The 115,343-nt window shown below is 52.6% G+C and carries 97 protein-coding genes, 3 tRNA genes and 2 riboswitches; of the genes, 34 read left to right on the forward strand and 66 right to left on the reverse strand.

What is annotated here, in order from left to right; all coding sequences use genetic code 11:
* Positions 1-120: 120 nt before the first annotated feature.
* The 11 genes from ACO0K9_RS20830 to rpsF form a co-directional block, all read right to left on the reverse strand.
* Positions 121-408, reverse strand: a complete 288-nt coding sequence (locus ACO0K9_RS20830; protein ID WP_422988009.1) for a hypothetical protein — start codon at positions 406-408, stop codon at positions 121-123.
* Entirely contained in the window at positions 389-994 is a 606-nt protein-coding gene (locus tag ACO0K9_RS20835; RefSeq protein ID WP_422988010.1) for a hypothetical protein, read from the reverse strand. Before ACO0K9_RS20835 ends, ACO0K9_RS20830 begins: the two co-directional genes overlap by 20 nt.
* Positions 995-1,037: 43 nt before the next feature.
* The gene (locus ACO0K9_RS20840; RefSeq protein ID WP_422988011.1) at positions 1,038-1,511 is read right to left on the reverse strand and encodes a hypothetical protein; all 474 of its coding nucleotides are present in this window, start codon (positions 1,509-1,511) and stop codon (positions 1,038-1,040) included.
* Positions 1,483-1,860, reverse strand: coding sequence for a hypothetical protein (locus ACO0K9_RS20845; protein ID WP_422988012.1), 378 nt, complete (start codon positions 1,858-1,860; stop codon positions 1,483-1,485). Before ACO0K9_RS20845 ends, ACO0K9_RS20840 begins: the two co-directional genes overlap by 29 nt.
* A gap of 13 nt (positions 1,861-1,873) precedes the next feature.
* The gene (locus tag ACO0K9_RS20850) at positions 1,874-2,884 is read right to left on the reverse strand and encodes an inorganic phosphate transporter (protein WP_422988013.1); all 1,011 of its coding nucleotides are present in this window, start codon (positions 2,882-2,884) and stop codon (positions 1,874-1,876) included.
* Between the two features lie 73 nt (positions 2,885-2,957).
* Positions 2,958-3,584 (reverse strand): DUF47 domain-containing protein, encoded by a 627-nt coding sequence (locus tag ACO0K9_RS20855; protein ID WP_422988014.1) that lies wholly within the window; start codon positions 3,582-3,584, stop codon positions 2,958-2,960.
* 206 nt (positions 3,585-3,790) lie between these two features.
* Complete coding sequence (locus ACO0K9_RS20860; protein ID WP_422988015.1) at positions 3,791-5,179, reverse strand: replicative DNA helicase; 1,389 nt, start codon at positions 5,177-5,179, stop codon at positions 3,791-3,793.
* Between the two features lie 201 nt (positions 5,180-5,380).
* Positions 5,381-5,833, reverse strand: a complete 453-nt coding sequence (rplI, locus tag ACO0K9_RS20865) for a 50S ribosomal protein L9 (RefSeq protein ID WP_422988016.1) — start codon at positions 5,831-5,833, stop codon at positions 5,381-5,383.
* Positions 5,834-5,859: 26 nt separating this feature from the next.
* The gene (gene rpsR / locus ACO0K9_RS20870) at positions 5,860-6,144 is read right to left on the reverse strand and encodes a 30S ribosomal protein S18 (RefSeq protein WP_110252960.1); all 285 of its coding nucleotides are present in this window, start codon (positions 6,142-6,144) and stop codon (positions 5,860-5,862) included.
* 9 nt (positions 6,145-6,153) lie between these two features.
* Entirely contained in the window at positions 6,154-6,453 is a 300-nt protein-coding gene (gene priB / locus ACO0K9_RS20875) for a primosomal replication protein N (protein ID WP_422988017.1), read from the reverse strand.
* 31 nt (positions 6,454-6,484) lie between these two features.
* Entirely contained in the window at positions 6,485-6,853 is a 369-nt protein-coding gene (gene rpsF / locus ACO0K9_RS20880; RefSeq protein ID WP_422988018.1) for a 30S ribosomal protein S6, read from the reverse strand.
* A 265-nt stretch (positions 6,854-7,118) separates the two neighbouring features.
* On the opposite strand from rpsF, the gene lexA reads away from it, so the two are divergent.
* Complete coding sequence (gene lexA, locus ACO0K9_RS20885) at positions 7,119-7,775, forward strand: transcriptional repressor LexA (RefSeq protein ID WP_422988019.1); 657 nt, start codon at positions 7,119-7,121, stop codon at positions 7,773-7,775.
* A gap of 304 nt (positions 7,776-8,079) precedes the next feature.
* Here lexA and lon read toward each other — a convergent pair whose 3' ends face one another.
* The 7 genes from lon to ACO0K9_RS20920 all read right to left on the reverse strand — a co-directional run bounded on the left by lon (position 8,080) and on the right by ACO0K9_RS20920 (position 18,999).
* Complete coding sequence (gene lon / locus ACO0K9_RS20890; protein ID WP_422988020.1) at positions 8,080-10,497, reverse strand: endopeptidase La; 2,418 nt, start codon at positions 10,495-10,497, stop codon at positions 8,080-8,082.
* Between the two features lie 253 nt (positions 10,498-10,750).
* Positions 10,751-12,016, reverse strand: a complete 1,266-nt coding sequence (clpX, locus tag ACO0K9_RS20895) for an ATP-dependent Clp protease ATP-binding subunit ClpX (RefSeq protein ID WP_422988021.1) — start codon at positions 12,014-12,016, stop codon at positions 10,751-10,753.
* A 246-nt stretch (positions 12,017-12,262) separates the two neighbouring features.
* On the reverse strand, positions 12,263-12,889 hold the full coding sequence (gene clpP / locus ACO0K9_RS20900; protein ID WP_422988022.1) for an ATP-dependent Clp endopeptidase proteolytic subunit ClpP: 627 nt from the start codon (positions 12,887-12,889) through the stop codon (positions 12,263-12,265).
* Between the two features lie 15 nt (positions 12,890-12,904).
* Complete coding sequence (tig, locus tag ACO0K9_RS20905; RefSeq protein ID WP_422988023.1) at positions 12,905-14,254, reverse strand: trigger factor; 1,350 nt, start codon at positions 14,252-14,254, stop codon at positions 12,905-12,907.
* 28 nt (positions 14,255-14,282) lie between these two features.
* Positions 14,283-14,369 (reverse strand) — tRNA-Leu (locus ACO0K9_RS20910).
* Between the two features lie 302 nt (positions 14,370-14,671).
* The gene (locus ACO0K9_RS20915; RefSeq protein WP_422988024.1) at positions 14,672-17,767 is read right to left on the reverse strand and encodes an efflux RND transporter permease subunit; all 3,096 of its coding nucleotides are present in this window, start codon (positions 17,765-17,767) and stop codon (positions 14,672-14,674) included.
* Positions 17,764-18,999 (reverse strand): efflux RND transporter periplasmic adaptor subunit, encoded by a 1,236-nt coding sequence (locus ACO0K9_RS20920; RefSeq protein ID WP_422988025.1) that lies wholly within the window; start codon positions 18,997-18,999, stop codon positions 17,764-17,766. Before ACO0K9_RS20920 ends, ACO0K9_RS20915 begins: the two co-directional genes overlap by 4 nt.
* Positions 19,000-19,402: 403 nt before the next feature.
* On the opposite strand from ACO0K9_RS20920, the gene hpnC reads away from it, so the two are divergent.
* From hpnC to ACO0K9_RS20935, 3 genes are all read left to right on the forward strand, one after another.
* The gene (gene hpnC / locus ACO0K9_RS20925) at positions 19,403-20,230 is read left to right on the forward strand and encodes a squalene synthase HpnC (protein ID WP_422988026.1); all 828 of its coding nucleotides are present in this window, start codon (positions 19,403-19,405) and stop codon (positions 20,228-20,230) included.
* Positions 20,231-20,487: 257 nt separating this feature from the next.
* Entirely contained in the window at positions 20,488-20,769 is a 282-nt protein-coding gene (locus ACO0K9_RS20930; protein WP_422988027.1) for a hypothetical protein, read from the forward strand.
* Positions 20,770-20,793: 24 nt separating this feature from the next.
* Positions 20,794-21,519 (forward strand): M24 family metallopeptidase, encoded by a 726-nt coding sequence (locus ACO0K9_RS20935; protein ID WP_422988028.1) that lies wholly within the window; start codon positions 20,794-20,796, stop codon positions 21,517-21,519.
* Between the two features lie 176 nt (positions 21,520-21,695).
* Here the strand turns inward: ACO0K9_RS20935 and ACO0K9_RS20940 are convergent, their stop codons facing one another.
* Positions 21,696-22,547 (reverse strand): hypothetical protein, encoded by an 852-nt coding sequence (locus ACO0K9_RS20940; protein WP_422988030.1) that lies wholly within the window; start codon positions 22,545-22,547, stop codon positions 21,696-21,698.
* A 356-nt stretch (positions 22,548-22,903) separates the two neighbouring features.
* On the opposite strand from ACO0K9_RS20940, the gene hpnD reads away from it, so the two are divergent.
* Positions 22,904-23,737, forward strand: coding sequence for a presqualene diphosphate synthase HpnD (gene hpnD / locus ACO0K9_RS20945; RefSeq protein WP_422988032.1), 834 nt, complete (start codon positions 22,904-22,906; stop codon positions 23,735-23,737).
* Complete coding sequence (hpnE, locus tag ACO0K9_RS20950) at positions 23,730-25,097, forward strand: hydroxysqualene dehydroxylase HpnE (RefSeq protein WP_422988034.1); 1,368 nt, start codon at positions 23,730-23,732, stop codon at positions 25,095-25,097. The genes hpnD and hpnE overlap by 8 nt, the downstream gene beginning before the upstream one ends.
* A gap of 36 nt (positions 25,098-25,133) precedes the next feature.
* On the opposite strand, the gene radA is transcribed toward hpnE, so the two are convergent.
* Positions 25,134-26,513: a DNA repair protein RadA gene (radA, locus tag ACO0K9_RS20955; protein WP_422988036.1), complete on the reverse strand. Its 1,380-nt coding sequence runs from the start codon at positions 26,511-26,513 to the stop codon at positions 25,134-25,136.
* A 217-nt stretch (positions 26,514-26,730) separates the two neighbouring features.
* Here radA and lplT point away from each other — a divergent pair, with 217 nt between their 5' ends.
* Positions 26,731-27,993, forward strand: coding sequence for a lysophospholipid transporter LplT (gene lplT / locus ACO0K9_RS20960; protein ID WP_422988038.1), 1,263 nt, complete (start codon positions 26,731-26,733; stop codon positions 27,991-27,993).
* A gap of 54 nt (positions 27,994-28,047) precedes the next feature.
* On the opposite strand, the gene ACO0K9_RS20965 is transcribed toward lplT, so the two are convergent.
* Genes ACO0K9_RS20965 through tsaB form a run of 4 tightly spaced genes read right to left on the reverse strand, consistent with a single transcriptional unit; the run spans position 28,048 to position 31,143 of the window.
* Positions 28,048-29,022 carry a DUF1853 family protein gene (locus ACO0K9_RS20965; protein ID WP_422988040.1) on the reverse strand — a complete coding sequence of 325 codons (975 nt, stop codon included), beginning with the start codon at positions 29,020-29,022 and terminating at the stop codon, positions 28,048-28,050.
* 15 nt (positions 29,023-29,037) lie between these two features.
* The gene (locus tag ACO0K9_RS20970; protein ID WP_422988042.1) at positions 29,038-29,943 is read right to left on the reverse strand and encodes a uracil-DNA glycosylase; all 906 of its coding nucleotides are present in this window, start codon (positions 29,941-29,943) and stop codon (positions 29,038-29,040) included.
* Positions 29,943-30,434 carry a ribosomal protein S18-alanine N-acetyltransferase gene (gene rimI / locus ACO0K9_RS20975; RefSeq protein WP_422988044.1) on the reverse strand — a complete coding sequence of 164 codons (492 nt, stop codon included), beginning with the start codon at positions 30,432-30,434 and terminating at the stop codon, positions 29,943-29,945. Before rimI ends, ACO0K9_RS20970 begins: the two co-directional genes overlap by 1 nt.
* Positions 30,435-30,450: 16 nt before the next feature.
* Positions 30,451-31,143, reverse strand: a complete 693-nt coding sequence (tsaB, locus tag ACO0K9_RS20980; protein ID WP_422988046.1) for a tRNA (adenosine(37)-N6)-threonylcarbamoyltransferase complex dimerization subunit type 1 TsaB — start codon at positions 31,141-31,143, stop codon at positions 30,451-30,453.
* Positions 31,144-31,227: 84 nt separating this feature from the next.
* Between tsaB and ACO0K9_RS20985 the strand changes: the two genes are divergently transcribed.
* On the forward strand, positions 31,228-31,638 hold the full coding sequence (locus ACO0K9_RS20985; RefSeq protein ID WP_422988048.1) for a thioredoxin family protein: 411 nt from the start codon (positions 31,228-31,230) through the stop codon (positions 31,636-31,638).
* A gap of 128 nt (positions 31,639-31,766) precedes the next feature.
* Here ACO0K9_RS20985 and ACO0K9_RS20990 read toward each other — a convergent pair.
* The 14 genes from ACO0K9_RS20990 to paaA all read right to left on the reverse strand — a co-directional run bounded on the left by ACO0K9_RS20990 (position 31,767) and on the right by paaA (position 46,619).
* A tRNA-Arg gene (locus ACO0K9_RS20990) sits at positions 31,767-31,843 on the reverse strand.
* Positions 31,844-31,987: 144 nt separating this feature from the next.
* Positions 31,988-32,064 (reverse strand) — tRNA-Arg (locus tag ACO0K9_RS20995).
* 57 nt (positions 32,065-32,121) lie between these two features.
* A complete protein-coding gene (locus tag ACO0K9_RS21000; RefSeq protein WP_422988050.1) occupies positions 32,122-33,999 on the reverse strand; it encodes a potassium transporter Kup in 1,878 nt (625 codons plus the stop codon).
* A gap of 189 nt (positions 34,000-34,188) precedes the next feature.
* On the reverse strand, positions 34,189-37,017 hold the full coding sequence (locus ACO0K9_RS21005) for an ATP-binding protein (RefSeq protein ID WP_422988052.1): 2,829 nt from the start codon (positions 37,015-37,017) through the stop codon (positions 34,189-34,191).
* A 352-nt stretch (positions 37,018-37,369) separates the two neighbouring features.
* Positions 37,370-39,442: a phenylacetic acid degradation bifunctional protein PaaZ gene (gene paaZ / locus ACO0K9_RS21010; RefSeq protein WP_422988054.1), complete on the reverse strand. Its 2,073-nt coding sequence runs from the start codon at positions 39,440-39,442 to the stop codon at positions 37,370-37,372.
* A 26-nt stretch (positions 39,443-39,468) separates the two neighbouring features.
* Positions 39,469-40,068, reverse strand: a complete 600-nt coding sequence (locus ACO0K9_RS21015; protein ID WP_422988056.1) for a phenylacetic acid degradation protein PaaY — start codon at positions 40,066-40,068, stop codon at positions 39,469-39,471.
* Between the two features lie 65 nt (positions 40,069-40,133).
* The gene (gene paaK, locus ACO0K9_RS21020) at positions 40,134-41,474 is read right to left on the reverse strand and encodes a phenylacetate--CoA ligase PaaK (protein ID WP_422988058.1); all 1,341 of its coding nucleotides are present in this window, start codon (positions 41,472-41,474) and stop codon (positions 40,134-40,136) included.
* 59 nt (positions 41,475-41,533) lie between these two features.
* On the reverse strand, positions 41,534-42,028 hold the full coding sequence (paaI, locus tag ACO0K9_RS21025) for a hydroxyphenylacetyl-CoA thioesterase PaaI (protein WP_422988060.1): 495 nt from the start codon (positions 42,026-42,028) through the stop codon (positions 41,534-41,536).
* A 38-nt stretch (positions 42,029-42,066) separates the two neighbouring features.
* Positions 42,067-42,858: a 2-(1,2-epoxy-1,2-dihydrophenyl)acetyl-CoA isomerase PaaG gene (gene paaG, locus ACO0K9_RS21030; RefSeq protein ID WP_422988062.1), complete on the reverse strand. Its 792-nt coding sequence runs from the start codon at positions 42,856-42,858 to the stop codon at positions 42,067-42,069.
* Entirely contained in the window at positions 42,859-43,935 is a 1,077-nt protein-coding gene (gene paaE, locus ACO0K9_RS21035; RefSeq protein WP_422988064.1) for a 1,2-phenylacetyl-CoA epoxidase subunit PaaE, read from the reverse strand.
* Positions 43,936-43,990: 55 nt separating this feature from the next.
* On the reverse strand, positions 43,991-44,521 hold the full coding sequence (gene paaD / locus ACO0K9_RS21040) for a 1,2-phenylacetyl-CoA epoxidase subunit PaaD (protein ID WP_422988066.1): 531 nt from the start codon (positions 44,519-44,521) through the stop codon (positions 43,991-43,993).
* Entirely contained in the window at positions 44,515-45,282 is a 768-nt protein-coding gene (gene paaC, locus ACO0K9_RS21045) for a 1,2-phenylacetyl-CoA epoxidase subunit PaaC (protein ID WP_422988068.1), read from the reverse strand. The genes paaD and paaC overlap by 7 nt, the downstream gene beginning before the upstream one ends.
* A gap of 46 nt (positions 45,283-45,328) precedes the next feature.
* A complete protein-coding gene (gene paaB, locus ACO0K9_RS21050; RefSeq protein WP_422988070.1) occupies positions 45,329-45,613 on the reverse strand; it encodes a 1,2-phenylacetyl-CoA epoxidase subunit PaaB in 285 nt (94 codons plus the stop codon).
* A gap of 16 nt (positions 45,614-45,629) precedes the next feature.
* A complete protein-coding gene (gene paaA / locus ACO0K9_RS21055) occupies positions 45,630-46,619 on the reverse strand; it encodes a 1,2-phenylacetyl-CoA epoxidase subunit PaaA (RefSeq protein WP_422988072.1) in 990 nt (329 codons plus the stop codon).
* A gap of 220 nt (positions 46,620-46,839) precedes the next feature.
* Here paaA and paaX point away from each other — a divergent pair, with 220 nt between their 5' ends.
* Complete coding sequence (gene paaX, locus ACO0K9_RS21060) at positions 46,840-47,760, forward strand: phenylacetic acid degradation operon negative regulatory protein PaaX (protein WP_422988074.1); 921 nt, start codon at positions 46,840-46,842, stop codon at positions 47,758-47,760.
* 108 nt (positions 47,761-47,868) lie between these two features.
* Here paaX and aceB read toward each other — a convergent pair whose 3' ends face one another.
* Positions 47,869-49,455: a malate synthase A gene (gene aceB / locus ACO0K9_RS21065; protein ID WP_422988075.1), complete on the reverse strand. Its 1,587-nt coding sequence runs from the start codon at positions 49,453-49,455 to the stop codon at positions 47,869-47,871.
* Between the two features lie 32 nt (positions 49,456-49,487).
* The gene (locus ACO0K9_RS21070) at positions 49,488-50,171 is read right to left on the reverse strand and encodes a haloacid dehalogenase type II (RefSeq protein WP_422988180.1); all 684 of its coding nucleotides are present in this window, start codon (positions 50,169-50,171) and stop codon (positions 49,488-49,490) included.
* Between the two features lie 173 nt (positions 50,172-50,344).
* Here ACO0K9_RS21070 and ACO0K9_RS21075 point away from each other — a divergent pair, with 173 nt between their 5' ends.
* Positions 50,345-51,250: a LysR family transcriptional regulator gene (locus ACO0K9_RS21075; RefSeq protein WP_422988077.1), complete on the forward strand. Its 906-nt coding sequence runs from the start codon at positions 50,345-50,347 to the stop codon at positions 51,248-51,250.
* A 94-nt stretch (positions 51,251-51,344) separates the two neighbouring features.
* Here ACO0K9_RS21075 and ACO0K9_RS21080 read toward each other — a convergent pair whose 3' ends face one another.
* The 5 genes from ACO0K9_RS21080 to ACO0K9_RS21100 all read right to left on the reverse strand — a co-directional run bounded on the left by ACO0K9_RS21080 (position 51,345) and on the right by ACO0K9_RS21100 (position 56,364).
* Complete coding sequence (locus tag ACO0K9_RS21080; protein WP_422988079.1) at positions 51,345-52,652, reverse strand: DEAD/DEAH box helicase; 1,308 nt, start codon at positions 52,650-52,652, stop codon at positions 51,345-51,347.
* Positions 52,653-52,918: 266 nt separating this feature from the next.
* Positions 52,919-54,628: a methyl-accepting chemotaxis protein gene (locus tag ACO0K9_RS21085; protein WP_422988081.1), complete on the reverse strand. Its 1,710-nt coding sequence runs from the start codon at positions 54,626-54,628 to the stop codon at positions 52,919-52,921.
* A 237-nt stretch (positions 54,629-54,865) separates the two neighbouring features.
* On the reverse strand, positions 54,866-55,069 hold the full coding sequence (locus tag ACO0K9_RS21090) for a cold-shock protein (RefSeq protein WP_422988083.1): 204 nt from the start codon (positions 55,067-55,069) through the stop codon (positions 54,866-54,868).
* 263 nt (positions 55,070-55,332) lie between these two features.
* Positions 55,333-56,118: an enoyl-CoA hydratase/isomerase family protein gene (locus tag ACO0K9_RS21095; RefSeq protein WP_422988085.1), complete on the reverse strand. Its 786-nt coding sequence runs from the start codon at positions 56,116-56,118 to the stop codon at positions 55,333-55,335.
* Positions 56,119-56,148: 30 nt separating this feature from the next.
* The gene (locus ACO0K9_RS21100; protein WP_422988087.1) at positions 56,149-56,364 is read right to left on the reverse strand and encodes a hypothetical protein; all 216 of its coding nucleotides are present in this window, start codon (positions 56,362-56,364) and stop codon (positions 56,149-56,151) included.
* A 235-nt stretch (positions 56,365-56,599) separates the two neighbouring features.
* On the opposite strand from ACO0K9_RS21100, the gene ACO0K9_RS21105 reads away from it, so the two are divergent.
* Together ACO0K9_RS21105 and ACO0K9_RS21110 are read left to right on the forward strand one after the other, a co-directional pair.
* Positions 56,600-57,802 (forward strand): acetyl-CoA C-acetyltransferase, encoded by a 1,203-nt coding sequence (locus ACO0K9_RS21105; protein WP_422988089.1) that lies wholly within the window; start codon positions 56,600-56,602, stop codon positions 57,800-57,802.
* A gap of 22 nt (positions 57,803-57,824) precedes the next feature.
* Positions 57,825-59,957 (forward strand): 3-hydroxyacyl-CoA dehydrogenase NAD-binding domain-containing protein, encoded by a 2,133-nt coding sequence (locus ACO0K9_RS21110; protein ID WP_422988091.1) that lies wholly within the window; start codon positions 57,825-57,827, stop codon positions 59,955-59,957.
* Between the two features lie 74 nt (positions 59,958-60,031).
* Here ACO0K9_RS21110 and ACO0K9_RS21115 read toward each other — a convergent pair whose 3' ends face one another.
* Positions 60,032-60,337, reverse strand: coding sequence for a 2Fe-2S iron-sulfur cluster-binding protein (locus ACO0K9_RS21115; protein WP_422988093.1), 306 nt, complete (start codon positions 60,335-60,337; stop codon positions 60,032-60,034).
* A 122-nt stretch (positions 60,338-60,459) separates the two neighbouring features.
* Here ACO0K9_RS21115 and ACO0K9_RS21120 point away from each other — a divergent pair, with 122 nt between their 5' ends.
* A complete protein-coding gene (locus ACO0K9_RS21120; RefSeq protein ID WP_422988095.1) occupies positions 60,460-60,798 on the forward strand; it encodes a hypothetical protein in 339 nt (112 codons plus the stop codon).
* A gap of 138 nt (positions 60,799-60,936) precedes the next feature.
* Here ACO0K9_RS21120 and ACO0K9_RS21125 read toward each other — a convergent pair whose 3' ends face one another.
* From ACO0K9_RS21125 to ACO0K9_RS21140, 4 genes are all read right to left on the reverse strand, one after another.
* Positions 60,937-61,233, reverse strand: coding sequence for an SCP2 sterol-binding domain-containing protein (locus ACO0K9_RS21125; protein ID WP_422988097.1), 297 nt, complete (start codon positions 61,231-61,233; stop codon positions 60,937-60,939).
* Between the two features lie 274 nt (positions 61,234-61,507).
* On the reverse strand, positions 61,508-62,161 hold the full coding sequence (locus ACO0K9_RS21130) for a class I SAM-dependent methyltransferase (protein ID WP_422988099.1): 654 nt from the start codon (positions 62,159-62,161) through the stop codon (positions 61,508-61,510).
* Positions 62,154-62,957, reverse strand: coding sequence for an HAD family hydrolase (locus ACO0K9_RS21135; protein WP_422988101.1), 804 nt, complete (start codon positions 62,955-62,957; stop codon positions 62,154-62,156). Before ACO0K9_RS21135 ends, ACO0K9_RS21130 begins: the two co-directional genes overlap by 8 nt.
* On the reverse strand, positions 62,954-63,895 hold the full coding sequence (locus tag ACO0K9_RS21140) for a CysB family HTH-type transcriptional regulator (RefSeq protein ID WP_422988103.1): 942 nt from the start codon (positions 63,893-63,895) through the stop codon (positions 62,954-62,956). The genes ACO0K9_RS21135 and ACO0K9_RS21140 overlap by 4 nt, the downstream gene beginning before the upstream one ends.
* 171 nt (positions 63,896-64,066) lie before the next feature.
* Here ACO0K9_RS21140 and ACO0K9_RS21145 point away from each other — a divergent pair, with 171 nt between their 5' ends.
* Complete coding sequence (locus ACO0K9_RS21145; RefSeq protein WP_422988105.1) at positions 64,067-66,280, forward strand: patatin-like phospholipase family protein; 2,214 nt, start codon at positions 64,067-64,069, stop codon at positions 66,278-66,280.
* Between the two features lie 44 nt (positions 66,281-66,324).
* On the opposite strand, the gene ACO0K9_RS21150 is transcribed toward ACO0K9_RS21145, so the two are convergent.
* Together ACO0K9_RS21150 and ACO0K9_RS21155 are read right to left on the reverse strand one after the other, a co-directional pair.
* Complete coding sequence (locus ACO0K9_RS21150) at positions 66,325-67,491, reverse strand: ABC transporter substrate-binding protein (RefSeq protein ID WP_422988107.1); 1,167 nt, start codon at positions 67,489-67,491, stop codon at positions 66,325-66,327.
* Between the two features lie 83 nt (positions 67,492-67,574).
* Positions 67,575-68,561, reverse strand: a complete 987-nt coding sequence (locus ACO0K9_RS21155; protein ID WP_422988109.1) for a fumarylacetoacetate hydrolase family protein — start codon at positions 68,559-68,561, stop codon at positions 67,575-67,577.
* Between the two features lie 402 nt (positions 68,562-68,963).
* On the opposite strand from ACO0K9_RS21155, the gene ACO0K9_RS21160 reads away from it, so the two are divergent.
* Positions 68,964-70,691: a methyl-accepting chemotaxis protein gene (locus ACO0K9_RS21160; RefSeq protein WP_422988111.1), complete on the forward strand. Its 1,728-nt coding sequence runs from the start codon at positions 68,964-68,966 to the stop codon at positions 70,689-70,691.
* Positions 70,692-70,787: 96 nt separating this feature from the next.
* Here the strand turns inward: ACO0K9_RS21160 and ACO0K9_RS21165 are convergent, their stop codons facing one another.
* A complete protein-coding gene (locus ACO0K9_RS21165; RefSeq protein ID WP_422988113.1) occupies positions 70,788-71,873 on the reverse strand; it encodes a hypothetical protein in 1,086 nt (361 codons plus the stop codon).
* Positions 71,874-72,347: 474 nt separating this feature from the next.
* Between ACO0K9_RS21165 and ACO0K9_RS21170 the strand changes: the two genes are divergently transcribed.
* On the forward strand, positions 72,348-74,234 hold the full coding sequence (locus ACO0K9_RS21170; protein WP_422988114.1) for a DUF885 domain-containing protein: 1,887 nt from the start codon (positions 72,348-72,350) through the stop codon (positions 74,232-74,234).
* Between the two features lie 304 nt (positions 74,235-74,538).
* Positions 74,539-75,423 (forward strand): HDOD domain-containing protein, encoded by an 885-nt coding sequence (locus ACO0K9_RS21175; protein WP_422988116.1) that lies wholly within the window; start codon positions 74,539-74,541, stop codon positions 75,421-75,423.
* Between the two features lie 85 nt (positions 75,424-75,508).
* Here the strand turns inward: ACO0K9_RS21175 and ACO0K9_RS21180 are convergent, their stop codons facing one another.
* The 6 genes from ACO0K9_RS21180 to prpB form a co-directional block, all read right to left on the reverse strand.
* Positions 75,509-77,398, reverse strand: a complete 1,890-nt coding sequence (locus tag ACO0K9_RS21180) for a propionate--CoA ligase (RefSeq protein WP_422988118.1) — start codon at positions 77,396-77,398, stop codon at positions 75,509-75,511.
* A 145-nt stretch (positions 77,399-77,543) separates the two neighbouring features.
* Positions 77,544-78,737 carry a 2-methylaconitate cis-trans isomerase PrpF gene (prpF, locus tag ACO0K9_RS21185; protein ID WP_422988120.1) on the reverse strand — a complete coding sequence of 398 codons (1,194 nt, stop codon included), beginning with the start codon at positions 78,735-78,737 and terminating at the stop codon, positions 77,544-77,546.
* Positions 78,738-78,818: 81 nt separating this feature from the next.
* The gene (gene acnD, locus ACO0K9_RS21190) at positions 78,819-81,413 is read right to left on the reverse strand and encodes a Fe/S-dependent 2-methylisocitrate dehydratase AcnD (RefSeq protein ID WP_422988122.1); all 2,595 of its coding nucleotides are present in this window, start codon (positions 81,411-81,413) and stop codon (positions 78,819-78,821) included.
* A 65-nt stretch (positions 81,414-81,478) separates the two neighbouring features.
* Positions 81,479-81,964: a GNAT family N-acetyltransferase gene (locus ACO0K9_RS21195; RefSeq protein WP_422988124.1), complete on the reverse strand. Its 486-nt coding sequence runs from the start codon at positions 81,962-81,964 to the stop codon at positions 81,479-81,481.
* 39 nt (positions 81,965-82,003) lie between these two features.
* A complete protein-coding gene (prpC, locus tag ACO0K9_RS21200; RefSeq protein WP_422988126.1) occupies positions 82,004-83,152 on the reverse strand; it encodes a bifunctional 2-methylcitrate synthase/citrate synthase in 1,149 nt (382 codons plus the stop codon).
* An 84-nt stretch (positions 83,153-83,236) separates the two neighbouring features.
* Positions 83,237-84,127, reverse strand: coding sequence for a methylisocitrate lyase (gene prpB, locus ACO0K9_RS21205; protein ID WP_422988128.1), 891 nt, complete (start codon positions 84,125-84,127; stop codon positions 83,237-83,239).
* A gap of 318 nt (positions 84,128-84,445) precedes the next feature.
* Here prpB and prpR point away from each other — a divergent pair, with 318 nt between their 5' ends.
* From prpR to ACO0K9_RS21260, 11 genes are all read left to right on the forward strand, one after another.
* On the forward strand, positions 84,446-86,035 hold the full coding sequence (gene prpR / locus ACO0K9_RS21210) for a propionate catabolism operon regulatory protein PrpR (protein ID WP_422988130.1): 1,590 nt from the start codon (positions 84,446-84,448) through the stop codon (positions 86,033-86,035).
* 155 nt (positions 86,036-86,190) lie between these two features.
* Positions 86,191-86,556, forward strand: coding sequence for a response regulator transcription factor (locus ACO0K9_RS21215; RefSeq protein ID WP_422988132.1), 366 nt, complete (start codon positions 86,191-86,193; stop codon positions 86,554-86,556).
* Positions 86,553-87,164 (forward strand): chemotaxis protein CheC, encoded by a 612-nt coding sequence (locus ACO0K9_RS21220; protein ID WP_422988134.1) that lies wholly within the window; start codon positions 86,553-86,555, stop codon positions 87,162-87,164. The genes ACO0K9_RS21215 and ACO0K9_RS21220 overlap by 4 nt, the downstream gene beginning before the upstream one ends.
* Positions 87,164-88,195 (forward strand): diguanylate cyclase, encoded by a 1,032-nt coding sequence (locus ACO0K9_RS21225; protein WP_422988136.1) that lies wholly within the window; start codon positions 87,164-87,166, stop codon positions 88,193-88,195. The genes ACO0K9_RS21220 and ACO0K9_RS21225 overlap by 1 nt, the downstream gene beginning before the upstream one ends.
* A gap of 97 nt (positions 88,196-88,292) precedes the next feature.
* Positions 88,293-89,174, forward strand: coding sequence for a putative selenate ABC transporter substrate-binding protein (locus tag ACO0K9_RS21230; protein WP_422988138.1), 882 nt, complete (start codon positions 88,293-88,295; stop codon positions 89,172-89,174).
* Entirely contained in the window at positions 89,174-90,058 is an 885-nt protein-coding gene (locus ACO0K9_RS21235) for a phosphonate ABC transporter ATP-binding protein (protein WP_422988140.1), read from the forward strand. Before ACO0K9_RS21230 ends, ACO0K9_RS21235 begins: the two co-directional genes overlap by 1 nt.
* Before the next feature lie 5 nt (positions 90,059-90,063).
* Positions 90,064-90,903, forward strand: a complete 840-nt coding sequence (locus ACO0K9_RS21240) for a PhnE/PtxC family ABC transporter permease (protein ID WP_422988142.1) — start codon at positions 90,064-90,066, stop codon at positions 90,901-90,903.
* Positions 90,900-91,706: a phosphonate ABC transporter, permease protein PhnE gene (gene phnE, locus ACO0K9_RS21245; RefSeq protein ID WP_422988144.1), complete on the forward strand. Its 807-nt coding sequence runs from the start codon at positions 90,900-90,902 to the stop codon at positions 91,704-91,706. The genes ACO0K9_RS21240 and phnE overlap by 4 nt, the downstream gene beginning before the upstream one ends.
* A gap of 32 nt (positions 91,707-91,738) precedes the next feature.
* Positions 91,739-92,476 (forward strand): AAA family ATPase, encoded by a 738-nt coding sequence (locus ACO0K9_RS21250; protein WP_422988146.1) that lies wholly within the window; start codon positions 91,739-91,741, stop codon positions 92,474-92,476.
* Positions 92,477-92,624: 148 nt separating this feature from the next.
* Positions 92,625-93,788, forward strand: a complete 1,164-nt coding sequence (locus tag ACO0K9_RS21255) for a cyanophycinase (protein ID WP_422988148.1) — start codon at positions 92,625-92,627, stop codon at positions 93,786-93,788.
* Positions 93,789-94,156: 368 nt separating this feature from the next.
* Complete coding sequence (locus ACO0K9_RS21260; protein ID WP_422988150.1) at positions 94,157-95,764, forward strand: methyl-accepting chemotaxis protein; 1,608 nt, start codon at positions 94,157-94,159, stop codon at positions 95,762-95,764.
* A gap of 105 nt (positions 95,765-95,869) precedes the next feature.
* On the opposite strand, the gene ACO0K9_RS21265 is transcribed toward ACO0K9_RS21260, so the two are convergent.
* Positions 95,870-96,355, reverse strand: a complete 486-nt coding sequence (locus ACO0K9_RS21265) for an energy transducer TonB (RefSeq protein ID WP_422988152.1) — start codon at positions 96,353-96,355, stop codon at positions 95,870-95,872.
* 247 nt (positions 96,356-96,602) lie between these two features.
* Between ACO0K9_RS21265 and ACO0K9_RS21270 the strand changes: the two genes are divergently transcribed.
* The gene (locus ACO0K9_RS21270; RefSeq protein ID WP_422988154.1) at positions 96,603-97,064 is read left to right on the forward strand and encodes a cache domain-containing protein; all 462 of its coding nucleotides are present in this window, start codon (positions 96,603-96,605) and stop codon (positions 97,062-97,064) included.
* 271 nt (positions 97,065-97,335) lie between these two features.
* Positions 97,336-99,441: a GGDEF/EAL domain-containing response regulator gene (locus ACO0K9_RS21275; protein ID WP_422988156.1), complete on the forward strand. Its 2,106-nt coding sequence runs from the start codon at positions 97,336-97,338 to the stop codon at positions 99,439-99,441.
* Between the two features lie 108 nt (positions 99,442-99,549).
* Here the strand turns inward: ACO0K9_RS21275 and gcvP are convergent, their stop codons facing one another.
* The 3 genes from gcvP to gcvT all read right to left on the reverse strand — a co-directional run bounded on the left by gcvP (position 99,550) and on the right by gcvT (position 104,134).
* Positions 99,550-102,438, reverse strand: a complete 2,889-nt coding sequence (gcvP, locus tag ACO0K9_RS21280; protein WP_422988158.1) for an aminomethyl-transferring glycine dehydrogenase — start codon at positions 102,436-102,438, stop codon at positions 99,550-99,552.
* Positions 102,439-102,565: 127 nt separating this feature from the next.
* Positions 102,566-102,943 (reverse strand): glycine cleavage system protein GcvH, encoded by a 378-nt coding sequence (gcvH, locus tag ACO0K9_RS21285; RefSeq protein WP_422988160.1) that lies wholly within the window; start codon positions 102,941-102,943, stop codon positions 102,566-102,568.
* 54 nt (positions 102,944-102,997) lie between these two features.
* Positions 102,998-104,134 carry a glycine cleavage system aminomethyltransferase GcvT gene (gene gcvT, locus ACO0K9_RS21290; RefSeq protein ID WP_422988162.1) on the reverse strand — a complete coding sequence of 379 codons (1,137 nt, stop codon included), beginning with the start codon at positions 104,132-104,134 and terminating at the stop codon, positions 102,998-103,000.
* 72 nt (positions 104,135-104,206) lie between these two features.
* Positions 104,207-104,330, reverse strand: a riboswitch (glycine riboswitch).
* Positions 104,331-104,341: 11 nt separating this feature from the next.
* A riboswitch (glycine riboswitch) is annotated at positions 104,342-104,429 on the reverse strand.
* Between the two features lie 515 nt (positions 104,430-104,944).
* Between gcvT and ACO0K9_RS21295 the strand changes: the two genes are divergently transcribed.
* Positions 104,945-106,339, forward strand: coding sequence for a pectate lyase family protein (locus ACO0K9_RS21295; RefSeq protein ID WP_422988164.1), 1,395 nt, complete (start codon positions 104,945-104,947; stop codon positions 106,337-106,339).
* 252 nt (positions 106,340-106,591) lie between these two features.
* Here ACO0K9_RS21295 and ACO0K9_RS21300 read toward each other — a convergent pair whose 3' ends face one another.
* Positions 106,592-107,992: a DUF2799 domain-containing protein gene (locus ACO0K9_RS21300; RefSeq protein ID WP_422988166.1), complete on the reverse strand. Its 1,401-nt coding sequence runs from the start codon at positions 107,990-107,992 to the stop codon at positions 106,592-106,594.
* 234 nt (positions 107,993-108,226) lie between these two features.
* Here ACO0K9_RS21300 and ACO0K9_RS21305 point away from each other — a divergent pair, with 234 nt between their 5' ends.
* Positions 108,227-110,044 carry an ABC transporter transmembrane domain-containing protein gene (locus ACO0K9_RS21305; protein ID WP_422988168.1) on the forward strand — a complete coding sequence of 606 codons (1,818 nt, stop codon included), beginning with the start codon at positions 108,227-108,229 and terminating at the stop codon, positions 110,042-110,044.
* A 26-nt stretch (positions 110,045-110,070) separates the two neighbouring features.
* Here the strand turns inward: ACO0K9_RS21305 and ACO0K9_RS21310 are convergent, their stop codons facing one another.
* Complete coding sequence (locus ACO0K9_RS21310) at positions 110,071-110,688, reverse strand: TetR/AcrR family transcriptional regulator (protein ID WP_422988170.1); 618 nt, start codon at positions 110,686-110,688, stop codon at positions 110,071-110,073.
* A 119-nt stretch (positions 110,689-110,807) separates the two neighbouring features.
* Here ACO0K9_RS21310 and ACO0K9_RS21315 point away from each other — a divergent pair, with 119 nt between their 5' ends.
* Both ACO0K9_RS21315 and ACO0K9_RS21320 read left to right on the forward strand, forming a co-directional pair.
* Positions 110,808-112,028, forward strand: coding sequence for an MFS transporter (locus ACO0K9_RS21315; protein ID WP_422988172.1), 1,221 nt, complete (start codon positions 110,808-110,810; stop codon positions 112,026-112,028).
* 346 nt (positions 112,029-112,374) lie between these two features.
* On the forward strand, positions 112,375-113,949 hold the full coding sequence (locus ACO0K9_RS21320; protein ID WP_422988174.1) for a transglycosylase SLT domain-containing protein: 1,575 nt from the start codon (positions 112,375-112,377) through the stop codon (positions 113,947-113,949).
* Between the two features lie 130 nt (positions 113,950-114,079).
* Here the strand turns inward: ACO0K9_RS21320 and ACO0K9_RS21325 are convergent, their stop codons facing one another.
* Positions 114,080-115,333 carry a tetratricopeptide repeat protein gene (locus ACO0K9_RS21325; protein WP_422988176.1) on the reverse strand — a complete coding sequence of 418 codons (1,254 nt, stop codon included), beginning with the start codon at positions 115,331-115,333 and terminating at the stop codon, positions 114,080-114,082.
* Between the last annotated feature and the right edge of the window lie 10 nt (positions 115,334-115,343).

Raw genomic sequence — 115,343 nt, forward strand, 5'->3', positions numbered from 1 at the left:
TCTTATCGGTCTCTGTTTTTGAGAAAACTGAGATTTCATGCGCCTTTCAGACCGATGACTACATTTCTGAAACAGCACCCAACGCTAACCAATTGAATTTATTCGACTTTTAACCGGACGCTAGTGATTTGAAGTAGCTATGGATTTCATTCGATAATCCAACCCAATCATATTTCCATTATTCGATTTAGCAATTTCAGAAAGCACTCGCGTGACCATAGGTTCTGTTCCGCGAGAATTCAAATAAATCGCTTTTACAATCTCCAATGGTGCCCCATTTACTGTGCCGCCTGGCTTTATGGGCATAGCTCCAAAATCAATTTTCATTAACGCTGCCATACCTTTTTCGGCAACATTTGCCGAGAGGCGCCCAGCCATTAAACTCAATTTACCTAAGGTCTTTACCACACCTATCCCACAAATTGAGGCTCGCTGCCAATCCCATAGTTGCGTGTCCGACCGCAGCACCATACAAGAAATAGTCACCAAAATCCCCGCTTGTTCCTGCGGCATTGAGTTTCGTATTAATTTCGTCAAAAGTCTTTGACACTTCATTGCTAATAAAATCAATCGGGTGTTGTGCAATCAACGTCATGGCTTTCCCGATGCCAACGACATTTTGGAACATACCCGCGATAACGCCACCACCAACTGATGTCCATTTTCCTGCTTGGAACAACAGCCCTGGTGAATCCGTAATAGTTACTGTTGAATAAGTTGAGTCTTTCTCTGTCTGACTGGCCACAGCGGCAGCAGTATCCATAGACGCAACGCTACTCCCAAATCCAGAGGCTTCGCCAGGTGAAGTATTAAATCTCCGAACCATTCCACCGATCAAGCTACTATTAATGCGTCCTTGGGCAATATAGTCTTGCAATTGATCCGTTGGAATGGAATCAATGCCCCCATTTTGCTCGGCAAGAAGATTGATTTCATTAAGCGCCTTTCTCGTTGACGCCATTTGCTCAGCAATTTTCTCCTTACTTACAGTCACACTCTCTGCCGCAAGGCTACTACCGGGAGCATTGCCAAATTCATTATTTTATATTCTTACGTAAATATTGATGAAAGAAGTAACATGATTTTTCTGAGGCTGGCGCAGTAACAAACGATTCCTCCAAATGTGGTGGCTTATATTTAAGCTCTTTGTAATAGTACTCATTAACTTGCTTTTCTGAAAAATCCGGACCGGAATCTTTACATCCATCCTCTTGGTTCGAGGAACGCAAACCCAATATTATTCTTTGAATGGTGCAACCTTTTGTGGCCGGTGAAACTGAATCAACAAAAATTGTGTGCTCAATTTCACGCGAAATATATGTGATTGTGTAGTACCCAAGTTTTTCATCGAAAATTTCACCCAAAATCGTTCGTATTGGCTGCAAATTTTTGGTTTCTGAACGCACTGCCTCAATCTGAGAGTTACAGGGTGGTTCCTCAGCCATAGTTACTCCAGCAACAAGAAGCAAAATTCCCAAAGCGCTACTTTTTAACAAAACTCCAATTCCCATGTGTATCCCTCTTAGCGATCAATGTAACATCTTCAATTTTCACGGAAAAATAGCTTTCCTTTGATCCGGTTCCAACTTTGAACGTAGTGTCACCGACTTCATATGACCCCTCTGCCTTGACCTCCCTCAAATTGAGCGAGGCAGTTCTCAGATTATCACTAATAGTAAGTTTCTCATCCTTTACAGCGATTAAACTAATAAATGCTAGCGGATTGATCTTCTCGCCCATTAAGAATGTCTCTGGGAATTCCTTGTTAAGCACTGAATCTAAACCTTGCGCCATAAGACAATTAAACATGCAATAAAAAAAACGCCCGAACAAAAAATCGGGCGCTTTTTTCATATCCATAATCACACTGCAATTACAGGATTTGTATGCCTATCCACCATGCTATCGCTGCCACAAAAGCAGAAGCTGGTATAGTCAGAATCCAGGCCCAGACAATATTGCCCGCCACACCCCAACGCACAGCAGACATTTTTTGCGCCGAGCCGACACCGACAATCGCGCCAGTAATGGTATGCGTTGTCGACACAGGCACGCCCAATACCGTTGCCATGATCAGGGTGATAGCACCACCAGTTTCAGCACAAAAACCACCGACAGGTTTGAGTTTGGTGATTTTTTGGCCCATGGTTTTTACAATACGCCAGCCGCCAAACAAGGTACCCAGACCGATCGCTGCGTAGCAGGAATACACGACCCATCCTGGTGGACCTTTATCGGCCTCGGTTGAATATCCGGCAGCGATCAACAGCATCCAGATAATACCCATGGTTTTTTGCGCATCATTACCACCGTGACCAAGACTGAAAACAGAAGCTGATACCAACTGCAGGCGACGGAACCATTTGTCCACTTTCCTTGGCGTCGACTTAACGAACAACCAGGATACGATCAGCATCATCAAAGAACCGAGGAAAAACCCCAGCAGCGGCGACAAAACGATAAACAAAATAATCTTGTAGAGACCAGCCGCAATCAAGGCACTGGTACCTTTTTTCGCTACTGCGGCACCGATCAAACCACCGATCAGGGCATGGGAGGAGGAAGAAGGAATACCAAAATACCAGGTGACCAGGTTCCAGAATATCGCCCCGACCAGCGCCCCAAAGATGACATAGTGGTCAACAATCTGAGGATCGATGGTACCTTTACCTATGGTTTTGGCAACCGACAGATTAAAAACAAAAAAAGCAAATACGTTGAATATGGCAGCCATGGCCACTGCCTGGCTGGGCTTCAATACCCCCGTCGACACAACGGTGGCAATCGCATTGGCGGCATCATGGAAGCCGTTCATGAAATCGAATAACAACGCCAACATCACCAATAAGATGATGACGTGCGTGCTCATATGGAAGGATTGCATAAAAGTGAATTCCCTTGTTCGCTCTCTGCATTGACAGAGAACTGTTAGGCGTCAAAATAAAAGAGTCAGACGCTTAAGCGTTCTCAACAATAATGCCTTCAATGATATTGGCGACATCTTCGCAACGGTCCGTCACTGTTTCCAGTATCTCGTAGATGGCTTTCAATTTAATCAGGTTGCGGACATCTGGTTCGTCGCGGAACAGTTTGGACATGGCGGCACGCATGACATGATCAGCATCCGATTCCAGGCGATCAATTTCTTCACACAGCGCCAGAATTTCGCGGGAATTATCCATGTTATGCAACAAGGCCACCGCAGCTCTTACTTTTTCAGCACAGCCCAGACAGAGTTCTGCCAGGCGTTTTGCTTCTGGTGTGATTTCGCGGATATCGTACAGAGAGATAGTCTGCCCTGCATCTTCCAGCAAATCCAGAATGTCATCCATGCGGGTGATTAATTTATGGATGTCATCACGGTCAAGTGGTGTGATGAAAGTCTTGTGCAACAACTCTATCGTATTGTAGGTAACCTTATCTGCCTGTTTTTCTATGGTTTCTATCGCGTGCACGCGATTTTCCAGGTCATCAAAATTCGTCATCAGCGCAACCATCTCTTTCGAGCCTTTGACACATAACTCGGCGTGCTGGTTGAAGAGTTCAAAAAATTTGCCCTCGGTGGGCATCAAGCGTCCAAACATTTTATTCTCACTGAAAATAGAAGATTTCTAGAATTGCTCAGGCAAATGCAATCAAATACAAACAAATAAAAACAGCACCCGAAACCGCACAACAAGCAGGTACTGGTGGTACTGCTTATGCTGCTCTTACTGTTTAAGGCTTTGCTGCATTTGCCGCTAACTACTAAAACAAAAATTCCGGGTGTCCGTAAACACGTTCTTACAACTTATTCGTTATCGCCGTAAATCGACAGGCTACCCACATAGTTATCAAACTTGGTGTACTCACCCAGGAAGGTCAGGCGCACACTGCCAATCGGGCCATTACGCTGCTTACCGATAATAATTTCTGCCGTACCCTTGTCCGGTGAATCGGGGTTATAAACCTGATCGCGATAAATAAACATGATGACGTCGGCATCTTGCTCAATCGCGCCTGATTCGCGCAGATCAGACATGACGGGACGTTTGTTCGGGCGCTGCTCCAGCGAGCGATTCAACTGTGACAGGGCAATCACCGGGCAATGCAATTCTTTCGCCAGACCCTTCAGGTTTCGGGAAATCTCAGAAATCTCGGTCGCACGATTTTCACCGGCAGAGTTGGCGGACATCAGTTGCAGGTAATCGACAATCACCAGACCCAGCTTGCCGCATTGCCTGGCCAGACGACGCGAACGAGCGCGTAATTCTATCGAGCTCAGTGCCGGGGTTTCATCGATGTACAACTGTGCATCATTCATTTTCTGGATGGCATGCGTCAGGCGTGGCCAGTCTTCATCGGTCAGCTTGCCGACACGCAGGCGACTTTGATCCAGACGCCCCACCGAACCCAGCATACGCATGGCCAACTGGGCACCGCCCATCTCCATGGAAAACACGGCAACTGGCAAACCACTCTCGATCGCCACGTTTTCACCAATATTCAACGAAAACGCAGTCTTGCCCATGGAGGGACGACCGGCAACAATGATCAAGTCCCCAGGCTGCAGACCGGAAGTCATCTTGTCCAGATCGGCAAAACCGGTAGGTACACCGGTAATATCGTTTTGATTGTCGCGGTTATACAGTTCATCAATACGTTCGACCACTTGGGTCAGCAAGGGCTGGATGGCCTGGAAACCCTGGGCACCACGGGCACCTTCTTCGGCGATGGCAAAAATCTTGGATTCGGCCTCGTCCAGCATTTGCTTGACTTCCTTACCCTGCGGATTAAAGGCATTGCCAGCGATTTCATCGGAAACCGTGATCAGCTTGCGCAACACGCCACGGTCACGCACGATTTCGGCATAGCGCCGTATATTCGCGGCCGAGGGGGTGTTCTGCGCTAGGGCATTCAGGTAGCTCAGGCCACCGGCATCTTCGGCCTTGTTCATACCACTCAGGGCTTCGAACACGGTAATCACGTCGGCAGGACGGGACGCATTGATGAGCTTGACCATGCATTGAAAAATGATGCGATGGTCATAGCGATAAAAATCTTCTTCGCTGATAAAGTCGGCGATACGATCCCAGGCGGCATTGTCAAGCAACAAGCCGCCAAGGACAGATTGCTCTGCTTCTATGGAATGGGGGGGAACGCGTATCGCGTCAACTTGAGGATCAGAACCAGCTTTCATGGCGCGCATTATAACCGTTAATTCAAATTGCCAGACAATACAACGTGAGGGAAACAAGCTTGTTTGTGACAAGATTGTGACAAGCGTCTAATCACGCTGCAACAAATATCCCGTAAGCAACAAAACCAGGAAAAACATCCCGCACACAACAAAAAAGCCGGGAGTTCCCGGCTTTTTCTTCAGCAATTTGCAAGCAGCAAATTAAGCGTGTTCGCCCAGTACAGCAACGATCACGTCAACCACTACGTCCGTATGCAATGCAACGGAAACGCTGTGATCGCCAGCGATCTTCAATGGACCTTGTGGCAGACGCACTTGTGCTTTTTCAACCGCGAAACCTTGTTTTGTCAGGGCGTCAGCGATATCGAAGTTAGTAACGGAACCGAACAAACGGCCATCAACACCAGATTTCTGGGTGATTTGCACTGTCAAACCGGACAGTTTTTCACCTTGAGCCTGTGCTGCTGCCAATTTGGCGGCTGCTACTTTTTCCAGTTCAGCGCGTTTTGCTTCGAATTCAGCAACGGCAACTGTCGTTGCACGACGAGCCATACGTTGAGGAATCAAAAAGTTACGGGCATAGCCGTCTTTTACACGAACTACATCACCCAGATTGCCGAGATTAACGACTTTATCCAACAGAATAACTTGCATATTTTTCTCCTTTACCTTGTCGTCAATTACGCTGTGTGCAAATCAGTGTATGGCAGCAACGCGAGGTAACGTGCACGTTTGATTGCTGTATCAACTTGACGCTGGTACAACGCTTTAGTACCTGTCAGACGTGCAGGCATGATTTTGCCGTTTTCTTGCACGAAGTCTTTCAGTGTGTCGATGTCTTTGTAGTCAACTTTTTCTACATGTGCCGCTGTGAAACGGCAGAATTTTTTGCGCTTGAACAAAGGATTTTGTTGCTGACGCTTTTGCTTCAATTTGCTTTTGTCGAATTTTTTACCGAATGCCATTTTTGGCTCCTAATCTAGTAAAGGTGTCCCGAATTCAGTGACATGAAAAACGAGACTTTTGCTATTGCGATTTTTGCGTGCTAAAAAACCAGTAAATTCCACCGGCACATCCAGTGCAATTTCATTGAATTGGCGGGAAATCTCCCCTGCCGCAACTGCTGAAATTTCAAACTCGACCTGTCGAACTGCGTTCGCCTCACGAGTTTCCGAACTGTGCATCAATGTCGCAGAAGCTATCGGTATACCGGCCGGTGTGTACCGCAATGCGGTTTTTTCTACGATCCGGGCTACAAGCTTCAGCTGATTCACTATTTTTTACACGACCTCTGTCAATGAATAATTAAGCAGCAGGCGCTTCAACACGTTGCGCTTTTGCAGCATCTTCCTTCTGAACAGCTTTCATCATTGGAGAAGGTGTTGCTTCTGCTTTTTTCAGTTTGACTGTCAGGTGACGCAAGACAGCATCATTGAATTTAAATGCTGTTTCCAACTCGAGCAGAGTTTCAGCATCGCATTCAATGTTCAAGCAAACATAGTGCGCTTTCGCCAGTTTTTGAATCATGTAAGCCAGTTGACGACGGCCCCAGTCTTCAACGCGATGGATTTGACCACCACGCGCTACAACACTTGCCTTGTAGCGTTCGATCATTGCAGGAACTTGCTCGCTCTGATCGGGATGTACGATAAATACGATTTCATAATGACGCATATATTCTCCTTGTGGACAATAAAAATAGCCCGCCTCGGCGTCAAGACGAGTGCGGGAAGAGGAAAGCCGACAATAATAACCCAGTTTTTCATTTTGATCAATTAGATCAGTGACTTAGCCAGGCAAACACCTCATTCACCTGTTTGAATGAGGATATTTTTCACATTTTTGCTACTCTTTTCGGATTTTGACTTGCATATTCAGCTTTACTGTATAAAAATACAGACTGCTTGCATATACAGCACATTCACCATTAGAAAACGCCATGCTAAAACTGACTGCCCGCCAGGAACAAATACTTAACCTGATCAAGGATGCCATCCAAAATACCGGATTTCCGCCTACCCGCGCAGAAATTGCCGCTGAACTGGGATTCCGCTCCACCAATGCGGCCGAAGAGCATTTGCAGGCACTGGCACGCAAGGGTGTGATCGAGATTGCCGCTGGCACCTCGCGCGGCATACGCCTGCTGGAATCCGCACTGTCCAGCCACATCCCCGGCATACAGATGGCGCTACCGCATCCGGCACTGATGCAACTGAGCCTGCCGCTGGTTGGCCGCGTCGCTGCCGGTTCGCCGATACTGGCTAGCGAACATATCGAATCCACCTACCATGTGGACCCCGCCCTGTTCTCTGCCAAGCCTGACTTTTTGCTGAAGGTACGCGGCATGTCCATGCGCGATGCCGGCATACTCGATGGTGATTTGCTGGCCGTCAAAAAAACTGACAGCGCCCGCAATGGCCAGATCGTCGTCGCCCGCCTGGGTGATGATGTCACCGTCAAACGCTACAAGAAAACCGGTGACCTGATCGAACTGATGCCAGAAAACCCGGATTATCCCATCATCAGGGTCGGCGATACCGAAGAAGATTTTGCTCTGGAAGGCCTGGCAGTCGGCCTGATGAGAAACTGGGTTTGAGGACAGCCTGGGCGTGATCCTCCCCTCTCATCCGGATCACGCCTGGCTCGTCCTCAAACTTTTATGCCAGCATCAATAAAAAAGCGCCCGATTAAAAATCGGGCGCTTTTCTTTATTGGCTAGCAGAGCGTGCCGGCATACGCCGACACCCCCTAAGAACCTGTTTACGATCTTACTGCGCGAGCGTGATCGGGGCTCATGCGCTGCTCAAAATGCTCATGTACTTAAGTACATTCCGCTTTTTGCGCTGCTCTTCACCCCGCTGACGCTCGCTCGCTACAGATCGTAACAAGTTCTAAGCAACCTAGTGTTTCACCACTGTCGTATCCGCCGGTGTTTCTGGCGTTGCCGGTGTTGCGGCGGCAGCTACGGGGACTGGCTCGTCGACCAGAGGAACAGGCTGGGTTTCCAGTGCGATTTCCAGGACTTTGTCTATCCAGCGAACCGGGATGATTTCCAGTTTGTTTTTGACATTGTCCGGGATCTCGGTCAGATCCTTGGCATTTTCTTCTGGTATCAACACGGTTTTGATACCACCGCGATGTGCAGCCAGCAATTTTTCTTTCAAGCCACCGATAGGCAATACTTCGCCACGCAGTGTGATCTCGCCTGTCATGGCGACATCAGCACGAACCGGGATACCGGTGAACACAGACACCAGCGCCGTGGTCATGGCAATACCGGCAGACGGACCGTCTTTCGGTGTTGCACCTTCGGGTACGTGGATATGGATGTCACTCTTCTCGAACACATCAGCCTTGATACCCAGACGCTTGGCGCGACTGCGTACCACGGTACGGGCTGCTTCGATCGATTCTTTCATGACATCACCCAGGGTACCTGTACGAATGACCCCGCCTTTGCCCGGCATGGCTACGGCTTCGATGGTCAGCAAATCGCCGCCCACTTCGGTCCAGGCCAAACCGACTACCTGGCCAATCTGGTTATCCTTGACAGCGACGCCAAAGTCATAGCGACGCACACCCAGGTATTTATCCAGATTCTTGGAATTGACCGTGGCTTTTTTCTCGGTCTTTTTCAGCAAGAGCATTTTCACGACCTTGCGGCAAATCTTGGAGATTTCCCTTTCCAGCGAACGCACACCGGCTTCACGGGTGTAATAACGGATGATGTCACGCAAAGCACTTTCTGCCACGGTGATTTCGCCTTCTTTCAAACCATTGTTCTTGATTTGTTTAGGCAGCAAATAGCGTTGGGCAATGCTGGTTTTTTCATCTTCGGTATAACCCGACAGGCGTATCACTTCCATCCGGTCCAGCAAAGCTGGCGGGATATTGTAGGAATTGGAGGTCGCCACAAACATCACGTCAGACAGATCGAAATCGACTTCGATGTAATGATCCGAGAAAGTATGATTTTGTTCAGGGTCCAATACCTCCAGCAAGGCAGATGATGGATCGCCACGGAAATCAGCGCCCATCTTGTCCACTTCATCCAGCAGGAACAGCGGATTACGCACACCAACCTTGGACAGGCTTTGCAAAATCTTGCCTGGCATGGAGCCGATGTAGGTACGACGGTGACCGCGAATTTCAGCCTCGTCACGCACGCCACCCAGGGCCATACGCACGAACTTGCGGTTCGTGGCACGGGCGATGGATTGCCCCAGCGAGGTCTTACCCACACCCGGAGGACCAACCAGGCACAGGATAGGTGCTTTCAACTTGTCAACGCGCTGTTGTACTGCAAGATATTCCAGGATGCGTTCCTTGACCTTATCCAGGCCAAAGTGTTCGTCTTCCAGTACTTTTTCAGCATTCGTCAAATCATTATTGACCTTGGATTTTTTCTTCCATGGCAGATTGACGATGGTGTCGATGTAATTACGCACGACAGTGGCTTCAGCCGACATCGGTGACATCATTTTGAGTTTTTTCAACTCATTCTGTGCCTTGTCGCGGGCTTCTTTAGGCATCTTGGCGGCCAGGATTTTTTTCTCCAGCTCGTCAATATCAGCACCCTCTTCACCTTCACCCAATTCTTTCTGGATGGCCTTGACCTGTTCGTTCAGGTAGTACTCGCGCTGGGATTTCTCCATCTGGCGCTTGACGCGACCACGGATACGCTTTTCAACCTGCAGGATGTCAAGTTCGCCTTCCAGTTGTCCCAGCAAATGCTCAAGACGTTTGGAGACGCTGAAAATTTCGAGGATGACCTGCTTCTGTTCCAGCTTCAATGGAAGATGGGCAGCGATGGTATCTGCCAGGCGACCAGCATCATCGATACCGGACAGGGATGCCAGGATTTCTGGTGGGATTTTTTTGTTCAGTTTGACGTATTGATCAAATTGCTGAACGATGGCGCGGCGCATCGCTTCCACTTCGGATTCATCACCTTCATCCAGAGCGACGGGTGTCAGGTCTGCGAAAAAGTGGGATTCGGAATCATGGATCTTGTGTATGCGCGCACGTTGAGCGCCTTCGACCAGCACCTTGACGGTACCGTCTGGCAACTTCAGCATTTGCAGGATATTGGCAATACAGCCAATTTCATAAATATCATCTGCCGAAGGTTCATCCTTGGCAGCGGCTTTCTGAGCGGCAAGCATAATGCTCTTGCCCTGATCCATGGCAGCTTCCAAAGCCTTGATGGATTTTGGACGCCCCACAAACAGAGGAATCACCATGTGCGGGAATACAACAACATCACGCAGTGGCAACAACGGCAGTTGGGTTTGTTCGGTTATCAGAGTAGTCGTCATGGCGCACCTTTCATAAATACTGGTTAACAATGTTGGCGCACTGGGCGGAAACACAAGCCCATTCCGGGAAAAAACAATAAAAAAAGCCACACAGAGAGCTTCCCCGGGTAGCTTTACGATTGAAGCTGTAATTATTTTGTTAAATCATTGTACTTCGAATCAAATTAAAACGAAGAAATAAAGCGAGGGAAACCAATAAAAAATGGGGAGTTGCCTCCCCATCATGTTTTTGCTACCACATCAAGCAGGTGACTCAGGCACCGGCGACCTTGGGTTGTTCGTGGTAAATCAGCAAGGGTTTCGCGCCATTGGTGATGGTATTTTCATCAATGACCACCTTCTCTACATTCTGATGGCTAGGCAAGTCATACATCACGTCCAGCAAGGCGTGTTCCAGTATGGAACGCAAGCCACGCGCGCCGGTCTTGCGGGCAATCGCTTTTTTGGCAATCGCCTGCAGGGCAGCAGGACGGATTTCCAGTTCGGTGCCTTCCATCTCCAGCAATTTTGCATATTGCTTGATCAGGGCGTTTTTAGGCTCAACCAGAATTTGTATCAGTGCCGCTTCATCCAGTTCATTCAGCGTAGCAATCACAGGCAGGCGACCGACCAGTTCAGGGATCAGACCAAACTTGATCAGATCCTGTGGTTCAGCGTCCTGCATAACGTCACTGGCGCTCTTTTCTGCCTGGCTCTTGACGCTGGCAGAGAAACCTATGCCACTGCGCTCAGAACGGTCAGAAATGATCTTGGCCAGGCCGTCAAACGCACCACCACAGATAAACATGATGTTGGTGGTATCGATCTGGATGAAATCCTGGTTAGGATGCTTGCGACCACCCTGTGGCGGCACCGATGCCATGGTGCCTTCCACCAGCTTCAGCAAGGCTTGCTGCACGCCTTCCCCGGATACGTCGCGAGTGATCGACGGGTTGTCGGATTTACGCGATATCTTGTCAATCTCATCGATATAAACGATACCCTTTTGCGCGCGTTCGACTTCATAGTTGCAATTCTGCAGCAACTTTTGAATGATGTTTTCAACGTCTTCACCGACATAGCCAGCTTCAGTCAGCGTGGTTGCATCGGCGATCACGAAAGGCACATTCAGCATGCGTGCCAGCGTTTGTGCCAGCAGGGTCTTGCCGGAACCAGTCGGGCCCACCAGCAAAATATTACTCTTGGCCAGTTCAACATCATCTTTCTTGCCGAGGTGCTTCAGACGCTTGTAATGGTTGTACACCGCCACTGCCAGAATGCGCTTGGCGTTGAGCTGACCAATGACGTACTGGTCCAGCAGATCGGTGATTTCCTGCGGTGTCGGCAGCTCGGTTTTTGCACTGGCAATATTATCAATTTCGGACACTTCGTCACGAATGATGTCATTGCACAAATCGATACACTCATCGCAAATAAATACGGATGGCCCTGCTATCAGTTTCTTAACCTCATGCTGACTCTTGCCGCAAAACGAGCAATAGAGCAACTTTTCTCCGCTGGAGGATTTTTTATCGGGCATGATACGTATATAAAATAAACAAAATTAATCTATGAAACCGGGGTCAACAGCACAGCCAGGATGACAAAACATCCATGCGACCTGCCCCAAGCTTCTTCCGTACGCATATTACCTGCAAAAATGGCTTTCGTCATGGCAACCACCTATTGCAGTCAAATTACAGTTAAGCCCACGTCGACATTATAGAGCAGAATAAAAAAACGCCCGAACCATAGCGGAGCGGGCGTTTTATTTATTCTATGCTGCTTACGCGCGATGGGTCAAAACTTTATCGATCAGACCGTATTCCGCTGCTGCATCGGCAGACATGAAATTGTCACGATCGGTATCTTTGGCGATCTGCTCCAGGCTGCGGCCTGTGTTTTCAGCCAGGATACCGTTCAGACGTTCACGCAGATACAAGATCTCGCGCGCCTGGATTTCAATATCAGAAGCCTGACCCTGCGCGCCGCCCAGAGGTTGGTGAATCATGATACGGGAATTTGGCAGGGAGAAACGTTTGCCCTTGGCACCAGCTGACAGCAGGAAGGCACCCATGGATGCCGCCAGGCCCGTACACAGCGTCGATACATCGGGCTTGATGAACTGCATGGTGTCATAAATCGCCATACCGGCCGATACCGAACCACCGGGAGAGTTGATGTAAAGGGAAATATCCTTGTCTGGATTTTCACTTTCCAAAAACAGCAATTGTGCAACGATGAGATTGGCAGCCTGGTCATTGACCGGGCCAACCAGAAAAATCACACGTTCCTTGAGCAGGCGGGAATAGATGTCGTAAGCACGCTCACCTCTGCCACTCTGCTCAATCACCATAGGCACCATGCCCAGCATATTTGTGTCCAGTGCCGAATTACGGATGATGCCTGTCATGTGATTTCCTTTTTGTTACGCTTGTGCGTTGTTACCCATCAATTCGTCGAAAGGCAGAACCTTGTCTGTGACTTTCGCTTTACCCAACACATAGTTAACGACGTTTTCTTCTAATACAAGGGCTTCGACTTCAGCCAGACGGTTGCGGTCGCTAAAATAATACTTAACGACTTGCTGCGGGTCTTCGTAGCTTTGGGCGAAATCTTCAACTTGCGCCTTGATTTGTTCGGTTGTTGCCTGCAGGTTGTTGACCCTGACCAGTTCAGCCAGGATCAAGCCCAGACGTACGCGACGTTCTGCCTGAGCAGCAAACAATTCTGCCGGGAATGGTACATCTTTAACGTTCATGCCGCGTTGCGCCATGTCCTGACGTGTCATTTCTGCCAAACGTTCGCCATCCTGGGCAACCAGGCTCTTGGGCACGTCAAATTCAACCGCTTTGACCAGCGCGTCCATGACGCTTTCTTTGGTCTTGGATTTGACACGACCACGCACTTCGCGTTCCAGGTTGTCTTTGATGTCGGTACGCATTTTGGTCAGGTCGCCATCTTCTACACCCAGCATTTTTGCGAACTCGGAATCTACTTCAGGCATGTGCGCCCATTCCAGTTTCTTCAGCGTAATGGTGAATTCTGCTGTTTTACCGGCAACATCCTTGCCATGGTAATCTTCAGGGAAAGCCAATGGGAAAGTCTTGGATTCGCCCACTTTCAAACCGATGGTTGCTGTTTCAAACTCAGGCAACATGCGGCCTTCGCCCAGAACGAAAGTGAAGTCATCGGCCTTGCCACCAGCAAATTCGACGCCGTCGATCTTGCCAACGAAATCGACTGTAGCGCGGTCACCGCTTTGTGCGGACTGGTCTGCACCGCCGTCGCCATGCGCGCCCTGCTCGCCTTTAACGTGGAAATGCACACGTTGTTTGCGCAGGATGTCGATAGTCTTGTTGATTTCAACATCAGTCACTTCAGACTTGACTTGTTCCACTTCAGCAACAGACAGATCGCCTACGCTGATTTCTGGATAAATTTCAAATGTTGCATCAAATGCCAGGCTGCCTTCGGCAACATCAGCACCGGATTTTGGTTCTATGCTTGGGTAGCCGGCAACGCGCAATTTGTTTTCATTGGCGGCGACTGAGAAAGCCTGACCGACCTTGTCGTTCAGCACTTCTGTTTCGACTTGATAGCCATACTGGGCAGCCACCATTTTCATCGGCACTTTACCAGGACGGAAACCAGGCGCTTTTGCTGTACGTGCACGCACTTTCAAACGCTTTTCAACTTCCGATTGCACGTCAGCGATCGGGAAAGAAATCGTTAAGCGGCGTTCCAATTTATCTAAAGTTTCGACTGCAGTTGCCATGAAAATCGTCCAAATAGTAAAAATTCTGTGGTGCGAGGAGGGGGACTCGAACCCCCACACCATTGCTGGCGTCAGGACCTAAACCTGGTGCGTCTACCAATTTCGCCATCCTCGCGGGATGTTTATGTTGCATACCGACATCGTGTCAGACCATGTTCCGCACGGCCGGTACAAAAGCAAAGGGCGACCCGAAATTCAAGCGTCGCCCAAAACTGATGTATGTGGCATTACAACTCCAGCCCGATATTCTACTGGATTTTATTCGCATGTGCCGTATTTTTTTACAGACACCGAAAAACCCGTACTAGCCCTTACTTACCATTACCCGCCCTGCCCGGTCACCTACAAACCAAAAAAGCCCTTGCCTGTATACAACACAGGCAAGGGCTTTTTTTGATCAGACTACATCCACAGGGATCAGGCTGGTTTCTTGACGCGGAACCAGGCCGCATACAATGCCGGCAAGAACAGCAGGGTCAGCGCTGTCGCGATGATCAAGCCACCCATGATGGCTACCGCCATCGGCCCCCAGAATACGGAACGCGACAAAGGTATCATCGCCAGCACTGCAGCGGCAGCCGTCAGGATGATGGGGCGGAAACGGCGTACCGCCGACTCCACGATGGCATCCCACGGCGCAGCCCCCTCACGGATATCATGCTCGATCTGGTCGATCAGAATCACCGAGTTACGGATGATCATGCCGAACAAGGCGATCACACCCAACTGGGCGACAAAACCGAATGGGCGTTGCAATATCAGCAAGGCCATGGCCGCACCGGCCACACCCAAAGGCCCGGTCAGGAACACCAACAAGGAACGCGAGAAGCTATGCAGTTGCAACATCAGCAATGTAAAGATAATAAACACCACTAATGGCACATTGGCTGCAATCGATTCCTGTGCCTTACCACTATCGGCGGCGGCACCAGCCAGCTCTATCTTGTAACCAGGCAAGAGGCTGGCGCGGATTTCATCCAGCTTCGGTGAAATCTGGCTGGATACAGTTGGCCCCTGTATACCATCCACCACGTCAGACTGGACGGTGACGGCCCATTCGCGCCCTTCACGCCAGACCACGCCAGGCTCCCATACCAGGGAAATGCGGGCGACTTGTGATAAAGGCACGTATTTGCCACTGCCAGTTGGAATATTGGCATTACCCAGCGCTTCCACGGTCGAACGCTCATCCACTGGCTGACGTACCGCGATGTCGATCAACTTGTTGCCATCACGGAACTGGCCAACGGTAGTGCCGGTCAAGATGGTATTGGCAGCACGCATCACCGTTTGCGAGGTAATGTTCAGCATGCGCAACTTGTCCTGATCAAGGTCTATCCTGATCACCTTCACGGATTCATTCCAGTTGTCATTCACACCAACGGTATTGGCATTGGCACGCATAATCGCTTTCACGCGATCAGCAATTTCCCTGACTTTAGTCACTTCCAGGCCAGAAACGCGGAATTGCACAGGATACGGAACGGGTGGTCCATTCGGCAACAGCTTGACGCGACCGCGCACCTCAGGGAAATCCTTTTTAAAGGCATCGATGATTTTCAGGCGCAACGCCGAGCGCGCCTTCAAATCCTTGGGCAAGACCACGATCTGCGACACGTTGGTCTGCGGGAAAATCTGATCCAGTGGCAAATAGAAGCGCGGGCTACCAGTACCGACGTAACTGGTGACGCTGTCCACACCTTCTTGCTTCTGGACGAAGGCTTCAAATTTCTTGGCTTGCGCTTCCGTCGAGGCAAAAGATGAGCCTTCAGGCAACCACAGTTCAACCATCAATTCCAGGCGACTGGAATCAGGGAAGAATTGCTGCTCAATAAACTTGAACCCGAATACACCCAGACCAAACACACCCAGCGTAATGATGATGGTGGTTTTGCGCCACTCCACACACCAGTTCACCAGGGCACGGAAACGGCTGTAAAACGGTGAATCGAATATCTCGTGCTCGCTACCACCAGAACCACCGTGCGGCTTCACCTTCAACAACAGGTAACCAAGATAAGGCGTAAAGATAACCGCTGCCAGCCAGGAAATAATCAGGGCCAGCGCATTCACGGAAAACATGGAGAAGGTATATTCACCCGCTGCAGACTTGGCCAGACCAATCGGCAGGAAGCCCGCCGCCGTGATCAGGGTACCGGTCAGCATCGGCATCGCGGTGGAGGTATAGGCAAAGGTCGCGGCGTCAAAGCGCGAGAAGCCCTCTTCCATTTTCCTGACCATCATCTCGACCGCAATAATGGCATCGTCCACCAGCAAGCCCAGCGCAATGATTAGCGCCCCCAGCGATATCTTGTGCAGATCGATATCCAAAATACGCATGAACAGGAAGGTGATCGCCAATACCAATGGTATCGTCAGCCCCACCACCAGACCCGGCCAGATATCCAGACGGAATGGTTTGGTGTGCAAGCCCAGCGCCAGGAAACTGACCGCCAGCACGATCACCACCGCCTCAATCAGGGTATGAATAAATTCACCAACCGATGACTTGACCGCATCTGGCTGGTTGGACACTTGTTCCAGCGTGATACCGACTGGCAATTTGGCTTTGATAATGGCGACATCATGCTGGAGATTCTTACCCAGCTCGATGATGTTGCCACCTTTTTCCATGGAGATACCGAGGCCCACCACTTCCTTGCCGTTAAAGCGCATCTTGTCTTGTGGCGGGTTTTTGTATTCACGCTTGACGGTAGCAAAATCGCCAAGGCGGAAGGTGGTTCCGTTAGCGCGCAATTGCAGGCTTTCCAGGTCCTTCACCGTCATCAGTGCACCAGTTACACGCACTTGCAGATTATCGCTGGACGTGGTCAGCACGCCGGTACCTTCGATACCGTTCTGTGAGCTGATTTGCCCGACTACCGCATCAAAGGGAATACCCAGTTGCGAGAATTTTTTCTGGGAAAATTCAATATTGATTTTTTCATCCTGCACCCCAAACAATTCAACCTTGGAGACGGAAGGAATGCGCAAGAATTGCTGACGCACATAGTCGGCATATTCTTTCACTTCTTCATACTTGAAGCCATCACCAGACAGGGCAAAGATCGAGCCATAGGTATCGCCGAATTCATCATTGAAGAATGGCCCCTGCACGCCTGGCGGCAGGGTCGCCTTGATATCGCCTATCTTCTTGCGCACCTGATACCAGGATTGCGCGGTTTCCTTGGGCGGTGTCGATTCACGCAATTGCAGAATGATCAGGGTTTCGCCCGGCTTGGAATAGCTGCGTATCTTGTCGATGTACGGCGTTTCCTGGAGTTTTTTCTCCAGCTTGTCGGTCACCTGATCAGCCATCTGCAAGGCAGTGGCACCTGGCCAGATGGCTCTGACCACCATGGCACGGAAAGTAAACGGCGGATCTTCATCCTGCCCCAGCTTGCTGTAGCTGAGTATACCACCCAGCAGCAGCACGACTATCAGGTAACGCGTCAGCGGTATATGCTCAAGCGCCCACCTGGATAAATTGAATCCACGGGAAGAATCGCTCATTTGGCGACTCCTGAAGCGGCATCAGCCACTTTGGCTGGCGCAGCAGCAGCAGCAGCAGCAGCAGGAGTGGCAGGAGTAGCAGAAGCGGCCGCAGGAGCAGCCGCATTGGCAGGTACCTCAACACCAAGGATAGTCACTTTCTGACCATTTTTCAGTTGATTGACACCAGCAGTCACCACTACCTGGCCCGGCTTGACACCACCAGCCAGCAATACTTCTTCGCCCGATGAACCGGCGACCTGCACCGGCACCAGCCTGACCACACCAGCTTCAACCACCCATACCGAGGAGGCATTCTTTTCCTGGAACATCGCTGTCAACGGCACCTTGATCGCGGCATTTGGATTTTTGGCATTGAAGCTGACAAAGGCCGTCATGCCCAGTTGCACATTCTTGACATCGCCACCCAGACTGACCTTGGCAGTAAAGGTGCGGGTAACCGGATCGGCAATCGGTGACAATTCGCGCAGTTTGGCAGGAATAGTCTGACCAGGGCTGGCCCACAGGCGCACATTGACATCAGTCATCTGACGGATGGAGTTGATCTTGTCTTCGGGAATGCCGACCACGACATCCAGATCACCCGTTTGCGCTACCCGGACTACCGGCGTGCCGGCAGTCACCACCTGCCCCACTTCAGCATCCAAACCAGTGACCACACCATCCACGTCTGCCACCAGGCTGGTATAGCCAGACTGGTTGGCCTGGTTTTTATAGGCAGCCTGGGCTTGTTCATAAGTGGACTGGGCAGACTTGGCTGCTACTTCTTTGCCATCCAGAACGGAAGCAGCAACAAAATTCTTGGCGCGCAGGTCCTGATAACGCTTCAGTTCAGCCACTGCCAGGTCACGGTTGCTTTCTGCCGCTGCCAATCCGGCTCTGGCCTGCATCTGGGCCAAAGCCAGGTCTTGCGGATCAAGCTGCATCAGCAACTGGCCACGTTTGACCACGGCACCCACATCGACCTTGCGGGCGACGATTTTGCCGGCAACCCGAAAGCCCAGGCGGGATTCGATACGCGGCCTGACTTCGCCCGGCAATTCGGAATTGATATCGACATTACTGGATGCCAGGGTAATCGTCCTTACCGGACGAATGTCTTCGGTTTTTTCAGCAGGTTTGGAACAAGCCAGCAACAGGCTCGCAGCAGCAAGAGCAAAGGCGTAAGTGGCTACGCGCCTGCCAGCCAGTTGCCGTGCCTGAGGATGATTGGTAGTTTCTGGTGTTAACACAGGAGTTTTCCTTTACTATGCAGGCTTTCCAAGCCGGGATGAAACGAGTAAAAAACCTAAACAGGATTTGCACAAAACTGCCCCATTACGCTACAGCGGCTACATCGGCTACAGCACCTGGCCGCAGCTTTTGGGACAATTTTGCGTAAACCCTGTTAAAGAGATGAATCTTGCCGGACTTCAGACATGACCAGATTTCTTGATCTTTTAGAATATTTTTCTGCTACCATCAAATAACTGACTTTGCGGTTAGTAATTATAGTTAAGCATCTTGTTTTTGCCAATGACTTTTCAGTCATTAAGCTTTTTATTGAATTTTTGCTTATATTTATTGAACTTTTGCCTATATATCGTCCTGAATTACGGCGTATCCGGTACACCATCTGAACAACCATCACTCAATATGCCTGTTGCACCTACCCAGCCCTCCAAGCATTACGAAAACTTTCCGGTCGCCTCGTTACTGATGCCGGCCAGGCTGCGGCCTGCGGTGAATGTCATCTATGCCTTTGCCCGCAGCGCCGACGATATCGCCGATGAAGGCGATGCCAGCCCTGAAGAAAGACTGCGCCAGTTGGCCGTCTATGAAGCCGAACTTGATTGCATAGAGAAAAATAGTAGCAGCGAATCGCAACTATTCAAGGCGCTGGCCGGGGTGATACACAAATATGACCTGCCCCTGCAATGTTTTCGTGACTTGCTGTCCGCCTTTAAACAGGATGTGGTCACGACCCGGTATGCCGATTTTCCCAGCCTGCTGGATTATTGTGCACGCTCGGCCAACCCGGTGGGCACACTGATGCTGCATCTGTATGGCGAAGCCAGTGCAGACAATTTGCGTGATTCGGATGCCATTTGCAGCGCCCTGCAAATTATCAATTTTTGGCAAGATGTAGCCGTGGACTGGCAAAAACAGCGCATCTACCTGCCGCAGGATGACCTCAGCCGCTTTGGCATTACCGAGCAACAGATTGCCAACGGCGTGCTGAATGAAGACTGGCGCAATCTCATGCGCTTCCAGATTGCCCGCGCAAGTAACATGATACTGTCCGGCAGCGGCCTGGCGCAACGATTACCAGGCAGGCTGGGCTGGGAATTGCGACTGGTGGTACAGGGCGGTTTGCGCATACTGGAAAAAATCGAGCAAGTACAAGCCGATGTATTTTATCAGCGCCCCAAACTGGGCAAAACAGACTGGATAAGACTGGTATGGCGCGCCTGCCACATGTAGGACGTCAGTTGACTTGCGCCTGCATCCGGACAGTTTTTTCTTGCCGATGTAAACAAACGCAACGATTGGTAACAAATCAATCCGAATTTATACGGATAGACATAGTAGTTATTACAGAATGAACTTAAAATAATCTGCATGTACTAAGCTTGATATGAAATGACAGGGAATTGTTTGTCACGATCATTTTCATGCATGCATTGCCGCCCTGGGCGCTGAATCATCCTCTTCCCTCCTACCAAAAACCGGAGCCAGTTTTGCTAACTTATATAACCCGCAGTGTGCTACTGCTTTGCCTGCTTTCCTTGAACGGCTGCACTGTCCTTGCGATTGCCGATGCGGCAGTATCAACCACGGTCAAAGTTGGCAGCGCAGTAGTGGGCACAGCAGTGGATGTGACACGCGCCGGTGTCAGGGCAATTACCCCAGGCACCAGCAAGGCGGATGACGATGGTAGCAATACCGATACAGACAGCAATATAGATAGTAATGAGCGTAGCGATAAAGATGATGCCGGCAGCCGCCATCGCAACCCCTAGCCATAAGTTCACCGAGTAAACATATTGTTCACCACCAAAGCCATCATGCCGACAGAGACACAAATTGAGCAACACCGTGTAGTCCAGGCTGCCGCCAAGGCGGTACTGGAACGTCTGGCTGGCATCATTACCGCCAAAGATACCGAACAAAGCATTGCCGACAAGGCCTATGCCATGCTGTGTGAATCCGGCTATGCCGACACCTGGTACCACCAGTGCCCTGCCCTGGTTTTACTGGGATCACGCAGTTGTGTCTCGATTTCTGGCCGCGATTATCAACCTGGCACCGAGCAGGTAGGCAGCGCCAACCTGATCACGGTTGATCTTAGCCCGACCAATGAACAATACTGGGGCGATTGTGCGCGCTCTTTTCCGGTGGAAAACGGCATGGTCACCCATGCGCCGCAAATGCTGGAATTTCGCAACGGCCTCAGCTTCCTGAAGCACCTGCATGCGCAAATGCCGGAAATGGTGACCCCGAAAACCACCTTCGGTCAGTTATTCGACTGGGCCAACCTGCGCATACGCCAAAATGGTTTTGTGAATCTGGATTATCGCAATAATGTCGGTCACAGCATCGTCACCAACAAGGACGACCGTGAATTCATACATTCAGACAACAAGATAGAACTGGGTGAAGTCCCATTTTTCAGCTTTGAACCCTTCATACGCCTGAAAGGTGGCAAATGGGGCTTTAAGCATGAAGGCATTTTTTATTTCAACGCCCAGGGTCGCCTGGAAGAACTTTAAGCGCGCCCATCTTTTACCGCAGCTTCGTGTTGACACCGCACTCAGGCGTACTCCGCAGGCGCACTCACCTTACAGCTTTTGAATACACCATAAAAAATACAGCCATGCATACGCATGGCTGTATTTCGTTTACTTCTACACTTCATTTGCCTGCACAGGTGCAGGCAAATGCAGCATCAGCTCTTGGCGCAAGTCACCGTGATGTTAGCGGCAGCGGTAGGATTATTGAAATCAATGACACCCGTGCCATTGGCTACCTTACAGGTCTGGCCGCTAGGCTGGGTATCCACTGCTGTGACATAAGACACGCCATTGAGCAGACTCCAGTTGAAGCCATAGGTACCATCCAGTGTTACCGAGAACTTGTCGGCGTAGGCATTGGCAGTATTGACCATGGTCAATATGGTGCCGGCCGTCATGCCTGTCACCGTGAACTTGACTGGCACTGCAGGCACACAGGTCACAACAGATGTCAGTGCCGCTGCCGTATTCAGAATGTTGGCCGTGCCGGTGCCATTGACAACGGTACAGTATTGCGCCGCTGGGGGAATACCCACGGCAATCGCATATGCATCACCGTTGACCACATAATTACCGAACAGGAATGTACCATTTGCCGACACGGTGGTCGTCAAGCCGGAATTATTATTCACCAGTACCAGCGAGGTGCTGTCTGCCAGGCCGGCCAGGGTACCGCCGATAGGCACATTCGGGACACAAGTAACAATAATATTCTTGACCGCAGCTTCACCGGTCATTTTACCTGTGCCGTTTACCACGGTACAGTTGACTGTATTTGGTTGTGACAGGATAGTGATCACATAGCTGCCATTACTGGCAACGTTGAATGAGAAGCTACCATCTGCTGTCAGGGTCTGGGTGTAGCCAGCTTCGTTTCGCAACTTAAGAGTATCACCCGAGTTGAGTCCCGTTACCGTACCACCCACCGTGGTGTAGACAAAGCCACCGCAACCAGCGAGGACAAATGCCAGGCAAGCTATAATTCCTAAAAGTTTCGATTTATTCAAGATATTCGTCCGGATTGATAGAATTTTTCCAAAAGCAGCGCCCCTGTATTACGGAGCGCACTATAATGCGCCCACTATTATACGAGCTAGCGTTGCCAAAGGAGACAATTCTTCATTGTGATTACATTCTGTTACGGCGCATAGTACCATTAAACCAATGTTTCTCTCTGTCAGGCACAGGTAAATTGGAGTAAATTCGCATCACAATAGATAAAGACTTTTGCCAGGCATCCGTATTTGTGCGCTTTGCCGCAGTTTGTTAGCATTACCTCTTTTTGGCCATATTTTTTAACTTTAGCGGCCTCCCTTTAACCAGATTTGCCCTGAACAATTCAGACTATCCCAGACTATCCAGCATGTCTCCTGACGAATATTGCCAGCAAAAAGCTGCACAAAGTGGCTCCAGCTTTTATTACAGTTTCCTGTTTTTGCCAGTTGCAAGGCGCCGTGCCATTACTGCGCTGTACGCCTTTTGTCGCGAGGTCGATGATGTGGTCGACGAAAGCACGGATGACATGGTGGCACGCAGCAAGCTGGGCTGGTGGCGCAAAGAAATCCAGGCCATGCTGGCGCAACAACCCACCCATCCGGTCACCAAGGCATTGTTGCCACATATGGCAATCTACCAGCTGGATGGCACGCATCTGCAAGCCATCATCGATGGCATGGAAATGGATTTGAACCAGACCCGCTATCTGGATTTTGCCGCCTTGCAAAAATACTGCTGGCATGTCGCCGGCGTGGTCGGCATCTTATCCGCCAGTATTTTTGGCATTCAAAATCCTCAAACGCGGGAATTTGCTGAAAAACTGGGCCTGGCTTTCCAGATGACAAATATCATCCGTGATGTGGGCGAAGATGCACGCAAAGGCAGGATCTATCTGCCAGTGAATGAATTGCAGCAGTTCTCTGTCACGGCTGCGGATATCCTGAACGCACGCCATAGCACCCAGTTTGAAAGCCTGATGCAATTCCAGTACGAACGCGCACAACGCCTGTATGACGAAGCCTTTGCCCTGCTGCCGCCAGAAGACCGCAAGGCGCAAAGAACCGGCCTGATCATGGCAGCCATTTATCGTGCCCTGCTGGTCGAGATACAGCGCGACGGCTTCCATGTACTGAGCCAGCGCATCTCCCTGACACCCATACGCAAGCTGTGGCTGGCCTGGAAGACCTACATCCGTGGCTAAGCTGAGCAGGACGCCGGCCCCATCAGTCGCCATCGTCGGTGCTGGCTGGGCCGGTTGCGCCGCGGCGCTTGAACTGGCACAAGCGGGCATGCAGGTCACCCTGATCGACAGTGGCCGCCATCCCGGTGGCCGTGCGCGTGGTGTGAACCTGCATGGTCATCAGCTCGACAATGGCCAGCATATCTTGCTGGGTGCCTATAGTGAAAGTCTGCGCCTGATGCGCAAGGCTGGCGTGGACCTGGGTCAGGCGCTGCTGAAATTGCCGCTGCAAATGGTCTACCCGCAGCTTGAAGACGGCATGTGTTTCATTGCCCCCAGGCTGCCAGCGCCCTTGCATATGCTGGTGGCACTATGGAAAACCACTGGCCTGAGTTTTGCCGACAAACAGGCACTGGCCCGTTTTTCCACGACAGCGCGCTGGATGAACTGGCGCTTGCATGAAGATTGCAGTGTCAGTGAATTGCTGCAACGTTTTGACCAGACTGAGCGTCTGTGCCGCCTGATGTGGAACCCACTCTGCATCGCTGCCCTGAACACCCCGCCAGAACGCGCCTCGGCCCAGGTATTTTTGAATGTGCTGCGCGACAGTCTGGGTGCCAGCCGCGCCGCATCTGACATGCTGTTGCCACGTGTGGACCTGTCTGCATTATTCCCCGAAAAAGCAGCTGCACTGGTGACTAAACATGGCGGCCAGGTGATCATGGGACACGCTGTCCAGGCCCTGCACCAGAATGCAGAAAGTAAATGGCAACTGGATATCAAACACAGTGAAACCACTGCTGCCGATCTGCCGGTATTCGACACCGTCATCCTGGCCAGCGATTTCGCCAATGCCGAACGGCTGATGCAGACCTTGCCCGGCCACGCCAACACCATACCGACCTTCAGCTACGAAGCCATCACCACCTGTTATCTGCAATATGAACAGGCCCTGCGTTTACCACGCCCCATGCTGGCTCTGCTGGATGACCCGGCACAAAGTAAATGGGGGCAATATGTATTTGACCGCGGCCAACTGCACGACGCTCAGGCAGGTTTACTGGCCGTGGTGGTGAGCGCATCTGAACAGGCATGTGCCCTGGATCAACAGCAACTGGCGCAAGACATCGCAGCACAACTGGCCACTAGCCTGGGCATGCCCACCTTGCTGCAACCGCTATGGCATAAATGTATTTCAGAAAAACGTGCGACTTTCAGTTGCACACCCGGGCTGACAAGGCCAGACAACCAGACATCCAGCCCCGGCCTGTTTCTGGCTGGTGATTACACCAAGGGTGATTATCCGTCGACGCTGGAAGGTGCCGTGCGCAGCGGTGTTGCAGCCAGCAAGGCGGTGCTGGCATTTATAAAATCCAAATAGCGCAACCTGGGTCAACCTGGCTAAACTCAGGTCAACTCAGCTCGCATCATCAACCTCGCGTATCTTGGTCAAAGCTTCTTCGATACGGTCCACACCAATAATGGTCAAACCCTCGATCTTCTGTTTGGGCGCATTGGACTTGGGTATCATGGCGATAGAAAACCCCAGTTTGGCCGCTTCACGCAAACGCTCCTGCCCGCGTGGTGCTGGCCGTATCTCGCCTGCCAGGCCGACCTCACCAAACACCACCAGCCCACGCGGCAAGGGTTTGTTGCGCATGGATGAATTAATTGCCAGCAGCACTGCCAGGTCGGCAGCAGGCTCGGCAATCTTGACACCGCCCACGGCATTGATGAAGACATCCTGATCAAACGCCGCCACACCCGCATGCCGGTGCAACACCGCCAGCAACATGGCCAGACGGTTTTGCTCCAGCCCGACAGACAGGCGACGTGCATTCGGTGCGTGCGAACTGTCAACCAGGGCCTGTATCTCAACCAGCAAAGGCCGCGTGCCTTCCTGCGTGACCATGACGCAAGACCCGGCGACCTTGGTATCATGCTGCGATAAAAACAGGGCAGAAGGATTGGATACGCCCTTCAGGCCTTTTTCTGTCATGGCAAACACGCCCAGCTCATTGACAGCGCCAAAACGATTCTTGATGGCCCGCACCAGGCGGAAGCTGGAATGGGTATCCCCTTCAAAATACAAGACCGTATCCACAATATGCTCCAGCACCCTTGGCCCCGCCAGCGCACCTTCTTTGGTGACATGGCCGACCAGTATCATGGTGATGTCCATGGTCTTGGCAACCCGGGTCAATTGTGCTGCACATTCGCGTACCTGGGCGACCGAGCCGGGTGCCGAACTCAGCGCATCTGAATACATGGTTTGTATGGAATCAATCACCACCACCTGTGGCTTGTGTTCTGCCAGGGTATTCAGGATTTTTTCCAGTTGTATCTCGGCCTGCAATTGCAGATCCTTGGCATCCAGCACCAGACGTTTGGCGCGCAGCGCAATTTGTGCACCGGATTCTTCGCCGCTGACATACAGCACTTTTTTTATGCGCGCCATATTTGCCAGTGCCTGCAACAACAGCGTTGATTTACCGATGCCGGGGTCGCCACCTATCAACACCACGCCGCCCGGCACCAGACCGCCACCCAGCACGCGGTCAAATTCATCAATGCCAGTGCCAAAACGTGGCACATCGATGGCTTCAATTTCAGCCAGGTTCAATACCGGTGCCGATTGTGCCAGCCCCTGCGGTTTGACAGAAAAGCGATTGCCGACAGACTCTACGATGGTTTCGACCAGGGTATTCCACTGCCCGCAGGCCGGACACTGGCCAGCCCATTTATTGACGACGCCACCGCACTCGGTGCAGGTGTAATTGGTTTTTGCTTTTGCCATTTTGAGCGCTATAAAGTTGTTGGAATGCCATACCAGCATGACCGGTGAAACCTGCTGTTGACTTTTGATGCCTATCAAACATGTCAACGCAAACACTGATATTTTAACCAGTATTCGTGATTTAGCTTGCCCTATTTCACAAATTCGCCGCAATTTTCATGGTATAAAGCATGCCAGTGACATTTTGTAGCAGGTAAATATCAAGCATGAATAAAGCATGAAAAGCGGTTTTTACACCATCATGGCGGCGCAGTTTTTTTCATCACTGGCCGACAATGCCTTACTGATAGCCGCAATGGCACTGCTGGCGTCCATGCACTCTCCGAGTTGGATGCCACCGCTGTTGAAGTTATTCTTTGTCCTGTCTTACGTTTTGCTGGCCGCTTTCGTTGGTGCCTTTGCAGATTCCCTGCCCAAGGGCAAGGTCATGCTGATGACCAATATGATCAAGGTCGGTGGCTGTGCATTGATGTTCTTCAACGTCCATCCCTTATTCGCCTATGCGGTTGTGGGCTTTGGTGCTGCTGCCTATTCGCCCGCCAAATACGGCATCCTGACAGAATTGTTGCCGCCAGAAAAACTGGTCGCTGCGAATGGCTGGATCGAGGGCCTGACGGTATCATCCATCATCCTTGGTACGGTATTGGGTGGCGCGCTGGTCAACCCGCAGGTATCTTCCGCCTTGCTGAATTTTGATTTCCCGGTGCTCGATTTCAATATCACGACGCCGTCTGAAGCTGCCTTGTGCGTCATCACCGCCTGCTACGGATTGGCGGCCCTGTTCAATATGCGCATCCCGGACACTGGTGCACGTTACGAACACCAGCAACGCAACCCCATCAAGCTGATTGTCGATTTTGCTGGCTGCTTTACGACCTTGTGGAAAGACAAGCTGGGTCAGATTTCACTGGCAGTGACCACCCTGTTCTGGGGTGCCGGCGCAACGCTGCAATTCATCGTTTTGAAATGGGCAGAAAGATCCCTGAACATGCAACTCGACAGGGCAGCCATCCTGCAAGGTGTGGTGGCGGTCGGTATCGCCCTCGGTGCCGTGGCAGCAGCGCGTTTTGTGCCATTGAAAAAATCATTGAGCGTCATGCCGCTGGGCATCGCCATGGGCCTGGTCGTGACCACCATGGTGTTCGTGCATGAGGTCTGGATTGCCTACCCCCTGCTGATACTGGTAGGCGCGCTGGCGGGTTATTTTGTAGTCCCCATGAATGCGCTGCTGCAACATCGCGGCCACGTGCTGATGAGCGCCGGACATTCCATCGCCGTGCAAAACTTCAATGAAAACCTGTCGGTGCTGACCATGCTGGCGCTGTATGCGCTGATGGTATCGCTGAACCTGGATATTCTGGTAGTGATCGTGCTGTTTGGCATGTTCGTTGCCAGCACCATGTATCTGGTGATGCGCAAGCATGCCGCCAATCAGCGCGAATTTGATTCGCTGGCACTGATAGGTGAGCATAAACACTGAACACCAGCACTCGCAAATACCGCATACAGACGCGCCCAGCGTGGCGCGTCATCCTCAAGGTCGTTTGACCTCTGCAGCACGCATAAACCAGTTGGCGGGCACCACCATGCCGCGCCGGTATTCCTGCATCTGCCCTTCATTTTCCTGCATCAGTGTCAGCATGACCGGGGTTTCAGTCACACCAAAACTGGCTTCGATAGCGGCCAATACCTGCCCCTTACCCTGCGTCGCACCTGGCAACACTTGCGCCGGTGCCAGCCAATCCAGCCTGTCGAGTAGCAACGCCTGATCAAAGTCCAGCGACAGCAATTCTTCCTGCGTCCAGATCAAGCCACGGCAATGGTGGGCGTTCAGCCCTGGCAAACCAGCTTGTTGATGTGGCAAATCCTGCTCACGATAAAACAGCCAACCCAGCACCAACGCCCGTGCAGCACTTACCGCCTGCGGCAACAAAGGCTGCGCCAGGGGATGGCGCGACAATTGCAATTGCTGGTCAATAATCTTGTGGATTTTTGCGCCCAGGCTATCCGCCAGATTCGGCCCCAGAAAATCATGCAGGACAGCCGGCTTGCCCGCTGCCACGGCAGCGTCAGCCCTGTGAAACAGGTAAAACTTGGTCGCCAGTTCCAGATGCAGCAAGCTGCCATCCATCTGTAGCAAGAAATCAAACTCACCTATGGTATTGCTACCCTTGTTATGCACCTGCACGCCATGCGCATGCAGCAAACCGTGCGCTTGCAGATAAAATTCGAACAGGGCTTCGGCATACAGGCCCAGGCGGCGATGTGAATGCCGACCCAGCAATGTCAGCAAGGCGGCCGGATCATGATCCAGTGCTTGCAGCCATTGCCGGCATTGCTGGGCCGCCGCATCGCTCACTGGGGGCTGGGCGATAGCCGCATGCCATAAGGGTGATAGCGCATCCAGCAAGCCCGGCGCAGTCAGCATCCAGGCCAGCGCACGCACATGGGGGTTGTGCAGATGTTGCCATTGTTGATGGAAACCAGTCTGGTAGCTATCCATGCGCATCAGGTAATCAGCGAATCAGTTGGCAGGCATGGCTTGCATGGCCATGCACAAATCCACCCATGCCTTGCTCTTATCTGCCGGCTTGCGCAGCAGATAAGCCGGGTGGTAGGTCACCACCAGCGGGATATCATTGAAGTGATGCAGCTTGCCTCTGAGTTGCCCCACTGGCGTTTCCAGATTCATGCCCAGCAGTGATACCGCCGCAGTCTTACCCAGAGCGACAATCACTTGCGGCTGTATCAGCGCAATCTGTCTGTGTAGATATGGCAGGCAAGCGGCTATCTCATCGGCGGTAGGCGGCCTGTCCTTGCCGTTTTCATCGGTAGGACGGCATTTGACGATATTCGCAATATACGTCTGGTCACCACGCGCCAGCCCCAGGGCTTTCAGCATATTGTCGAGCAACTGCCCGGCAGCCCCAACAAAAGGCAGGCCTTGCAGGTTTTCATTATAGCCAGGGCCTTCGCCCACAAACAGCCACGTGGCACGCCGGTCACCAGTACCAAACACCGATTTCGACCTGCCCTTGCACAAACCACAAGCGCGGCAGCTTTCAACCACGGGCTGCAATACTTCCCAGGACATGGCGGATACCAACGATGTGTCTGTATCAGTATCAGCTTCCGCTACTGTTTCTGCTTCTGTTACAGGTTTTGGTTTTGCTTCTGCCTGCGCTGCGCGCTGCTGCGGCATTGCTTCTTCTTGCGGCATTACCTGTGGGCGTGATGATTGCGCCGCGAGTTCTGGTGTAAGGCTTGGCGGTGATTTAAGCTCGCCTGCCTCAACCGACATGCGCGCCACAACCGGGTCTGGTGCTTCTGCTGGTGTGCTGCCATGGTGTCGCAACTGCCAAACGGGGCCTATTCCCAGTTCCTGCAACAGGTTATTACGATGTTGATCATGTTGATCAAATGCAGACATCAGCAAGCCCTCCGCATGACGATGGCATCTTCGCGTTGTTCATCATGCGCAGGGTAATAGCCCTTGCGCACACCAATGGCAGCAAAGCCCGCGCTTTCATACACGGAGATAGCACGCGCATTGCTGCGCCGGACTTCCAGCAAGATGGATACATAGTGGCGTTCATTCGCATAATCGAACAATTTATCGAGTAATAACCTACCCTTGCCCTGCCCCTGATGCGGCAAGTCCACAGCAAAATTCAAGAGATGCAATTCATCCAGAATCGGCATCACCACAAAATAGGCAAACAATTCCTGCTCTGCATCGCGCAAGCCATAAGCCTCATAGCCACTCAATAGCGAATCGGTAAAATTACCCCGCGTCCACGGATGGGTGTACACCTGTTCTTCTATCGTCAGTATTCTGTCTATGTCGGCATAGCCGAGTTTGCACAAAGCTGGCAATGCGGCCAGGGCAGGTAAGCTGGATAAGGTGGGCGTTAAATTCATCACTCTTAACAATCTTTCAAACCAGTGCTTTGGCCTGCTCCCGCTCGGCCGTGGTCAGTGCAATCTTGTTTCGCAAATACAGGGGTTGTGCCTGCTCTGGTGGCAATTGCAAGCCTGCCTGCAGCGCGATATGGCCCAGCGTTGCCACTTGCGCCGCATGTGGCATGCACAACTGGCTTTCTGCAGCAGCCGCAATCGCTTCCGGCAAAACAATGCCGTGGCCCAGCACATACGTGGGTGCGGCAAAACTGACCAGGGGAAAAACCTCGTCAAGACGCGCCAGCGCTGGTGCCGACACCACTTCCCAGGCATTGTCGATATAGCGATACTGCGCCCAATAGACTTCATTCATGCGCGCATCCAGTATGCAGACTAATTCAGCCAGGGGTTTTTCACCCCTGGCTGCCTCTGCCATCGCCTGCAGGCTCACCACCGGCAACACCGGCAGACCGGCACCATACGCCAGGCCCTGCACAATGCCACATGCCGTGCGAATGCCGGTGAACGCGCCCGGCCCGCAACCAAAGGCAATGGCAGCACAATCCTGCAAGGCAACGCCCGCTTCTTTCAACAGTGCCTGGATGGCCGGCAAAATACCCTGTGAATGCGTCTGCACACCAGAAAGCTCACGCTGATACAAGCGCCCGTCAACCAGCACGGCTGCCGTCGCCAGTTCAGTAGAAGTTTCAATTGCTAATAAAATAGTCATGTCCGTATTTTACCGTGTTCCACTCAATTCAAGGCTGGCTTTTGCCAGTCGCACCCGGTCGCCCAGTTCGGTTAAAATTGTCATATGAACGCAATCACGAATACCGAACACATCCCTTCCATCAAGGCTGAACTGGCCAACAAGGACTGGCTCGTAGCCTGCCTGTGCGCTGCCTGGTGTGACACCTGCAATACCTATCGCACGGCGTTCGACAGTCTGGCGCAACAGCATGCCGACAAATGCTTCGCCTGGATAGACATCGAAGACCAGGCCCATCTGGTGGATGAAGTGGATATTCAGGACTTTCCCACCATTCTGATTCAATACCGCGACCAGGTCATCTTCCTGGGCACCGTACTGCCAGATCAGATGCAATTGCAAAGATTAATTGCATCCATGACAGAACACACGCCAGGTACCGACATCAAACGCAGCACCCTGAACCAGGACGCCCCGGAAGGCTGGAATATACGGCAACTGATCCTGGCCACCTGACAAAGCAGCAGCCGTCGCAACATACACGTCAGCAACACCACAGATACCAGCCCAGAATTTACATCCAGAACAGATTCCAACGCCCCAAAGACAAAAGGGACTAGATTTTCATCTAGTCCCTTTAAATCTGGTGCGGCTGGCAGGAATCGAACCCACGACCCCTTGGTTCGTAGCCAAGTACTCTATCCAGCTGAGCTACAGCCGCGAAAAACGAGAGTATAGCACGGGTAATCTGGAAATAAAAAGCCCTTTGGGGGAAATATTTTGGGGTTTTATGGTGTTGATGAGCAAAAAACCAGGTCCGCCCAAAGACAAAAGGGACTAGATTTTCATCTAGTCCCTTTAAATCTGGTGCGGCTGGCAGGAATCGAACCCACGACCCCTTGGTTCGTAGCCAAGTACTCTATCCAGCTGAGCTACAGCCGCGAAAGACCAAGATTATAGCATAGGCATTTTCAATTGATAAGCCCCTGCTGCCATTTTTTAGATTTCCACCTGTGAACCTACCTCAATGACGCGGTTGCTGGGGATCTGGTAATAGTCGGCAGCATCGCGGGCGATGCGGGACATGGCGACGAAAACGCTTTCGCGCCACATGGCCATGCCGCTGCCAGGGCTGGAAATAATAGTCTGGCGCGAAATGAAATACGATGTTTCCAAGGATTCAAATGTCAGGCCATATTGCTCGCACAGCGCAAGCGCCGCTGGGATATCGGGTTCATTCTTGAAGCCATAGAACACATCGATCTGGAAGCAGGCATTGCCAAGATCGGTCACCTTGACGCGTTCAGCATCCTGCACCCTGGGGATTTCCTTGTTGTGCAAAGTCAGGAAGATAACGCGCTCATGCAAGATCTTGTTGTGCGACAGGTTATGCAACAGGGCATGCGGCACGCCGTCTGCTTCACCGCGCAGGAATACGGCAGTGCCAGCAACCCGCACTGGTGGCGAGACGAACAGGGATTCCAGGAAATCTTCCAGCGGAATGGCGTGTTTCTTAAGGTTGTCAAACACCAGTTCACGCCCCCGTTTCCAGGTCATCATCAGGGTAAACATGACGATACCGAGCACGACCGGGAACCAGCCGCCATGGAAGAACTTCAGCGCATTGGCAGAGAACAGCGAAACGTCAATAAACAGGAAGAAACCGGTCGCTGCAAAACACAGGAAGGGGTTGTATTTCCAGCCATAGCGAATCACAAAGAAGGTCAGCAAGGATGTCACCAGCATCGTGCCCGTCACTGCAATACCGTAGGCAGAAGCCAGGCTGGACGAAGAGCCAAAACCAACTACTGCGGCAACCACCACGACCAATTGCAGCCAGTTCACTGCAGGGATATAAATCTGCCCGATTTCATTGGAGGAGGTATGCACGATTTCCATCCTTGGCATGATGCCCAGGGAAATCGCTTGTTTGGTCATGGAGAAGGTGCCGGAGATGGTCGCCTGCGATGCAATGACAGTTGCCACCGTAGACAAAATCACCAGCGGATAAACACTCCACGCACCCAATTGCTGATAGAAAGGATTACCCACGGCGGCCGGATTATCCAGCAACAGGGCGCCCTGTCCCAGATAATTCAGGGCCAGCGAAGGAAAAACGATCATGAACCAGGCTGAACGGATAGGCTTGCTGCCAAAGTGACCCATGTCTGCATACAAGGCTTCGGCACCAGTAAATGCCAGTACCACGGCACCCAGGGCCAGGAAAGCCAGCATTTTATGTTCCGTCAAAAAAGCGAACGCATGCCCAGGATTCAGCGCCCATAAAATGCCTGGCATTTTAAGGATGTTATAAGCACCCATGGCTGCCAGTACCAAAAACCAGATGACCATGATGGGACCGAACCATTTACCGATGCCGGCCGTACCTTTGTATTGCACTGAATACAAAAACAACAGCACCACCAGGGTAATCGGCACCACGTAGGGCGTAAACGCAGGCGTGGCCACTTCCAGCCCTTCAATCGCAGACAACACTGAAATGGCTGGAGTAATGACGCCGTCACCATAAAACAACGCGGCCCCGAACAAACCCAGGACCAGTAATGTGAAATGCCATTTGGAAGATTTGCCGACCGATTCCAGCGCCAGCGCAGTCAGGGCCATGATACCGCCCTCACCCCGGTTATCTGCGCGCAAGATCAGGGTGACGTACTTGATGGCGACGATAATCAGTAGCCCCCACAATATCAGCGAAACAACGCCGAAAATATTCGCTTCATTGAGTGGCAGGCCATGTTCTTTTGAAAACACCTCTTTCATCGTGTAAAGAGGACTTGTTCCTATATCGCCATATACGATGCCGACAGCAGCCAGGGTTAAGCCTGCGATGCTGCTTTTTGTGTGTTGATTAGCCAATTGTGTACCTTGTTATTATTGGTGCATTGCACAATAGGTGATTCTGTAACTATTTTCAAGTGAGTGCAGCAAAAAAACGGTGCTTGACAAGTATCAAATTCGGGAGTTCTTTTTACAAAAAATTTACACAGATTGATATTTATTTAACACTATTTCTCTACCAGTTGAGCAGCCACGCCCTACCGCCGATCAAACTGTCAGCGGCAAATCCAGGAAGAAACTGGTACCTGCGCCCATGCTGCTTTTAACGCTTAATTGGCCGTGCAATATCGAAGTCGCAATGTTATAGCAAATATTCAAGCCCAGGCCACTGCCTCCCTGTCCCAGTTTAGTGGTAAAAAAGGGATCAAAAATACGTTTTTGATTTTCTTCGGGTATGCCTGCGCCATCGTCCGAAAAGCCGATCAAAACACGCTGGTCATCTATCAGCGATACATCAATGCGCATGTGGCCAGATTCGACTTGATCAAAAGCATGCAGGATGGAGTTTTCTACCAGGTTGCTGATCACCTGCCCCAGCGATCCTGGGTAGCTGTCCATGTGGATGTTATAGGGGACGTTCAGTTCTATCGTATGGCCAGTCTGGGTAATGCGGATGTTCAGAGTGGCGATAATGTCGTGCAGGACCTGGCGCAAATCAAAGCTGCGCCTTTGCTCTGAAGTACGGTCCACTGCCACCTGTTTGAAGCTGCTGACCAGGGTGGCGGCGCTGCTTAGGCCGCGCATCAATATCTCGGATGAAGTTTTGACTTCTTCGCAAAAATTATTCAGGTCAGAACGGCGCAGGGTCTGACCTTGCAGTTTGCTGTGCAAGACTTTGCTGCCATCCTGCAGGGTGCTGGCGACCAGCAGGCAATTGCCTATCGGCGTATTCAGTTCATGCGCAACACCGGCCACCAGTGAGCCCAGTGCGGCCAGTTTTTCCTGTGCCAGCAAATGTTCCTGGGTTTGTTTCAGGCGCAGATAGGCATCGGCATTACCGAGGGCGATCGCACCATAGGCACACAAGGAACGGAAAATCATTTTCTCGCGCGCGCCATACACAAACTGCCGGGAAGATTGTATGGTCATGGCACCCAGCACCCGTTCGCCGATAATCAGTGGCGCAAACAGCATGCTGTGTACTTTTTCTGTACCGGGTATCAGGCCCGGCAAATCGTCTTCGCCAGCCAGGTCTATGGAAATCTCGCTTCTTTCTCTCACGCAGCGCACCGAATTGGAGACCATGCTGTGCATGTACACGGTATCCGGCTCTATCGGCTCGCCGTTTTCCACACCAAAGGCGGACGTCATGCTTTGCTGGTCATCGTTCATGAGATAGATGACAAAGGCGGTGACGTGCAGCAAATCGTGGACGTGACGGTTGAGTGCATCGAAGACAGCGGCAGCGTCCAGGCTGCCAGTAATCTCCTGCCCTATCGCACCCAGTTTTTCCAGCACTGCACTGGTCTGTTGCAAGACTTCGGCACGCTCTGCTTCGGCTGCAGCCAATTGGCGCAGGTGTTCGCTTTCTGCCTTCATCAGTTCAGTCTGCTGATTCAGCTGCATGGCATTGACGCGATTCGCTGCTTCCTGCTTATGGATTTTTTCACGCGCAGCAATTGCTTCGCGGCTGTATTCATAGGCTTCTTTAAAACTGCCGACAGCAGCGTAGGCATTTGCCAGTTCCTGATACAGTTCGCCCGGCACGGCAAAGCCGCCAATATGGCTGGCAATATCCATGGCCATGCCAAGATAATACAGCGGTGCGCTGGCCGCCTGCATGTCGGCCGGGGGTGGCAAGAAATGCCGTGCGTGCAAGGCCGCCAGCACCCGCAAGACTTCAACATGGCGATAGCTGTCCCTGCTGTGGCGCACCAGTTCCAGCGCATCCAGCGCTACCAGTTGCGCCTCTTGTGCCTGCCCAAGTTGCGACAGGGCAGCGGCATAGCCACGGCGTGAACCTATACGAAAATCCAGGTGGTCTTTATTGTCAGCCCAAAATATCAGTTCAGAAAAACTCTTCAGCGCGACATCGAAATCACCACGGTCCAGCGACAAATCACCCAGGTAACGCAGGGCCAGTAAATGTGAACGTGAACCGACGACGTTGTTCAGGATGGGAAAGGCGCTTTCCAGCATTTCCTTGGCACTATCCAGTCGCCCCAGACGGCGCAGAGTTTCCGACATCTGCAGCAGACAACTGGCGATACTGTTGGGCCAGCCGGTTTCGCGGGCGAGATTCAGGCCCTCCTGTATCCAGCGCAAGGCGGCCTGATGGTCACGCATGATGTTGAATGCATCCCCCACATTGCTGGCGATGCTGATCATGCGTCTTTTTTGCCCGTATTGCCGGGCAAATTCAAATACCTGTATGCCCCGTGCAGCCGATTGTGCGAAATCACTGCTCACGGAAGAGGTGTAAATCAGGAATTCGTTGATGTAACTGTTGATGAACGGGTCGTCAACCGCCGTTTCGGGATTATGGTTTGCATTCCAGCGCTCGATAGCGCGTGGCAGGTTGCGTAACACCATCTGGTTCGCCAGCAACGATTCCGCCACCAGCTCACGCATGCTGTCCTGGGCTTGACGGGCAAACAGGATGGCCCGTTCAACCTCGACTTCCATCACCTGCATGTCACCTTTCAGCAAACCGATACAGGCCAGCAGATAATGGGCATCTGCTGCCAGCATGCCAGTGCTGCGCGTTCTGTCATGCTCAGACAGTTGCAGGCTGGCCTCTGTCATTTGCTGCGCATTATCAAACTCACCAAACAACCAGGCGACCTCGGCCCTGACCAGCATCAGCCTGGCATGAATCAGGTCGGATTGAGGATCTTTTTTTGTTGCGGTAGCAAGCGACGACAACTCATGCTGCAACTGCTCTGCAGCATCCGCCAGCTTTAGCGCCCTGGCGGTATCGCGCTGACGAAAATGCCAGGCCAACCTGACCATCATTCGCAATAATTCTTGTCCCTGCAAACACGGCAACTCACATTCCCATTGTTTTACTTCGTCATCAGTAACGAACATGTCCATGGGATAAACGCTGGTATCAAAAGGCTAAGGTGGTTGAAATAAGTCCTATTCCAGAAATAGTATCAGATCAATGGGGAAAAGTTCACTTTATCCCATACCAGTTCAACATCATTTAAATAATGTTACCAAAAAGCTGCTAGTCATCAGCATGACAAGCTTGTTGTAAGCAAGCCATGTTAATGTTGAGGCAAAAATCTAAGTACCTGTTTACGATCTTACTGCGCGAGCGTGATCGGGGCTCATGCGCTGCTCAAAATGCTCATGTACTACAAGTACATTCCGCTTTTTGTGCTGCTCTTCACCCCGCTGACGCTCGCTCGCTACAGATCGTAAACAGGTTCTGAACGCGGGCTTATGCAATCGCACCCGCTTTTTTGGCTACCAATGTCAAAATATCATACGCTGCGACCAGTTCATTGTCCTGATTTGTCACTTCCACATCCCAGGCTACCACACCCTGCCCCACACCTTTGGCATCTTTCTTTTGCCTGTCTGTCTTGCGCTTGCAAGTCAGGCGCGCGCGTATGGTGTCGCCTATACCTACCGGCTTGATGAAGCGCAGGGTATCCAATCCATAGTTGGCCAATACCGGTCCCGGCGCGGGCGACACAAATAAACCGGCAGCAGCCGACAACACAAAATAACCATGTGCAATGCGCTTGCCGAAAGGGCTTTCTTTGGCAGCGATCTCATCAAAATGCATGTAGAAATAATCGCCGGACAAACCACCAAAGGCGACGATGTCGGCTTCAGCAACGGTGCGTCTGTGGGTCAGCAAGGACATACCGATCTGCAAATCTTCAAAATAGCGGCGGAAAGGATGGATGTCCGATTCCAGTACGGCAGCACCACGTACATGCTCTGCCGTCACCGCAGCCAGCATGGTAGGTGAACCCTGTACGGCGGCTCTTTGCAAATAATGCTTGACTGCCCGACCACCACCCAGTTCTTCACCACCACCGGCGCGGCCCGGGCCACCATGCTTCAATTGCGGCAAGGGGGAACCATGGCCGGTTGATTCTGGCGCTGACTCGGCATTCAATATCATCAGCCGACCATGTCTTGCCGCCATATGCGGTATCGCCATGGCAGCGACGTGCGGGTCTTTGGTGACCAGGGTGGCCACCAGGCTGCCATTGCCCTTTGCAGCCAGCATCAAGGCTTCCTGCATGTCCTGGTAAGGCATCAGGGTCGCCACCGGGCCAAAGGCTTCAATCTCGTGTACTGCCGAATTTTCCATTGGCTGACGACAGATGATCAGGGTCGGCGAAACGAAAGCCCCCTGTTCCAGCCCTTCACCCTGCAACTGCGCTGGCACTGTACCGCCGCAGATGATTTGATTGCCTGCTGCCAGTTGTTGAATGCTGGCGAGTACGTCGTGCTGCTGCGCGCGGCTTGCCAGTGGCCCCATCAGTACACCTCGCACACCTAGCACACCTTCAAGACGTGGGTCACCAACGACAGTTTTATCGAGCCTGGTGCGGATTTTTTCTGCCACAGCATCCAGTTGTGCTGCGGGCACCATGGCCCTGCGTATGGCCGTGCATTTTTGCCCGGCCTTGGCGGTCATTTCACGCACGACTTCCTTGACGTACAAATCGACTTCTTCATCACCGTCCACAATATCCGGCCCGAGTATCGCGCAATTCAGTGAATCGGCTTCGGCATTGAAGGGGATAGAACGGCGCACGATATTCGGGTGTACCTTCAATTGCGCCGCCGTGGCAGCAGAACCAGTGAAGGTGACGACATCGGTTTCTTCCAGCAAATCAAGCAAGTTACCGGTGGCACCAATGATCAGTTGCAGGCTGCCTTCGGGTAGCAAACCACTGACATGAATTTGCCTGACCAGGGCCTCGGTCAAATACGATGTCGCTGTTGCCGGTTTAACGATGCAAGGCATACCCGCCAAAAAGCTGGGGGCAAATTTTTCCAGCAAACCCCAGACCGGAAAATTGAAGGCGTTGATATGCACAGCCACACCCTGACGCGGCACCAGGATATGCGTGCCGGAAAAATGTCCCTGCTTACCCAGTTGCATGGCCGGGCCTTCGTGCACCACGTTCCCGGATGGGAATTCATTCGTGCCTATGCTGGCATAGGCAAATACGGTTCCAGCGCCACCTTCTATATCTATCCAGCTATCGCCGCGCGTCGCACCAGTATGCGATGAAATTGCGTACAGCGCTTCTTTATGTTCGGTCAGGTATTTGGCCAGGGCGCGCAAAATGGCAGCGCGCTGCTGAAAATCCAGCGCCAGCAGATTCTTCAGACCGATCTGTCTTGCATACGTCAGCGCTGCCTGAAAATCCAAAATTTCGACATGACTGGCGTAGATGGCACTGCCATCAATGGCACTATGCAAGACTTGCCGAGGCTCTGCACCTGTCCACACACCGGCTGTCCAGCTTTGCAAAATTTTCATGGGCTACTCTTTAATAATGAAATGAATCAGGACTTGATGCCATAAGCTGGCAAACCTGCTACCAGTGCAATGCGCGGGCGATTTTCTTCAACGGCAGTCAGGGCTTCCACCTCCTGCATGCTGGCGAGTGAACGCCGCGTCAGGGCATGGTATTGCGCCGTACCTTCAGTCTTCCAGGCGATCTCTTCTTCACGCAAAGCACGTGCAATGCGCGCCGGTGCCCCCATGACCAGGCTGCGCGCTGGCACATCCATACCGGCCTTGACAAAGGACATGGCCGCGACGATGGATGATTCGCCGATGACAGCCAGGTCCATGACCACGGCATTCATGCCCACCATGACGTTCCTGCCTATGCGGCAGCCATGCAATACTGCGCCATGGCCGATATGCCCATCCAGCTCCACCACCGTATCACTGTGCGGGAAACCATGGATAACGCAGGTGTCCTGCACATTCCCCCCTTCTTCCAGGACGATGCGGCCAAAGTCGCCGCGCAGACTGGCAGACGGGCCGATATAACAGCCTGGCCCGACAATCACATCGCCAATCAGCGTAGCGCTGGGGTGCACATAGGCAGTGGGATGCACCACCGGTATCAGGCCATCGATTGCATATACTTTCATACCATATACCTCTGCTTGCATTTTTTGCGTATTTTTTCTTTAATTGCTAGTAATGTAGTGCTGCACTAGGCCCCGGGCCGCTTGTCTACGACCCGCCTGGCCTTGCCTACCAAGGTGCGTTCTATGCTGTTGGCGGGCAGTATGCTGACATGGCAACTGACGCCGATAAAGGTTTTGATATGGTGTTCAAGCTGCTGGCGCAATTGCTTCACATCCTGCTCTGACAGCGTACCCGATACGTCGGGGCGGAGTTCGGCGACGATGTCGAGTTTATCCATATGCCCTTCACGCGTCACCACCAGTTGATATTGCGGTGCCAGTTGCGGATGTTTGAGTATCAGTTCTTCTACCTGGGTCGGAAATAAATTCACACCACGGATAATGAGCATGTCGTCAGAACGTCCGGTGATTTTACCCATGCGACGCATGGCGCGTGAAGTGGGCGGCAGCAAACGCGTCAGGTCGCGGGTGCGATAGCGTATGACGGGGAAAGCTTCCTTGCTCAGTGAAGTAAATACCAGTTCACCTTCTTCACCATCGGGCACAACTTCACCAGTATCCGGGTTGATGATCTCGGGGTAAAAATGGTCTTCCCAGATCACCGGCCCGTCTTTGCTTTCTATGCATTCGCTGGCAACACCGGGGCCCATGACTTCAGACAAGCCATAAATATCAACGGCATCAATACCGGCGCGCATTTCGATTTCACTGCGCATGGCATCAGTCCAGGGTTCGGCACCGAAGATGCCTATACGCAGCGAGGTGTTGGCGGCATCCATGCCCTGGCGCGTCATTTCTTCTATGATGTTGAGCATATAAGAAGGTGTGACCATGATGATGGATGGCTGGAAATCCTGTATCAGTTGTACCTGCTTTTCTGTCTGCCCGCCTGACATGGGGATCACCGTACAGCCCAGACGTTCTGCCCCGTAATGCGCACCCAGGCCACCGGTAAACAGGCCATAGCCATACGAAACTTGCACAATGTCCCCAGCCCGACCACCGGCAGCACGTATCGAGCGCGCCACCAGGTCTGCCCAGGTATCAATATCTTTTTGCGTGTAACCCACCACCGTAGGCTTACCCGTGGTGCCGCTGGAGGCATGTACCCGCAGCACTTTTTCACGCGGTACGGCAAACATGCCGAAGGGATAGTTGTCGCGTAAATCCTGCTTGCCGGTGAAAGGAAATTTCGCCAGGTCGGCCAGGGTTTTCAAATCCTCAGGGTGCACCCCTGCTGCATCAAAACTGGCGCGGTAATGCGGGACATTGCTGTACACATGTTGCAGTGTCCATTTCAGGCGTTGCAATTGCAGGGACTGCAGCTCATCCTTGCTGGCTGTTTCTATCGCATCCAGGCCTGTCGCTATTTTCCTGTTTGTTTTGCTGTCTGTGTTGTCTGCCATGTTTTGTCTCCTGCTGATAGCTCTCTATTCGTCTCTATTTTTGATGACTAAACACAGGTTCAAGTGGGAACTGCATTTTCCCGCAACACCAGGCCCGGCACCACTTCAGCATTCAGCTTATGCGACTTGCCACGAAACAGGGCAATCAACTGCCCATGTTGATTCGTCAGGCGTGCATCGTAAATGCCGGTACGGCCAGTCAATGATTGCTCGGTCACGGTCGCGGTGATGACATCCGCTTCCCGCCCCGGCAATAAATATTCTATGCTGCAACCGGCGGCGACTGTCACCTGGTTACGACTATTGCAGGCGAAGGCAAACGCACTGTCAGCCAGGGTGAACAGATAGCCACCGTGGCAGGTCTGGTGTCCATTCAGCATAGCCGGCCTGATGCGCATGCTGAGGGTTGCAGTACCTTCCGCCACGTGCACGATTTGCATATCCAGCCCGCGCGTTGCGGCATCGCTGGCGAACATGGCAGCAGCCGTAAGTTCTGCCATGTGCTGGTGGTCGTTGGCGACCTGCTTGCTTACTTGACTGATCTCTGTGTTCATCAATGCTGTTCCTCAAGGTAGTTACATTACATCCAGGCTTACTTGCCGACAAACTTTGGCGCACGCTTCTCGACAAACGCCGCCACGCCTTCACGATAATCCTGGCTTTGCCCCAGCTCGCGCATCATGCTGGTTTCCAGTACCAGTTGCTGTTCCAGCGTATGTTGCGGGCTGGCGTAGATCGCTTGCTTGGTCAACGCCAGACCCTTGGTCGGGGCGGATGCAAAATGCCTGGCCAGGGCCATGGCTTCGGCCTGCAACTGATCATCGTCGACGCATTTCCAGATCAGGCCCCATTGCTCTGCCTGTTCAGCACTGATCTTGCCACCCAGCATGGCTGCACCCATGGCCCTGGCCGTACCCAGTGCACGCGGCAGGAAATACGTGCCGCCGGTATCGGGTATCAGGCCCAGCTTGCAAAAGACTTCAACAAAACTGGCAGAACGCGCTGCCAGTACGATGTCGCATGCCAGCGGCAGGTTGGCACCGGCACCGGCTGCGACGCCATTCACAGCGCAAATGACGGGCATGGGCAAGGCACGCAGGGCCAGCACCAGCGGCGCATAATATTTTTCTACCGATGCGCCCAGATCGGGTGGTACATCACCTCCTTTCACGGCCCGGTCAGACAAATCCTGGCCGGCGCAAAAACCGCGTCCGGCACCGGTCAATACCATGACGCGCACCGAGGCATCGGCTCGCAGCGTGGCCAAGGCATCCTGTATTTCCAGGTGCATGGCGACGTTGAAGCTATTAAGTTTTTCCGGGCGGTTCAAAGTCAGGTGGGCAATGCCGTCGCTGATGTGAAACAGGATGTGGGAATAGTTCATTCAATTCTCGCTATCAAAATCCAGGGTCAGGGTATCGCTGACCGGAAAGCTCTGGCAGGTCAGCACGAATCCGCGTGCTACTTCATAATCTTCCAGCGCATAATTCCTGTCCATATCCACCTTGCCCTCCATCACTTTGGAGCGGCAGGTGGAACAGACACCGCCCTTGCAGGAATAACGCATATCATGCCCCAGCTTGAGGGCGGCATCCAGCACGGATTCGCGGTCTTTTTCCATCTCGAAATGGGTGTGATGTCCATCCATGATGATGGTCACGGCGCAAGATGATTTACCCGGCAAAGGCTGGTTGCTGGCCACATGCCGGTGCGCCGGTATGCTGGCGGCAAATAATTCGATCTTGATATGCTCTTTGGGCATGCCGCTTTGTTGCAAGGCTGCGCTGACCGCCTGCATCATGTCTTCCGGCCCGCAGATGAAAGCGGCATCCATATCGGAAATACGTATCCATTTATCAAACAGGTTCAGACATTTTTCTGCGGTGATGCGACCATTGAACAAGTCTATATCCTGCCGTTCACGACTCATGATGTAGACCAGGTTCAGGCGTTGCAGGTAGCTGTCCTTCAACGCCGCCAGTTCTTCCTTGAACATGACAGTAGACGATGCGCGATTGCCATACACCAGAGTGAATTTGCTGTGCGGTTCGCTTTGCAGGGTGGTTTTGATGATGGACAATATGGGTGTGATGCCACTACCTGCGGCAAAGGCAAGATAGTGTTTTTTGTGCGCAGCAGCCAAGGGAAAATTGAAATGCCCCATGGCAGGCATGACATCGATAGCCATGCCCGTACGCAGGCTGTCATGCACCCAGTTGGAAAACACGCCGCCCTGTACGCGTTTGATGGCGACACGCAATTGCCCATCCTGCACGGCAGAACAAATCGAATACGAGCGCCGTACATCTTCACCATCTATCTGCGCGCGCAGAGTCAGGTGTTGCCCTTCACGATAGGCAAACTGTGCCTGCAAATCAGTTGGCACGGCAAAGTTCAATACCACGGCATCGCGGGTTTCTGGCCGTATCTGGCTGACTGTCAGCGGGTAAAATTTACTCATTTACAGTGGTCTCCTCTCTTATTTTTATTACTTCTTATTACTTCTTATTACTCGCTCAGTGCGGCTTGAAGTAATCAAAAGGTTCCAGGCAAACCCGGCATTTGTACAAAGCCTTGCAAGCCGTTGATCCAAACTGACTGACCAGTTGCGTATCGGCAGAACCGCATTGCGGGCAAGCGATGGCGGGCTGCACTTCGCGATAACGCTGTATGGATGAGATATCAACCACCTTTTGCTGTGGTGGCGCAATGCCATAGCCACTGAGTTTTTGTTTGCCCGCTTCTGTCATCCAGTCGGTACTCCAGGCGGGTGACAATTGATAAACGATGCTGGGTGTGTTGATGCCATGCGCCTGCAAGGTCTTGCCAATTTCTTCTGCGATGACATCCATGGCCGGGCAGCCAGAATACGTAGGCGTAATGGTGATGACACATTCTGCCCCCTGCCATTCCACCGAGCGGACAATGCCCAGGTCCGTCACTGAAATGACCGGGATTTCCGGGTCGCTGACCTCACCCAGCCATTGCCATATCTGCGCTGTTGTGGCAATTGGGTCTGTCCTGTCTGCTCCGGCAGTGGCTACCATTGCGCGCCCGGATAAGCGCGCTGCAAGAACTGCATCTCGGCCAGCAGGTAACCCATGTGCTCAGTATGCACGCCTTGCTTGCCGCCCTTGTGCATCCAGCTATTGGCAACTGGCAAGTGCAAGGTGGCGGCATGCATGATATCGGCAATATGCGCATCCCAGGCTGGTTTCAATGCCGACGGCAAGGGCGCCACACCCGCGGCATACATGCCGATATCAATATCATCATCCATGAACATTTCACCGCTGAAGCGCCACAGCTCTTCCAATGCAGCCTGCATCATTTGATGGCTTAATGCCGTGCCATCCCCCAGGCGCACCACCAGGTCGCTGCTGCGACGCAAATGGTAAGTCACTTCTTTCAGCGATTTTTCTGCGATGGCGGCAATCTGCTGATCCGTGGATGACTTCAGCGCCTGCAGGTAGTGGTAATGCCAGGTATCAAACAAGAATTGCCGTGTCAGGGTATCGGCATAGCTGCCATTCGGCTGTTCGACCAATAAGAAATTATGAAAGTCGTGGGCATCACGCAAGAAAACCAGTTTGTCTTCTGTGCGGCCCTTGCCTTCCAGTTCTGCCGCATAGGCATACCACAGTCTGGCCTGGCCTATCAAGTCAAGGGCGACATTGGTCAGTGCCATGTCTTCTTCCAGCGCTGGCCCCTTGCCGCACCATTGCGACAGCCGTTGGCTCAGCACCATGACATGATCTGCCAGACGCAAAACATGATTGAACTTGTGATTGAGCTTATCCTCAGACATCTCAACTCTCCAGAAATGATGTGCCTGCTGTGCAGGCAGGATTCAATTAAAGATTCTTGACTTCATCCGGCATGGGGAAAAAAGTCGGATGCCGGTACACCTTGCTGTCCGATGGTTCAAACAGCGCTTCCTTGTCGCCCGGGCTGCTGGCAAAAATGTCGCCTGCACGCGCCGCCCAGATGCTGACGCCTTCACTGCGACGCGTATACACATCACGCGCATGGTTGATCGCCATTTCCGCATCCGGTGCATGCAAGCTACCCACATGTTTGTGTGCCAGGCCATGCTGGCTGCGGATAAAAATTTCCCACAAGGGCCATTCTTTGCTCATGATCTGTCTCCAGTTTTTACGCGCTTTGTTTTTTATCGTGCTGCTTGTCTGCATGCGCCTGCAAGGCATCACGAAACCAGGCACCATCTTCATACGCCTTGACGCGGGTGCGCAGGCGTTCACGGTTGCAGGGGCCATTGCCTTTCAAGACCTGGTAAAACTCATCCCAATTGATTTCACCAAAATCATAATGTCCGCGTTCTTCATTCCATTTAATAGCGGGATCAGGCAATTGCAGGCCCAGGTATTCAATCTGCGGCACAGTCTGGTCCACCATGCGCTGGCGCAATTCATCGTTGGAAAAAAGCTTGATACGCCATTGTGCCGATTGCGCACTATTTACCGATGCCGCATCTGACGGGCCAAACATCATCAGCGCCGGCCACCAGTAACGGTTCAGGGCATCTTGCGCCATGGCTTTTTGTTCTGCCGTGCCGCGACACAATGTCATCATGATGTCGTAGCCCTGGCGCGCATGGAAGGATTCTTCCTTGCAGACACGGATCATGGCGCGAGAATAAGGGCCGTAAGAACAGCGGCACAGTGGTATCTGGTTGATGATGGCAGAACCATCGACCAGCCAGCCTATGGCACCCATGTCAGCCCAGCTTAAGGTCGGGTAATTGAAGATGCTGGAATACTTGGCCTTGCCGGAATGCAGGTCAGCCAGCATGTCATCACGCGATACCCCCAGGGTTTCGGCGGCGCTGTACAAGTACAGTCCATGCCCTGCTTCATCCTGGATTTTTGCCAGCAGGATGGCTTTGCGTTTCAGGGTAGGTGCGCGGGTGACCCAGTTCCCCTCGGGCAACTGACCGACGATTTCAGAATGCGCATGCTGGGAAATTTGCCGTATCAGGGTTTTCCTGTAGGCATCAGGCATCCAGTCCTTGGCTTCGATGCGGATACCGGCATCGATTCTTTCCTGGAAGGCGCGCTCTGCATCACTTAATTCTTCTGGCGTGCGGACTTTTGAAAGACCTGTTTCCACTAATTGTGCATACATGACCACATCTCCTTCTGTGCACTTAATAAAAATACAAAAACCTTGATCTGCCTCAAACAATTATATGATACAGTTTTTATTGATGTTAGTATTTTTTTGTATCATTTAATTTAAATAGGTATTTCCGCATGAAAATAGCGGGCTGTAAATCTGAGTGTGCGGAGCCAGGCTTGGGTAAAATCTGTCTGACATCATCTGGCCCTTAATCTAAAAGTATCGTATGCGAAATGAAGCAAAAATCCAGGACTGGATAGAACTATGCATAGCGAGGGACCCGCCGCGCGCCAAATCATTGGTGATGACGGTGTTTGGCGATGCCATAGCGCCCCATGGCGGCAGTATCTGGCTGGGGGAATTGATCGCACTGATGGGTCATTTCGGTATCAGTGACCGCCTGGTGCGCACCAGTGTCTTCAGGCTGACCGATGAAGGCTGGCTGGAAGCGCAACGCGACGGTCGCCGCAGCAGCTATCAACTGGCAACGGCCACCTATGCCCGTTTCCAGCATGCGTATAAAAGGGTGTATACACAGCAATCCCCGGTCTGGGATAAACACTGGACGCTGCTAATTACCAGCAATGGCGATGTAGGCAGCGGCAATAAAAACCTGTTGAAGAAGGAATTAAGCTGGGAAGGTTTTCGCCAGATCAATACCGGCGTCTTTGCCCATCCACAGGCAGATAAAGTGGCCTTGCAGGATATTCTGGAACGCACAGGCTACCGCGACCAATTGCTGATCTGCAGCGCCAGCGATGATGATCAGTTGCAGGGCCTGCCCTTGCATACGCTGATCAAGTCGCACTGGCAACTGGATGAAATCAATGCCAGTTACCAGGAATTCATCCACAACTTTTCCCCGCTGTTGAAATTAATCAGCAACCAGGATCTGCCAGCCCCCGCCGCCTTTGTCATACGCAGCCTGCTGATCCACAACTTCCGCCGCACCCAATTGCATGACCCGCACCTGCCGGCAGAATTGCGCCCGGCTGACTGGGCGGGTGGCAAAGCGTATCAACTGTGCCGCGCCGTGTATCAATGCTGCTATCAGCAGGCAGAACAACTGTTATCGGAAGCCCTGGCCAGCAGTAGCAGTAGCACCGGGCTCGCTGGAGATGCGTTGCAACAGCGCTTTGCCGACTGATAGTCACAGTACGACAAAATAAAACGCGGAGCAGTCATGAACCGGTCCGCGTTTTTTTATCTGCAAGAATCAATCTGCAAAAATCAGATTGGCATCAGTATGCTTCTATCAGATTTCTTCGTACAAAGGCAGGGTCAGGAATTCAGCGAAATTTTCTGAAGTCGACATCTCTTCAAAAATATGCGCTGCGCGGTCATATGTGGCACCTGTGCCTGCGATTGCTTTTACTTTGAGCAATTCTTCCGGAATCATGGCACGCACCATGTCGGCAGTGACCTTGCGGCCATCTTCCAGATTACCCTTGGCCGAACGTATCCATTGCCAGACTTGTGAACGGCTGATTTCTGCGGTTGCTGCATCTTCCATCAGGTTATGGATAGGTACGCAACCATTGCCAGCCAGCCATGCACCCAGGTAATGGATGCCGACGTTGATGTTGTAACGCAGGCCGGCTTCAGTGATCGGTGTTTCTGGCTGGAAGTTCAGCAAATCCTTGGCACTGACTTCGATATCAGGGCGCTGTTTGGAAATCTGGTTCGGTGCATCACCCAAGACTTTTTTGAATTCTGTCATCGCCAGTTCAACCAGGCCAGGATGCGCTACCCAACCACCATCGTAGCCATCCGTTGCATCACGCGCTTTGTCATTGCGTACACCGCCCATGGCGATCTCATTTTTCTCAGGATCGTTCTTGATAGGGATCAGTGCGGCCATACCGCCAATCGCTGGCGCATTGCGCTTGTGGCAGGTCTTCAGCAACAGCAGCGCATAAGAACGCATGAAAGGCGCAGTCATGGTGACCTTGGCGCGGTCTGCCAGGCAGAAGTTTTTATCGTTCTTGAATTTCTTGATGCAAGAGAAAATATAATCCCAGCGACCGGCATTCAGGCCTGAACTATGTTCACGCAGTTCATACAAAATCTCATCCATCTCAAAAGCAGCAACGATGGTTTCGATCAGCACGGTGGCCTTGATGGTGCCTTGTGCCAGGCCGATTTCATTTTGTGCCATGACAAAAATATCGTTCCACAGACGGGCTTCCAGATGCGATTCCATCTTCGGTAAATAGAAGTAAGGGCCAGCGCCGCGTGCCAGTTGCTCTTTGGCGTTATGGAACAGGAACAGGGCAAAGTCAAAGATACCGCCAGAGATGCGCTTGCCATCAACCAGCACATGTTTTTCATCCAGGTGCCAGCCGCGTGGGCGCACGACCAGGGTAGCGATCTTGTCATTCAGTTTGTAGGACTTGCCATTTTGTTCCAGGCTGATGGTACGACGCACGGCGTCGCGCATATTGATCTGGCCGGTGATCTGATTATCCCAGTTCGGGGTGTTCGAATCTTCAAAATCGGTCATGTAGCTGTCAGCGCCTGAGTTGAAGGCGTTGATGACCATCTTGCGCTCTACCGGGCCGGTGATTTCTACACGGCGGCATTCCAGCGCTTTGGGGATAGGCGCAATCTTCCAGTCACCTTCGCGGATGTGCAGGGTTTCTGGCAAGAAGTCTGGTGTCTCGCCCGCATCCAGGCGCTTGGCGCGTTCTACGCGGGCGGCCAGCAATTGCTGGCGGCGCGGTTCAAATGCGCGGCTCAGTTTGGCAACCAGGGCCAGTGCCTCGGGTGTCAGAATCCCGGCAAAACCTGGCTTGATTTCGCCAGTAATTTGCATGCCTTCAGGTAAAGTCAGTTGTGTCATGATGGTCTCCAAAAAAATAATGTAAAACGAAATCAGTGGCGGTGTTTTTCAACAAAGGCAATCAGGTCTTGCAGCTTGCGTCCTTCGCCATGCGGCGTGACGCCCAGTTGTTCGAGCGGCGCATTTTGCCGGTTGACCCAGAAGGTGGTGTAGCCAAACCAGGTGGCGCAACAGGCATCCCAGCAATTGCTGGATACAAACAGGATATTCTTGGCTGGCACACCAAATACATCGGGTGCCATTTGATAGGCCTCGGGTGCAGTCTTGAATTTTTTGACGGCGTCCACCGACAGCAAATGACTGAACAGACCCTGCATGCCAGCCGCATCGACCGCTGACTGTAGCATGTGTAGATTACCGTTCGATAAAATCGACAGCTTCAAACCCTGCCTGTGCAAATCTTGCAGCACTGCCAGGTTTTCAGGAAAGGCTTGCAGGCGCGCATACTGGCCCATCAGGGTATTTTGCGCATCCAGGCTCAGCTCCAGCCCCAGCTTCTGGCAACAGAAGAGCAAGGCATCCTGTGTCACTTCCCAAAATGGCTTGTACATGCTGCACATGGTACGCAGGCGCGTGTATTCAATCTGCTTGTCGCGCCACAATTCAGCCAATGCCCGTCCCTTGCCGGGAAACAGCTTGTCTGCCTGTTCACTGATGGAATACACATCGAACAGGGTACCGTAGGCGTCAAAGGCGATGGCTGATATGGGCATGATTTTAGGACTGGATGGTCAGGGTATCAAAAATGCATCAAAAGTGAGGTTTCAAAAATTTGAATCGCAAATAACATGAAAGCAGTATATTCAATATAAAATCACATAATCATCGAATTTCATCACTACATCTTTTCATTTTAGTTGCAAATGGAAGATTAACCAGCCAGACTGCCATGGATCAATTCAAACAACTCTCGACTTTTGCCGAAGTGGCAACACGTGGCAGCCTGTCCGCAGCTGCCCGGGCTGAAGGCGTGGCCCCGGCCATGATAGGCCGCCGCCTGGATGCACTGGAAGAACGCCTGGGTGTCAAACTCTTGCAGCGCACTACCCGCAAGCTGGCGCTGACCAATGAAGGCGAAGCCTTTCTGGAAGATTGCCAGCGCATCCTGGCGGACCTGGAAGCAGCAGAAGGTGCAGTGTCTGAACGCAGCGTTCGCGCCAGCGGTACCCTGACGATTTCAGCCCCGGCCGGTTTTGGCCGCCAGCACGTGGCACCATTGATGCCCTCTTTCCTGAGCGAACACCGCGACGTCAAACTGACGCTGAGCCTGAATGACCGCGTGGTGGATTTGATCGGTGAAGGTATAGACGTGGCGATACGCATCGCCGCACTGACCGATTCCAACCTGATCGGCGTCAAGCTGGCTGACAACAAGCGCGTAGTGGTGGCCTCACCCGCCTACATCAAGCGCCATGGCACACCGCAGACACTGGATGAACTCAGCAAGCACAATTGCCTGGCTTTCAGCGCCGATGGCAGCCAGCGTGGCTGGACCTTTCGCCAGAACGGCAAGAATGTCACGCTGAAAGTAGAAGGCAATATGGTCTGCAATGACGGCGAGGTCTTACACGACTGGGCGCTGTCAGGCAAGGGCCTGGCCTGGCGTTCGATGTGGGAAGTGGGGGCAGAAATTGAAAGCGGCAAACTGATCACGGTACTGGATGAATTCAATGCGCCAGGCAACGATATCTATGCGATATTCGCCCAGCGCCGCCACCTGCCCCTGCGCATACGCGCCTTCATCGACTTTCTGCGGCATGCCTACAGCCAGCCGAATTACTGGAAGAAATCCTGACGTGTTTTAATAATTTGAGAAACCAGTCCAAAGGCTGTCAGTAAAGACTGTTAGTAAAGGCGTGACTTGGAGCAGGACAGTAGAAACCCAGACTTTAGCCAGGCTGCCCATTTTTGGCAGCCTGCTCACGCAGTTTGTCTTTCTTGCTTTTGCGTGCCCCCTTGATGCCGCCTGTTGGCGCATCAGCGTTAGCTTCAGGCTCTGCCTTGTTTGCTGCAATTGCAGTAGGTTCAAAACCGGCGATGGTTTCGCGGGGCACACGTTTGTCCTGGCGTTTTTCTATCAGACGGAAATGCATTTCATGCTCGGCCACGATAAAACTGATCGCCGTGCCACTCGCCCCAGCGCGGCCCGTGCGGCCTATGCGGTGGAGGTAATCATCCGCCGAGCGTGGCAAATCATAATTAACGACCGCAGGCAGACCGGCAACGTCAATACCACGGGCTGCCAGGTCAGTGGCAACCAGTACCTGTATGCGATTTGCCTTGAAGTCGGTCAGCATGTGCTGGCGCGCGCCCTGACTGGCATCGCCGTTAAATGCCTCTGCCTTGATACCCGCTTTTTTCAATTTATTGCTGACTGTGTCACTCGCATATTTGGTGGCGACAAAGACCAGCACGCGTTCCCATTGCTGATCTTTGATCAGATGAACCAGCAGGCGGGTGCGCTTGTCGCCATCAACTGCAATCGTCCTTTGCGCGATATCAGGCAGGTTTTCAGCCAGATCGGCAATCGCAACGCGCCGGGGTTCATGCAACAAGGCCAGTGCCAGTTTTTTGACTGCCGGTGAGAAGGTGGCTGAGAAAAACAGGTTCTGCCGTTTGGCAGGTAACTGCTCAAGGATGCGTTTGATTTCTTCGGCAAAGCCCAAGTCCAGCAGGCGGTCTGCCTCATCCAGCACCAGTGTCGCCACGTCTTTTAAAGACAGGGCATTGTTATCCAGCAAATCCAGCAAGCGTCCCGGCGTGCTGATGACGATATCCGCCCCACCACGCAAATGCATCATCTGCGGATTGATAGAGGCACCGCCATAAATCACGGCTACTTTCAACTTGTTTGGCAAGTGCGCTGCCAAAGCCTCGATTGTTTGGCCTACCTGCCCGGATAATTCACGGGTAGGTACCAGCACCAGGATGTTGACTTTACGTGCCTTATTGCTCTCGTTATTGCTATCTTTGCCGCTCTCTTCCGCTTCTTGCTGCATATGTTGCTGCATACGCTGCAATAATGGCAGAGCAAACGCGGCTGTCTTGCCCGAACCAGTCTGTGCCAGTGCCATGACATCCTCGCCAGCCAAGATTGCCGGAATAGCCGCTGTCTGCACCGCAGTCGGTGTCTCATACTGACGTGCAGCAATGGCTTGCAAAAGTTCCGGGATCAGGCCCAGGGATTCAAAAGTCATGGATAAATTGGAGAAGGGGAAAAAGAAATTCTGTATCGAACGTTACATTAGTGTAGTGCTGCACGCAGGGATGTCGCCCCATTCATGCGCATTATAGTGCAATTGTGATGCAGCGAAAAATGCCTTGGATGGCATGAGAAATATAAGCAAGACGCTAAACCTAGCACTAAAACTGAGAAAAACCCTCGGTCAAATACATTGAATCTGGCGAGCGCATCTACGCTCACCAGATATTGCAAAAAAACCGCGCAGAATTACAGACTCAATTAAAACTCTTCCCAGTCATCCTGTGCCGCCGATGGCGCTTTCCTGATGGTTTTTTCTGGTTTGCTGGCAGGCAGTGATTTGACTGCCGGGCGTTTGGCCAGCGGGTTTTCTTTTGCCGTCGCTTTGGCCGGGGCTATCGTTGCCGGTTTGGCTGCGGCATTGTCTTTCACATCCAGTTTGAAAATACTGACGGCATGATTGAGGTTGCTGGCCTGATCGCGCATGCTGCTGGCGGCTGCGGCAGCCTGTTCCACCAGCGCCGCATTTTGCTGGGTGGCTTCATCCATCTTGCTAATGGCCTGGCTCACCTGGTTGATACCATCTCTTTGCTCGGCACTGGCAGAGGTAATTTCCGCCATGATGTCGGCAACGCTTTTAATGGACACCACAATCTCGTCCATGGTTTTACCTGCATCATCTACCAGGCGGGAACCGATTTCCACCTTGTCGACGGAGTTGCTGATCAGTTCCTTGATTTCCTTCGCCGCATTGGCCGAGCGTTGCGCCAGATTGCGCACCTCGGTCGCCACCACGGCAAAGCCACGGCCCTGCTCGCCGGCACGGGCGGCTTCGACGGCGGCATTCAGCGCCAGTATATTGGTCTGGAAGGCGATACCATCAATCACGCCGATGATGTCGACGATTTTCTTCGAGCTTTCCTTGATTGATGACATGGTGTGGACCACATTCCCCACCACTTGCCCACCCTTGCTGGCCACTTCTGATGCGTTCGATGCCAGGGTATTGGCCTGACGCGCATTGTCGGCATTTTGCTGGACGGTGGAAGTCAGTTCTTCCATCGAAGAAGCGGTTTCCTCCAGGCTGGCAGCCTGTTGCTCTGTACGACTGGACAAGTCCATATTGCCGGTAGCGATTTCTTCTGAAGACACGGCGATGGAGCCACTCGATTGACGTACCATCATCACGGTCTGCATCAGGCTTTGGCGCATGTTTTCCAGTGCAGACACAAGCTGCCCCATCTCATCCCGAGAAGATGGTTTCAGTTGCTGCGTCAGGTCACCATTACCGATCGCTTCAAACTGGGTAATCGCCTGCTTCAACGGACGGGAAATAGCCGTCAACAAGAAATAAGCCGACACAAATACCGCAACCAGGCCACCAATCACACCAAAGGCATCGACCCACACAAAAGTAGTGAATGCCTGTTCGCTTTCTTTCAAGGATTCGGCTGCGCCAATGAACTGGTATTCACTCAATTTCTCCATCTTGTCCGAATAAGCACTGTAGGCAGGCGGCACCACTTTCATGTTCAGGTTGTCTGCCTCCTCCTTATTGCCAGCCTTCATGGCATTGAGCATGGGCGTATGACCGTCCTTGATGTATTTATCCCTTAAGGCAGCGACCTCATCGGAAATTTTCTTTTCTTCCGGGTCTTGCGGCAAGGACAGGTATTTTTTCCAGTAAACGTCTGACTGGCTCAGAAATGCCTCGGACTTCTTGATGGTCTCTGCCGTATCCGGAAATTCTGGATGGGCAATCGCACGGTCAAGAGAAGTGCGCGCGCGCAGGATCAGCACCCGGGATTGGCCTAAAGCTTCGACTGAGGGCAATTGATTGGTGAATAGATCCTTGATGACGGCATTACTGCCCCTGACACCATACACACCCATCAAACCACCGATGACCAGCATCACTGCCATAAAAGACATGGCACCTATCAGTCTTAATCTGATTGTCAGATTGAACATTACGACTTCTCCCTTTTTTCTTCCGAGTCAGTTTGGTACAAGAATACAAAGATTCTTATTTCGAATATTGATAAGGGACAACTTTAATGCATGAATTGCCATCCGAGTATAAATAACTTTACAAACTGCGCATAAAATTTGTGTTCATGGATACAAGTTCATACAAAAATAGGCACAAAAAAAATCCCCGACGAATCGGGGATTTTTTAGCGCAAAACTAGACTAACATTTCAGCAATTAGATTGCTTCGATGTTGGAAGCTTGCTTGCCTTTAGGGCCTGTAGTTACTTCGAAAGTAACGCGTTGGTTTTCTTTCAAAGATTTGAAGCCGTTAGATTGGATAGCGGAGAAATGAGCAAACAGATCTTCACCGCCTTCATCTGGAGTGATGAAGCCGAAACCTTTTGAATCATTGAACCATTTAACAATACCTGTTGCCATTACAATTTCCTATTTCAGTTAATGTGGGCATATGCCCGATAGATCGTTTCAACCAAGTAAGAAATGACAGACTGATACTGCACTACCACTTTGAATCTCAACGACCGAATGATTATACGCAGAATTTCATGAAAAAGTAAAATAAAACACATAGTCATCACGGAAACTTCAATTTTTCATGTTGCGCCACAGAAAATCAGTGGTTTTAAGCGCAGCTTACTGCCTGGACCGTGGTTTTCACGGCCAACACAGCCACCGGCTGCTTAATTTAGCTTGGCACCAAAATGCGCCGGGCGCTTACCCAAAAATGCCGACACGCCTTCCGCAAAGTCTGGCGTCATGGTGACCGAGGCAAATGCTTCGATTTCATCTGTGACCTGTTGTTCCAGCGAAGTCGATTCCGACTGGTAAATCAGGCGTTTCATCCGGGCATAGGTTTCATGCGGCCCACGCAATAAGCGCAGCGCCAGTTTTTCTGTCACGTCTTTCAATTGCTCTGGCGGCACCACCAGATTGACGAGCCCAAAAGCCAGCGCTTCATCGGCATCAAAATTTTCTGAAAACAATAACCATTCGAGTGCCTTGCGGTTACCCACCAGCCGCGGCAAAAACCAGGTATTGCCCACATCCGGGCTGGCACCGATTTTTGCATAGGCCATATTGAAACGCGTGCCCTTGGCAGCCACCACCAGATCAGCCGCATTCATGGTTCCCATGCTGCCGCCAGCCACCGCACCATGGACTGATGCAATCACGATAGCCGGTAAATTGTGCAGACGCAAAACGGCCTGGTTCAGTTCGGCACCGATTTCACGTATGGTTTCTGGCGAGGCCGGGTCACCCGGGCGAAAACTGGAAATATCGCCCCCCGCCCCAAACACCTTACCTTCGGCACGCACGATGACGACACGTATGCTGCGGTCATCAGCCAGTTCTTCTGTCAGCCGGTTCAGGCTGCGTATCTCGCTCATGCCCATCACATTCATGCTATCGGGATTATCAAATATCATGGTTGCCAATCCATTGGCTATTTCCAGACGTATGCTCATGTCAACCTCCTCTGGTTTTATGTTCTCCTATCATCGTAGTAAGAATGTCATAGAAAGGCAATCAGGCACGGCCATGTAACATGAAGCAGCGACGCCCGTGGCGATGCGCTCGCCTTTTTCGTTGCGTAAATCCATCAATACATTGGCGACACGCTTGCCCAGCAAATGACAAAAACGGATTTTTTCTTCTATGACAATTTTCAACACGTGTTGAAATTCGGGGTTAGCCAGAATGTTTTGCGTCATGCGTATCAGGGCGTGTTGACCTAGTCCTGTGTTGTTTCGTTGCACAAGGCAAACTAAGGCATTGCGTCCACCTTGTTGCCGGATCAAAATTGCAGTATCACAGCATCAATCCACTACACGTTTGGCCTTGAAATTATTTCAATCAAGCAATTGATTTAATAATTGCATCATCTTATAGTTCAAGACCAGAAAAGCCCGATATGGCCCATATGGCCCACCCACACCGGAGGATGAAATGACTGAAGCCTATCTTTTTGATGCGCCTCGCACGCCACGCGGCAAAGGGAAAAAGGATGGTTCACTGCATAGCGTCAAACCGGTGTCGCTGCTATCCGGGCTGATGCAGGACATGCAGCAGCGCCTGGCACTGGATACGGCACTGATCGATGATGTGGTGCTGGGTTGCGTGACGCCGATAGGCGATCAGGGTGCCGATATCGCCAAGACTGCGGCCCTCGCTGCCGGTTGGGACTGGCAGGTGGCCGGCGTGCAGCTCAACCGCTTTTGCGCTTCGGGTCTGGAAGCAGTTAACCTGGCGGCGCAAAAAGTACGTTCAGGCTGGGAAGACCTGGTAGTGGCAGGCGGTGTCGAATCGATGTCACGCGTGCCCATGGGGTCGGATGGCGGCGCCTGGGCGGCAGACCCGCAGACCAGCATGCAGACTGATTTTTTGCCACAAGGCATAGGTGCTGACCTGATCGCCACGCTGGAGGGTTTCAGCCGGGAAGATGTGGATGCCTTTGCCTTGCGCTCACAACAAAAAGCCACGGCCGCCAGGGCCGCAGGACGTTTCACCTCACTGCGGCCAGTGCGTGACCTGAATGGCCTGGTGATCCTGGCTGAAGATGAATTCATCAAGCCACAATCCAGCATGGCCGCACTGGCTGCGCTGAAGCCTTCTTTCGAGATGCCAGGCAAGATGGGCTTTGACAGTGTCGCCATACGCAAATATCCACACGTCGAACGCATACAGCATGTGCATACGGCGGGCAACTCATCAGGCATTGTCGATGGTGCCGCATTGGCGCTGATAGGTAGCGAAGCCATGGGCACGCGCCTGGGCTTGCAGCCACGGGCGCGCATCGTCGCCACGGCAGTCACCGGCACTGACCCCACCATCATGCTGACCGGCCCCGGCCCTGCCACCCTGAAAGCCCTGGGCAAAGCTGGCCTGCGCATAGAGGATATCGATTTGTTTGAAGTCAATGAAGCCTTTGCCGCCGTCGTCATGAAGTTCATGAAAGACCTGCATGTGCCAGAGGAAAAAGTCAACGTGAATGGCGGCTCGATTGCCCTGGGCCACCCTCTGGGTGCAACCGGCTGCATGTTGCTGGGTAACCTGATTGATGAACTGGAAGTGCGCCGACTAAAGCGCGGCCTTATCACGCTGTGTGTCGGGGGCGGCATGGGCATTGCCACCATCATAGAGCGTATCTAAGATATCCAGAGGAGAGCACATCATGATCAATTACAGCAAAGATGCGAATCAAATTGTCACGCTCTGGATCGATATGGCTGATCTGTCCGTCAACACCATGAATGCCGCTTTCCGGGCCACACTGGCGTTTGCCATCACGCGACTGGAAGAAGAAAAAGAACAAATCAGTGGCGTCATCATCAGTTCGGGCAAGGACAGTTTTTTTGCTGGTGGTGACTTGCGTGAACTCATCCGCTTACAAGATGCAGCATCCTGTTTTGTCATGCTGATGGAAAACCATGCGGTAATACGCCGGCTTGAAAAACTGGGCAAGCCGGTGGTGGCCGCCATCAATGGCAGTGCTCTCGGTGGTGGCCTGGAACTGGCACTGGCCTGCCACTATAGAATTGCCCTGGACAACCCTAGGGCAAAATTCGGCTTTCCTGAAGTGCGACTGGGCTTGCTGCCCGGTGCGGGTGGCGTGGTGCGCAGTGTGCGCATGCTGGGCTTGCAGGCAGCGACGCCTTATCTGCTGGAAGGTAAACAGATTTCCCCTGCCGCCGCAGTGCAGGCGGGTTTTGTGGATGCCCTCGCCAGCAGCCATGACGACATGCTGCAACAGGCACATGCATGGATAGCGGCCAACCCGCAGCCACAACAAACCTGGGATGATCGCGCCTACAAGATGCCCGGCGGGGCACCCCACTCCGCCACATTGCTACCGGTGATCATGGTGGCCCCTTCCATGCTGCGCGAAAAAACCCGTGGCAATTATCCTGCGCCGGAAGCCATACTTGCCGCCATGGTAGAAGGTGCACAAGTCGATTTTGACAATGCACTGAAAATAGAGGCGCGTTACTTTACCCATCTGGCAACCGGTCAGGTCTCCAGGAATATGATAGGCACCCTGTTCTTTCAGATGCAGGACATCGCCAGCGGCAAAAGCCGCCCACCGCGTATTCCCAAAACAAAAATCAACAAACTGGGCATCATCGGTGCCGGCATGATGGGTGCTGGCATTGCGTCTGTCAGTGCAGCACGTGGCATACAGGTGGTGCTGCGAGACCAGACCCCGGACCAGGCGCGGCAAGGCAAAATCGCCATCGCTGACAAGCTTCACAAAAAAGTCAGCCAGGGTTCATTATCAGCAAACCAAATGCAGGCACAACTGAGCAGGATTCAGCCCGCCGCGCTAGCGAGCGAATTCGCCGGCTGTGAGCTGATCATCGAAGCCGTATTTGAAAACCGCGAACTGAAAGCCAGTGTCAGCAGTGAAGCAGAAACCTGGCTCGCTGACACTGGTGTGATGGCGAGCAATACCTCTACCCTGCCTATTTCTGGCCTGGCCAAAGCGGTGAAGCATCCTGAACGTTTTATTGGCCTGCACTTCTTTTCACCGGTAGAAAAAATGCCGTTGGTGGAAATCATCAAGGGCAGCCAAACCAGTGCGGCCACGCTGGCACTGGCCTATGATTACGTCCAGCAAATCGGCAAGACACCCATCGTTGTGAACGACGCCCGTGGTTTTTTCACCAGCCGCGTATTTGCCAGTTTTATCAACGAAGGGCTGAGCATGCTGGCAGAAGGTTTGCCTGCTGCGCTGATAGAAAATGCCGCCCTGTCTGTCGGCATGCCGGTGGGGCCGCTGGCGGTTCAGGACGAAGTCTCACTGAGCCTGTCGCGCCATGTCGCACAGCAAACCAGGGTCGATCTGGCAGCGGAAGGCATCACCTGGCAAGCACCGGCGTCGTCCGCCATCATCGACCTCATGCTGGATCAGCATCAGCGTAGTGGCAAGGCTGGCGGTGCCGGTTTCTATGAGTATCCCGCCGATGGCAGCAAAAAATATTTGTGGCCAGAACTGGGCCGGCTGTTTGGCAAACCCGGTGTCAGTTTGCCTTACGCTGATTTACAAGACCGTTTCCTGTACCGGCAAACCCTGGAAACCCTGCGCTGCCTGGATGAAGGCGTGCTGGAATCCAGCCGGGATGCGAATATAGGTTCCATCTTTGGCATCGGCTTCCCTGCCTGGACCGGGGGCGCTGTGCAATTCATCAATCACGTTGGGCCAGCACAATTTGCCACAAGAGCGGGCGAATTGCAGGCCCGGTATGGCGACGCTTACGCATTATCACCCAATTATTTGCGTTATGCGCAGGACAGTCGTCAGTATTGAGTTAGCACAATAGTTCTTTATGTAGTACTGCTAGTCTTGAAATAGAAAAATTCAATTCTTTGCCTAGTTGTCGACTAATCAAACATATTGACTGCTGCTGGCACGTCCAGGCTGACATCACTGCGGGCCTGGGCGACGCAGGGCAAAATCCAGCCTTCCTGCTTTTCTTCCAGGCTCAGGCCTGGCCATTCCACACGATAGGCAATCTGGCCGGACAGCATTTTGCATAGACAGGTACGGCAAGTACCGTTGCGGCAGGAATTTGGCAGGCGCACGCCAGCCATCAGAGCCGCCTCCAGCAGGCTGCTCTGTTCATCGGTTTCGCACGTCCAGGCATGTGGTTGCAAGCTCAGCGTCCATGCATTCTTGGTCAAGCTCATATTTGTCGTTTTCCACCTTGTTTTTGAGACTGAATTTTACTAGATTGAAAGTCTGCCCGAGCTTGCATGATGCGAGGTCATGTATCAAGAAAACGGCGCACAAGTCATATCAGGAGCAAACCATGACGACAGCCAGTGCTATTCGCAAACCAGTTCAACAAGATGTTTATTCAGAAAGGCGCAATTTACGTGCACCCGATTTTACCCTGGTGCAATTGGATCCCAGAGATGTCATAGAAGGAGTTATGATACAGGAAGGCTATCAATCAGAAGATGCGCCTTCGGCAGGCAGTATGCGCGAGCATTGCCCCTATTGTAGCGGGGTGCAGCTGCAACTGATATTACGTTATAAATTTGTTAAGCGCTCGCATTTACTCTGCACCAGTTGCACCCGCTGCTACGATGCCTTGTATCCGGATGGTACTTCGGCGCTGGCATTGGGGGCCATGTCTCTGGTGTGAAGACAGCAGGAAATAGAATCAGTTGAAAATTGAAAACGGCATTTCCCATTGCTCGCGCAATAGTGAAATGCCGTTTTAAATTATTAATAGTAGGGAATGCTACAACTGCTGGTCTTACACAGCCTACCCCCAGAAATCTTACACCACAGTTTGCAAACGCATGGCCACGCCCATGTCGCCGGAGACTTTCAGTTTGCCCATCATGAAACCGTTCATCGGATTCAGTTGTCCGGTCAGCAAGGCTGCCAGGTTTTCCAGGGAAATACTGATCGTGCAGGCGGCTTCCTGATTGTCATTACTGACGGTATTGGGTGTCGCCAGGGCATCAACAAAAACCACACCGTCGCTACCGCAATCAAATTTCAGCGTGGCATTCAAACCACTGTTGTCACCAACTTTAGCGCGTATCGCTTCTGTGCATGCTTGCAAGTCCATGAATTACTCCTGAAAAATTTAAACGACTTGCAATGTAGCACAGCTAATCTTGGAGGAACAATACTAGAATAGGACTTACGCAAAACCGCCCCAGCTGCGTTGCAGCTCCTGCATTTACTAAGACCTTGTACTGTTCGTACTGTCTTCGTCGCTGGCGGTGTAGTCGGGGTTTCAGACAATACATTGTCTGCCGACGTAACGAACCTCCCCTGAAAGGGAGGTTTCCTAAAAGCGTTAGCCTTGCTGGGACAATTTTGCGTAAGCCCTGTAGAAGTCATTTCAGTATACAGGTCAGCATCCAGTAGTAGGTATTCCTGAAGATACGGATATCACGCACGGCAGGGCCAAATTTCTTACGCAGGGCACTGTCTGTAGGGAAATTTTTGAGAATTTCCACACGGCTACCATCTTCCTGTTTGCGCAACTGGAAGGTGTTGCCTTCCAGGTCGGTACGGGCGATGACGGTACTACTTCCTTCAACATAATTATTGTCTATCAGCACTAATGTTGTGCCCTTGCCTGCCACCTTGCTCAAGTGGGCCAGCAAGCCGGTCTGCGCTTCCCGTTTGACATGGGACCAGAAAAATCCGGCGAAGCAGGCTGAATACTGGTCTGCTGTGGCGGCGGGCAATTCATACAGATCGGCCAGCGCAAATGTCAGCTTGCCATCAGGATACGATTTGGCTTGCGCCAGATCGAGCATGCTTTGGTTGTAATCGCTTGCTGCGACGGAGCTTGCCTGGGCGGCATAACGTTCAGTCCAGTACCCTGTTCCACAAGCCAGTTCCAGCACACGCTGGTTTTGCAGCACGTCCTGCACACGGGTTTCGATTTCGCGCAAGTCTTGCTGGCGTTCAGGTCTTTGGTAAACCTTTTCCAGCGTCTGCGCTCTTTGCGCATAATAATCGCGCATGGTATTTTCACTCATTTTTATCTTTCAACAGAAAATCAATCAGCTCGACAAAACCGGCACCATACTCTGCATTGCAGACATAGCGCGGGTGAGCTTCAAACCGGTCCAGAAATTGTCGCACATTCGCTACCCCGACCGAAAAGGGGTAATGGGCAAACATGCTGGCATCATTGGCAGAATCGCCAATAAACACATGGGTACAACGGGCCTCTGCATCGTCCACGCCATACACTTCATGTAATAGCCGCTGGCTCATGCTCTGCTTGGAAAACGGCAGCACAGAGGCATGCGCATGGATGCTGCTGGTAGTGGCATACAGGCCATGTTCACGTATCAGGGCCACGACTTCATTCAATTGCGTCACGGGTATGGCCGGGATGTTTTCGGCGATATCAAAAGCCAGGTCACCGATGCGTTGCGGCGCATCTGCCGCTGGCAAGATAGCGGGAAAATGACGGCGCATGATGACGGCAAAGGCCTCCAGTTGCTGGCGATGCTGCTGACGTGTTGCAGCGTCGGCATAATACAGTGCCTGCTGCCGGCCCTGATCATCAAGCCAGAAGGCGCTGGCACCATTTTCGGCAATGACGGCATCAAAATCACATAACTTCAATAATGGCAGCGTCCAGTAAGTCGGCCTGCCGGTGACTGCAATGCGCCTTAAGCCTGCTGCCCTGGCCCGGTCCAGCGCATCCAGGCTGGCGACGGTCAGCTTGCCATGTGTGCTCAGCGTGTCATCGATATCGGTCAGGATGCCTCGCACCTGGCTGCGCTCTGCCGCGGGCCAGGTATGCAGGGCCTGCATGTTCATAAATCGTAGGTATCCTTGTTACCCTGCATGACATTGTCTATCATTTTACGGTTCAGGGTAGGGTTCAGTAATTCAATAAAGGTGTAGATATAGCTACGTAAATAAGCACCCTGCTTGATGGCGACACGTGAAATATTCATGCCAAACAGGTGACCGACAGGAATGGCGCGCAAATTGCGGTCACGTTCTGTATCAAATGCCATGCCAGCAATTATCCCCACACCCATACCCAGCTCGACATAGGTCTTGATGACGTCGGCATCAATCGCTTCCAGCAAAATATCGGGCTTCAGGTTACGGATATGGAAGGCATGGTCTATCTTGGTCCGCCCGGCAAAGGCGGAATCATAGGTGATCAGCGAATAATTGGCAATTTCTTCCAGCGTGACATTTTTCAGTTTCAGCAAGGGATGCTCGACCGGCACGACCACCACGTGTTCCCACTGATAGCAAGGCAGGGAAATCAGGCCGTCAAAACCGGCAATGGCTTCGGTGGCGATGGCCAGGTCGGCCTGGTCACGCATGACCATTTCGGCAATCTGCTTGGGATTACCCTGCAACAGCGACAAACGTACCTTAGGATATTTCTGCATGAACGCCTGTACCACCTTGGGCAAGGCATACCGGGCCTGGGTATGGGTGGTGGCGATGGTAAAGCTGCCACTGTCTTGCGCGGCAAATTCCTTGCCTATGCGTTTCAGGCCATCAATTTCCTGCATCACCAGTTCTACCGACTTCAGCACTGCCCTGCCTGGCTCCGTCAAGCCGCGTATGCGCTTGCCGTGACGGGTAAAGATATCGACCCCCAATTCTTCTTCCAGCTCAATGATTGCCTTGGAAACACCTGGTTGCGAGGTAAACAAGGCCTTGGCTGCCTCGGTCAGATTAAAATTCTGTCTCACGGCTTCACGTACAAAACGCAATTGATGTAGGTTCATAGGTCTTTTGGTAAGGGCGATAAAAATCTCTTATGCAATTAAACATAGGTTAACACGATTTAATATGCATCCGTTAGTATATAGACCCTGAGCCCAGAATTCCATGTTTCCAACCCGTCTGACATGTATAAACCACTTTTCCTGCTAATTTTGAGCTTCACAAGTTGCTTCTTGACATCAAATTCTGTCCATGCAGAAAGCCTGACCGTACAAGCACCACAAGTAAGAAATCCCCGGATATGCCTGGCCCTGTCAGGTGGCGGTGCCCGCGGCTTTGCCCATGTCGGCGTGCTGAAGGTATTGGAAGAATTGCATATTCCCATCGACTGTATCGCCGGCACCAGTATGGGTGCGGTAGTCGGTGGCCTGTATGCTGCCGGCCTGTCAGCCACTGAAATCGAAAGCCGCCTGGATGCATTGAAACTCAATGACATTGCCCTGGACCGCGTGGAAAGACGCTACCTGCCGCAATCCGTGCGTGAGGAAGATGAACAATACCCACTGGGCGCAACCCTGGGTCTGAGCGCCAATGGCGTGCGCCTGCCAGCCGGTGTGGTGCAGGCATCCCAGTTCCAGGAATTATTACAGAACTGGACTGCCCATCTGCAGCCGGATATAGAATTTGACCGTCTGCCCATCCCTTTCCGTACGGTCGCCACGGATATGGAAACCGGCAAAATGGTGGTTTTCAGCAAAGGGCCGCTGCACAAGGCGATACGCGCCAGCATGGCAGCACCCGGGGTTTTCGCCCCCATAGAAATTGATGGCCGCTTATTATCAGACGGCGGCCTGGTCAGGAACCTGCCGGTGGATATTGCCCGCAAGATGGGGGCCGACATCGTGATTGCCGTCAACATCGGCACGCCGTTACTGCCCCGTGATCAATTGCTGACCCTGTTCAATGTCAGCCAGCAAATGGTCAACATCCTGACCGAACAGAATGTGGAAGCCCAAAAAGCCCTGCTGAACGCGAATGATATTTTGATAGAACCCAATCTGGGCAATATCAGCTTCATGGATTTTGGCCGTTCCAGAGAAGCCGTGGTAATCGGTGAAAAAGCTACCCATGAACTGGCGTCAAGACTGCAAGCCTATAGCCTGTCACCACAAGTGTATGCCATCCGCCACCAGATCCGCCTGAACCCGCAATTACCAAAAATCGATATCCAGTTTGTCGATGTTGTCACCAATGGTGCCGTGCCTGAAAGCGATATACGACGCCAGTTGAACATACGCCTGGGTACGGAATACAAGGCCGAGGATGTCAACCGCAAGCTGTCAATACTCAACAGTGCACGCGACTTTGACAGCATCAATCATGAATTGATAGAGCGTGATGGTGAATATGGCATACGTGTGAATGCCAACGGGCGCAACTGGGGCCCACATTTCTTGCGTTTTGGCCTGGCCCTGTCCAGCGGTTTTGAAGGTACCGGCGGCTTCAAGTTACAGGTTGGCCATCGTCGCCCCTGGCTGACTGAGGGCGGGCTCGAATGGCGTAACGATCTGGAATTTGGCAACAGCCTCAAACTGCATACCGAACTGCGCCAGCCGCTGTTTGAACGCGAGGGCATGTATGTATCGCCATTTGCAGAAATCGGCCAGAACACCAGGAATTTATATAGCGGCAATACCCGCGTCGCCGAGTACAACTTCCGTAGCGACAAGATAGGACTGGATCTGGGCATGCGGCTGGGTGAACAGGGCATACTGGGTGAAGCCAAGCTGGGCTTGAACTTCAACAGCTATCGTGTGCGCCCGAAAATAGGCAGTTTCCTGTACTTGAACCCGGATGGCAGCCTGGGTACCGACCCTCTGCCCAGTGCCGACCTGCATCAACTGGGGGTGAAGGCGGCACTGGTCATCGACCAGCTCAGCGATGCCAGCTTTCCACGATATGGATACAAGTTCGACAGCAACGTCTTTTTGGGGACGGACCGATCCCACAACAACTACCAGGAACTGAGCATCAATACGACCTGGGCGAATAGCTGGAACAATCACAGCATCAACCTGAAACTGAATGGCGCGGGGCTATTCCAGACCGATACCGAAATACGCGGCATCGGTTCGACACTGGGCGGCTTCCAGCAATTGTCGGCCTATCAGCCAGATCAGTTCACCGGCAACTACATGCTGTACGGCAGCCTGACGTATTTGCTGCGTGCGGTGAAATTTGATCTGGCAGGACAAAGCCTGTTCCTTGGTACTTCGCTGGAAGCCGGCAATGTCTGGAACAAGCGTAGTGAAATTTCCACAGCCTCACTGCGCAAGAGTGCCAGCCTGTTTGCCGGTTTCAACAGCTTCATCGGCCCGATTTATCTGGGCTTTGCGGTGGCGCCGGCTGGCACCAGGAATGTGTTCTTCCAGTTGGGAAGGCAATAGAGGCATGCAATATAGGCATGCAATAGACGCTAGCTGCAGGCGGTTTAACCGCCATACGCATACACAAACTTGCCGGCCTGGATTTTGCCCATCACGCGCGAGCGCTGGTCCAGCCCCACATGGTCGGTCGGGCTCATGGTGATGACACCCTGGGGCACTACCAGCTCCCTGGTGTTTTCCAGCGCATTGCGCAAAGCCAGCCTGAATGCCCTGGTGCCAGGCTGTGCAGTCTTCAGCGCCACCGGGATAGCATTTGCCATCAGCATATAGGCACCCCAGGCGTCGCCGGCAAACTGGGTCACGCTACCCGGCCCATACGCAGTTTCATATTTCTGGGCGAAATCGACAGCGACTTTCCGGACCGGATTTTTTTCTGGCAGTTGACGGGCCACCACGGCCGGGCCGGTAGGAAACAGCGTGCCTTCGACATCCTTGCCACCCAGCTTCAAAAATTCCAGACTGGCGATGCCGTGGGTCTGATAAATCTGTGATTTATAACCGCGCTCTATCAGTGTCCTTTGCGGTAATACGGCTGGTGTGCCAGAGCCAGCGATCAACACCGCATCCGGCCTGGCAGACATGATCTTCAATACCTGGCCGGTGACACTGGTATCGGTCCTGGCAAAGCGTTCACTCGCCACGATCCTGATATGGCGCAGCTCAGCCAGTTTGGAAAACTCGCGCCACCATCCTTCGCCATAAGCATCGGCAAAACCGATAAAGGCGACGGTCTTGATACCATGATCCGCCATATGCTGGGTCAGGATGGTCGTCATATGTGTATCGTTTTGCGGCATCTTGAATACCCAGGCACGCCTGGCATCCATGGGTTCGACTATGCTGGCAGAAGCGGCCAGGGTGACCAGCGGCGTTTCGTTTTCTGCCACCACGTCCAGCAAGGCCAGCGCATTCGGCGTGGTATTGGGGCCGATGATGATATCAACTTTTTCTTCGGCAATCAGCTTCCTGATATTTTTCACTGCATTACCAGGGTCAGTGGCATCGTCCAGCAGAATGTAGTCGACCTTTTTGCCGCCGATTTCTTTTGGCCACAGCAGGATAGCGTTTTTGGACGAAGAACCGATGGCAGCCGCAGGCCCTGTGGTAGACAGGTTGACCCCCACCTTGATCTGGGCCGTCGCAGACACGCAAGCCAGACTCATGGCAGCCAACACGGCAGCACGCAAGGTGCAGGAAAAAACAGGCAACATACACGACTCCACTAAAAAAGAGGTACTGGTGATATCTCGAATTTACCCATCATTCACCGATCATTCACCCAACTGACAGCAGGTCAGCCGTGTTGCTCGACCACGCTTTGTTCTATCGCACCGAAAATCGATTTGCCATTCTTGTCCAGCATCTCGATCTTGATGCTGTCACCAAACTTCATGTAAGGCGTGACCGGCTCACCCATGGCAATCATTTCCAGTGCCCGTTTTTCCGCAATGCAGCTATACCCCTTGGCGGCATCCTTGTTGGATACCGTACCCGAACCGATGATGGTACCGGCACGGGCATTCCTGGTCTTGCATAAATGGGTGATCAGTTGCGGGAAAGAAAACACCATATCCACGCCTGCGTTAGGTTGCCCGACCAGCATATTATTGAGACTGGAACGTAAAGGCAGATGCACCTTGCCGTCTTTCCAGGCGTCACCCAGTTCATCCGGCGTCACTGCCACCGGGGAAAAACTGGAGGCTGGCTTGGACTGGAAAAAGCCAAAGCCCTTGGCCAGTTCTGCCGGTATCAGGTTGCGCAGCGACACATCATTCACCAGCATCAGCAGGCGTATATGTTCGGCGGTATTTTGCACCTTGACGCCCATGGGTACATCACCGGTGATGACCGCAATTTCGCTTTCGAAATCGACGCCCCATTCTTCCGACGCCATCACGATATCATCCTGCGGCCCGATAAAATCATCGCTGCCGCCCTGATACATCAGCGGGTCATGCCAGAAACTGTCGGGCATGTCGGCATTCCTGGCCTTGCGTACCAGCTCGACATGATTGACGTAGGAAGAACCATCTGCCCACTGGAAGGCACGCGGCAACGGTGCCATGCACTTGCTGGCATCAAAATCAAAACTGTTAGTGGCCCGCCCGCTGTTCAGGCGCGCATACAATTCATCGAGCTGGGGTGCCATGAAATTCCAGTCATCCAGCGCACGCTGCAAGGTCGGTGCCATGCCATCGGCGATGCAGGCCGTCTTCAAATCGCGGGATACCACCAGCAACTGACCATCGCGGGAACCATCCTTAAGTGTTGCAAGCTTCATAAATCCTCTGTTTTTATCGTCATATCCCCGATTTTACATGATCAAAAAGCGGAAACTGTCAGGAAACCCACATGCCAGACGACTAATCACAAATTTAGCTAGCGCTACAGGCCAATTTTGGTATGCTCAATACGCTAACTTCTTTGCAATTTAATTCGGCAAAACCGGACAAATCACTGGGTGCAACCGGCGAAAATTGATCCCTGGTGGACTGTAACAGTTGAAACAGAAGCGAAAGACGCATGCCCGGCGATCAGGGTAAGACGCAAAGCGGAGCGATAGTGAACTATTGCGAGCATTTGCAACGCAGCCATGGTCGTCGCGCAAGCGGAAGGCACTCTGTTTTCAATTGTTACAGTCCACTAACTTCCTAACCCACTGTTTTATATAGGAATCCTTATCATGAATTTCAGCAATCTCAAAATCAGGGTACGTCTCAGTTTTGGTTTTGGCCTGACCTTGCTGACCATGCTGCTGATGGTCAGTATCAGCGTCGTCCGGCTCAATGAAATTGCTACGCGTAACAAGCAAATACTGGAAAACGATGCCGTCGGCGTCACCAGTGCGCTGGAAATTTCTGCCATCATCCAGGAAAACAGCAGCCGGACCCTGGAATTGTTCATCACACCGGATCAAAACGCACGCACTGTGCAATATGGCGCCATCGATGCCAACAAAAAGAAAATCACTGCTTTGCTGGACACCCTCAAGAAGCTGGCACAATCACCGAAAGAGAAAGATGCCGTTGACAAACTGATCGCCTCCAATGCGGTGTTCGTCACAGCCTTCAGCAAAACCGGGGATTTGATAGAACTGGATCAAAAAGATGAAGCGGTGACGATGATGGGCAAGACCACCTTCCCTGCCCTGAAACAATCACTGACCGACATCAATACCCTGGCCGAGCTCCAAAAATCTGACATGGCAGCGAATGGCGAAGAAATCAAGAATATCATCATGTTCTCGCGCAACCTGATGGTAGTCCTGGGGATTATCGCCCTCATCCTGAGTGCCGCCGTTGCCACCTGGATTGCACGCTCGATCACCCGCCCGCTGGATGCTGCCGTCAAAGTCGCCACCCGCGTGGCCAACGGCGACCTGACCGGGAAGATAGAAGTCCGTTCCCGCGATGAAACCGGGCAATTGCTGAGCGCCCTGGCGGACATGAACAATAGCTTGGTGATGACCATCAGCCAGGTCCATAACAGTACCGAGATGATTTCCTCCGCCTCCAGCGAAATTGCCTCCGGCAATGCCGACCTGTCGGGCCGCACCGAATCACAGGCCAACTCACTGGAAGAAACAGCGTCTTCGATGGAAGAGCTGACATCGACCGTCAAGCAAAATGCCGACAACGCCCGCCAGGCCAATCAACTGGCGATATCGGCGTCCGAAGTCGCCACCAAGGGTGGACATATCGTTGGCCAGGTGGTCAACACCATGGGCTCGATCAAGGATAGCTCGGGCAAGATCGTCGATATTATCGGCGTGATTGACGGCATTGCCTTCCAGACCAATATCCTGGCCCTGAATGCTGCTGTCGAAGCGGCGCGTGCTGGTGAGCAGGGACGCGGTTTTGCCGTGGTGGCCGCCGAAGTCAGGAACCTGGCACAGCGTAGCGCCAGTGCCGCCAAAGAGATCAAGACCCTGATCGACGATTCGGTAGAAAAGGTCAACCTGGGTAACAAGCTGGTCGACGAAGCCGGTATGACCATGGATGAAATCGTGACCTCGGTCAAGCATGTGGCCGATATCATGAGTGAAATCACTGCTGCCAGCCAGGAACAAAGTGCAGGCATAGAACAGGTCAATCTGGCCATTTCCCGCATGGATGAAATGACGACGCAAAATGCCGCACTGGTCGAACAGGCATCTGCCGCAGCCGAAAGCATGCAGGAACAGGCCGGCGCACTGGCGCAGGCAGTCAGTGTATTCAAACTGGATATCGCCCAAAAAACCACGGCACCGGCTGCCGTCAGCAAGCCACGTACTGCCAGCAAACCAGCCCATGCGCCATTGAAGTTAGGCAAGACACCCGACAAATCTGCCACTTCAGTCAAGCCGGCAATGAAGCAATCCGCCGTAGAAAAACCGACCACGGGTGCACATACAGACTGGGAAGAATTTTAAAAAAACCAGCAACACACATGTAAAAACAGCTCCCTGTCCGGAGCTGTTTTTAATTGAAGATTCAAACCCTTCAAATCCTTCATACCCTTCTACCCTTCATACCGACAAATCCACCTGTTGCAGGCTATGCGCCTTGCCATCTTCACTCAGCCACACACCGGAAGAACGGATTTGCCCATCCGACTGATTTTGCGCATTGTTCAGGGAAAACTGGGTACTGGCATTGCCCAGATACAGGGCACCGACATTTGCCTGTTTCAGTGTCTGCAACTGGTCATGGCCGGCACCATCCTTGGTCCACACTTTCAGCTTCTGGTAGACCGCATCATTTTCATCTATCCAGTGATTGCCATCGCTGTCGTAGGCGGCCAGTTCAGAAAAACCGTTGCCGGTACCGGGACCAAATAATTCGGTGCCATTATTGATCTTGCCGTCATTGTTTTTGTCCAGCGCCAGGAAACCTGCACCCTGGACAAACGAGATATTTTCTTTGGTGCCGTCACCGTTGAGATCAAAGGCAAATTTCTGTGATGTCAGTTGGGCAGAATTACCGGCGAAATTGATGACCAGAGGGTCCACTTTTTTGGCATCGCCAAGGCGGACATGGGTATCACTCTCTTCGTGATAATTACGACTGAGGTCAAAGGACAGATCGAAACTGATTTCCTTGTTATCGGCAGTGATGATTTTACCGCTGGCCTGGAAGGAAGTCTGCTCAGTTTCGGTATAGGATTCGTGCGTATCCACTTCAACACCCCAGCCTGCCTTGCTGGGTGCTGGCGGCTGCGCCGCTGCCGCAGCAGTTGCAGGTGGAGCCGTGCTTGCTGTGGTACTGGGCTGCACATCAGCGCTGCTTAAGGTATTGATTTTTTTGCCGGTCATCAGTTCGATGATGTATCTGATCAGGCGTATGCGCGGATCATTGTCGGCCTCATCCGTGGCCTGTTGCACTGCATCGGCCTGGGCCGTCGAACCTGGTGGCGCAGCCTGTACAGCACGTGCGGCATCAGAAATTTGCACGTTGCTGGAGGCATTCTGCAAATTTGCCGGCAAGGCCGTATTGCGCCCTTCAAAATCGGGGCGCGTGTTACCTATCCAGGCGCGCAGTTTTTCCTGGGTTTCCAGCGTACTGCTGGCAGCATGATTGGATGACAGGGATATGTCAGAGGAAACAATTTTCACGATGCGCTCCCGCCTTGCACTAAAAAACTACTAGAGCGAACTCGCAGCAGCAAACTATTTCTGTCGCGTTTCTTTTGAATACGCAACAGCCTGCCATCGCAGCCCTTATTCCATGCAGGGACGCGACCACGCATGACGTGCATGCCTGATGCCAGTTCTGTCAGCACGCCAATTTTGAACAGATGAGCATCCAGACGAAATGTGCGTGATCACATCATCTAACGGTCAAAGTTCAAAAAGCTTTATAGGAGAATGCAAAGAAAAGCTGGCTTTGTTCCCCAGCCTGATGGAACCTCTTGCAGATTGCACAGTCTATCAACGCGCCATGCATCAGCGGCAATGAAATATGTGCGGTATTCATTTCAATATTTAGTGGGATGAATGACATGGTTGGGGGCCTGCAATAACATTGTTGAAATGAGTTCTGCTAAGCTTGCAAATTATTTTTTAATTATTTTTTTACGGAAAGTTCACATGAGCACATTGCGCTCCACAATCAGCATGCGCCGCATCCACCGCGTCCTGCTTTCTGCCAGCTTGCTGAGTTCCGTCAACCTGCTGGCAAGCGCAGCCACGATGCCCGGGCCACAAGCCAGCTCAGAACTAACTGTAACGGCTGCAAAAGTCAGTGCAAAGGTCGATGCAAAGGTCAGTGCAGAAGCCAGCAGGCAACTTAATGCACTGGCTGAACAGTATTACAACAAGCAGGCGGCCTTTGAGCCCATAGGGGCGTCCTACAATGGTGACACCCGCTTTGACGACAAGCTGCCTATGACCATCGCGCCTGCCGTCAAGGCCAAACAGGTCGCCATGTGGCAAGATATTGCCAGCCAGTTGGCCAGAATCAATCGCCAAGCGCTGACCGCAACCGATGCGGTCACCTATGACTGCCTGGATTTTGAAATCCATGCCAATCTCAATATCAGCAAGTTTGATAATCAGTTATTGCCACTGAATCAAATGGACAGTCTGCCCGTCACACTGGCGCAATTTGCCTCTGGCCAAAGTGCCCAGCCCCTGAAAACCGTCACGCAATACCGGATCTTCCTGCACCGCCTGCAGCAATTGCCACTATGGCTGACACAGGCCACCAGCAATATGCGTGAAGGCATGCAACGCGGCATCGTATTACCCAAGGCGCTGGTGGTCTCTACCCTGCCGCAATTTGCACAATTGGCGATAGACAAAGTCGACGATCATGCCTATTACGCCCCCATCAAGAATTTCCCTGCCGATTTTTCAGCGGCAGACAAACAAAGCCTGACCAGGCAATACCGCGTCGCACTCAGCAGCAAGATATTGCCGGCATTGCGCCAGTTCAATCAATTCCTATCCACTGATTACCTGGCGGGCAGCCGTGCCAGCAGTGGCTGGAGCGCCCTGCCCAATGGCGATGTCTGGTACCGTGCCTGGGTCAAGGACCAGACCACGACCGACATGACGCCGGAACAAATCCACGCCCTGGGCCTGAAAGAAGTGGCGCGCATACAAAGCGAATTTGTTGCCCTGGGACCAAAGCTCGGCTACCAGGGCGACCCGGTTGGCTTGCCCGCCTGGATCGACACCCAACGCCAATATCGCCCCTACAAGACCGAGGCAGAGGTGCTGGATGGTTATCGCCAGATAGAAAAGATGGTCAAGGCCAAATTGCCCGCCCTGTTTGACAAGATGCCCAAGGCACCACTGGATATTCGCGCCGAACCTGAAATCAGCCGCCAGACTGCATCCGACCATTACACCCAACCGGCATTTGATGGTTCCCGTCCGGGTGTTTTCTGGGCGGTCATCAATAATCCGGCCGATTACAGTACGACCGGCATGACCACCCTGTACCTGCATGAAGGCCAGCCTGGTCACCACTTTCACTTAGCAAGATCACAAGAACTGGACATCCCCAAATTCCGCAAGTTTGGCGGCAATAATGCCTACACCGAAGGCTGGGCCCTGTATGCCGAAACCCTGGGTAAGGAGATGGGCTTGTTTGAAAATGACCCGAATGCCTACCTGGGTCACCTGACAGACGAACTCTTGCGCGCCACCCGTCTGGTGGTGGATACCGGCCTGCATTCCAAGGGCTGGACGCGTGAACAAGCCATTGAATACCAACAGGCTACCCTGGGTTATAGCGAAGCCGCCTCACGTCAGGCGACCGAACGTTATATGGCCTGGCCAGGTCAGGCGCTGAGTTACAAGATAGGTTCACTGAAAATCGTGGAACTGCGCCAAAGAGCCAGCGCCGCCCTCGGTTCACGCTTCGATTTGCGACAGTTCCATGACGTCGTTCTCAGCGATGGCACGCTGCCGCTAGCCTTACTGGAAGCCAAGGTGGACAAATGGATAGCCAGCCAAAAGACAAATTGATGCAGATTTGACTTATTTTGCATCGCTTGATTGACCTGCAACACTATCTGAAGCAGAATGAAATGAAATAAACAGGACTTACAAAAACCGCCCCATCTGCGTTACAGAGGCTAACAGTACGTTCGTACTGTCTTCGTCGCTGCTCCTGGATGGGACAATTTTGTGTAAGTCCTGATCAATTCATTCTTGTTATGATACGTGGGGACAAACTCAAAAGCGGCTGCAACGCCGTATCTCCCTGTCTGGATGGGCAGCAGGTATGCCCACTCTCATGTTTGTTTAATTTGTGCAAAAGACATCTGTGATGAATAAAATCGATGCACTCAACAGCATAGCCGAACAAGCGCAACGCGGAGAACTGGTGTTCCCGACGAATGTGGCGGCTTCTCTCAAGCTTCAACAAACACTGGATGACCCGGATTGCAGTATTGATACGGCCACCAAACTGGTACTGAACGAACCCTTTCTAGCCGCCAGGATGGTGGCCATTGCCAATTCTGCCGCCTATAGCCGCGGCAACGATGTCACCAATGTCAAGGCGGCCATCAACCGGCTGGGGTTTCGTACCTTGCGGGCGGTGGTGGCCTCATTGGTGGTACGACAACTGGCAGGCACCAGCAAGAACAAACAATTGCAGGCAATGACCAGCAAACTGTGGGAACACACTGCCCAGGTCGCCGCCCTGTCCCAGGTGATTGCCCGTCGCATTACCAAGCTCGATCCTGACACCGCCATGTTTGCCGGCATTGTGCATGAAGTGGGTAATTTTTACCTGCTGTCAAGGGTGGATGAATATCCATCGCTGATAGAACGCGATCAGCCTGCCCCCGATTCCAGCGCCGATGATTTGCCATCCTTCTCGGATACCATCATTGACCGTGAATCGTCTGAAACCCAAATCGGCTCTGCCGTGATACAAAGCCTGAAACTGCCGCAGGCAGTGGTAGAAGCCGTGCAAGCCCTGTGGTTTGGCTTGCGTGCCATGCCGCCAGAAACCCTGGGTGACACCCTGTTGCTGGCAAACGAACTGGCCACCACGCATTCACCGATGGACATTCATTCTTACGCCGAAGAATCCGAGCAATGTTCATCCGAAATTGATTTCGTCGTCGGTGACGGCACGCTCAACAGCATACTTGAGGAATCGGAAGAAGAAGTCAGAACCCTGGCCGCCGCCTTGCTGGTCTGAACCAGTCCTCACAAAAAAAGGGAAGGCAGCCATTGCTCCTTCCCTTTTTTATTTGTTAGCACATCAGACCCACGTCAAGCCCACATCAGGCTTTCAGCGCAGCCATAATTTGCTGCAAGGACGATGGATCTTCTATCGTCGTCAAATCCCCGGCATCACGCCCTTCACAGATCGCCTGTATCGAGCGACGCAATAATTTGCCGGAACGGGTCTTCGGCAGCATGCTGACAAAATGCACACGCGCTGGTCGCGCAACGCCACCCAGTTGCTTGTCTACCACAGCCATCACTTCTCCTTCCAGAGCGCGCTTTTGTTCTGGCGTTGCGGCCAGTTCAGGATGTTTGAGTATGGCAAAAGCGACCGCCACCTGACCTTTGAGTTTGTCTTCCACACCCACTACTGCCACCTCTGAAATTTGCGGATGGCTGGAAATGCTTTCTTCTATCTCGCGCGTACCCAGGCGGTGTCCGGCGACGTTGATGACATCGTCGGTACGCCCCAGGATAAAATAATAGCCATCGGCATCCCGGATGCCCCAGTCAAATGTCGAATACAACTGCTCGTGCGAAAAGTTGGTCCAGTAAGTTTGCACGAAGCGCTGGTCATCCCCATACACGGTCTGCATGCACCCGGGCGGCAAAGGCCCCTTGATGGCGACCACACCTTTTTCATTGACACCACATTCCGCACCCGTGTTTTCATTGATGATGCGCACGTCATAACCATACATGGCAATGCCGGGGCTACCCAGGCGGGTGGCAGTTTGTTCTACGCCACGGGCGACCGACAAGATGGGCCAGCCGGTTTCGGTCTGCCAGTAATTGTCGATAATGGGTACGCCCAGCTCACTGGCGATCCAGCTGGATGTGGTTTCATCCAGGGGTTCGCCAGCCAGATACAAAGCTTTCAATGACGACAAATCGTATTTGCGCATCAGCTCAGGCGGATGCTTCTTCAATACCCGCACGGCAGTCGGTGCCGAAAACATGCGCGTGACCTTGTATTTTTCAACGATGCTCCACCAGATGCCCGCATCCGGGCGTATCGGTGTGCCCTCATACATGATGGTGGCCATGCCGGCGATCAGTGGGCCATAGACGATGTAGGAATGCCCTACCACCCAGCCTATGTCTGAAGTGGCAAAATAGGTTTCCCCCGGCTTGCCGCAGAAAATATGTTTCATCGACGAAGCCAGTGCCACCGCATAACCGCCGACATCGCGCTGCACACCCTTGGGCTTGCCTGTCGTACCGGACGTGTACAAGATATAAGACATGGCATTTGAATCCAGCCAGGTGACAGACACTTGCGTTGCCAAATGTTGCGTCCTGGCAGTCGCATAATCAACATCACGCCCTGGCACCAGTTGCATCGCATCCAGGCCACGGTTCACCAGCAGGACATGTGCAGGTTTGTGTTCGGCCAAGGTGATCGCTTCATCCAGTAAGGGCTTGTAAGGCACGGCCTTGCCGCCACGCATACCGGCATCTGCCGACACCACCAGCACAGGCTTGGCGTCATCAATCCGGGTACCCAGGCTTTTTGAAGCAAAGCCACCAAACACCACGGAATGCACGGCACCGATACGGGCACAAGCCAGCATGGCAAAGGCGGCTTCGGCGATCATGGGCATGTAGATCAATACCCTGTCACCCTGCGTCACACCCAGCCCCAGCATGATGGCAGCCATGCGTTGCACCTCAGCGTGCAGTTCTGCAAAGCTATAGGTTTTTTCGCTATTGGTTTCGGTAGAAATCGCAATCAGCGCAGGCTGCTCTGCCTGGGTGCCTAACCAGCGGTCCACCGCGTTGTAGCAGAGATTGGTTTCACCTCCGACATACCATTTTGCGAATGGTGGCTTGCCGTGATCCAGCACCTGCTCGTAAGGCTTGTGCCAGTCTATTAATTGCGCTTCTTTCGCCCAAAACCCTTGCGGGTCCTGTATCGATTCCTGATAAAACGCTGCGTAAGTCATGCTGTCTCCTTCGGTATCACAAAATGTTTTTACCTGCCACCGCAGCGCCGAGCATTTATTTTTATTCTTGAACAACAACGGCGGCGCGAGGCCATGCCTGCACTTTGACGTGCATAAAGCTACTTCAAATCAAATTCGAAATTTTTCAGCTAGTCTCAGTTGCTGGTACGCGTACCCAACCTTCCATGAGCACACGTGCGCTGCGGCTCATGATGGCCTTGGTGACGCTCCATTCGCCATTGACCTGCGTGGCCTCTGCCCCTACCCGCAAAGTACCGGACGGATGTCCAAAACGCACTGCAGTACGCACACCGCCACCCGCAGCCAGGTTCACCAGTGTGCCCGGGATGGCGGCGGCTGTGCCTATCGCCACGGCGGCCGTACCCATCATGGCATGATGCAGCTTACCCATGGACAGTGCGCGCACCAGCAAATCCACATCCGTGGTGTTTACCTGCTTGCCGCTGGATGACACATAATCGACAGGCTTGGCAACAAACGCCACCTTGGGCGTGTGCTGGCGTTGCGCTGCTTCGCTGATATCCTTGATCAGGCCCATGCGCAATGCGCCATGGGCACGTATGGTTTCAAACATGGCCAGGGCCCTGGCATCGCTATTGATGTCGTCCTGCAATTCGGTGCCGGTATAGCCAATCGCGTCTGCATTCACGAAAATGGTAGGGATACCGGCATTGATCATGGTTGCCTTCAGTGTGCCCATTCCCGGCACGTCCAGATCATCGACCAGATTACCGGTCGGGAACATGGAACCACCTGCGCCATCTTCATCCGCCGCCGGGTCCATGAATTCCAGTTGCACTTCTGCCGCCGGAAAGGTCACGCCATCCAGTTCAAAATCACCGGTTTCCTGCACTGCCCCCTCTGTCATAGGCACATGGGCGATGATGGTCTTGCCGATATTCGCTTGCCATACACGGATGGTGGCCATGCCGTTTTGCGGGATACGGTCTGCCCCGACCAGCCCGGCGCTGATGGCGAAGGCACCCACTGCTGCGGACAGGTTGCCGCAATTACCGCTCCAGTCGACGAACGCCTTGTCTATCGATACCTGACCAAACAGGTAATCAACATCATGATCAGGCTTGCTGCTTTTGGACAGGATGACAGTCTTGCTGGTGCTGGATGTGGCACCACCCATACCGTCAATCTGTTTGCCATACGGGTCGGGGCTACCGATCACGCGCAGCAGCAAGGCATCCCGTGCTGCACCGGGCTGCTGTGCTGACACAGGCAAATCCTGCAGGCGAAAAAACACGCCCTTGCTGGTACCGCCGCGCATATACGTCGCCGGGATTTTGATCTGTGGAAGATGGGCCATGTATTTACTCTTTAAAATTTGATTCAGGTACCGCGCTCTCCCGTCAAAAGGAGCGCTTGCAAGCATTCGTGTCAGCAGAACTTATGCCGCCTTGGCGGACTCCAGAAAATCTTGCGCAAAACGCTGCAAGACACCACCAGCTTCGTAAATCGACACCTCTTCTGCCGTGTCCAGGCGGCAGATCACAGGCACGGCCACAGATTCGCCATTTTTGCGGTTGATGATCAGGGTCAGCGTGGTACGTGGCGTGCGCTCGCCGATGACATCAAAGGTTTCTGTTCCATCGATGTTCAGCGTCAGGCGGTTGATACCGGGCTGGAATTCCAGCGGCAAGACACCCATGCCGACCAGGTTGGTCCTGTGTATGCGCTCAAAACCTTCAGCAACAATCACTTCCACACCGGCCAGACGTACGCCCTTGGCGGCCCAGTCACGCGACGAACCCTGGCCATAATCAGCACCGGCAATCACGATCAGCGGCTGCTTGCGTTCCATATAGGTTTCTATGGCTTCCCACATGCGGGTGATTTTGCCTTCGGGTTCGATGCGGGTCAGTGAGCCTGCTTTGACCTTGCCATCCACCACGACCATTTCATTTTTCAGTGTGGGGTTGGCGAAGGTCGCACGTTGCGCTGTCAGGTGATCACCACGGTGGGTGGCGTAAGAATTGAAATCTTCTTCCGGCAAACCCATCTTGGCCAGGTATTCACCGGCGGCACTATCGAGCATGATGGCATTCGACGGTGACAGATGGTCCGTCGTGATGTTGTCGCCCAATACTGCCAGCGCACGCATGCCCTTCATGCTGCGCGCACCTGCCAGTGCGCCTTCCCAATATGGTGGGCGGCGGATGTAGGTGGTTTGTGGACGCCAGTCATACAGGGGGCTGACTTTTTCTCCATCATCTGCCTGTTTGGCAAACATGGGGATGTAAACTTTGCGGAATTGTTCAGGCTTGACACTGGCTGCCACCACGGCATCAATTTCTGCGTCCGCCGGCCAGATGTCTTTCAGTGTCACTGGCTTGCCCGCTGCATCCAGACCCAGCACATCTTTCTCGATATCAAAACGGATAGTGCCAGCGATGGCATACGCCACCACCAGCGGCGGCGAAGCGAGGAAGGCTTGTTGTGCATAAGGATGGATACGGCCATCAAAATTGCGGTTACCCGACAGCACTGCCGTTGCATACAGATCACGCTCTATGATTTCTTTCTGGATGACGGGGTCAAGCGCACCCGACATGCCATTGCAGGAGGTACAGGCATAGGCGACTACGCCAAAGCCAAGCTGTTCAAGCTCAGGCAATAATTTGGCTTCTTCCAGATACAGGGTCACGGCCTTGGAGCCAGGGGCGAGTGAACTCTTGACCCAGGGCTTGCGGGTCAGGCCCAGCCTGTTCGCATTCCGGGCCAGCAAACCGGCGGCCACCATATTGCGTGGATTATTGGTGTTGGTGCAACTGGTGATGGCGGCGATGATGACGGCACCATCCGGCATGAATCCTGGTTCGTTTTCAATCGTGCCGCTGATACCGCGCGCTGCCAGTTCCGAGGTTGGCACGCGCTTGTGCGGATTCGATGGGCCAGCAATATTACGCACAACGGAAGACAAATCAAATTTCAGTACACGTTCATATTCCGCATTCTTCAGCGTATCAGCCCACAAGCCGGTTTCTTTGGCATAGGTTTCTACCAGTTGGACCAATGCATCGTCACGGCCTGTGAGTTTCAGGTATTTGATGGTTTGTTCATCGATGTAAAACATGGCGGCAGTAGAACCGAATTCAGGTGCCATATTTGCTATCGTTGCGCGGTCACCCAGGGTCAGGTGGGATGCGCCTTCGCCATAAAATTCCAGATAAGACGAGACGACTTTTTGATTGCGCAAGAATTCTGTCAATGCCAGTACCGTGTCGGTCGCCGTAATACCTTCCTGTGGCTTGCCGCTCAGTTCAACGCCGATGATGTCTGGCAAACGCATCCAGGATGCACGGCCCAGCATGACGCTTTCGGCTTCCAGCCCACCGACACCAATCGCGATCACACCCAGCGCATCCACCATGGGGGTATGGCTGTCTGTGCCGACCAGGGTATCAGGGTAAGCAACACCGTCTGTGACCTGTACAACGGGCGACATGCGTTCCAGATTAATCTGGTGCAAAATACCATTGCCGGGCGGGATCACATCGACATTCTTGAATGCCTTCTTGGTCCAGTTGATGAAGTCAAACCTGTCTTCATTGCGTCTGTCTTCAATCGCACGATTTTTATCGAAAGCATCCGGATCAAAACCACCGCACTCGACTGCCAGTGAATGATCAACCACCAGTTGCGTAGGTACTACCGGGTTGACCAGCGCCGGGTCACCACCTTGCAGCGCAATCGCATCGCGCAAACCCGCCAGGTCCACCAGTGCAGTCTGTCCCAGGATGTCATGACATACCACCCGGGCCGGGAACCAGGGAAAATCCAGGTCACGCTTGCGTTCTATGAACTGTCTGAGGGAATCAGTCAGCGTTGCCGGGTCGCAGCGACGCACCAGATTTTCTGCCAGTACGCGCGAGGTATAAGGCAGCTTGTCATAGGCACCTGCAACGATTGCATCGACGGCTGCACGCGTATCGAAGTAATCCAGAGTAGTACCGGGTAGTGGCTTGCGGAATTGAGTATTCATGGCTCGCTATTTTTCAATATTAATATTCGGTGTTCGGACTGATCCAGTCGGCTATCACGGCAAGTTCAGAGCTGCAATTTGAAGCCTTCATGTGAAGCTGTAAAACCCATGCTTCCATAAAACCGGTGGGCCTGTATGCGTTTTTTATCACTGGTCAGTTGCACCAGCTTGCAAGCACGCTCACGCGCGACTTGTATCGCTTGTTCTATGATCCAGTGACCTATACCCTGCCCGCGAAGATAGCCATCCACCCGCACGCTTTCTATCATGGCTCGGGTAGCCCCTTTCCTGCTCAGGCCGGGGATGAAAGTCAGTTGCAGCATGGCGATGATCTTGCCATCCATGACACCGACCATCAAAAACTGGTTATCATCTTTGTCTATGCGGTCAAAGGCATCGCTATAGCATGGATCATCCGATCCCACGCCTTCACGATTCTTGCCCAGATCATCATCGGCGATCAATTCCAGCAGGCGCGGCAAATCCTGCTTCACTGCGCGCCTGGCAATTAGTGTTGATATCAGTTTCGATACGTCAGCCTGGACTTTCATAGTGCAACCCTGCCTATTTGTGTTTCTTATGTATGTTTCTTATTTGCGTTTATTCAGAGGAACAAACTTCAGATCTTCAGGGCCAACATAATTGGCACTAGGACGAATGATCTTGTTATCGATACGTTGTTCAATGATGTGTGCCGCCCAGCCCGAGGTACGGGCAATCACGAACAGCGGTGTAAACATGGCAGTCGGCACCCCCATCATGTGATAGGACACGGCAGAGAACCAGTCAAGATTGGGGAACATTTTTTTGATATCCCACATCACTGTTTCCAGACGTTCGGCGATATCAAACATTTTCATCGCACCGACATCCTTGGACAGATTGCGTGCCACTTCCTTGATGACCTTGTTGCGCGGATCAGAAATCGTGTACACAGGGTGACCGAAGCCGATCACCACTTCCTTGTTTTCCACACGTTTCTTGATATCGGCTTCTGCTTCGTCGGGATTGTCGTAACGTTTCTGGATTTCAAACGCAACTTCATTGGCACCGCCGTGTTTCGGGCCACGCAAGGCACCTATCGCGCCAGTAATGGCAGAATACATGTCCGAGCCTGTGCCAGCCACTACCCGGCCCGCAAAGGTGGATGCATTGAATTCATGCTCCGCATACAGAATCAGGGAAGTATGCATGGCTTTTTCCCACAACTCACCTGGTTTTTCACCATGCAGCAAATGCAGGAAATGGCCGCCTATGGAATCATCATCGGTTTCTGTCTCTATGCGCTTGCCATTGTGGCTATAGTGGTACCAGTACAGCAGCATGGACCCCAGCGAAGCCATCAGGCGGTCGGCAATATCGCGCGCACCCGGGGTGTTGTGGTCATCTTTTTCTGGCAACACGCAACCAAGTACGGATACGCCGGTACGCATCACATCCATGGGGTGCGATGAAGCCGGCAACCATTCCAGTGCCGCTTTCAGATTTGCTGGCAAACCGCGCAGCGCTTTCAGCTTGGCTTTGTAGGCACGCAATTCAGCCGCGGTCGGCAATTTGCCATGCACCAGCAAATGGGCAATTTCTTCAAACTCGCAGGCGTCAGCCACATCCAGAATATCGTAACCGCGATAATGCAGGTCATTGCCGGTTTTGCCCACGGTACACAGGGCCGTGTTACCAGCCGTCACCCCAGACAGGGCAACCGATTTCTTGGGTTTGAAAGGAACTGCTTCAGTCATGATTTTTTCTCCATTGTTCATTAGAAGTGCCATTCCCATTTGCTGACTTGATGCAGCACAATAAGGGCACGGACTATATACGTATTATTTGGCCTTTTGCTGTGCGAAAAGAGCATCCAGCTTTTGTTCGAAATCGTGGTAGTTGATGCGCTCATACAATTCCATGCGGGTCTGCATGGTGTCGACGACATTCTTTTGCGTACCGTCACGGCGTATCGCGCCATACACGTTTTCTGCTGCCTTGTTCATGGCACGGAAAGCCGACAAGGGGTACAGGACCAGGCCCACATCCACGGCAGCCAGTTCTTCAACAGAAAACAATGGGGTGGCACCAAATTCAGTGATATTCGCCAGGATAGGTACTTTGACGGCACTGGCAAACTGCTTGTACATGGACAATTCGGTGATCGCTTCCGGGAAAATCATGTCTGCCCCCGCTTCCACGCATGCCAGGGCACGCTCGATGGCAGCGTCCAGACCTTCAACGGCCAGCGCATCGGTACGGGCCATGATGACGAAGTTGTCATCGGTACGGGCATCCACTGCTGCCTTGACCCTGTCTACCATTTCCTGCTTGCTGACGATCTCTTTGCCCGGGCGATGGCCGCAGCGCTTGGCCCCCACCTGGTCTTCAATATGCATGGCCGCAGCGCCGAACTTGATCATGGATTTGACGGTGCGTGCCACGTTGAAGGCAGAAGCGCCAAAGCCTGTATCCACATCCACCAGCAAAGGCAGGTCGCAGACATCGGTGATGCGGCGTACGTCAGTCAATACATCGTCGAGATTGGAAATACCCAGATCAGGCAACCCCAGGGACCCGGCAGCAACGCCTCCACCAGACAAATAAATCGCCTTGAAACCGGCACGTTTTGCCAGCAAGGCATGATTGGCATTGATAGCCCCGACCACTTGCAGAGGGGATTCTTCCTGCATCGCCTTGCGGAAGGCGGCACCTGCGGAGTATGTACTCATGTGTATGCTTTCAGGTTAATGAACAGATTCTGGCAAGCGTATTGCAATCGGCATGCCACCTCTGGCCACAGACAGCGCAAAGAAGCTGAAACACCTGCGAAAATATATGCAAATCAACTACTTACCAGGAAAAATCTGTGAAACAGGACTTGAGATTAATAGACAATACGGCGCATAATGACGTTTCAAATACAAATTTGAAACAATATTGAAACGCGAATTGAAACATCAATTGAAACACTCCTTGAAACACCCAATGAAACAAGCCCCGGGACCATCCATGGCTAGGCACCAAACATCTGACCAGATACAAACATAATGAAACACCCCACACCGCCGCGTGACAACAGCGATAAACCCGTGATCTGGACCGTATCCATTTCCCGCCTGTTCGACATGTTTCGCGACATCATGGTTGAATATGATGGCCGCGCCGATATCGAACCCATACACATGGGTTTTGAAGAAGCGGCGCAATACCTGAAAGAACGCCTGCAAACAGAAAGATGCGATGCCGTCATTGCCGCTGGCTCAAACGGTGCCTACCTGAAAAACCGCCTGCCGGTACCGGTCGTCATCGCCAAGGCCAGCGGCTTTGATGTCATGCAGGCCCTGGCCAGGGCGCGCAAGGTGTCACCCGCCATCGGCCTGATCAATTACCAGGAAACCATGCCGGAACTGGCGGATTTTAAAACCACCTTCGGCTTCCCGCTGGAACAACGTACCTACGTCACCGAAGAAGATGCGCGCGCCCAGATCAGTGAACTGAAAGCCAGTGGCATCAAGGCCATTGTCGGTGCCGGCCTGATCACAGACCTGGCAGAGGAAGCCGGCCTGACGGGCATCTTCATGTATTCGGCGGGGTCGATACGGCAGGCATTTGACGATGCACTGGAAATCGCCCGCCTGACGCGGCTGGAATCTGCCCGTGGCCGCCAGCATCCAGCGGCAGATGCGCTGCGCGCCCGCCACAACCTGAATGATTTGCGGGGTGATTCGGCCATCATGCAGGCGACTCGCAAATCGATCGCCCTGTTTGCCCGTTCCCCCGCTACCGTGTTGCTGCAAGGTGAAACCGGCACCGGCAAGGAACTGGCGGCCCAGGCCCTGCACCGTGAAAGTACCAGGGCGCGCCAGCCCTTTGTTGCCGTCAATTGCGGTGCGATCGCCGAAAGCCTGCTGGAATCCGAATTATTCGGCTATGAAGAAGGTGCATTTACCGGATCAAAACGGGGTGGTCATGCCGGCCTGTTTGAAACCGCCCATCGCGGCACCGTGTTTCTGGATGAAATTGGTGAAATGCCGCTGGGTTTGCAAACCCGGCTATTGCGGGTGCTGGAAGAACGTGAAGTGATACGCGTTGGCAGCATGCGCCCTATCCCGGTCGATGTACGCATCATCAGCGCCACCCATTGCAATCTGGAAGACCGCATCAGGGAAGGAAAGTTTCGCGCTGATCTGTATTTTCGTCTAGCGGTATTGCGACTACATTTACCCACCCTGCGGGAAAGAACGGACGACCTGCTTCCTCTTGCAGAATGGTTCCTGAAGCATGCCCTGGCTGGTATGGGCACACGCCCGCATGCCAATCTGCATGCAGAAATCAGCTCTTGTGGTTCTTTGCTCCAACATTATGCCTGGCCAGGTAATGTAAGAGAACTACGTAATCTGATGGAGCGCCTGGCCTTGTTTTTGGCAGCAGAACCTTTGCAGGCACTGACGCCGGGCTTTGTCGCAAAAACCTTGCCTGAGCTGGTGATAACCGCAGTCCAGATGGAACAGACGGCAACACCAGCCAACGAAGAATCGCTGGAACAGATCATGCAAAAATTCGACAACAACCGGGAAGCAGTGGCAGATTACCTGGGTATCAGCAGGACCACCTTGTGGCGACGGCTGAAAAATTGAGAATGGCAGCAATGACACCAAATAAGCTGTGCAAATAGCGCCAGGGGAACATATATTGAACATCTTGACCACTCAATTTCCGGCACGGTAAGGTAAAATGAATTTGAGCTGCAACTCACATTCCATGGGTGCATTTGTCCTGCATAAAAAATATTATGAAAAAATTACTAATTGTTGATGATAGCAAAGTGTCACGCATGGTCATACGTGCCCATGTGAAGGCAGCCCAGCCTGAGTGGGAAATATTCGAAGCCAGTACCGGCGAAGAAGCCATGAAATCTGTGCAAGAAAACAAGCCAGACTATTGCACCATGGACATCAACATGCCTGGCATGCTGGGAACGGATGCTGCAGAGAAAATTTTGAAAGACCACCCTCATCTGCGCATTGCCATCTTCTCTGCCAATGTGCAAGACAGCATGCAGACACGCGCCAATTCCATAGGCAGTGTTTTCGTGGCCAAGCCTGTCACTGAAAAATCGATCACCATCGTCCTCAATTATTTCGCGAGCGGTCAATGAACACGCTGACTGAACTTCATCTTGATGCACTGAGTGAAGTTTTTAATGTCGGCGCAGGCAGAGCAGCAGCCAGCCTCAGTGACATCGTTGGCGAAGAAGTCCGTCTTTCGGTTCCTTCAGTAGAAATTCGCAAATCGTCTGAAATAGACGTGTCCATCATGGGCATGCAAAGCGACAAGTTTGGTGCCGTCCACCAGACTTTTAGTGGCACGTTTGAAGCAGACGCCATCCTCCTGTTCACTGAAGCCCACGCGCTGGAAATTGTGCGCGACATGATGGGCTCGCAAATCAGCATAGAAGACCTGGCAGAGTTCGAGCAGGAAGCCATGTGCGAGCTGGGTAACATCATACTCAATGCCTGCCTGTCAGCGATGGCAGATATGCTGAATATCCCGCTCAGTTGCTCCCTGCCTGATTATTCGGTCGCCACCACGGAAGAGATTTTCCGGCGCGTCAGTAATGACCTTGATCAACCTTATGTCTTGCTGCTGCACATAGACCTGACCATAGAAAGAAGGCATTCTGAAGGCCACCTGATTTTCCTGCTCAGCTCAACCTCATTGACTGATTTGGTCACCCAGATAGATCGTTTCCTGGGGGAAACCTGATGGCGCAGTTGTTGTCCACCAGCCCTGTCGCTGTGGAGCAAATCCTGAACTCCATCAGCCTGGGCCTGATACTGGTCGATGCAGAACAGCGTATCTGTCTGTGGAACGGCTGGATAGAAAGACATAGCGGCGTTGCCGCAGAACAGGCGCTGGGCCGCCAGATATCAGAAGCTTTTGAAGAATTGCCCAGCCGCGCCATCCTCACCGCCATCAGCAATACCCTGAATTACGGCCTGCCGGTGGTCCTGTCGAATGCCCTGCATCGCTCCCCCCTGCCGCTGTTTGACCGCAGTGAGCAGGACGATGAAAAAAAACGCATCCACCAGTCCATCACCATTACGCCGCTCAGTGCGGACGATGGCAGCAGGCTTTGCCTGATACAGGTCAGCGATTCATCTACGTCGATCAAGCGCGAAAAAATACTGCGTACCCATTCCGAAGCACTCAAGCGCGAAGCCACCACCGATAGCCTGACCGGCATCTATAACCGCCGCTTCTTTGACGAACATTACAAAATAGCGATGGGTCATGCCGTGCGCCACAATGTGCCGCTATCCATTTTCATGCTGGATATTGACTTCTTCAAGGAATACAACGACAGCTACGGCCATGTGGCCGGTGACAAGACATTGATACAGGTCGCAGCCGCATTGCGCAAACAATTGCTGCGGGCCACCGATGTACTGGCACGTTTTGGTGGTGAAGAATTCATTTTGATGCTGCCGAATATGGCGCCCGAATTGGCCATGCAATTTGCCGAAAAACTGCGTACCGCCGTATGGGACCTGAATATACCGCACATCAATTCGCGCGTCGGGGACCGGGTCAGTATCAGCATAGGTTTCAGCAATTACCACAAGCATCCGGATGTGGATCAGCATATGTTGCTGAAATGTGCTGATGCTGCTTTATATGAAGCAAAAAAAACAGGCCGCAACCGGAGTCATTATTTGCCACTGCAAGATTTTCATGTGCCGTCAGCCAGCATTGCTGAATCTGCCGACAGTCATGACGAAGGCCTGCTCAGTTGATGTCGTCGCCCCGGTTTGATGTTCATCTGGTTTTTCTTAGTTATTAATTCATGGCGTGGCCCTTGCCGGTCAAACCATACACATACAAGGTATCGGCATGCATAAATCATCCCCAGCATTCTCTCCCGTACGTCGCCACATCCATCACCTGATCGCTGCCGGTCTGCTGGCTTTTTGTGGCCTGGCAAATGCACAACAGGTATTGCGCGTATCCGCCATACCCGATGAAGCGCCGACAGAATTGCAGCGCAAGTTCAAACCCCTGGGCACTATGCTGGAAAAAAAACTGGGCATGAAAGTGGAATTCATTCCCGTTACCGATTACGCGGCTTCGGTAGAAGGCCTGATCAATAAAAAACTCGACATGGTCTGGTTTGGCGGTTTTACTTTCGTGCAAGCCAAAGTACGCAGCAAAGATCAGGTGATACCGCTGGTACAGCGTGAAGAAGATGAAAAATTCAAATCAGTATTCATCACCACCGATAAAAACATCACCAAGCTGGAAGACCTGAAAGGCAAGACCTTTACCTTTGGCTCTGAATCGTCCACGTCCGGCCATTTGATGCCGCGCTCTTATTTGCTGGCAGCCAAGATCAATCCTGACACCGACATGAAGCGCATTGCTTTTTCTGGCGCACATGATGCAACTGTCGCTGCAGTATCCGGCGGCAAGGTCGACGCAGGTGCCCTGAATATTTCAGTCTGGGAAAAACTGCTGGCGCAAGGCAAGGTCGATACCAAACTGGTACACGTGTTTTACACCACGCCAGGCTATTTTGACTATAACTGGTCAGTGCGCGCCGACATGCCTGCCGACCTGCGCAAGAAGATCACAGACGCCTTCCTGAATCTGGACCCGGCCAATCCACAAGACAAGGAAATCCTGGATCTGCAACGTGCGACACGCTTCATCCCTACCAAGGCTGACAACTACAAGGCCATAGAAGCGGCAGCACATAATGCCGGCCTGCTGAAGTAATGTTGGCAGTAATGGCGGCAGCAATGTCGGCAACAGCGCTGCGTTTGCAGCAATTAAGCGTGGCTTTTCCCGGTGCGGTACACACTGCATCGGTGGCCGGGCAAGCACAGCAGCAATACATCCTGGAAAATCTTGACCTGACGGTAGCCCAGGGCGAACAGATTGCCATCATAGGCCCGTCCGGTGCCGGTAAAACCACCCTGCTGCATACCCTGGCTGCCGCGCATCAGCCAGCCACCGGGCAATTCCAGTTTATGGAAAAAGATGTGTGGACGCTGTCGCATACAGCGCGCCATGCCCTGCGTCGTCATTTGTTTTTGGCACCACAAACGCCGCCACTGCCAGCACGCCAGCGCGTCATTACCGCAGTGCTGGCCGGCCGCCTGCCACACTGGACACTGGCACGGGCGCTGCGCAATCTGATCAAGCCCACCGACCCGCTGGCCGCCTGGCAAGCCTTGCAGCGTTTTGATTTACAACACAAGCTCTATGCCAGGGTAGATAAACTATCTGGCGGCGAACGCCAGCGCTGCGGACTGGCACGCCTGCTACTGTCCGATGCCAGCCTCTTGCTGGTGGATGAACCCCTGTCAGCACTTGACCCTACACTGGCCCTGCAAACCCTGCATACCCTGCAGCAAGAAGCAAAACAACGTCATGCGACGCTCATCTGCAGCCTGCACCAGGTGGAGCTGGCGCGCCAGCACTTTCCCCGTATCATAGGCTTACGCGCTGGCAAAGTCCTGTTCGATAGTGACAAGGTGGATGATCAGATGATCGCCGACCTGTACCGGAATGCCGGCACCCCGCAGCAGCAGCCGGATATACCGGCACCGAACCAGCCAGACCTGTCTGGCTTTGCTGATGCACCTCGCTGCTTTTAAGCACAATGACGCACCAGGATAGCCATCCAGATATCCAGCATGATCCCGCATGGCGCATGCGGGTGACGCTTGCATTGTGCATGCTGGCCTTGCTCTGGCCCATGCTGTACATCACTGAATTCAAGCCCTGGCAACTGATCGATGCGCAAAGCCTGGGCGCGACCTGGCGCTTCCTGTCCGGCTTTTTTCCACCTGCCCATTCCACAGAATTTTTACTGATCGTGCTGGAAGCCACCTGGCAAACCATCGCCATTGCTACTGCGGGCCTGACGCTGGCACTGCTGGGTGCGATTCCCATGACCCTGATCGTCAATGAACATTTATCAATTTCACGCCTGGGCAGCGGGCACATGCATGGCATGGCCAGACTGCTGCGCCAGGTCGTGCGCTGGAAGCTTGTCTTGCTGCGCAGCGTGCCCGAGCTGGTGTGGGCCCTGCTGTTTGTGCGCCTGGTCGGGCTGGGGCCGACTGCTGGTGTATTTGCCATCGCCCTTACCTACGCCGGTATGCTGGGTAAGGTGTATGCAGAAATACTGGAAGCCAATGACGCCCATGCCACCGACAGCCTGCTCAGGAACGGCAGCAGTCGCCTGACTGCATTTCTGTACGGTGCCTTGCCGAATGCCGCACCAGAGCTGGTTTCCTACACCATCTACCGCTGGGAATGCGCGATACGCGGTTCTGTCGTCATGGGTTTTGTCGGCGCGGGCGGCCTGGGGCAACGCATGGATGAATCCATGAAAATGTTATCCGGCGCTGAAGTATCGACCATGCTCATCGTTTTCGTACTGCTGGTGGGCATCGCCGACCTGGCCAGTAAATTATTCCGCAAGGCACTTGCATGAGAGCTCAAGACAGCAACGACATGCCAGTCGCGCCGCCGTTATTGACTCCACTCAAGCTGGCGTTAAGTGCGGGCATTATACTGCTGGTCGTAGCCAGCTTTATCAGCCTGAACATGGAATGGCGTGCCCTGTTCAGCGACGACGCAGCCAGCAAAACCTGGGAATTCCTGCAAGGCTTTGCGCCACCCGATATCAGCCCTGCCGTCCTCAGAAAAACTGCCCTGGCCTCTTTTGAAACCCTGGCCATGTCGGCACTTGGCACCTTGATTGCCGCCATGCTTGGTCTGTTTCTGGCGCTGCCAGCCAGCGGCCGGTTTGGCAAGCTGGCAAAAAGCAGTACGCGATTATTTTTGAATGTAGCCCGTGCCATCCCCGAACTGGTGTGGGCATCCATCATGCTGATTGCTGCTGGGCTGGGGCCATTTGCCGGCACCATTGCGCTGGCCGCGCATACCACCGGCGTACTTGGTCGCCTGTTTGCCGAAGCACTGGAAAACGCCGCTCCGCAGGCAGAATCGAGCTTGCGCCTGAACGGTGCCTCGGCCATCAATGCCTTCCTGTATGCCACGCTGCCACAAAGCCTGCCGCAAATGCTGTCCTATACCCTGTATCGCTGGGAAAATAATATTCGCGCCGCCGCCATACTCGGCGTAGTCGGTGCCGGTGGCCTGGGACAAATGTTGAAGTATCATTTATCATTATTCCAGATGCAGACTGCCGCCACGGTCATTATCGCCATGCTGATACTGGTCGCCATGGTGGATGCCCTGAGTTTTGCGATGCGACGCTGGCTGATGCATTAAATATGACATTAAATAAGACATAAAATTACGCCATGAGCCTGTCCGCCAAACCCTATCTGCAACGCATCAGCCTACGCGACGATGCTGTCATTGATTTTGACAACTACCCTTACCACATCCCGGCAGTCAGGGAAATCGATGTGCTGGACTTTCATGCTGACGTGACTTTTTTTGTCGGTGAAAACGGTGCTGGCAAATCGACGGTACTGGAAGCCATCGCCATGGCGCTGGGCTATGGCCAGGAAGGCGGGACCAAGAATGTCGCGTACCGCACCACAGAATCAGTATCTTCGCTACATCAGAATCTGCGACTATCCAAAAGCTTCAAGAAACCACGTGATGGCTACTTCTTACGGGCAGAGAGTTTCTTCAACGTCGCCACCTACATGGATGAAGTCGGCTATCTGGGTGCGTATGGCGGCTCGCTGCATACGCGCTCGCATGGCGAAGCCTTCATGGCTTTGTTACTTAACAAGCTGGAAGGCAATGGCCTGTACCTGATGGATGAACCCGAAGCGGCCCTGTCCCCCAACCGTCAACTGGCGGCCCTAAGCGCCATACATCAACTGGTACAGGATGGTTCGCAATTCATTATTGCCACCCATTCACCGATACTGCTGTCCTATCCCCATGCGAAAATTTACCAGTTTGATGGCAGCGGCATCACGCAAACCAGTTATGAAGACACGGAACACTTTGCAGTGACCCGTGACTTTCTCAACAATTACCCCAGGCGGCTGGAACAATTGCTGGCTGACGATGCATCATGACTGCTTGGAACCTGTGGTTGATCTTAGCGAATAGCACAAAACAAAGCTGAACTTTCGGATAAGCATTATGATTAATTTTCTCAACAATCCAGGAAAACGACTCAGTACATTACTGGCTTGCCTGACTATCCTGTTCTGCCTACACCCCATGAATACACACGCTGAAGAAGCATCCTCACCACTAGGTTCACTCGTCATCATAGGCGGTGCCTTGCGCATGGATAATGCGGCGGTCTGGCAGCGCATTGTCCAGCAGGCCGGTGGCAAAGGGGCAAAAATTGCAGTCATCCCGGCGGCAGCTGGCAACCCTGAGCGCGCTGGCGCTGCCACTGTCGCCGCACTGAACCAGAATGGTGCCCAGGCCTTTGTCGTTCCCTTGTCGGTCAAATATCCACACTTCAAGCCGCAAGACATCGTCAATGACGCCGCCTGGCTGGATAAATTGAAGCAAGCCAGCGGTGTGTATTTCACCGGCGGTGACCAGGCGCGCATCGTGCAGGCACTGCTCACACCGGATGGCAGCAAGACCGCCATGCTGGAAGCAATCTGGGCCCTGTATCAACGCGGTGGGGTGATTGCTGGCAGCAGTGCCGGCGCTGCCATCATGAGTACCACCATGTTTTATGATGCCCAACCCGTGCTGCCCACATTGAAGCAGGGGGTCACTGATGGCAAGGAAATTGCCAACGGCCTGGGCTTCATCGGCCCCGATGTATTCATAGACCAGCACCTGATCATCCGGGGTCGCTTTGCCCGCATGTTGCCGGTCATGCTGAAGAAGCATTACAAGCTGGGCCTGGGGGTGGATGAAAATACCGCCATGGTGGTCAGCAACCAGGCTGAAGTCGAAGTCATCGGCTATAAGGGCGCCATCCTGTTTGACCTGACAGAAGCAAGCACCGACAGCAGCCAAAAGAATTTTAATATCAGCAATGCCCGTATCAGCTATCTGGACCGGGGTGACCGTTTTAATTTGCGCAGCAAGACACTGACACCGTCCGCTGACAAACTGCAGGGCAAGCTTGATCCTGCCCATGCCTACAATACTGATCGACACTTCTACGCCGATATCCTGGCCAATTCCGTGGTCACCGACCTGATGTTTCATTTAATCGGCAGCAAGCAGGAACGCAGCATCGGGCTGGCCTTTGGTTTGGATGAGCAGCCTGAGCTGGGTTTTGAATTCAGCTTCAGCAAGCTGGCAGAAAGCCAGGGCTATTTTTCAGCATCTTCCGGTGCCGAGGCGTATACGGTGCTGAAGCTGCGTCTGGATATACGACCAGTCAAAATGCAGTTACCCTTATACAAATAAAACACTTGCGGACAGGGGAAAGGATGGCCATCTGTGGCGTCCTTTTGTCATCCTCTCTGTCATCCTGTTGGCAGCGCTTTGTCGTCCCTTTTGTTGTCCACCTCCCGGACTGCCGCATCAGAACAACACCCCTGCACTAATTTGTCGTTTGTTTGCCTATTCTTCACACTATGCAGTGTTAGCTTCACATACAATCAAACTGCAGCACTGACTCTCCCTTGCGTATTGGGTGCAGGCTGCGTGACTGCCATTCATCAAATAATGCAGATCCTGCCATCAGCATGGGCTATAAGCCAGAGATGATTAAGGAAGCTCTCTCGCTGTCATACGCACACCTGTTGCGCTGCATAAACCAGTGAGACCACGTCATGAAACTCAGTACCCGCATCATTCTGCTGTGTGCCATCACCCTCTTCGGTATCTCCGTCATTTCCGTCATTTCACTGTATTCCCTGCGCCAGAGCATGCTGAAGGAACGCAAGGAGCAGATTTCCAATATGGTCGAAATGGCCTATGCCGCCATAGAAAAAGCCCATGCGCTGGAACAGGCGGGCAAGCTGTCGCGCGATGATGCGCAAAAACAGGCCAAACTGGCGATTTCCAGCTTCCATAAGGATGAAATGTATTTCTTTGTGCGTGGCTACAACGACGATTTGCTGCTGGTACACCCCAAAGCCTCACGCATCGGTGTTCCACAAAAGGATATGAAAGAATCCGGTGACCGCTATCGGGCTTCACTGGCAAACAGCGCCCTGGGTATCGTGCAGGCCCCTGGTACTCGCCCTGGCGTTGAGGTGGCGGTCGATAAAATCTATGCTGTAAAAAGATTTACCCCGTGGGAATGGCTGGTGGGAACCGGCACCTACATCGACGATATCAATGATTCGTTCTGGCAACAGGCTGGCATACTGTTGGGTGTGGGCTGCGTCATGATGGCCCTGGTAGGTGGCATCGCCTGGCGCATCACGCGTGCCATTCTGGGTCAGTTGGGCGGAGAGCCATCCTATGCGGCCGAAGTGGTAGGCCACATTGCCGAGGGCGACCTGACCACCGACATCAAGCTCAGGCACAATGACCAGTCCAGCCTGCTGTTTGCCATCAAGAGCATGCGTGACAAGCTGGCCGCTGTCGTCAGTGAAGTACGCACGGGTTCTGAATCAATTGCCACGGCTTCGGGTGAAATCGCCTCGGGCAATCTGGATTTATCCAGCCGTACCGAGCAACAGGCCGGTGCGCTGGAAGAAACCTCATCCACCATGGAAGAGCTGACATCCACCGTCAAACAAAATGCCGACAATGCCAGACAGGCCAACCAACTGGCGATTTCGGCTTCTGAAGTGGCGACCCAGGGCGGCAGCGTGGTGGGTAAAGTCGTGGCCACCATGGGTTCCATCAATGAATCATCGAAGAAAATTGTCGATATCATCAGCGTCATTGACGGCATTGCCTTCCAGACCAACATCCTGGCATTGAACGCGGCAGTAGAAGCGGCACGCGCCGGTGAACAGGGACGAGGTTTTGCCGTCGTGGCCAGCGAAGTGCGCAATCTGGCGCAGCGATCCGCCTCGGCCGCCAAAGAAATTAAAACCCTGATAGACAGTTCAGCAGAGAAAGTAGAAGAAGGCGGCAAGCTGGTGGCCATCGCCGGCTCCACCATGGATGATGTAGTGGCCAGCGTCAGGCGCGTCACCGATATCGTCGCAGAAATTGCTTCGGCCAGCCAGGAACAAAGCTCGGGCATAGAACAGGTCAATCATGCCATCGTGGATATGGACAATATGACGCAACAGAATGCGGCACTGGTTGAACAGGCCGCCGCCGCAGCCCAGGCCATGAATGAACAGGCAGACGCGCTGGCGCAAGTGGTGAATATTTTCAAGGTCCGCATGGAACCGGCCAGATCGGCTAGTCCGATCAATTCACATAGTCCTGTCCATCGCGCCAAACCCCACGACAACCCACGACTGTTGCGTTGAGTTGTGCACACAAGTATCACAAGGGGTCACGGTAATAAAAAAAGAGATGCCATGGCATCTCTTTTTTCGTCTTGCTGACCAAGACTGATCAGCAAAAATCAGTTATCAGGACAGATTCCAGACATATTCCAGCTTGGTCCATGCTTGCTGTGGTTTGCCATCTTTTGCACCTGGTTTGAATTTGCAAGAGGTGTAAATTTTTTGTGTTGCTTTGTCCAATGCCTTGGAGCCACTGGATTTTTCGACTTTGGAATCAACAACGCTACCGTCAGGGCCAACCAGAACCGACAATATTACGGTGCCGCTTTCTTCATTCATCAGCGCAGATTTTGGATAAATCGGTTTTTCACATGTTTGTTTATCAACTGAAGGGGCGATTTCGTTGGCGGAAACAGACACAAAGGAAGCGAGCAGCGCAACAGCTAAAATAATTTTTTTCATGGAAGTCGATGATAAATAAAGGATTTTTCGAAAGTAAGGAATTGCCCAACATTGCCAGGAATTGCCACATAGAAACACGAAGCGTATTTTACTGCATGTTTTTTCCGCATAGCAACATATTTCTTTAAAACATCTTTCCTCGATCACCATGTTGAGCAAACCCGCCAGCAGTCCCTATAAAACCCAGCTTTTGCCGTGACCGTAATCAGGTTTGTATCAGGTTTGTTTATCGCACTGCAATAACAATAACAATAACAACAATGTCACCAGCGCAATGCAGCACCTGATTAAACATTTTGCCTTTTTGAATGATTTCCGCTAGCCTGAATTCAGGCTTGGCCGTCTGGCTATGGGTTTGTACAAGAAACTACAAAAAACAAAATCAGGAGAAGACAAAATGAAATTCTTGAAATTGCTTGCGACTTTAGTCACTTTATTGCTACTCAGCCACCTGCAACCCGCTTATGCTGAAGACAATCCTGCCGATGCGATTGCCATGGTAGAAAAGGGGGTCGCCTATATGCAAAAACATGGCAAGGATGCCCTGGCGCAGGAAATCAATAATAAAAATCCTGAATTCATTAATGGTGCCATCTACCTGTACATGCGCGGTATGGATGGAGCCATCATCGCCCACCCCATCAATCCCAAGCTGATAGGTAAAAACATGCTGGACCTGCCAGATGCCGATGGCAAATACTATCGCAAGGACATACTGACGCTGGCAAAAAGCAAAGGCAAAGGCTGGGTTGATTATCGTTATAACAACCCCGTCACCAAGCAGATAGAAAACAAGACCACTTATATTTTCCGAAGTAATGACGTGATACTGGAAGCGGGAATTTACAAGGGCAAGTAATCTTCACTGCACACAGCATTCAAGCGCAAAGGTATCGGCTGCTAAATAAAGATACAGAGATATAGAGATACACCTTTCTAGCGATACCTTTGTAGCTATACCTTTATAGCGATACCTTTTTTACAACTGCAAGCTTGATCCGGGCAAATAAAAAGATATCCATCCTGCATAAGTTGATTTTTGGCAGTTTTGTGCGACATCGTACAGACGCCCGCTGACATGTCGCGTAGTTTGGCCTCACGGAAACATGACATGCCAACTGGAAACACTTATGACGCAGCGAATTCTTATTATCACCAACGACCTGACTGATCGCGTATCACTTCAGAATGCACTGCGCCAAACCAGTGATGGTCCTTATGACATCCTGGTCGCAGGCAGCCTGTCAGAGGCCATCACGCAGATTCAGAAACACAAGGTGGATGCCATACTGGCAGATTTATATCTGCCCGACAGCGAGGGCATAGCGACTTTTGACAGCCTGTTCGCGAATGCTCCACAGATTCCTATTCTTACCCTGTCCGGTGATGACGAAACGCTCGCCATTGAGGCCGTCAAGTCGGGGGCCCAGGGTTATTTGACCAAGGGGCATTTCGCCAGTTACCTGGTACCGCAATCCTTGCGTAATGTGATATTGCGCAAGGCAGTAGAAGAGGCCGTCTACATCGACAAGGTACGTGCAGAAATCACCCTCAACTCCATCAGTGATGCCGTCATCGGCACAGATATGGCAGGCAATGTTGACTATTTGAATGTCGCCGCAGAACATATGACCTTGTGGACCAGAGAAGAAGCGCGCGGCCAGCCAATTACCGCCGTCATGCCCATCATTCATAGTGAGAGCAGGCAGGAAAAAGACAATCCTGTGGCGATGGTATTGCAACAGGATATGGCAACAACCCTGACACCCGGTACCATACTTATCAGGCGGGATGGCAGTGAAGTAGCAATTGAAGATTCAACCGCACCCATCCACGATTCGGCCGGCAATATTGCCGGTGCCGTCATGGTATTCCACGATATTACGGATGCCAAGGTCATGGCTGTAAAAATGGCCCACCTGGCACAGCATGACTTTCTCACCAATTTACCTAACCGCGCCCTGCTGAATGATCGCATCGCACAGGCAATTGGTCTCGCCAAGCGGCGCGGCAGCTTTTTGTCCATCCTGTTCATGGACCTGGATAATTTCAAGCACATCAATGATTCACTGGGACATGCCACGGGTGACAAGCTGCTGAAATCCGTCACAGAACGTTTAAGCGCATGCGTACGTAACTCTGATACCGTCAGCCGCCAGGGTGGTGATGAATTCGTGATTCTGGTGACAGACGACAAGTCTGCTGAAAATGCTGCGCTGACTGCCGAGAAATTATTAAAATCCCTGGCAACACCGCACCATATCAATAAACATGAACTGCATGTCACCTCCAGCATCGGTATCAGCGTCTACCCGTCTGATGGTGTCGATGCAGAAACCCTGATCAAGAATGCCGATACGGCCATGTACCAGGCCAAGGACAAGGGACGCAACAACTATCAGTTTTTCAAACCCGAAATGAATGTGCGCGCCGTAGAGCGCCAGGTCATCGAGGCCAATCTGCGTGTGGCACTGGTACGCAATGAATTCTTCTTGCACTATCAACCCAAGATCAACCTGAAGACCGGTGAAATCACCGGTGCAGAAGCCTTGCTGCGCTGGCAGCATCCGCAATGGGGCATGGTGCCGCCGATACGCTTTATCGGCATTGCCGAAGACTGTGGCGTCATCGTTCCCGTTGGTCGCTGGGTATTGCGTGAAGCCTGCGCACAGACCAGGCGTTGGCAGAATAGTGGCCTGGATATTGCCACCATCTCGGTGAATATTTCTGCCGTTGAATTTCGCCGCCAGGATTTTGTAGAAGGCGTGAAAACCATACTGATAGAAACCGGCTTGCCCCCCACCTGCCTGCAACTGGAAATTACCGAAAGTGTATTGATGCGCAATGCAGAAAGCAGCATTGCCATACTTGAGCAATTAAAAAACATGGGCATACAACTGGCGATTGATGATTTCGGTACTGGTTACTCCAGTCTCAGCTACCTGAACCAGTTCCCCATCGACGTACTGAAAATTGACCAGTCATTTGTACACGACATAGGCAACAACAAAACCGACAGCAACGGCGTCATCGCCAGTGCCGTTATCGCCATGGGAAATAGCCTGAAACAAAAAGTCATCGCAGAAGGCGTTGAACAGGAAGAGCAACTATCCTTCCTCAAGGAACAGGATTGCGAAGAAGGACAAGGCTATATTTTCAGCAGGCCGGTGGGGGCCGAGCAATTCGAGAAGTTATTGCGTCAGGGGATACCATCCCAGAACACTGTGTTAGTCTAAAATTTGCATCTATTGGTGAACATTGATGAACGTTGATGAACATTCATGAATAAAAAAACGGACATGTCAGCATGTCCGTTTTTTGTTCAGAGAAAAACTACAACAGGTTTATTCGTAATCACTGACCGGCACGCAAGAACAGAACAGGTTACGGTCACCATAGACATTATCAGCACGACCAACCGGCGCAAAGTATTTATTCTTGCGCAGAGAAGCAACCGGGTAAGCTGCCACTTCACGGCTGTAAGCATGCGGCCATTCATTGGCGATCAGCACTTCTGCTGTATGGGGCGCATGTTTCAGTGGATTGTCCTTTGCATCGAATTCACCACTGGCGACCTTGGCGATTTCTTCACGGATGCTGATCATGGCATCGATGAAGCGGTCAAGTTCAGCCTGTGATTCGCTTTCTGTCGGTTCTATCATCAGTGTGCCGGGCACAGGGAAGCTCATGGTCGGTGCATGGAAACCAAAGTCGATGAGGCGCTTGGCCACATCTTCATTGCTGATGCCGGTCGCATCGGTCAAGGGACGCAGGTCCAGTATGCATTCATGCGCGACCAGGCCATCATGGCCACTGTACAGCACAGGGTAATGCGGGGCCAGGCGTTTGGCGATGTAGTTGGCGGCCAGAATCGCTGTTTCTGTCGCTGCCTTCAAACCTTCGGAACCCATCATGGCAATATACATCCATGAGATAGGCAAGATGCTGGCAGAGCCGAATGGAGCGGCACTGACGGCAGAAATACCCTCTTCACCACGCACATAGCCGGTCGATTTCTGGTTAGGCAAAAACTTCGCCAGATGCGCGCCAACAGCCACCGGGCCTACGCCAGGGCCGCCACCACCGTGAGGGATACAGAAAGTCTTGTGCAGGTTCAAATGGCTGACATCACCACCAAACTTGCCAGGTGCGGCCACACCCACCAGTGCATTCATGTTGGCACCATCGACATAGACCTGGCCACCGTGGCTATGCACGATATCGCACAGTTGTTGTATGCCTTCTTCAAACACACCATGTGTCGATGGATAAGTCACCATCGCTGCTGCCAGGTTGGCACTGTGTTTTTCAGCCTTGGCTTTCAGGTCGACCAGGTCAACGTTGCCCTTGTCATCGCAGGCAACCACCACCACGTCCATGCCAACCATGCTGGCCGATGCCGGGTTGGTACCATGGGCAGAAGACGGGATCAGGCAGATATTGCGATGGGCTTCGTCACGCGAAGCGTGGTATGCCTGAATCACCAGCAAGCCTGCGTATTCACCTTGCGAACCGGCATTGGGTTGCAGGGACACGGCGTCATAACCGGTTGCTGCACACAGCATGGCTTCCAGTTGATCAATCATTTCACGATAACCGATGGTCTGGTCATTGGGTGCGAAAGGATGGATGTTGGAGAATTCTGGCCATGTCACAGGAATCATTTCACTGGTGGCATTCAGCTTCATCGTGCAGGAACCCAGCGGTATCATGGTGCGGTCCAGCGCCAGGTCCTTGTCCGCCAGGCTGCGCAGGTAACGCAGCATTTCATGTTCTGCGTGATAACGGTTGAAGGTTGGATGCGTCAGGTAAGTCGTGCCACGTGTCAGTGCTGCCGGATAGGCATCATTGACACCTGCTTCAATCGCCGCAAAATCCAATGTAGCTGTGACGCCGCTTGCTTTGGCAAAAATCCCCCACAGGGCTTCAACATCAGCACGGGTAACAGTTTCATCCAGCGAGACACCGACTTGCGTGGCGCTGATGTGGCGCAGGTTGTAGCCAGCAGCTTCAGCCGCCTGGTGGCAGGCAGCAGCAGTGGCGACATTCACAGTCAGCGTATCAAAGTAGGTGGAATTGGCGATGGTCAAGCCTTGTTGTTTCAGGCCACCAGCCAGCACACCCGTCAGGCGATGCACGCGCAGCGCGATCTGGCGCAGGCCAGCCGGACCGTGATAGACGGCATACATGGAAGCAATCACTGCCAGCAATACTTGTGCGGTACAGATATTCGATGTGGCTTTTTCGCGGCGGATATGTTGTTCACGTGTTTGCAGGGCCAGGCGATATGCCTTGTTGCCTTGCGCATCGATCGTCACGCCGACCAGGCGGCCTGGCATGCTGCGTTTGAATGCATCGCGTGTACCCATATAACCTGCATGCGGGCCACCAAAGCCCAGCGGCACACCAAAGCGCTGGCTGTTGCCGACGACGACGTCTGCACCCCACTCCCCTGGCGATGCGATCAGTGTCAGTGCCAGCAAATCAGCAGCGGCAATGACCATCGCGCCTTTGGCATGCAAGGCCGCCGCGTATTCGCGGTAGTCGCTGATGGAACCATCGACGCCTGGGTATTGCAGCAAGACGCCAAAACATTCATTCTCCAGCGCTTCGTTACCCGCACAGGTACGCACTTCTATACCCAGTGGTTTGGCGCGGGTTTCTATGATCTCGCGTGTCTGTGGCAAAACATCAGCGGCGACATAAAACACATTGGATTTGGATTTACCCACGCGCTGTATCAGCGTCATTGCTTCGGCGGCAGCTGTGCCTTCATCCAGCATCGATGCATTGGCAATGTCCATGCCGGTCAGGTCCGTAATCACTTGCTGGAAGTTCAGGATTGCTTCCAACCGGCCCTGGGAAATCTCTGGCTGGTACGGTGTATAAGCGGTGTACCAGGCAGGATTTTCAAAGATATTGCGCAGGATGACGCCAGGTGTCTGGGTGTTGTAATAACCCTGACCGATCAAAGACTTCAGTACCCGGTTTTTCGACGCCAGCGCCTTCAATGTTGCCAGTGCTTCCTGTTCAGATTTGGCTTCGGTAAATTGCGCCAGTGGCAGCACATCGTGACGGCGGATATTGGCCGGGACGATGGCATCAATCAGGGCGGTGCGATCTGCATAGCCCAGGGTTTTCAACATGGCGGCTTGTTCTGCGTCAGAAGGGCCAATATGGCGTGCGATGAAAGCATCGTGTGCTTCCAGTTGTGTCAGTGAAGGACGGGTCATGGTATGTGGGGCACAGAAGGGTAACGTGGAGTATCAGGCGGTGCTATGCAGAGCTAACCGCAGTCAGGCAAATCCAAAGCAATAAGGTGACAATAAGGTGGCCATCAGGCCACCTTAGGTGCGTCAATTAAGCAATGTTCTTGGCGTAAGCTTCAGCATTCATCAAGGCATCTACATCAGCAATATTTGCTGGCTTCAGCTTGAACAGCCATGCTGCAAAAGCGTCTGCATTGATGGCTTCTGGTGCATCAGCCAGTGCTTCATTGATGGCAACGACTTCACCTGTCACAGGGGCATAAATATCACCGGCAGCCTTGACCGACTCAACCACGGCGCAATCCTTGCCAGCGTCGAGCACTGTGCCAACTTTGGGCAGGTCAACAAAAACGATATCGCCCAATGCATCCTGGGCAAATTCAGTAATGCCGACAGTGATGGTGCCGTCTGCTTCTGTGCGTACCCATTCGTGGGATGTAGTGTATTTCAGGTCTGCTGGTACGTTCATGATGGGCTCCAAATAAGTAAATTAAATAATAATCAGTAAGACTGCCGCTTCAAATCAGGCTGCCAGGATTTTGCCGTTACGGACGAAAGGTAGTTTGACCACAGATGCTGCCAATTGCTTGTCACGGATAACAACCTGCACAGTATCGCCCACAGACACACCCATAGGCAACCGCGCCAGGGCAATCGCTTGCTGCATGGTCGGGCTGAACGTTCCACTGGTGATCTCACCCTCACCTTGCGCGCAGACGACTTTTTGATGGGCACGCAGGATGCCACCTTTTTCACGCAGGATCAGACCCAGGAACTGGGCGTTCTGGCCCTGAGTCTGCAAGGCTTGCTTGCCGACGAAATCACGTTCGCTGACCAGGTCAATCGTCCAGGCCAGACCAGCATCGAGCGGGTTGACGGTTTCATCCATGTCCTGGCCATACAGGTTCATACCCGCTTCCAGACGCAGGGTGTCGCGTGCCCCCAGGCCAGCAGGTTTGACGCCAGCGGCTGCCAGCGCATTCCACAAATCAGTGACGCGTTCGGCAGAAACAGCAATTTCAAAACCGTCTTCGCCGGTATAACCGGTGCGTGCCACCATCACTTCACCAAAGGAAGTGTCAGCGACAATCACGGCATTAAAGGGTTTGATGTCGGCACTGGCGGCCTTGGTCTCTGGCAAGACTTCCCAGGCTTTGGCACGGGCATTTGGCCCCTGCACTGCGACCAGGGCAAAAGCGTTTGCGCCATCCCGGCGCTGGGTAATTGTCAGCGTCAGGCCACTATTGGTTTGTGCATTGTGGGCATTCATCCATGCCACATCTTTTTCTGCCGTGCCTGCATTGACCACCAGGCGGAACCAGTTTTCGCTAAAGAAGTAAATGATCAGGTCATCGATGACGCCGCCTTCAGGCTTCAGCATGCAGGAATACAGGGCCTTGCCCGCTACCTGCAATTTATCGACATTATTGGCGACCAGGCCACGCAGGAAGCCGCGCACATTTTCACCCTGCAAATCGACGACACACATGTGGGATACATCAAACATGCCACAGTCAGTGCGCACAGCATGATGTTCTTCGATTTGGGAACCATAGTTGACAGGCATGTCCCAGCCGCCAAAATCAACCATCTTTGCACCAGCCGCACGATGGGCTGCATTGAGGGGAGTTGCCTTGAGTGATGTCGCTGTTTGCGTCATGAATGCCTCATTACCAGATTGAAGGGACGAACAAGCGCACGCCGACGAATGAACGTCGCATGCGTTGAAATCGCATACCCCTCTGTCCTGGTACCTGAGAGATTACGGGAGCTGTGTATGTTTGCTTCCCCGCGCGCACCTTCGGTGGGTAGCCCGGCGAATTGCTATGCCGCTACCGCTCTCCAGAGTTGGGGTAACTTTTAGCTACCCCGTTGATCGGTCCTTTTGCCTGAGAGTTTTTTGGGTATTAGCCCCTTCGGCGGCGACTTTCGTCACGCTCTCCCGATCAAGTAGCGCGATTATATAAGGCTTGCCAGGGCTTGGGTAGTTGGGTGCGGAAATATTTACAGAAAAGCTGAGAGATTAGTTGAAAAATTAGCAAAACAGCACTTCAAGGCAATTTCACCAATTCCTAATCAGCAGAAGCACTCACAAAGAATTGGACTGTGCTCACAGCAATACACAACAATGCACAGCAAAAATTCAAGCGATATGGCCAAGCATATAGCCAACATCCAACAGACCATGATCAAGCTCGGCGCGCCTCTGTATGAATTTGTAATTATTGTATTAAGTAGAAACAATTGCCATACAACATTGTTTGCGTTGTTACTCTTCGCGACAGTTTTATTTCCATTGTACAAATATCCGTACAAACAGATTTATTGTCGGCCCCGGTTTCTGATTCAAGGGAAAACGGCTGTCTAAGTATTTTGATCAAGCATTTGGCGCATGTGTTTGGATCATGTATTTAACCCTGACAAATAATTTTTTTAACTACTAACAGATGAAGAAGTGACCGGCGAGAAAATGAATAAGCAAAAATTGAAATTAATCGCCTTTGCCGCCATCGCAGCATCTGGCAGCATGAGTTCTGTGTATGCCGCAGATTGGCCGTCCGGCTTTTCTAAATGCGCCGATGAAGGCGAAGTCTGCAAAGTGGGTGATAAAGCCTTACAAGTGTCATTTGGCTTGAAAAACAAATGGGTGGTGAAATCCCTGTCTGGCAATGTCAGTTGTAACGCCGCCAGCTTTGGTGTGGCAGCCACTGCGGATATCAAAGAGAAATGTGCCATAGGCCCAGCCGGCACGCCAGACAACGGAACCGGCAGTGGCACAGGTGGCGGCACAGGTGGAAACACCGGCGGCAGCACTGGCGATGGATCAGGCACAGGCAGCACACCAGCCGGACACAGCGGTGGCTTTGCTGGTCTGGTCACTGGTGGCGGCACCGTGGCAGCAGTGACGGTTAGCACTGCGGCACAAATGCAGGCGGCAATTGATGCCTACAGCGGTACTGGTGGCCTGGTGATCCGGTATACCGGCACGTTTGATTTCCGCACTATTCCTGATGCCTGCACACAATGGAAAAAGGCCAAAGGTGCGATTGTTGAAATCAAGAACAAAGGCAATGTCACCATTGAAGGCAGTAATGGCTCGGCTGCCAATTTTGGTATCGCCGTCAAAGGTGGCGCAACCAACATCATCATCCGCAACATGACCATAGGTTTGTTACCCGGCTCTATCGACGCCATCGGCATTGAAGGCCAGAGCGGCAAGTTCCCTGGCTATGTCTGGGTAGATCACAATACCCTGTTTAGTTCACTGGCAGAATGTCCGGGCGCAGGCGACCTGGAGTTTGATGGCCTGGTGGATAACAAGGCCGATGCACATCACCTGACCTACTCTTACAACTATATCCATGATCATCACAAAGTTGGTTTGATCGGTTCCAGCGACAGCGATGCGAGCGACCGCTACATCACCTTCCATCACAATTACTATAAAAACGTAGGCTCACGCCTGCCCCTGCAGCGCGGTGGCTATACCCACATCTATAACAACCTGTACAGCGATATCAAAACATCGGGTATCAATGTGCGCATGCTGGGTTACTCTCTGATCGAGAGTAACTATTTCGAGAATTCACAAAACCCGGTGACATCCCGCGACAGCGATGTCCTCGGCTATTGGGAATTGCGCAACAATAATATCAAGACCCCTGCCGACTTCAACACCTACGGCATCAAATGGGTAGCCAGCGATTCCAAGCATACCCGCGACGCCACAGACTGGGTAACAACATCCCACCTGCCGATTGGGATCGCTTACAGTTACACACCCGATGAGCCTGCCTGCCTGAAACAAAAACTGCCTGCAGTGGCTGGTGCCGGTACGTCGCTGGCTAAACTGAGTTGCAAGTAATCACGTTAAAAGTAATGCTGTAGCGGTAATCTGAAGCTGAGCGGCCATCCCAGGCCGCTCAGCTACTGTCCAGAATATACTTGACATCAAATTTCCCTCCCCTTCAAGGGGAGGGTTAGGGTGGGGTTGGGTTTCGGTTGATCAATCCGCAATCAAATTGCACAAGAAACCCATCCCAACCTGTCCTGCTTACGATCTTACTGCGTGGGCGCAATCGGAGTCCACGTGGGACTACAGATCGTAAACAGGTTCTTACAGATATAAATCCCGCTTGATCTGGCGCATTTGCTGGTCATAACGGAATTCCCATGCACGCAGGTCGTCGATGCGTCTGCGGCTGGCATTCAGGAATTCTTGCAGCTCGCGACGTTCGCGTTCACGCTTGCGGTCGATATTGGCATTGTCTTCGGTTTTGGGACGATTTTTATCATCCTGGTCGCGCTTGATATCCTGTTCCAGCTGGCGTAACTTGCGCTCTGCATCCGTGTGACGATCATCGTGCGCCAGCAGATCGGCATGTGTCTGATTATATTTTCGTGACAGGTCTTCATAATCCTGCCCACCCAACACGGCGCGATGCAAATTACCCTGCATGCTGATATGGCATACCTCGATTGCCATGCTCTTATTTTCACGGCCCCAGTTGAAGGCGTTTTCCACTGTGCAGTAACGGGCATTCTGGCTGAGCCAGGCTTGTTCGTAAACATCACGGGTCTGGGCTATTACAAATACATTGTCACGCCGTGCGTTGGCCATGCGCTGTTCCAACTGGTTAGGGTGACCATAGCCATCGCTGTTACCTGCATCAGCCCAGTATTGCAATAATCTTTGTTCCCATTTCTGCTGATATTCGACCTCGAATAGTTTCAGGCCGCGTTTTTTGGCATCATCGCGGCGGGTATGGATATCGCGTCCGCTGACGGCATCATTCCAGCCCAGGTTTTTCCAGTATTCGACGATCTCGCGGTTCCAGCCGACGTGATACGCATCTTCGCGTACTTGCAGACCATTGGCAGTGGCGGCCCTGACCCGGCTGGCCAATTCACTATCCGGTATGCCATCGTGCGCGTCCTGATAACCCATTTGCTGCCAATACGCATAGTTGCCATCAGCCCAGCCGCGCTGGTAACTGGGGGCCTGGAAACCGATCGCCGCACCTGACCTGGCCCTGGATGCTTCTTCGCTGGCATTGCGCCCGGCCTTACCATCCTGCAGGCCGGTCTGGTACCAGTAATCTGCATTGCCTTGCTGCCAGCCTTGTTCATAGGCGGGGCGGTTCAGTGGCGTGCCGTTGCGCCCTACGACATCTGACTTGACCTGGGTATCAAAATAATTGATGGCGCGGGCATTGCGGCCATCCTCCCGACCCAGATGGGACCAGAAAATCTGGTTACCCTGTGCCCAGCCCTGTTCATAATTGCTGGCAGATTCTGCCTTGATCTTGTCGCCATCAATCAGCGAGCAAAACCGTCGCCTGTCATCAAAACGCTTGTCCAGCCCTTCTGCCCCGTCTTTGCTACCGATGCTGATCCAGTCACCCAGCTTGCAGTCATTGACACGGTTGACAGTGGATTGACAGCCGCTCAATAAAAAGCCAGCAGCCAGGATAACTGCCAGTATGAGGTGTTTGGCGGGATTGGATGTCAGGTGCATAGAAATGGGTATCTTTTAAACGATGATGCTACATCAACGCGTTGGCGCGGTCACCTGTTGACAAAACCCGTGACAAAGCCCAAGACCAAACAAGCAGGCGTCTTGCCAGATAGGCTATACCTTTTGGCATAGGTATAAAAAGAATGGCCTGCGCTATTGATTTTGACCAAGCCAACATCATCTATTCGCTTTGCTATTGTTTAGCTCACGCTTGCCCCCTATTCTGGACTGCGCATGACCACCTCCTCTTCCGGCACTGACATTTCCCAGCGCAGCAGCCTGCAAACGCTGAAAGGACTGCTGCCCTTCTTAAGCCCTTACAAGATGCAGTTTGTGCTGGCTGGCATCGCCTTGCTGGTGGCTGCCAGCGCGACCCTGGCTATTCCTTATGCTTTCCGTCAGATGATAGATCTGGGTTTTGGCGGCGGCGATCACAGTATCAAGCATGTGGACCTGACCTTTATTGCCCTGTTTGGCGTCGCCTGCGTGCTGGGCATTGCCACTGCGGCCAGATTTTATATGGTGTCGTGGCTGGGTGAACGGGTGACGGCGGATATACGCGACGCCGTGTATTCCCACGTGGTGACGCAGAGCCCGGAATTTTTTGAAACCACCCAGACCGGTGAAGTGCTGTCGCGCCTGACCACCGACACCACGCTGATACAGACCGTGGTCGGCACCAGCATATCAATGGCCCTGCGCAATTTCCTGCTGTTCCTCGGTGGCCTGGTGATGCTGTTCGTGACCAGCCCCAAGCTGTCTTCCATCATCATCGTCATGCTGGCAGCGGTGGTGTTGCCGATCATTTTGTTTGGCCGTCGGGTGCGCAAGCTGTCGCGTGATTCGCAAGACCGGATTGCCGATGCATCGGCCATCGCTGGCGAAATTTTAAATGCCATGCCCACCGTGCAAGCCTTTACCCATGAACAGATTGAAGCGCAGCGCTTCTCTGGCTCGGTGGAAGGCGCTTTCAAGACTGCCATGCGGCGCATACGCGCACGCTCACTGCTGACCCTGATTGCCATCCTGCTGGTATTTGGTGCCATTGTATTTGTACTGTGGCTGGGGGCGCATGCCGTCATGCAGGGCCGCATGACTGGCGGCGAACTTGGCCAGTTCATTCTGTATGCATCCATCGTTGCCGGTGCGGTCGGTGCATTGTCAGAAGTGATGGGCGATGCCCAGCGTGCCGCTGGTGCCACCGAACGTTTGCTGGAATTGATAGAGGTGCAGTCACCAATACAAAATCCGGCACCGGCCCAGACTTTGCGCTTGCCGACCCGTGCCGCACATGGCGCTGAAGGCGCATCGCTGTCACTGCAAGGGCTGGAATTTCATTATCCTTCCCGCCCAAAAACTGCTGCACTGTCTGACCTGAACCTGGATATCCTGCCCGGTGAAACGGTGGCGATTGTCGGCTCTTCCGGCGCTGGCAAGACCACCCTGTTCCAGATGCTGTTGCGTTTTTATGATCCGCAGCAAGGTGAAATACGCCTGGATGGCGTCAATATACGCCAGTTGAATTTGCACGACTTACGTGCCGCCATCGGCATTGTGCCGCAAGATACCATCATTTTCTCCGCCAACGCCATGGAAAACATCCGTTATGGCCGGGCCGATGCCAGTGACGAAGAAGTGATCGCCGCCGCCAAATTGGCAGCCGCGCATGAATTCATAGAAAGACTGCCGGAAAGTTATCAATCCTTTCTGGGTGAGCGCGGCGTGCGCCTGTCTGGCGGACAAAGACAAAGGATAGCCATCGCCCGCGCCCTGCTGAAAAACCCGCCATTGTTATTGCTTGACGAAGCCACCAGCGCGCTGGATGCTGAATCAGAACGCCTGGTACAAGGTGCGCTGGAAGTGGCAATGCAGGGGCGCACCACCCTGATCATTGCCCACCGCCTGGCCACCGTGCAAAGGGCAGACCGCATCATCGTCATGGAACATGGCAGGATAGTGGAAACTGGTACCCACGCATCACTGGTGGAACAAGGCGGTGTATATGCCAATCTGGCTGCATTGCAATTTGATTTGCACAAGAGCGAAGAATAGACCTGGCAAAACAGGGGCCTGCGAAATCAGATTGCAGGCCCCTGTTTTGCAATCAAGGCCTGTTTTGCAACCAATGTCTGTTTTTCCAAAGTCGCTGTGACCGCCTGCAGGATGCGCTGCGAAAACTGGGGTTCATCCACCGCCCGCGCCAGTATGACCGCCCCCACCATGCTGGCCAGAGCCCCCATCGCCTGATCTTCCCTTTCTGTTTCTGTATCGCCTGGCAATACACTGGTCAACACGCCTATCAGATCACGCGCCCCCTTGCTGGCGGTCTTGCGCACGGCCTCACTTTGCCTGCCCATGTCAGTACCGAGGGCAGCCAGTGCACAGCCTTTTCCGGGTGCGTCGCGATGGGCTGGTGACAGATAATGGGCCGCTATGTGTGACAAGGCAGTTTCGGGCGTTTCTGCTTTCCATTTATTCCATCTTTCTGCGGAACGACCCAAGCTACGGGCACAGGTTTGCGCGATCAAATCTTCCTTGGAAGAAAAGTTTCCATAAAAACCACCATGTGTCAGGCCAGCCCCCTTCATCAGGTCAACCACGCTGACACCGTCAAAGCCATGCTCACGAAATAATTGCGCTGCCACGTTCAGGATGCGTTCTCTATTTTCGTTTGCCTGCTCTCTGCTGACTTTCATTACAGCCCCTCCACCTGGAATGCACCAGAAATTATCTTGACATTATAAATTATAACCGTAATATATAAAAAATTACGGTCATCATCTATAAATAAGAATTCCTTATCATTGGGAAACGTATGAACACCAAAAACAACTTCGTGAACAGCTATCCGGCCATCTGGCTGGTATTGCTGGGTACCGCCGGCACCTTTGCCCTGAGCATGGGCGTGCGGCAAAGCATGGGACTGTTTCTTAGCCCGATGAACACTTCCACCGGTCTGGGGGTAGGCAATATCAGCCTGGCTTTCGCCTTTGGCCAGTTGTGGTGGGGCCTGACGCAGCCGTTTGCCGGCGCCGTTGCCGACAAACTGGGGGCTGGCCGTGTGTTATTCATCGGCTTGGTACTGGTCGCGCTGGGTACCTTTATCACACCGTTGATGACCACCACCGCCGGCCTGATCTTTGCCATCGGCATATTGGGGGCGGGTGGTGCCGGCATCGCCGGACCGGCTGTGCTGATGGCAACCGCCACCCGCATGATCCCGGCAGAAAAACGCGGCCTGGCCACTGGCATCATCAATGCGGGCGGCTCGTTTGGGCAGTTCCTGATGGCACCGCTGGCAGTATGGCTGATGGGCCTGTACGGCTGGAACAATGCGATGCAGATTCTGGGGCTGGTGGTCTTGCTGGCCCTGCCCGCCGCCTTCCTGCTGCGTGGCAAGCCGGTACAAAATACAGCCGCCGGGCAAGCACCGACCAGCACCAAAGACGCCATCTACAGTGCCCTGAAAACCCCCAGTTACCTGATGCTGGCAGCGGGCTTTTTGGTGTGCGGCTTTCATGTCGCTTTCCTGGCTACGCACTTGCCAGGTGTGATCAGTCTTTGCGGGCTACCCCCGACCTACGGTGCCTGGTCACTGGGTATTCTGGGTCTGTTCAATATAGTCGGCAGTATTTCCATGGGCCTGGCAGTTAGCCGCTGGCGCATGAAATCCCTGCTGTCGCTGTTGTATGCAACACGCGCCATGGCCATCATCGTGTTTTTGCTGACGCCCAAAACCGGCCCCGTGGTACTGGTCTTTGCTGCTGTCATGGGATTGACTTTCTTATCCACGGTGCCGCCCACAGCAGGCCTGGTAGCCAAATTCTTTGGTCCTGCACATATGGCCAGCCTGTTTGGCGTTATCATGCTGGCACACCAAGTGGGCGGCTTCCTGGGTGTCTGGTTAGGTGGCAAAATCTTCGAGGCCAACGGCAACTTCAACTTGCTCTGGTATATCGATATCTGCCTGGCCGTTGGCGCGGCACTGATACACCTGCCGATCAAGGAAAAACAACTGCAACTACAGGCGGCATAAGCTGAAAACTACTTGTTGAATGCCGGTACATGCTGGCGACGCATAACGGCATTCAACAGCCGCCCTCAACAAGGTCTTAAGATAGTCCGGTAACATCTGTCATCAAGTCATTTAAATCTTCCCAATCGGTGAGATAAGGCACTATTACCAATACTTACCTGCTGTAAGCATCATGTTAAGCATCAATGTCAGTACTTAAGCACGCTTAACTTGAATAATGTGCGTCTGCAGATGTAACAGTTGTCACTTCACTGACATTTCCCTTGACGCTGTAAAGCGCCCTTGCGTACACTCCTACGATCCTGTAATCCACGTTGACCATGGTCGATTCGACAAGCTATTGCCTATGAAACGATTTCCCTTACGCTCTTCATCCCTGTTTGCTGCCGCGCTGCTCAGCTACGTTGCGCCGCAAATTTGCCGGGCTGACGCACCGCCAGCATTCACCCTGGCATCTGCACCGGAAACCATTGCTCCCGTACCGACCATAGGCACAGCACCTGGCACAGCACCCGCAGCGGCTCCAGAATTACCACTGCCGATACCGCTTGATGCAACGACACTGGAATTTACAGACAAGAATGGCGATTTATGGAACCGGATACGCACAGGTTATGCGATACCTGACCTGGAAAATCAGCTGGTCAACAATCAACTGGCCTGGTATAGCACCCGTACCGACTATATATTACGCACCGTACAGCGCGGCTCCCGCTACCTCTACCACGTGGTCGAGGAACTGGAAAAGCGTGGCATGCCAACCGAACTGGCCCTGTTGCCTTTCATCGAATCCGCTTTCAATCCGCAAGCCATTTCCACCGCCAAAGCAAGCGGCATGTGGCAATTCATGGCGGCAACAGGTCGCGATTTCAACCTGAAGCAAACCATGTTCAAGGATGACAGGCGCGGCGTGCTGGATTCCACCGATGCCGCCCTGAACTACCTGGAAAAACTGTATGGCATGTTTGGCGACTGGCAACTGGCGCTGGCGGCGTACAACTGGGGCGAAGGTTCAGTACAGCGCGCCATCAAGAAACAGCAGGCGCTGGGCTTGCCTATCGACTTCCAGAGCTTGTCGGTGCACATGCCGAACGAGACCCGGAATTACCTGCCGAAATTGCAGGCTGTTAAAAACATCATCGGCCATCCTGAACAATTCAGCCTGGCACTGCCCAAGCTGGAAAACCAGCCCTACTTTGTCACCATAGAAAAAACCAGGGACATTGATGTGCGTGTTGCTGCACAATTGGCAGAGTTGCCACTGGACGAATTTAATGCATTGAATCCGCAATTCAACCGCCCGGTAATTACTGGCGACAGCAATACCAAGATCCTGCTGCCGACCGACAATGCGGCGCTGTTCAAAGAAAATCTCAGTAAATGGCAGGGCCCGCTTTCCACCTGGTCTGCCCATACGGTACAAAAAACCGAACGCATTGAATCACTGGCAAGCAAACTGGGCCTGAAACCCGAACTGCTAAGGGAAGTCAACCTGATCCCGGCAAAAATGATGGTAAGGGCAGGCTCTACCCTGCTGGTGCCAAAATCAAACAAGGTACCGGACAATGATATTTCGCTGGAAATCGCGGAAAAAGCCCAGCTTATCATGGAGAAAACCGCCACCCGCCAGGTCAGCTACAAAGTCGGCAGGCATGACAACCTGGCTGGCATTGCCAAGCGTTACCGCGTCAGCATTGCGGACCTGAAGTCATGGAATAACCTGAAGCGTGAAAATGTCGCCAATGGCCAGACTTTGCGCGTGCAAGTACCGTTTGTCACCCAGGTAAGCCGTCATACCCCGCTGGCCACCCGACACTTTGCAGCAGCGCCCAAGGTGGTTTATCGTCCTGCTGCACCGGTACGCAGCAACGGCAAGTCCATGATCGCTCATCTTAAGAACAGCCGCAAAAAACATAGCTAACCGCCAGTAGGCGACGTGCAGCCGTATTGCATGTCGCCATGCTGAAAACAGTGTTCCAGAAAACGAAAAAGGTGCCATTGGCACCTTTTTACGTTGATGGTACCTAATATTTCAGTACCACCTCTCCAGCTTATTTCATCGACTGATTGGCGTAGATAATCCAGTAACGCGCCAGGTCTGCTGTGCCATCACTGCCACGTACTGTTTTCAATACCTTGATTGCAGCAGATTTCTTGCCGGCCTGAATGTAAGCCACGCCCAGATGCAATTTAGCGTCGTCTTCATGCTTCAGGCTGTCTCTGGCAATGCCCTCTTCCATCATGCCCAGGCCCTTGTCAAACTTGCCTGCAGCCACATAGTTGTAGCCAAGGTTGACTAAACCCAGGCCATCTTTGGCTTTCTTGGCGTCATCTTCATTGGCGGCGATGGTCTTGCTGGCATCATCCTGTGCCTTGGTTGCCATGTCACGCAAACGCTTGTGACGATCCGCATCCTTGCCTTCACCCAGGACACCCGCCTTGTAACCAGCATCGATCATCTTTGTTGCTTCTGCCGGGAAACCTGCCTGGATCGCAAACAAAGACATATCCATGTAATCAGCGGTCTTGGTGATCTGACCCAGGGCCAGTTTCAAGCGCATCAAATCCAGTTTCAGACGCTCGGAATAGCCAGGTTGTTTCTGCATATTGTTCAGCAGATTGACCCAGTATTCTTTTTTGCCATGGAAAGACACCATTTTTTCCAGCGCGCTGGAATAAGTGGCCATGTCCTTGCTCTTCAACGCATCATTGGCCAGGTATTCCAGATTGGTCAGGCTTGGTGTGCGACCGGCTTTTTCGTCCGCTGCCAGCTCTGCCCTGATTTCTTTCATGGCTTTGGCACTGTCACCACTTTGTGACATCGCCTGGATCAGGTAAGGACGCAGGGAAGAATCGGTACCGCCGTCGGCATAATAACGGTTATACCATTGCGCCGCTTTTGAATAGTTACCCGCCTTGAAGTAGGCATTCGCCAGCACCTGTATCATCTGCAACTGCTCTCTGCCTGCTAATTTATTGGCAGAAACAATCGTTTCAGCAGAACGGATGACAGCATCATTGTCGCCAGCGGCAGAGGCGATCGACAGGCGCATGCGCTCTATCGTGAAATTTTCACTGACTGACTTCCCGCCAACGCCGTCCGCTTCGTGAATCTTGGACAAGGCATCCTTGTATTTCTTCGCTTTGTACAGATCACCAGCCGCCTGGACTATACGGCCGATTTCAGGACGCATGGATTCCTGCGCAAAGGCTTGGTTTGCTGCAATATTAGTTAATTCCGGAGCGGCGGCAAAGCCAATAGCTGCAATCAATACAGCAATACGAGACAAGCGAAGTTGCTTCATATGTTGATCT

The organism is Undibacterium sp. Ji50W (assembly GCF_049340445.1).
Classification (GTDB): Bacteria; Pseudomonadota; Gammaproteobacteria; order Burkholderiales; family Burkholderiaceae_D; genus Undibacterium.

Excerpts from the sequence above, each read along its gene's own strand:
- ACO0K9_RS20840 (WP_422988011.1), bottom strand. The coding sequence starts at position 1,511 with ATGGGAATTGGAGTTTTGTTAAAAAGTAGCGCTTTGGGAATTTTGCTT.
- ACO0K9_RS20845 (WP_422988012.1), bottom strand. The coding sequence starts at position 1,860 with ATGGATATGAAAAAAGCGCCCGATTTTTTGTTCGGGCGTTTTTTTTAT.
- ACO0K9_RS20850 (WP_422988013.1), bottom strand. The coding sequence starts at position 2,884 with ATGCAATCCTTCCATATGAGCACGCACGTCATCATCTTATTGGTGATG.
- ACO0K9_RS20855 (WP_422988014.1), bottom strand. The coding sequence starts at position 3,584 with ATGTTTGGACGCTTGATGCCCACCGAGGGCAAATTTTTTGAACTCTTC.
- ACO0K9_RS20860 (WP_422988015.1), bottom strand. The coding sequence starts at position 5,179 with ATGAAAGCTGGTTCTGATCCTCAAGTTGACGCGATACGCGTTCCCCCC.
- rplI (WP_422988016.1), bottom strand. The coding sequence starts at position 5,833 with ATGCAAGTTATTCTGTTGGATAAAGTCGTTAATCTCGGCAATCTGGGT.
- rpsR (WP_110252960.1), bottom strand. The coding sequence starts at position 6,144 with ATGGCATTCGGTAAAAAATTCGACAAAAGCAAATTGAAGCAAAAGCGT.
- rpsF (WP_422988018.1), bottom strand. The coding sequence starts at position 6,853 with ATGCGTCATTATGAAATCGTATTTATCGTACATCCCGATCAGAGCGAG.
- lexA (WP_422988019.1), top strand. The coding sequence starts at position 7,119 with ATGCTAAAACTGACTGCCCGCCAGGAACAAATACTTAACCTGATCAAG.
- lon (WP_422988020.1), bottom strand. The coding sequence starts at position 10,497 with ATGACGACTACTCTGATAACCGAACAAACCCAACTGCCGTTGTTGCCA.
- clpX (WP_422988021.1), bottom strand. The coding sequence starts at position 12,016 with ATGCCCGATAAAAAATCCTCCAGCGGAGAAAAGTTGCTCTATTGCTCG.
- clpP (WP_422988022.1), bottom strand. The coding sequence starts at position 12,889 with ATGACAGGCATCATCCGTAATTCGGCACTGGACACAAATATGCTGGGC.
- tig (WP_422988023.1), bottom strand. The coding sequence starts at position 14,254 with ATGGCAACTGCAGTCGAAACTTTAGATAAATTGGAACGCCGCTTAACG.
- ACO0K9_RS20915 (WP_422988024.1), bottom strand. The coding sequence starts at position 17,767 with ATGAGCGATTCTTCCCGTGGATTCAATTTATCCAGGTGGGCGCTTGAG.
- hpnC (WP_422988026.1), top strand. The coding sequence starts at position 19,403 with ATGCCTGTTGCACCTACCCAGCCCTCCAAGCATTACGAAAACTTTCCG.
- hpnD (WP_422988032.1), top strand. The coding sequence starts at position 22,904 with ATGTCTCCTGACGAATATTGCCAGCAAAAAGCTGCACAAAGTGGCTCC.
- radA (WP_422988036.1), bottom strand. The coding sequence starts at position 26,513 with ATGGCAAAAGCAAAAACCAATTACACCTGCACCGAGTGCGGTGGCGTC.
- lplT (WP_422988038.1), top strand. The coding sequence starts at position 26,731 with ATGAAAAGCGGTTTTTACACCATCATGGCGGCGCAGTTTTTTTCATCA.
- ACO0K9_RS20965 (WP_422988040.1), bottom strand. The coding sequence starts at position 29,022 with ATGCGCATGGATAGCTACCAGACTGGTTTCCATCAACAATGGCAACAT.
- ACO0K9_RS20970 (WP_422988042.1), bottom strand. The coding sequence starts at position 29,943 with ATGTCTGCATTTGATCAACATGATCAACATCGTAATAACCTGTTGCAG.
- rimI (WP_422988044.1), bottom strand. The coding sequence starts at position 30,434 with ATGAATTTAACGCCCACCTTATCCAGCTTACCTGCCCTGGCCGCATTG.
- tsaB (WP_422988046.1), bottom strand. The coding sequence starts at position 31,143 with ATGACTATTTTATTAGCAATTGAAACTTCTACTGAACTGGCGACGGCA.
- ACO0K9_RS20985 (WP_422988048.1), top strand. The coding sequence starts at position 31,228 with ATGAACGCAATCACGAATACCGAACACATCCCTTCCATCAAGGCTGAA.
- ACO0K9_RS21005 (WP_422988052.1), bottom strand. The coding sequence starts at position 37,017 with ATGGACATGTTCGTTACTGATGACGAAGTAAAACAATGGGAATGTGAG.
- paaZ (WP_422988054.1), bottom strand. The coding sequence starts at position 39,442 with ATGAAAATTTTGCAAAGCTGGACAGCCGGTGTGTGGACAGGTGCAGAG.
- ACO0K9_RS21015 (WP_422988056.1), bottom strand. The coding sequence starts at position 40,068 with ATGAAAGTATATGCAATCGATGGCCTGATACCGGTGGTGCATCCCACT.
- paaK (WP_422988058.1), bottom strand. The coding sequence starts at position 41,474 with ATGGCAGACAACACAGACAGCAAAACAAACAGGAAAATAGCGACAGGC.
- paaI (WP_422988060.1), bottom strand. The coding sequence starts at position 42,028 with ATGAACACAGAGATCAGTCAAGTAAGCAAGCAGGTCGCCAACGACCAC.
- paaG (WP_422988062.1), bottom strand. The coding sequence starts at position 42,858 with ATGAACTATTCCCACATCCTGTTTCACATCAGCGACGGCATTGCCCAC.
- paaE (WP_422988064.1), bottom strand. The coding sequence starts at position 43,935 with ATGAGTAAATTTTACCCGCTGACAGTCAGCCAGATACGGCCAGAAACC.
- paaD (WP_422988066.1), bottom strand. The coding sequence starts at position 44,521 with ATGGTAGCCACTGCCGGAGCAGACAGGACAGACCCAATTGCCACAACA.
- paaC (WP_422988068.1), bottom strand. The coding sequence starts at position 45,282 with ATGTCTGAGGATAAGCTCAATCACAAGTTCAATCATGTTTTGCGTCTG.
- paaB (WP_422988070.1), bottom strand. The coding sequence starts at position 45,613 with ATGAGCAAAGAATGGCCCTTGTGGGAAATTTTTATCCGCAGCCAGCAT.
- paaA (WP_422988072.1), bottom strand. The coding sequence starts at position 46,619 with ATGTATGCACAATTAGTGGAAACAGGTCTTTCAAAAGTCCGCACGCCA.
- paaX (WP_422988074.1), top strand. The coding sequence starts at position 46,840 with ATGCGAAATGAAGCAAAAATCCAGGACTGGATAGAACTATGCATAGCG.
- aceB (WP_422988075.1), bottom strand. The coding sequence starts at position 49,455 with ATGACACAACTGACTTTACCTGAAGGCATGCAAATTACTGGCGAAATC.
- ACO0K9_RS21075 (WP_422988077.1), top strand. The coding sequence starts at position 50,345 with ATGGATCAATTCAAACAACTCTCGACTTTTGCCGAAGTGGCAACACGT.
- ACO0K9_RS21080 (WP_422988079.1), bottom strand. The coding sequence starts at position 52,652 with ATGACTTTTGAATCCCTGGGCCTGATCCCGGAACTTTTGCAAGCCATT.
- ACO0K9_RS21085 (WP_422988081.1), bottom strand. The coding sequence starts at position 54,628 with ATGTTCAATCTGACAATCAGATTAAGACTGATAGGTGCCATGTCTTTT.
- ACO0K9_RS21090 (WP_422988083.1), bottom strand. The coding sequence starts at position 55,069 with ATGGCAACAGGTATTGTTAAATGGTTCAATGATTCAAAAGGTTTCGGC.
- ACO0K9_RS21095 (WP_422988085.1), bottom strand. The coding sequence starts at position 56,118 with ATGAGCATACGTCTGGAAATAGCCAATGGATTGGCAACCATGATATTT.
- ACO0K9_RS21100 (WP_422988087.1), bottom strand. The coding sequence starts at position 56,364 with ATGACGCAAAACATTCTGGCTAACCCCGAATTTCAACACGTGTTGAAA.
- ACO0K9_RS21105 (WP_422988089.1), top strand. The coding sequence starts at position 56,600 with ATGACTGAAGCCTATCTTTTTGATGCGCCTCGCACGCCACGCGGCAAA.
- ACO0K9_RS21110 (WP_422988091.1), top strand. The coding sequence starts at position 57,825 with ATGATCAATTACAGCAAAGATGCGAATCAAATTGTCACGCTCTGGATC.
- ACO0K9_RS21115 (WP_422988093.1), bottom strand. The coding sequence starts at position 60,337 with ATGAGCTTGACCAAGAATGCATGGACGCTGAGCTTGCAACCACATGCC.
- ACO0K9_RS21120 (WP_422988095.1), top strand. The coding sequence starts at position 60,460 with ATGACGACAGCCAGTGCTATTCGCAAACCAGTTCAACAAGATGTTTAT.
- ACO0K9_RS21125 (WP_422988097.1), bottom strand. The coding sequence starts at position 61,233 with ATGGACTTGCAAGCATGCACAGAAGCGATACGCGCTAAAGTTGGTGAC.
- ACO0K9_RS21130 (WP_422988099.1), bottom strand. The coding sequence starts at position 62,161 with ATGAGTGAAAATACCATGCGCGATTATTATGCGCAAAGAGCGCAGACG.
- ACO0K9_RS21135 (WP_422988101.1), bottom strand. The coding sequence starts at position 62,957 with ATGAACATGCAGGCCCTGCATACCTGGCCCGCGGCAGAGCGCAGCCAG.
- ACO0K9_RS21140 (WP_422988103.1), bottom strand. The coding sequence starts at position 63,895 with ATGAACCTACATCAATTGCGTTTTGTACGTGAAGCCGTGAGACAGAAT.
- ACO0K9_RS21150 (WP_422988107.1), bottom strand. The coding sequence starts at position 67,491 with ATGTTGCCTGTTTTTTCCTGCACCTTGCGTGCTGCCGTGTTGGCTGCC.
- ACO0K9_RS21155 (WP_422988109.1), bottom strand. The coding sequence starts at position 68,561 with ATGAAGCTTGCAACACTTAAGGATGGTTCCCGCGATGGTCAGTTGCTG.
- ACO0K9_RS21160 (WP_422988111.1), top strand. The coding sequence starts at position 68,964 with ATGAATTTCAGCAATCTCAAAATCAGGGTACGTCTCAGTTTTGGTTTT.
- ACO0K9_RS21170 (WP_422988114.1), top strand. The coding sequence starts at position 72,348 with ATGAGCACATTGCGCTCCACAATCAGCATGCGCCGCATCCACCGCGTC.
- ACO0K9_RS21175 (WP_422988116.1), top strand. The coding sequence starts at position 74,539 with ATGAATAAAATCGATGCACTCAACAGCATAGCCGAACAAGCGCAACGC.
- ACO0K9_RS21180 (WP_422988118.1), bottom strand. The coding sequence starts at position 77,398 with ATGACTTACGCAGCGTTTTATCAGGAATCGATACAGGACCCGCAAGGG.
- prpF (WP_422988120.1), bottom strand. The coding sequence starts at position 78,737 with ATGGCCCATCTTCCACAGATCAAAATCCCGGCGACGTATATGCGCGGC.
- acnD (WP_422988122.1), bottom strand. The coding sequence starts at position 81,413 with ATGAATACTCAATTCCGCAAGCCACTACCCGGTACTACTCTGGATTAC.
- ACO0K9_RS21195 (WP_422988124.1), bottom strand. The coding sequence starts at position 81,964 with ATGAAAGTCCAGGCTGACGTATCGAAACTGATATCAACACTAATTGCC.
- prpC (WP_422988126.1), bottom strand. The coding sequence starts at position 83,152 with ATGACTGAAGCAGTTCCTTTCAAACCCAAGAAATCGGTTGCCCTGTCT.
- prpB (WP_422988128.1), bottom strand. The coding sequence starts at position 84,127 with ATGAGTACATACTCCGCAGGTGCCGCCTTCCGCAAGGCGATGCAGGAA.
- prpR (WP_422988130.1), top strand. The coding sequence starts at position 84,446 with ATGAAACACCCCACACCGCCGCGTGACAACAGCGATAAACCCGTGATC.
- ACO0K9_RS21215 (WP_422988132.1), top strand. The coding sequence starts at position 86,191 with ATGAAAAAATTACTAATTGTTGATGATAGCAAAGTGTCACGCATGGTC.
- ACO0K9_RS21220 (WP_422988134.1), top strand. The coding sequence starts at position 86,553 with ATGAACACGCTGACTGAACTTCATCTTGATGCACTGAGTGAAGTTTTT.
- ACO0K9_RS21225 (WP_422988136.1), top strand. The coding sequence starts at position 87,164 with ATGGCGCAGTTGTTGTCCACCAGCCCTGTCGCTGTGGAGCAAATCCTG.
- ACO0K9_RS21230 (WP_422988138.1), top strand. The coding sequence starts at position 88,293 with ATGCATAAATCATCCCCAGCATTCTCTCCCGTACGTCGCCACATCCAT.
- ACO0K9_RS21235 (WP_422988140.1), top strand. The coding sequence starts at position 89,174 with ATGTTGGCAGTAATGGCGGCAGCAATGTCGGCAACAGCGCTGCGTTTG.
- ACO0K9_RS21240 (WP_422988142.1), top strand. The coding sequence starts at position 90,064 with ATGACGCACCAGGATAGCCATCCAGATATCCAGCATGATCCCGCATGG.
- phnE (WP_422988144.1), top strand. The coding sequence starts at position 90,900 with ATGAGAGCTCAAGACAGCAACGACATGCCAGTCGCGCCGCCGTTATTG.
- ACO0K9_RS21250 (WP_422988146.1), top strand. The coding sequence starts at position 91,739 with ATGAGCCTGTCCGCCAAACCCTATCTGCAACGCATCAGCCTACGCGAC.
- ACO0K9_RS21255 (WP_422988148.1), top strand. The coding sequence starts at position 92,625 with ATGAATACACACGCTGAAGAAGCATCCTCACCACTAGGTTCACTCGTC.
- ACO0K9_RS21260 (WP_422988150.1), top strand. The coding sequence starts at position 94,157 with ATGAAACTCAGTACCCGCATCATTCTGCTGTGTGCCATCACCCTCTTC.
- ACO0K9_RS21265 (WP_422988152.1), bottom strand. The coding sequence starts at position 96,355 with ATGGTGATCGAGGAAAGATGTTTTAAAGAAATATGTTGCTATGCGGAA.
- ACO0K9_RS21270 (WP_422988154.1), top strand. The coding sequence starts at position 96,603 with ATGAAATTCTTGAAATTGCTTGCGACTTTAGTCACTTTATTGCTACTC.
- ACO0K9_RS21275 (WP_422988156.1), top strand. The coding sequence starts at position 97,336 with ATGACGCAGCGAATTCTTATTATCACCAACGACCTGACTGATCGCGTA.
- gcvP (WP_422988158.1), bottom strand. The coding sequence starts at position 102,438 with ATGACCCGTCCTTCACTGACACAACTGGAAGCACACGATGCTTTCATC.
- gcvH (WP_422988160.1), bottom strand. The coding sequence starts at position 102,943 with ATGAACGTACCAGCAGACCTGAAATACACTACATCCCACGAATGGGTA.
- gcvT (WP_422988162.1), bottom strand. The coding sequence starts at position 104,134 with ATGACGCAAACAGCGACATCACTCAAGGCAACTCCCCTCAATGCAGCC.
- ACO0K9_RS21295 (WP_422988164.1), top strand. The coding sequence starts at position 104,945 with ATGAATAAGCAAAAATTGAAATTAATCGCCTTTGCCGCCATCGCAGCA.
- ACO0K9_RS21300 (WP_422988166.1), bottom strand. The coding sequence starts at position 107,992 with ATGCACCTGACATCCAATCCCGCCAAACACCTCATACTGGCAGTTATC.
- ACO0K9_RS21305 (WP_422988168.1), top strand. The coding sequence starts at position 108,227 with ATGACCACCTCCTCTTCCGGCACTGACATTTCCCAGCGCAGCAGCCTG.
- ACO0K9_RS21310 (WP_422988170.1), bottom strand. The coding sequence starts at position 110,688 with ATGAAAGTCAGCAGAGAGCAGGCAAACGAAAATAGAGAACGCATCCTG.
- ACO0K9_RS21315 (WP_422988172.1), top strand. The coding sequence starts at position 110,808 with ATGAACACCAAAAACAACTTCGTGAACAGCTATCCGGCCATCTGGCTG.
- ACO0K9_RS21320 (WP_422988174.1), top strand. The coding sequence starts at position 112,375 with ATGAAACGATTTCCCTTACGCTCTTCATCCCTGTTTGCTGCCGCGCTG.
- ACO0K9_RS21325 (WP_422988176.1), bottom strand. The coding sequence starts at position 115,333 with ATGAAGCAACTTCGCTTGTCTCGTATTGCTGTATTGATTGCAGCTATT.